This is a genomic window from Pseudomonas sp. Bc-h, assembly GCF_002080045.1.
Lineage (GTDB): Bacteria > Pseudomonadota > Gammaproteobacteria > Pseudomonadales > Pseudomonadaceae > Aquipseudomonas.
In genome coordinates, this window is sequence record NZ_MUIN01000009.1 from 279,886 (window position 1) to 393,613 (window position 113,728).

At 60.3% G+C, this 113,728-nt stretch carries 111 protein-coding genes and 2 tRNA genes (2 of these 113 running past the window's edge); 62 read left to right on the forward strand and 51 right to left on the reverse strand.

Annotated elements, in window-relative coordinates; all coding sequences use genetic code 11:
* The 5 genes from BWR59_RS17875 to BWR59_RS17895 all read right to left on the reverse strand — a co-directional run.
* Positions 1–2,118, reverse strand: partial view of a TonB-dependent siderophore receptor gene (locus BWR59_RS17875; protein WP_230982049.1) — the 5' portion only. 282 nt of this gene lie to the left of the window's left edge; only the first 2,118 of its 2,400 coding nucleotides appear in the window; its start codon is at positions 2,116–2,118; its stop codon lies off the left edge, out of view.
* A gap of 245 nt (positions 2,119–2,363) precedes the next feature.
* Complete coding sequence (locus BWR59_RS17880; protein WP_081566963.1) at positions 2,364–3,317, reverse strand: FecR domain-containing protein; 954 nt, start codon at positions 3,315–3,317, stop codon at positions 2,364–2,366.
* 4 nt (positions 3,318–3,321) lie between these two features.
* Entirely contained in the window at positions 3,322–3,831 is a 510-nt protein-coding gene (locus BWR59_RS17885; protein ID WP_081566964.1) for a sigma-70 family RNA polymerase sigma factor, read from the reverse strand.
* Positions 3,832–3,949: 118 nt separating this feature from the next.
* Entirely contained in the window at positions 3,950–5,284 is a 1,335-nt protein-coding gene (locus BWR59_RS17890; RefSeq protein WP_081566965.1) for a sorbosone dehydrogenase family protein, read from the reverse strand.
* A gap of 183 nt (positions 5,285–5,467) precedes the next feature.
* A complete protein-coding gene (locus BWR59_RS17895) occupies positions 5,468–6,394 on the reverse strand; it encodes a LysR family transcriptional regulator (protein WP_081566966.1) in 927 nt (308 codons plus the stop codon).
* Between the two features lie 175 nt (positions 6,395–6,569).
* Here BWR59_RS17895 and BWR59_RS17900 point away from each other — a divergent pair, with 175 nt between their 5' ends.
* The 10 genes from BWR59_RS17900 to BWR59_RS17945 all read left to right on the forward strand — a co-directional run bounded on the left by BWR59_RS17900 (position 6,570) and on the right by BWR59_RS17945 (position 17,736).
* Entirely contained in the window at positions 6,570–7,709 is a 1,140-nt protein-coding gene (locus BWR59_RS17900) for an iron-containing alcohol dehydrogenase (RefSeq protein ID WP_081566967.1), read from the forward strand.
* A 109-nt stretch (positions 7,710–7,818) separates the two neighbouring features.
* A complete protein-coding gene (locus tag BWR59_RS17905) occupies positions 7,819–8,598 on the forward strand; it encodes an enoyl-CoA hydratase-related protein (RefSeq protein ID WP_081566968.1) in 780 nt (259 codons plus the stop codon).
* 1 nt (position 8,599) lies between these two features.
* Positions 8,600–9,808, forward strand: coding sequence for a CoA transferase (locus BWR59_RS17910; RefSeq protein WP_081566969.1), 1,209 nt, complete (start codon positions 8,600–8,602; stop codon positions 9,806–9,808).
* Between the two features lie 67 nt (positions 9,809–9,875).
* Positions 9,876–10,919 (forward strand): TRAP transporter substrate-binding protein, encoded by a 1,044-nt coding sequence (locus BWR59_RS17915; RefSeq protein WP_081566970.1) that lies wholly within the window; start codon positions 9,876–9,878, stop codon positions 10,917–10,919.
* A 46-nt stretch (positions 10,920–10,965) separates the two neighbouring features.
* On the forward strand, positions 10,966–12,891 hold the full coding sequence (locus BWR59_RS17920; protein WP_230982039.1) for a TRAP transporter large permease subunit: 1,926 nt from the start codon (positions 10,966–10,968) through the stop codon (positions 12,889–12,891).
* 75 nt (positions 12,892–12,966) lie between these two features.
* Positions 12,967–13,425 carry a thioesterase family protein gene (locus BWR59_RS17925; RefSeq protein ID WP_081566972.1) on the forward strand — a complete coding sequence of 153 codons (459 nt, stop codon included), beginning with the start codon at positions 12,967–12,969 and terminating at the stop codon, positions 13,423–13,425.
* A gap of 17 nt (positions 13,426–13,442) precedes the next feature.
* The gene (locus tag BWR59_RS17930) at positions 13,443–14,414 is read left to right on the forward strand and encodes an amidohydrolase family protein (RefSeq protein ID WP_081566973.1); all 972 of its coding nucleotides are present in this window, start codon (positions 13,443–13,445) and stop codon (positions 14,412–14,414) included.
* Positions 14,415–14,422: 8 nt separating this feature from the next.
* A complete protein-coding gene (locus BWR59_RS17935; protein WP_143490873.1) occupies positions 14,423–15,379 on the forward strand; it encodes an amidohydrolase family protein in 957 nt (318 codons plus the stop codon).
* 63 nt (positions 15,380–15,442) lie between these two features.
* Positions 15,443–17,020, forward strand: a complete 1,578-nt coding sequence (locus BWR59_RS17940; protein ID WP_081566975.1) for an aldehyde dehydrogenase (NADP(+)) — start codon at positions 15,443–15,445, stop codon at positions 17,018–17,020.
* A 146-nt stretch (positions 17,021–17,166) separates the two neighbouring features.
* Positions 17,167–17,736 carry a PPC domain-containing DNA-binding protein gene (locus tag BWR59_RS17945; RefSeq protein WP_081566976.1) on the forward strand — a complete coding sequence of 190 codons (570 nt, stop codon included), beginning with the start codon at positions 17,167–17,169 and terminating at the stop codon, positions 17,734–17,736.
* A gap of 60 nt (positions 17,737–17,796) precedes the next feature.
* Here the strand turns inward: BWR59_RS17945 and BWR59_RS17950 are convergent, their stop codons facing one another.
* Complete coding sequence (locus BWR59_RS17950; RefSeq protein ID WP_081566977.1) at positions 17,797–18,756, reverse strand: 3-hydroxyacyl-CoA dehydrogenase family protein; 960 nt, start codon at positions 18,754–18,756, stop codon at positions 17,797–17,799.
* 37 nt (positions 18,757–18,793) lie between these two features.
* The gene (locus BWR59_RS17955; protein WP_218191230.1) at positions 18,794–20,146 is read right to left on the reverse strand and encodes an MFS transporter; all 1,353 of its coding nucleotides are present in this window, start codon (positions 20,144–20,146) and stop codon (positions 18,794–18,796) included.
* A 213-nt stretch (positions 20,147–20,359) separates the two neighbouring features.
* Between BWR59_RS17955 and BWR59_RS17960 the strand changes: the two genes are divergently transcribed.
* Positions 20,360–20,989, forward strand: coding sequence for a histidine phosphatase family protein (locus tag BWR59_RS17960; RefSeq protein ID WP_081566978.1), 630 nt, complete (start codon positions 20,360–20,362; stop codon positions 20,987–20,989).
* A gap of 1,028 nt (positions 20,990–22,017) precedes the next feature.
* Here the strand turns inward: BWR59_RS17960 and BWR59_RS17975 are convergent.
* A complete protein-coding gene (locus BWR59_RS17975; RefSeq protein ID WP_081566981.1) occupies positions 22,018–22,818 on the reverse strand; it encodes a DeoR/GlpR family DNA-binding transcription regulator in 801 nt (266 codons plus the stop codon).
* 66 nt (positions 22,819–22,884) lie between these two features.
* Positions 22,885–23,775, reverse strand: coding sequence for a pseudouridine synthase (locus tag BWR59_RS17980; RefSeq protein ID WP_081566982.1), 891 nt, complete (start codon positions 23,773–23,775; stop codon positions 22,885–22,887).
* 474 nt (positions 23,776–24,249) lie between these two features.
* Here BWR59_RS17980 and BWR59_RS17985 point away from each other — a divergent pair, with 474 nt between their 5' ends.
* Positions 24,250–24,516, forward strand: a complete 267-nt coding sequence (locus tag BWR59_RS17985; RefSeq protein ID WP_081566983.1) for a hypothetical protein — start codon at positions 24,250–24,252, stop codon at positions 24,514–24,516.
* 12 nt (positions 24,517–24,528) lie between these two features.
* Here BWR59_RS17985 and BWR59_RS17990 read toward each other — a convergent pair whose 3' ends face one another.
* From BWR59_RS17990 to BWR59_RS18000, 3 genes are all read right to left on the reverse strand, one after another.
* Positions 24,529–24,765 carry a glutaredoxin family protein gene (locus BWR59_RS17990; protein ID WP_081566984.1) on the reverse strand — a complete coding sequence of 79 codons (237 nt, stop codon included), beginning with the start codon at positions 24,763–24,765 and terminating at the stop codon, positions 24,529–24,531.
* A gap of 45 nt (positions 24,766–24,810) precedes the next feature.
* Positions 24,811–25,896 (reverse strand): acyltransferase, encoded by a 1,086-nt coding sequence (locus BWR59_RS17995; protein ID WP_081566985.1) that lies wholly within the window; start codon positions 25,894–25,896, stop codon positions 24,811–24,813.
* A gap of 136 nt (positions 25,897–26,032) precedes the next feature.
* Positions 26,033–27,241 carry an ammonium transporter gene (locus BWR59_RS18000; protein ID WP_081566986.1) on the reverse strand — a complete coding sequence of 403 codons (1,209 nt, stop codon included), beginning with the start codon at positions 27,239–27,241 and terminating at the stop codon, positions 26,033–26,035.
* Between the two features lie 357 nt (positions 27,242–27,598).
* Between BWR59_RS18000 and BWR59_RS18005 the strand changes: the two genes are divergently transcribed.
* The 8 genes from BWR59_RS18005 (at position 27,599) to BWR59_RS18040 (ending at position 36,663) form a co-directional block, all read left to right on the forward strand.
* Positions 27,599–27,913, forward strand: coding sequence for a YqjD family protein (locus tag BWR59_RS18005; protein WP_081566987.1), 315 nt, complete (start codon positions 27,599–27,601; stop codon positions 27,911–27,913).
* 5 nt (positions 27,914–27,918) lie between these two features.
* A complete protein-coding gene (locus BWR59_RS18010) occupies positions 27,919–28,305 on the forward strand; it encodes a phage holin family protein (protein ID WP_081566988.1) in 387 nt (128 codons plus the stop codon).
* A complete protein-coding gene (locus BWR59_RS18015) occupies positions 28,302–28,640 on the forward strand; it encodes a hypothetical protein (protein ID WP_081566989.1) in 339 nt (112 codons plus the stop codon). The genes BWR59_RS18010 and BWR59_RS18015 overlap by 4 nt, the downstream gene beginning before the upstream one ends.
* 123 nt (positions 28,641–28,763) lie before the next feature.
* Positions 28,764–29,927 (forward strand): EAL domain-containing protein, encoded by a 1,164-nt coding sequence (locus BWR59_RS18020; protein ID WP_081566990.1) that lies wholly within the window; start codon positions 28,764–28,766, stop codon positions 29,925–29,927.
* Positions 29,928–30,012: 85 nt separating this feature from the next.
* Positions 30,013–31,344, forward strand: a complete 1,332-nt coding sequence (locus tag BWR59_RS18025) for a deoxyguanosinetriphosphate triphosphohydrolase (RefSeq protein WP_081566991.1) — start codon at positions 30,013–30,015, stop codon at positions 31,342–31,344.
* Positions 31,345–31,624: 280 nt separating this feature from the next.
* A complete protein-coding gene (locus BWR59_RS18030) occupies positions 31,625–32,023 on the forward strand; it encodes a response regulator (RefSeq protein WP_081566992.1) in 399 nt (132 codons plus the stop codon).
* 372 nt (positions 32,024–32,395) lie between these two features.
* Complete coding sequence (locus tag BWR59_RS18035; protein WP_081566993.1) at positions 32,396–33,022, forward strand: response regulator transcription factor; 627 nt, start codon at positions 32,396–32,398, stop codon at positions 33,020–33,022.
* A 131-nt stretch (positions 33,023–33,153) separates the two neighbouring features.
* The gene (locus tag BWR59_RS18040; protein ID WP_230982040.1) at positions 33,154–36,663 is read left to right on the forward strand and encodes a transporter substrate-binding domain-containing protein; all 3,510 of its coding nucleotides are present in this window, start codon (positions 33,154–33,156) and stop codon (positions 36,661–36,663) included.
* 73 nt (positions 36,664–36,736) lie between these two features.
* Here BWR59_RS18040 and BWR59_RS18045 read toward each other — a convergent pair whose 3' ends face one another.
* The gene (locus BWR59_RS18045) at positions 36,737–37,081 is read right to left on the reverse strand and encodes a YggL family protein (RefSeq protein WP_081566995.1); all 345 of its coding nucleotides are present in this window, start codon (positions 37,079–37,081) and stop codon (positions 36,737–36,739) included.
* Positions 37,082–37,409: 328 nt separating this feature from the next.
* On the opposite strand from BWR59_RS18045, the gene dacB reads away from it, so the two are divergent.
* Entirely contained in the window at positions 37,410–38,876 is a 1,467-nt protein-coding gene (gene dacB / locus BWR59_RS18050; protein ID WP_081566996.1) for a D-alanyl-D-alanine carboxypeptidase/D-alanyl-D-alanine-endopeptidase, read from the forward strand.
* 207 nt (positions 38,877–39,083) lie between these two features.
* Positions 39,084–39,716, forward strand: a complete 633-nt coding sequence (locus BWR59_RS18055; RefSeq protein WP_081566997.1) for a hypothetical protein — start codon at positions 39,084–39,086, stop codon at positions 39,714–39,716.
* A 59-nt stretch (positions 39,717–39,775) separates the two neighbouring features.
* On the opposite strand, the gene BWR59_RS18060 is transcribed toward BWR59_RS18055, so the two are convergent.
* The 3 genes from BWR59_RS18060 to BWR59_RS18070 form a co-directional block, all read right to left on the reverse strand.
* Complete coding sequence (locus BWR59_RS18060) at positions 39,776–40,120, reverse strand: hypothetical protein (RefSeq protein ID WP_081566998.1); 345 nt, start codon at positions 40,118–40,120, stop codon at positions 39,776–39,778.
* A 132-nt stretch (positions 40,121–40,252) separates the two neighbouring features.
* Positions 40,253–40,807, reverse strand: coding sequence for a DUF4174 domain-containing protein (locus tag BWR59_RS18065; protein WP_081566999.1), 555 nt, complete (start codon positions 40,805–40,807; stop codon positions 40,253–40,255).
* 241 nt (positions 40,808–41,048) lie between these two features.
* Positions 41,049–41,125 (reverse strand) — tRNA-Val (locus tag BWR59_RS18070).
* A gap of 230 nt (positions 41,126–41,355) precedes the next feature.
* On the opposite strand from BWR59_RS18070, the gene BWR59_RS18075 reads away from it, so the two are divergent.
* The 3 genes from BWR59_RS18075 (at position 41,356) to BWR59_RS18085 (ending at position 43,218) form a co-directional block, all read left to right on the forward strand.
* On the forward strand, positions 41,356–42,396 hold the full coding sequence (locus BWR59_RS18075) for a hypothetical protein (protein WP_143490865.1): 1,041 nt from the start codon (positions 41,356–41,358) through the stop codon (positions 42,394–42,396).
* A 98-nt stretch (positions 42,397–42,494) separates the two neighbouring features.
* Positions 42,495–42,839, forward strand: coding sequence for a hypothetical protein (locus BWR59_RS18080; RefSeq protein ID WP_081567001.1), 345 nt, complete (start codon positions 42,495–42,497; stop codon positions 42,837–42,839).
* Between the two features lie 151 nt (positions 42,840–42,990).
* The gene (locus BWR59_RS18085) at positions 42,991–43,218 is read left to right on the forward strand and encodes a hypothetical protein (RefSeq protein ID WP_081567002.1); all 228 of its coding nucleotides are present in this window, start codon (positions 42,991–42,993) and stop codon (positions 43,216–43,218) included.
* A 90-nt stretch (positions 43,219–43,308) separates the two neighbouring features.
* On the opposite strand, the gene BWR59_RS18090 is transcribed toward BWR59_RS18085, so the two are convergent.
* A tRNA-Val gene (locus tag BWR59_RS18090) sits at positions 43,309–43,385 on the reverse strand.
* A 204-nt stretch (positions 43,386–43,589) separates the two neighbouring features.
* Here BWR59_RS18090 and BWR59_RS18095 point away from each other — a divergent pair.
* Positions 43,590–44,873, forward strand: a complete 1,284-nt coding sequence (locus BWR59_RS18095) for an FAD-binding oxidoreductase (RefSeq protein WP_081567003.1) — start codon at positions 43,590–43,592, stop codon at positions 44,871–44,873.
* Positions 44,874–44,994: 121 nt separating this feature from the next.
* Here the strand turns inward: BWR59_RS18095 and BWR59_RS18100 are convergent, their stop codons facing one another.
* Positions 44,995–45,639 carry a cysteine peptidase family C39 domain-containing protein gene (locus tag BWR59_RS18100; RefSeq protein ID WP_230982050.1) on the reverse strand — a complete coding sequence of 215 codons (645 nt, stop codon included), beginning with the start codon at positions 45,637–45,639 and terminating at the stop codon, positions 44,995–44,997.
* Positions 45,640–45,908: 269 nt separating this feature from the next.
* On the opposite strand from BWR59_RS18100, the gene BWR59_RS32430 reads away from it, so the two are divergent.
* Positions 45,909–46,085 (forward strand): hypothetical protein, encoded by a 177-nt coding sequence (locus BWR59_RS32430; protein WP_168184502.1) that lies wholly within the window; start codon positions 45,909–45,911, stop codon positions 46,083–46,085.
* A 115-nt stretch (positions 46,086–46,200) separates the two neighbouring features.
* Here BWR59_RS32430 and BWR59_RS18105 read toward each other — a convergent pair whose 3' ends face one another.
* Positions 46,201–46,965 carry a TerC family protein gene (locus tag BWR59_RS18105; protein ID WP_081567005.1) on the reverse strand — a complete coding sequence of 255 codons (765 nt, stop codon included), beginning with the start codon at positions 46,963–46,965 and terminating at the stop codon, positions 46,201–46,203.
* Positions 46,966–47,081: 116 nt separating this feature from the next.
* Between BWR59_RS18105 and nhaR the strand changes: the two genes are divergently transcribed.
* Positions 47,082–47,978, forward strand: a complete 897-nt coding sequence (gene nhaR / locus BWR59_RS18110; protein ID WP_081567006.1) for a transcriptional activator NhaR — start codon at positions 47,082–47,084, stop codon at positions 47,976–47,978.
* Positions 47,979–47,995: 17 nt separating this feature from the next.
* Here the strand turns inward: nhaR and BWR59_RS18115 are convergent, their stop codons facing one another.
* Positions 47,996–49,153: an MFS transporter gene (locus BWR59_RS18115; protein ID WP_081567007.1), complete on the reverse strand. Its 1,158-nt coding sequence runs from the start codon at positions 49,151–49,153 to the stop codon at positions 47,996–47,998.
* A 188-nt stretch (positions 49,154–49,341) separates the two neighbouring features.
* Complete coding sequence (locus BWR59_RS18120) at positions 49,342–49,851, reverse strand: DUF1993 domain-containing protein (RefSeq protein WP_081567008.1); 510 nt, start codon at positions 49,849–49,851, stop codon at positions 49,342–49,344.
* Positions 49,852–49,959: 108 nt separating this feature from the next.
* On the opposite strand from BWR59_RS18120, the gene BWR59_RS18125 reads away from it, so the two are divergent.
* A complete protein-coding gene (locus BWR59_RS18125) occupies positions 49,960–50,640 on the forward strand; it encodes a DUF480 domain-containing protein (protein WP_081567009.1) in 681 nt (226 codons plus the stop codon).
* Between the two features lie 65 nt (positions 50,641–50,705).
* On the opposite strand, the gene BWR59_RS18130 is transcribed toward BWR59_RS18125, so the two are convergent.
* Positions 50,706–51,518 (reverse strand): shikimate 5-dehydrogenase, encoded by an 813-nt coding sequence (locus BWR59_RS18130; protein WP_081567010.1) that lies wholly within the window; start codon positions 51,516–51,518, stop codon positions 50,706–50,708.
* A 226-nt stretch (positions 51,519–51,744) separates the two neighbouring features.
* On the opposite strand from BWR59_RS18130, the gene BWR59_RS18135 reads away from it, so the two are divergent.
* The 3 genes from BWR59_RS18135 to BWR59_RS18145 all read left to right on the forward strand — a co-directional run bounded on the left by BWR59_RS18135 (position 51,745) and on the right by BWR59_RS18145 (position 52,996).
* Positions 51,745–52,116, forward strand: coding sequence for a hypothetical protein (locus BWR59_RS18135; RefSeq protein ID WP_081567011.1), 372 nt, complete (start codon positions 51,745–51,747; stop codon positions 52,114–52,116).
* A gap of 274 nt (positions 52,117–52,390) precedes the next feature.
* Positions 52,391–52,585 (forward strand): hypothetical protein, encoded by a 195-nt coding sequence (locus BWR59_RS18140; RefSeq protein ID WP_081567012.1) that lies wholly within the window; start codon positions 52,391–52,393, stop codon positions 52,583–52,585.
* Positions 52,586–52,813: 228 nt separating this feature from the next.
* Entirely contained in the window at positions 52,814–52,996 is a 183-nt protein-coding gene (locus tag BWR59_RS18145) for a hypothetical protein (RefSeq protein WP_081567013.1), read from the forward strand.
* A gap of 115 nt (positions 52,997–53,111) precedes the next feature.
* On the opposite strand, the gene BWR59_RS18150 is transcribed toward BWR59_RS18145, so the two are convergent.
* On the reverse strand, positions 53,112–53,672 hold the full coding sequence (locus BWR59_RS18150; protein ID WP_081567014.1) for a DUF5336 domain-containing protein: 561 nt from the start codon (positions 53,670–53,672) through the stop codon (positions 53,112–53,114).
* 276 nt (positions 53,673–53,948) lie between these two features.
* Between BWR59_RS18150 and pbpG the strand changes: the two genes are divergently transcribed.
* On the forward strand, positions 53,949–54,890 hold the full coding sequence (gene pbpG, locus BWR59_RS18155; RefSeq protein WP_143490866.1) for a D-alanyl-D-alanine endopeptidase: 942 nt from the start codon (positions 53,949–53,951) through the stop codon (positions 54,888–54,890).
* Positions 54,891–55,056: 166 nt separating this feature from the next.
* On the opposite strand, the gene doeB is transcribed toward pbpG, so the two are convergent.
* The 5 genes from doeB to BWR59_RS18180 form a co-directional block, all read right to left on the reverse strand.
* Positions 55,057–56,058 (reverse strand): N(2)-acetyl-L-2,4-diaminobutanoate deacetylase DoeB, encoded by a 1,002-nt coding sequence (doeB, locus tag BWR59_RS18160; protein WP_081567016.1) that lies wholly within the window; start codon positions 56,056–56,058, stop codon positions 55,057–55,059.
* A 3-nt stretch (positions 56,059–56,061) separates the two neighbouring features.
* Positions 56,062–57,252, reverse strand: coding sequence for an ectoine hydrolase DoeA (doeA, locus tag BWR59_RS18165; protein ID WP_081567017.1), 1,191 nt, complete (start codon positions 57,250–57,252; stop codon positions 56,062–56,064).
* 48 nt (positions 57,253–57,300) lie between these two features.
* Positions 57,301–58,293 carry an ectoine utilization protein EutC gene (eutC, locus tag BWR59_RS18170; RefSeq protein WP_081567018.1) on the reverse strand — a complete coding sequence of 331 codons (993 nt, stop codon included), beginning with the start codon at positions 58,291–58,293 and terminating at the stop codon, positions 57,301–57,303.
* A gap of 31 nt (positions 58,294–58,324) precedes the next feature.
* Complete coding sequence (eutB, locus tag BWR59_RS18175; protein ID WP_081567019.1) at positions 58,325–59,296, reverse strand: hydroxyectoine utilization dehydratase EutB; 972 nt, start codon at positions 59,294–59,296, stop codon at positions 58,325–58,327.
* Between the two features lie 162 nt (positions 59,297–59,458).
* Positions 59,459–60,853 carry a PLP-dependent aminotransferase family protein gene (locus tag BWR59_RS18180; RefSeq protein WP_081567179.1) on the reverse strand — a complete coding sequence of 465 codons (1,395 nt, stop codon included), beginning with the start codon at positions 60,851–60,853 and terminating at the stop codon, positions 59,459–59,461.
* A gap of 295 nt (positions 60,854–61,148) precedes the next feature.
* Between BWR59_RS18180 and ehuB the strand changes: the two genes are divergently transcribed.
* The 5 genes from ehuB (at position 61,149) to BWR59_RS18205 (ending at position 64,880) form a co-directional block, all read left to right on the forward strand.
* A complete protein-coding gene (ehuB, locus tag BWR59_RS18185) occupies positions 61,149–62,006 on the forward strand; it encodes an ectoine/hydroxyectoine ABC transporter substrate-binding protein EhuB (RefSeq protein ID WP_081567020.1) in 858 nt (285 codons plus the stop codon).
* An 82-nt stretch (positions 62,007–62,088) separates the two neighbouring features.
* Positions 62,089–62,748 carry an ectoine/hydroxyectoine ABC transporter permease subunit EhuC gene (gene ehuC, locus BWR59_RS18190; protein WP_081567021.1) on the forward strand — a complete coding sequence of 220 codons (660 nt, stop codon included), beginning with the start codon at positions 62,089–62,091 and terminating at the stop codon, positions 62,746–62,748.
* On the forward strand, positions 62,745–63,404 hold the full coding sequence (gene ehuD, locus BWR59_RS18195; RefSeq protein WP_081567022.1) for an ectoine/hydroxyectoine ABC transporter permease subunit EhuD: 660 nt from the start codon (positions 62,745–62,747) through the stop codon (positions 63,402–63,404). The genes ehuC and ehuD overlap by 4 nt, the downstream gene beginning before the upstream one ends.
* A gap of 86 nt (positions 63,405–63,490) precedes the next feature.
* Complete coding sequence (gene ehuA / locus BWR59_RS18200; RefSeq protein WP_143490874.1) at positions 63,491–64,285, forward strand: ectoine/hydroxyectoine ABC transporter ATP-binding protein EhuA; 795 nt, start codon at positions 63,491–63,493, stop codon at positions 64,283–64,285.
* 136 nt (positions 64,286–64,421) lie between these two features.
* Complete coding sequence (locus tag BWR59_RS18205) at positions 64,422–64,880, forward strand: DUF2214 family protein (RefSeq protein ID WP_081567024.1); 459 nt, start codon at positions 64,422–64,424, stop codon at positions 64,878–64,880.
* A 148-nt stretch (positions 64,881–65,028) separates the two neighbouring features.
* Here the strand turns inward: BWR59_RS18205 and BWR59_RS18210 are convergent, their stop codons facing one another.
* Complete coding sequence (locus BWR59_RS18210; protein ID WP_081567025.1) at positions 65,029–66,348, reverse strand: Nramp family divalent metal transporter; 1,320 nt, start codon at positions 66,346–66,348, stop codon at positions 65,029–65,031.
* Positions 66,349–66,463: 115 nt separating this feature from the next.
* On the opposite strand from BWR59_RS18210, the gene BWR59_RS18215 reads away from it, so the two are divergent.
* Together BWR59_RS18215 and BWR59_RS18220 are read left to right on the forward strand one after the other, a co-directional pair.
* Positions 66,464–67,897, forward strand: a complete 1,434-nt coding sequence (locus tag BWR59_RS18215) for an MFS transporter (RefSeq protein WP_081567026.1) — start codon at positions 66,464–66,466, stop codon at positions 67,895–67,897.
* 76 nt (positions 67,898–67,973) lie between these two features.
* On the forward strand, positions 67,974–68,153 hold the full coding sequence (locus tag BWR59_RS18220; RefSeq protein WP_081567027.1) for a hypothetical protein: 180 nt from the start codon (positions 67,974–67,976) through the stop codon (positions 68,151–68,153).
* Positions 68,154–68,365: 212 nt separating this feature from the next.
* Here BWR59_RS18220 and norR read toward each other — a convergent pair whose 3' ends face one another.
* Positions 68,366–69,925 (reverse strand): nitric oxide reductase transcriptional regulator NorR, encoded by a 1,560-nt coding sequence (norR, locus tag BWR59_RS18225; RefSeq protein ID WP_081567028.1) that lies wholly within the window; start codon positions 69,923–69,925, stop codon positions 68,366–68,368.
* A 218-nt stretch (positions 69,926–70,143) separates the two neighbouring features.
* Here norR and BWR59_RS18230 point away from each other — a divergent pair, with 218 nt between their 5' ends.
* From BWR59_RS18230 to BWR59_RS18255, 6 genes are all read left to right on the forward strand, one after another.
* Positions 70,144–70,398 carry a transmembrane sensor/regulator PpyR gene (locus BWR59_RS18230; protein WP_081567029.1) on the forward strand — a complete coding sequence of 85 codons (255 nt, stop codon included), beginning with the start codon at positions 70,144–70,146 and terminating at the stop codon, positions 70,396–70,398.
* 189 nt (positions 70,399–70,587) lie between these two features.
* Positions 70,588–72,039 carry a UbiA family prenyltransferase gene (locus tag BWR59_RS18235; protein WP_081567030.1) on the forward strand — a complete coding sequence of 484 codons (1,452 nt, stop codon included), beginning with the start codon at positions 70,588–70,590 and terminating at the stop codon, positions 72,037–72,039.
* Complete coding sequence (locus BWR59_RS18240; RefSeq protein WP_081567031.1) at positions 72,036–73,352, forward strand: FAD-binding oxidoreductase; 1,317 nt, start codon at positions 72,036–72,038, stop codon at positions 73,350–73,352. The genes BWR59_RS18235 and BWR59_RS18240 overlap by 4 nt, the downstream gene beginning before the upstream one ends.
* Positions 73,349–74,089 carry an SDR family oxidoreductase gene (locus BWR59_RS18245; protein WP_081567032.1) on the forward strand — a complete coding sequence of 247 codons (741 nt, stop codon included), beginning with the start codon at positions 73,349–73,351 and terminating at the stop codon, positions 74,087–74,089. The genes BWR59_RS18240 and BWR59_RS18245 overlap by 4 nt, the downstream gene beginning before the upstream one ends.
* Positions 74,086–75,057 (forward strand): lysylphosphatidylglycerol synthase transmembrane domain-containing protein, encoded by a 972-nt coding sequence (locus BWR59_RS18250; RefSeq protein WP_081567033.1) that lies wholly within the window; start codon positions 74,086–74,088, stop codon positions 75,055–75,057. The genes BWR59_RS18245 and BWR59_RS18250 overlap by 4 nt, the downstream gene beginning before the upstream one ends.
* A 116-nt stretch (positions 75,058–75,173) precedes the next feature.
* On the forward strand, positions 75,174–76,604 hold the full coding sequence (locus tag BWR59_RS18255) for a DUF2723 domain-containing protein (RefSeq protein ID WP_081567034.1): 1,431 nt from the start codon (positions 75,174–75,176) through the stop codon (positions 76,602–76,604).
* Between the two features lie 115 nt (positions 76,605–76,719).
* Here BWR59_RS18255 and BWR59_RS18260 read toward each other — a convergent pair whose 3' ends face one another.
* From BWR59_RS18260 to BWR59_RS18285, 6 genes are all read right to left on the reverse strand, one after another.
* Positions 76,720–77,310: a hypothetical protein gene (locus tag BWR59_RS18260; RefSeq protein ID WP_143490867.1), complete on the reverse strand. Its 591-nt coding sequence runs from the start codon at positions 77,308–77,310 to the stop codon at positions 76,720–76,722.
* A gap of 77 nt (positions 77,311–77,387) precedes the next feature.
* Complete coding sequence (locus tag BWR59_RS18265) at positions 77,388–78,014, reverse strand: hypothetical protein (RefSeq protein ID WP_081567036.1); 627 nt, start codon at positions 78,012–78,014, stop codon at positions 77,388–77,390.
* 963 nt (positions 78,015–78,977) lie between these two features.
* The gene (locus BWR59_RS18270; protein WP_081567037.1) at positions 78,978–79,676 is read right to left on the reverse strand and encodes a hypothetical protein; all 699 of its coding nucleotides are present in this window, start codon (positions 79,674–79,676) and stop codon (positions 78,978–78,980) included.
* 426 nt (positions 79,677–80,102) lie between these two features.
* The gene (locus BWR59_RS18275) at positions 80,103–80,312 is read right to left on the reverse strand and encodes a DUF2945 domain-containing protein (RefSeq protein WP_081567038.1); all 210 of its coding nucleotides are present in this window, start codon (positions 80,310–80,312) and stop codon (positions 80,103–80,105) included.
* A gap of 15 nt (positions 80,313–80,327) precedes the next feature.
* Entirely contained in the window at positions 80,328–82,178 is a 1,851-nt protein-coding gene (locus BWR59_RS18280; protein ID WP_081567039.1) for a glycoside hydrolase family 15 protein, read from the reverse strand.
* Complete coding sequence (locus tag BWR59_RS18285) at positions 82,171–82,971, reverse strand: glucose 1-dehydrogenase (RefSeq protein WP_081567040.1); 801 nt, start codon at positions 82,969–82,971, stop codon at positions 82,171–82,173. The genes BWR59_RS18280 and BWR59_RS18285 overlap by 8 nt, the downstream gene beginning before the upstream one ends.
* Before the next feature lie 261 nt (positions 82,972–83,232).
* On the opposite strand from BWR59_RS18285, the gene tssI reads away from it, so the two are divergent.
* The 9 genes from tssI to BWR59_RS18330 all read left to right on the forward strand — a co-directional run bounded on the left by tssI (position 83,233) and on the right by BWR59_RS18330 (position 93,120).
* Positions 83,233–85,665 carry a type VI secretion system Vgr family protein gene (tssI, locus tag BWR59_RS18290; protein ID WP_081567041.1) on the forward strand — a complete coding sequence of 811 codons (2,433 nt, stop codon included), beginning with the start codon at positions 83,233–83,235 and terminating at the stop codon, positions 85,663–85,665.
* On the forward strand, positions 85,662–86,489 hold the full coding sequence (locus tag BWR59_RS18295; RefSeq protein ID WP_168184503.1) for a DUF4123 domain-containing protein: 828 nt from the start codon (positions 85,662–85,664) through the stop codon (positions 86,487–86,489). Before tssI ends, BWR59_RS18295 begins: the two co-directional genes overlap by 4 nt.
* Positions 86,490–86,494: 5 nt before the next feature.
* Positions 86,495–87,001: a DUF3304 domain-containing protein gene (locus BWR59_RS18300; RefSeq protein WP_081567042.1), complete on the forward strand. Its 507-nt coding sequence runs from the start codon at positions 86,495–86,497 to the stop codon at positions 86,999–87,001.
* A 151-nt stretch (positions 87,002–87,152) separates the two neighbouring features.
* Positions 87,153–87,623: a DUF3304 domain-containing protein gene (locus BWR59_RS18305; RefSeq protein WP_168184504.1), complete on the forward strand. Its 471-nt coding sequence runs from the start codon at positions 87,153–87,155 to the stop codon at positions 87,621–87,623.
* Complete coding sequence (locus BWR59_RS18310) at positions 87,620–89,521, forward strand: DUF2235 domain-containing protein (RefSeq protein ID WP_081567044.1); 1,902 nt, start codon at positions 87,620–87,622, stop codon at positions 89,519–89,521. Before BWR59_RS18305 ends, BWR59_RS18310 begins: the two co-directional genes overlap by 4 nt.
* On the forward strand, positions 89,518–90,006 hold the full coding sequence (locus BWR59_RS18315) for an META domain-containing protein (RefSeq protein WP_081567045.1): 489 nt from the start codon (positions 89,518–89,520) through the stop codon (positions 90,004–90,006). Before BWR59_RS18310 ends, BWR59_RS18315 begins: the two co-directional genes overlap by 4 nt.
* Complete coding sequence (locus BWR59_RS18320; protein WP_081567046.1) at positions 90,006–91,655, forward strand: DUF2875 family protein; 1,650 nt, start codon at positions 90,006–90,008, stop codon at positions 91,653–91,655. Before BWR59_RS18315 ends, BWR59_RS18320 begins: the two co-directional genes overlap by 1 nt.
* The gene (locus BWR59_RS18325; RefSeq protein WP_081567047.1) at positions 91,652–91,924 is read left to right on the forward strand and encodes a PAAR domain-containing protein; all 273 of its coding nucleotides are present in this window, start codon (positions 91,652–91,654) and stop codon (positions 91,922–91,924) included. Before BWR59_RS18320 ends, BWR59_RS18325 begins: the two co-directional genes overlap by 4 nt.
* A 263-nt stretch (positions 91,925–92,187) precedes the next feature.
* Positions 92,188–93,120, forward strand: a complete 933-nt coding sequence (locus tag BWR59_RS18330) for a LysR family transcriptional regulator (protein WP_081567048.1) — start codon at positions 92,188–92,190, stop codon at positions 93,118–93,120.
* Between the two features lie 250 nt (positions 93,121–93,370).
* Here BWR59_RS18330 and pstB read toward each other — a convergent pair whose 3' ends face one another.
* From pstB to BWR59_RS18365, 8 genes are all read right to left on the reverse strand, one after another.
* A complete protein-coding gene (gene pstB / locus BWR59_RS18335; RefSeq protein ID WP_081567049.1) occupies positions 93,371–94,150 on the reverse strand; it encodes a phosphate ABC transporter ATP-binding protein PstB in 780 nt (259 codons plus the stop codon).
* Positions 94,150–95,028 carry a phosphate ABC transporter permease PstA gene (gene pstA, locus BWR59_RS18340; RefSeq protein ID WP_081567050.1) on the reverse strand — a complete coding sequence of 293 codons (879 nt, stop codon included), beginning with the start codon at positions 95,026–95,028 and terminating at the stop codon, positions 94,150–94,152. The genes pstB and pstA overlap by 1 nt, the downstream gene beginning before the upstream one ends.
* Positions 95,025–96,020, reverse strand: coding sequence for a phosphate ABC transporter permease subunit PstC (gene pstC, locus BWR59_RS18345; protein WP_081567051.1), 996 nt, complete (start codon positions 96,018–96,020; stop codon positions 95,025–95,027). Before pstC ends, pstA begins: the two co-directional genes overlap by 4 nt.
* A gap of 70 nt (positions 96,021–96,090) precedes the next feature.
* Positions 96,091–97,110 (reverse strand): phosphate ABC transporter substrate-binding protein PstS, encoded by a 1,020-nt coding sequence (gene pstS / locus BWR59_RS18350; RefSeq protein WP_081567052.1) that lies wholly within the window; start codon positions 97,108–97,110, stop codon positions 96,091–96,093.
* A 324-nt stretch (positions 97,111–97,434) separates the two neighbouring features.
* Positions 97,435–97,902, reverse strand: a complete 468-nt coding sequence (locus BWR59_RS32640) for an MFS transporter (RefSeq protein WP_218191233.1) — start codon at positions 97,900–97,902, stop codon at positions 97,435–97,437.
* Complete coding sequence (locus tag BWR59_RS32645) at positions 97,899–98,744, reverse strand: MFS transporter (protein WP_218191234.1); 846 nt, start codon at positions 98,742–98,744, stop codon at positions 97,899–97,901. Before BWR59_RS32645 ends, BWR59_RS32640 begins: the two co-directional genes overlap by 4 nt.
* Before the next feature lie 55 nt (positions 98,745–98,799).
* Positions 98,800–99,993 carry a CaiB/BaiF CoA-transferase family protein gene (locus BWR59_RS18360; protein WP_218191236.1) on the reverse strand — a complete coding sequence of 398 codons (1,194 nt, stop codon included), beginning with the start codon at positions 99,991–99,993 and terminating at the stop codon, positions 98,800–98,802.
* A 1-nt stretch (position 99,994) separates the two neighbouring features.
* Positions 99,995–100,825, reverse strand: coding sequence for an enoyl-CoA hydratase-related protein (locus BWR59_RS18365; protein WP_081567053.1), 831 nt, complete (start codon positions 100,823–100,825; stop codon positions 99,995–99,997).
* Positions 100,826–101,085: 260 nt separating this feature from the next.
* Here BWR59_RS18365 and BWR59_RS18370 point away from each other — a divergent pair, with 260 nt between their 5' ends.
* The gene (locus BWR59_RS18370) at positions 101,086–101,769 is read left to right on the forward strand and encodes a GntR family transcriptional regulator (protein ID WP_081567054.1); all 684 of its coding nucleotides are present in this window, start codon (positions 101,086–101,088) and stop codon (positions 101,767–101,769) included.
* A gap of 27 nt (positions 101,770–101,796) precedes the next feature.
* Here the strand turns inward: BWR59_RS18370 and BWR59_RS18375 are convergent, their stop codons facing one another.
* From BWR59_RS18375 to BWR59_RS18395, 5 genes are all read right to left on the reverse strand, one after another.
* Positions 101,797–102,573, reverse strand: coding sequence for an ABC transporter substrate-binding protein (locus tag BWR59_RS18375; RefSeq protein ID WP_081567055.1), 777 nt, complete (start codon positions 102,571–102,573; stop codon positions 101,797–101,799).
* A 131-nt stretch (positions 102,574–102,704) separates the two neighbouring features.
* Positions 102,705–103,061, reverse strand: a complete 357-nt coding sequence (locus tag BWR59_RS18380; RefSeq protein WP_081567056.1) for a RidA family protein — start codon at positions 103,059–103,061, stop codon at positions 102,705–102,707.
* Positions 103,058–104,482, reverse strand: coding sequence for an FAD/NAD(P)-binding oxidoreductase (locus BWR59_RS18385; protein ID WP_081567057.1), 1,425 nt, complete (start codon positions 104,480–104,482; stop codon positions 103,058–103,060). Before BWR59_RS18385 ends, BWR59_RS18380 begins: the two co-directional genes overlap by 4 nt.
* Positions 104,475–104,801, reverse strand: coding sequence for a (2Fe-2S)-binding protein (locus BWR59_RS18390; protein WP_081567058.1), 327 nt, complete (start codon positions 104,799–104,801; stop codon positions 104,475–104,477). The genes BWR59_RS18385 and BWR59_RS18390 overlap by 8 nt, the downstream gene beginning before the upstream one ends.
* A complete protein-coding gene (locus BWR59_RS18395) occupies positions 104,791–105,915 on the reverse strand; it encodes an FAD-dependent oxidoreductase (protein WP_081567059.1) in 1,125 nt (374 codons plus the stop codon). Before BWR59_RS18395 ends, BWR59_RS18390 begins: the two co-directional genes overlap by 11 nt.
* Positions 105,916–106,035: 120 nt before the next feature.
* On the opposite strand from BWR59_RS18395, the gene BWR59_RS18400 reads away from it, so the two are divergent.
* The 6 genes from BWR59_RS18400 to BWR59_RS18425 all read left to right on the forward strand — a co-directional run bounded on the left by BWR59_RS18400 (position 106,036) and on the right by BWR59_RS18425 (position 110,401).
* Positions 106,036–106,941, forward strand: coding sequence for a LysR substrate-binding domain-containing protein (locus tag BWR59_RS18400; protein WP_081567060.1), 906 nt, complete (start codon positions 106,036–106,038; stop codon positions 106,939–106,941).
* An 89-nt stretch (positions 106,942–107,030) separates the two neighbouring features.
* The gene (locus BWR59_RS18405; RefSeq protein ID WP_081567061.1) at positions 107,031–107,354 is read left to right on the forward strand and encodes a hypothetical protein; all 324 of its coding nucleotides are present in this window, start codon (positions 107,031–107,033) and stop codon (positions 107,352–107,354) included.
* A 243-nt stretch (positions 107,355–107,597) separates the two neighbouring features.
* Complete coding sequence (locus tag BWR59_RS18410) at positions 107,598–107,912, forward strand: antibiotic biosynthesis monooxygenase (RefSeq protein ID WP_168184505.1); 315 nt, start codon at positions 107,598–107,600, stop codon at positions 107,910–107,912.
* 215 nt (positions 107,913–108,127) lie between these two features.
* Positions 108,128–109,459 carry an OprD family porin gene (locus tag BWR59_RS18415; protein WP_081567063.1) on the forward strand — a complete coding sequence of 444 codons (1,332 nt, stop codon included), beginning with the start codon at positions 108,128–108,130 and terminating at the stop codon, positions 109,457–109,459.
* Positions 109,460–109,567: 108 nt separating this feature from the next.
* The gene (locus BWR59_RS18420) at positions 109,568–109,987 is read left to right on the forward strand and encodes a cupin domain-containing protein (RefSeq protein ID WP_143490868.1); all 420 of its coding nucleotides are present in this window, start codon (positions 109,568–109,570) and stop codon (positions 109,985–109,987) included.
* Between the two features lie 150 nt (positions 109,988–110,137).
* Positions 110,138–110,401: a hypothetical protein gene (locus BWR59_RS18425; protein WP_081567064.1), complete on the forward strand. Its 264-nt coding sequence runs from the start codon at positions 110,138–110,140 to the stop codon at positions 110,399–110,401.
* A gap of 988 nt (positions 110,402–111,389) precedes the next feature.
* On the opposite strand, the gene xylB is transcribed toward BWR59_RS18425, so the two are convergent.
* Together xylB and BWR59_RS18435 are read right to left on the reverse strand one after the other, a co-directional pair.
* Positions 111,390–112,874: a xylulokinase gene (xylB, locus tag BWR59_RS18430; RefSeq protein WP_081567065.1), complete on the reverse strand. Its 1,485-nt coding sequence runs from the start codon at positions 112,872–112,874 to the stop codon at positions 111,390–111,392.
* Positions 112,875–112,902: 28 nt separating this feature from the next.
* Positions 112,903–113,728, reverse strand: partial view of a LacI family DNA-binding transcriptional regulator gene (locus BWR59_RS18435; protein ID WP_081567066.1) — the 3' portion only. Its footprint extends 173 nt past the window's final position; the window shows 826 of its 999 coding nt (coding positions 174–999); the start codon falls outside the window, past its right edge; it ends in the stop codon at positions 112,903–112,905.

Genomic DNA, 113,728 nt, shown 5'->3' on the forward strand with positions numbered 1-113,728 from the left:
GGTGAAATGGTAATTGCCCCAGAACGTCGCCGAGACCGGCGCCTGGGATTCGTTGCGATTGCCTTGATCGCCGTAGTTGCTCTTGGTGTAGAACGAATCGATGTAGGTCGCCGCCGCCAATACGTCGATATTGTCGATCGTGGACTTGACCTCAAGCTCGATGCCCCGGGAGCGAACCTCGCCCTGCTGCGTCTGGTACTGGGGATTGTCGTTGTCACCGGTCAGGACGTTTTTCTGCTTCACCTGAAAGATCGAGGCAGTCATCAGCGTCTTGTCGAACGGTTGATACTTCACACCCACTTCGTATTGTTCGCCCTCGGTCGGTTCGAAGGCCTTGCCTCCGGTTTCCGGGGAGGAAGTACCCACGGTCGGCAGAAACGATTCGGAATAGCTGACATACGGCGCCAGGCCAAAATCCGTGACATACGTCAGGCCGACCCGGCCCGTGAACTTGTGGTCGCGCTGGGTGTTGATCGTGCTGGCCAGCAAGTCCTTGTTCTCAACCTCGGCCCAGTCGTTGCGCCCACCAATGGTAAGAATCCATTGGTCGAGCTTGATCTGGTCCTGCAGATACATGCCGGTCTGGCGAATGGTGTCGTCCCACTTGGTGGTCAACTCAGGTGTGATATTGCGGGTGTCGTAGTTGTTCTTGCCGTACAGGTCCACCGGCATCAGGTTGTAGGCGTTGTAGCCGTCGTACTTGCGATTGAAGTGGCGATAATCCACGCCGACCAACGCAGTGTGGTCCAGGGCACCGGTATTGAAGATGTACTCCAGATTGTTATCGATGGTGTACGAGGTGTTGTGCTGCCGCCAGTCCACCTTGGTGCGATTGGCGTGGGTGTAGTCGGTGACGCCTGCGTCATCGGTGACGAAATTGCGCAGGTAAAGCCCTTTGTAGCGGTCGTCCACTTCTGTGTAACGCGCCGTGGAGCGGTACTTCAGGTCATCGTTGATGTCGTGGGAGAAGTCGTAGCCGAAGATGTACTGGTCACGTTTGTAATCGTTGTAGTGCGAATCGCCGGTGAAAAAATGCCGGTCGATCTTCTGCCCGTTGGGGCCACTCACCAGCGAACCGATTCTGGGCAGCGATTGATAATCGGCCAATGCGTCATCACGCTGAATCTGCGCCAGCAGGGTCAAAGACGTGACGTCGCTGATCGCCCAGGTCAGGCTCGGCGCGAGCAACATGCGTTGACTGTCGCTGTGGTCGACCATGTCGTTGCCTTTCTTGGCAACGCCGATCACCCGGTAAGAAAACTCTTTCTGCTCATCGATCGGCCCGCTGGTATCGAAAGCACCATTGACCCGGCTGTAGCTGCCGGTCCCCAATTTCACCTGACTGCGCTGCTCGGTGGTGGGACGTTTGGACACCAGATTGATCAACCCGCCCGGCTGGTTCTGCCCGTACAGCACCGACGACGGCCCCTTGAGCACCTCGATACGCTCCAGCGTATAAGGGTCGATCTGCGGTGCGCCGCCCAGGCTGCCGGCATATGGCAGGTAAGCGCCATCCAGGTACAGCGGCGTCGGCGCGAATCCGCGGCTGGTGATCTCGTCGGCAATCGTGTTGCGGTCGGTGTACCCGTTCACCCCAAGGCCCGGTGTGTAGCGCAAGGCTTGAGTCAGGTTGCGCGCGCCCTGAGTCTGCACCTGATCGGCAGTCACGACGTTGATAGCCTGGGGGATCTCCAGAATCGGCGTGTCGGTCTTGGTCCCCGTGGCGCTGCGTGTCGCCACGTAGCCGTCAACCGGACCATAGGCCGATTCGCTCGTCTGCCCGTAAATGCTGGTCGCATCCAGTTGCAGCGTGGCGCTGTCACCCACCATCGGAATCACCGAATAACTGCCGTTGGCCTGGCGAACGGACTGCAAGCGGTTGCCTGCCAGCAGCCTGCTCAGGCCCTCGTCGGCAGAGAACCGGCCACGCAAGCCGGGCGAGCGCTGCCCGCTGACGTTGGCGGGCGAGAAGGACACAGTCACTCCCGCAGCAGCGGCGAATTGCGTCAACGCCGGACCCAGTGCACCGGCCGGAATATCGAACTCGGTTTCCACACGGGTCTGCGCCCACGCAGGGGTCGCCACGCTCAGTGCGCCCAATGGCGCGGCCAGCGTCATGCCCAGCAAGGTCGAGTGAATGGCCTTGCCCAGCGCTCCCGTGGGAAAGACGTTGCGAGAAGTGCGCAAAAGCGCGTTTTGATCATTGCGGGCGGACATGCAGTTTCCTTTCGACCTGTGGCAGTAATGACGGCGTCTGTAGCGCCTCTACCTGACAAGTCGAACGAGAATGAAAAACCACAACACCTCGGCGTATTATTTTTTCAGAGGGGGTGATTTTCAGGGACAGACAACACCAAAACGGCTCACGCCAATTCCACGCGGGCCCAGAAACGACTGAACCGGCGGATACGCACCGGCAGCGTCGACGTCAGATTTTCCAGCACAATGTCGGTGTCACCCAGGTGAAAAGCCCCTGATATCCGCAGCGCCGCAACGCTTGCATCACACCCCAGATGGCCAGGTCGATAGCGCTGCAGCTCGGCGATGAAGTCGTCCAGTCGCCAGTTATCGACCACCAGCATGTCCCGGGTCCAGGCGTCTGCAAGAGGCGTCGCTGGCTGGATCGACCCCAGCGACGTCCCGTCGAAGCTCAATTGCTGCCCGGCTTCCACGCGCACAGGCGCCAGCGAAGCGCGGTTGCGCACTTGCACTGCATGTTGCAGAACGCAGACGCGGGTGCGCTCGCCCTCCTCGCGCACGATAAAGCGCGTGCCCAAGGCAAGGATGCTGCCCTCACGGGTGTGCACGACAAAGGGTCGAGCGAAGGTGTCGCGGGCGGTTTCAACGAGGATCTCCCCGGTCAGCAAGCGAATATCGCGCAGACTCGGCGTGAAGCGGATGTCCACGGCAGTCGCGGTGTTCAGTTGCAATCGGCTGCCATCGTCCAGCACCACCCGCCGACGCTCGCCGGTCGCCGTACGCTGATCGGCCAGCAATGTCGGCAAGGGCGTCGTATGCCATGCCAGAGACGCTGCACCACCCGCGGCCAACAGCAGCGCAAGCACCTTGAGCACTTCACGGCGGCGGGCTCGGGCACTGAGCAGTGTCGGTCGGGCGATTTCCGGCGCCAAGCGATCCAGCTTGCCTTGCAGTCTCGCCAATCGCTCCCAGGCCTGCCGATGTCGGGGATCACATTCAAGCCACTGGCGATGGGCGATACAGGTTTTGGCGTCATCTGCTCCGGCGCATTGCAGGTCGACATACCAGCGGGCAGCAGCTTCGAGGACGGCATGGTCCATGGATCGCGCGACGGCCATGGGCTTACTCCTCGGCCAACATCAGGCAATGGGTCAGCGCGCGCACGGCGTGTTTCTTCACGGTGTTCACCGACACGCCCATGCGCCTGGAGATCTCGACGTAGGTCAGACCGTCGAGCTGGGCCATCAGGAAGATCTCCCGCGTACGTTCGCCAAGGCCGTCCAGCAATCGGTCGACTTCGAGCAGGGTTTCGATGATCAGCGCGCGGGCTTCGGGGGAGATGTCGACAGGCTCGGGACATGCCGCGGGGGTTTCGAGGTAGGCCTGCTCCAGCGCGCGGCGGCGGAACATATCGATCATCAGGCTGCGCGCCACGCTGCTCAGATACGCCCGTGGCTCGCGCAACTCGGCGGCCTTGCGCTGAATCAGCACCCGAATGAACGTGTCCTGAGCCAGGTCGGCGGCACGATCGACGCAGCCCAGTTTCTTGCGCAACCAGCCGCACAACCAGGGATGGTGATCTTCGTACAGGGTGTGGACGGCGTGTTGATGGGCAAGGTCAGCGGAGGGCATGGAATGGGATCACGACTAAAGCCATATGATAATGGCTCTCATTTTCATCATTCGCTGACCGTTTGGCAACCCTGACGAGATGTGCTCTCAGGGTTGCCGTGTAGAGCGTCTTACGAGACTACTGGTGGCTCACACGCCAGACCCGATTGCCCACGTCATCGGCCACCAGCAGCGAACCCTGTTTGTCGAGGATCACGCCCACCGGACGACCTTGAGCTTCGCCATCGGCATTCAGAAACCCGGTGAGGAAATCCGTGGGCACACCCGACGGTTGCCCGTCCGTGAAGCCGATGAACACCACCTTGTAACCTGCTTGCGGGTTGCGGTTCCACGAGCCGTGCTCACCGATGAACACGCCTTCGGCGAAATTTTCCGGCATGCCGCGCGGGTCGGAGAAGGTCAGGCCCAATGGCGCGACGTGGGTGCCCAGTGCGTAGTCCGGGGCGATGGCCTTGGCCACCATGTCCGGGCGCGGCGGCTGCACGCGGCTGTCGACGTGGTTGCCGTAATAGCTCCATGGCCAGCCATAGAACGCGCCGTCCTTGACTGAGGTCAGGTAGTCCGGCACCAGGTCGCTGCCGATTTCATCGCGCTCGTTGACCACGGTCCACAGCTCACTGCTGCCCGGTTTCCAGACCAGCCCGTTAGGGTTGCGCAGGCCGCTGGCGAACAGGCGCTTCTGACCGGATTTGACGTCGACCTCCCAGATGGCGGCGCGGCCTTCCTCAGCTTCCAGTCCGTTTTCACCCACGTTGCTGTTGGAACCTACAGTCACGTAGAGCTTGGAACCATCGCTGTTGGCGACGATGTTCTTGGTCCAGTGATGATTGAGGCCCGCGGGTAGATCGGTGACTTTGGTCGGCGTCGCCGTGATTTCGGTCTGGCCGTCGCTGTACGGCACCTTGACGATCGCATCGGCGGTGGCGATGAACAGCTCATTGCCAACCAGTGCCATGCCGAACGGCGACATCAGCCCGCTGATGAACACCTTGTGCACTTCCGCCTTGCCGTCACCATCGGCGTCGCGAAGGATCGTGATGCGATTGGCACTCGGGGCTTCGGCGCCGACCCGGCTCATGACGATGCCTGACGCCGTGCGCTTGACCCAGGCCATCAATCCCGTACCGCCATCGGTCGCGCCTTCGGGCTTGGGCGGCGTGTTGCTCTCGGCGACCAGCACGTCGCCGTTGGGCAAGCTGTACAGCCAGCGCGGGTGCTGGAGATTGTTCGCCAGCGCTTGCACCTTGAAACCGTCCGGCGCCTTGGGCGTATCGCTGCCACTCCAGCCCACCGCCTTGGAGACCTTCAAGGTCGGGATCAACGAGCTGGTGGGTTCAGGCAGCTGCGGCTTGGGGCCGACGCCCGCCTGAAACGGCAATTTCGAAGACTCACCGCAGGCGCTCAGTAACGCGGCAGCGGTCATCAGCAGTGCACATCGGCGCAACACAATCATTGTTCAACCTCGCGACGGCCATCCGTGGGCCAGTTTTGGGATTACAGAATCGTCAGAAGTATCGCCATGTGGCTCGAGAGCAAACAGCACATGGGACACAAATGACCTTTGTTCTCCAGGCACGAATCAACGGACCGCAGCAGTCGCTCAAGGGTTCAACACTGAGGTTTCAACTTCCGGGGTTCACCTTGAAGGCGTCAACAACGATTCGCGCAACAGGCGCGCAGCGGGTGAATCCGGCATGCCTTTGCGTGAGACCAGTTCGTAGGGTTCGCTGCGCGAAGTGATCGGCAACGCCAGGGTCGTGGTAAAGCCATAGGCCGAGCAGAAGTTGGCAACGTCGGTGGACACCAGCGCCACCAGACTGGGGTTTTCCTGAAGCAACGACAGCGTGGCAAAAGCTGATGTGGTCTCCAGCAGGTGCACCGGAAACCGCAGGTCGGCTTCATGGAATTCGCGCTCCAGCAGCATGCGCATCGGCATGTTGGCGCGGTACACGACCCAGCGGTAATCGGCCAGATCCTTGAGGCTCAGCCGCCTGGCATAGGCGAACGGGTGTTTGGTACTGGCAATCACGGCCAGGGTTTCATCCACCAGCACCGTGCTCTCGTACAGATAAGGCGTGTTGCTGACCGTGGTGCGACAGATCGCCAGGTCCAGCCTTCCGGCGTCCACTTGCGCCAGCAGTGCGGCGCTGGTGTCTTCGACGATCTCCACCGACATCTGCGGGTTGTCGGCGATCACCCGGCTGATCGCCGCCGTGAGCAACGGCACCGCACCCATGATGGTGCCCACCGCCACGCGCCCGCCCTGCCCGCTCATGATGCCGATGATCTCCTCGCGCAGGTGCGCAAGGTCGGTCTGGATCAGCCGCGCGTAGCGAATCACCGAGCGGCCGGCATCATTGGGCTCAAGCCCCCGGTTAGTTCGGGTGAACAGCGAAGTGCCGAACGTGGTTTCGATTTCCTGCAATGCCTTGCTGGCACCCGGCTGGGTCAGAGCGACCTGCCTGGCCGCGCCGAGCAAGGACCTGTGTTCGTCCAGGGCGATCAGCAAACGCAGTTGTTTGACGTGCAGCCGGGACATGATCGAGTTCAGTGATGGCGTCATCTGGATTAACTAAAAGTTATAGAGGTATCGAAAGTCGTCAGTATCGGACGCGCTGAATGCGGGCCTATAGTCCGCTCCACAACCAGGCAATGCAATGGGTTTGCAGGCAAGGACAGAGTCCTGGCAGCGCCGACCGATTGTGACAATAACAATCCTGTATAACTTGTGGTGAAGCATGTCTCTGATCAATTACGTAACCAAGATCCAGTTCGGCTATGACAGCCTGCAGACCCTCGCGGCCGAAGCCGAGCGCGCCGGAATGAAGCGCCCGATGATCGTCACCGACGTCGGTGTACGTCGCGCCGGCATCGTCGACAAGGTGATCGCCGCACTGGATGCCAGCACACCACCGGCCATCTTCGACGCCACTCCACCCAACCCCAACGAAAGCGCCGTGCGTGCCGCCGTCGAGCTGTACCTGAGCGCCGAGTGCGACGGCATCATCGCTGTCGGTGGCGGCTCGTCCATCGACCTGGCCAAGGGCGTGGCGGTGTGCGCCACGCACGAAGGGCCGTTGCAGAGTTTCGCGGTGATCGAGGGCGGACTGGACCGCATCACTGCCGCCACTGCCCCTTTGATTGCGATTCCAACCACTGCGGGCACTGGCAGTGAGGTGGGACGGGGCGCGATTCTGATCCTTGACGACGGCCGCAAGGTGGGGGTGATCTCCCCGTACGTGATTCCTCGCGTTGCCATCTGCGACCCGGAACTGACCCTCGGCCTGCCCTCGATGCTGACCGCCGCCACGGGCATGGACGCCATCGCCCACTGCATCGAAACCTTCATGGCGCCCGCCTTCAACCCTGCCGCCGACGGCATTGCACTGGATGGCCTGTGGCGCGCCTGGCAGCACATCGAACGCGCCACCGCCGAGCCCGGCGACCGTGAAGCGCGGCTGAACATGATGAGTGCGTCGATGCAGGGCGCCCTGGCCTTTCAAAAAGGTCTGGGCTGCGTTCACAGCCTTTCCCATGCACTGGGCGGGATCAATCCGAAGCTGCACCACGGCACCTTGAACGCGATCTTTCTGCCTGCGGTGGTGCACTTCAACGCCGACTCCGCCAGCGTGCGCGACGAACGCAAGCTTGAACGCCTGCGCCACGCCATGGGCCTGGCCGAGGGCGCCGACATCGGCCAGGCCATCGAAGACATGACCCGTCGTCTGGGCCTGCCGACCCGCCTGAGCGAGATCGGCGTGGACGAAAGCCTGTTCGCCGGGATCGTCGAAGGCGCGCTGCACGACCACAGCCACAAGACCAACCCGCGCGAAGCCTCGCCTGCGGACTATCGCTCGATGCTCGCGCAGTCGTTGTAACTAGCAACACACACGACACCCCTGACGACACCCATAACGACAACAATAAAACAGGAGGCAGCGTCATCGCCGCACCGGTCTCGAATCGGGCGGCGATGGCTGGACCATCATGAAGCCCACCGTCCTTATCGAGCGGCAAGACTCAGTTGCCATCGTCACCCTGCACAACCCGGAAAAGATGAACGCCCTGACCCTGTCCATGTGGCAAGACCTGCGCGACGTCATGAGCGAGTTGTCCAGCGACCTCAATCTGCGCTGCGTAGTCCTGCGTGGCGCGGGTGAACAGGCTTTTGCCGCGGGTGCCGACGTCGGCGAATTCCCGAACGTTCGCGCCAATGCGGACCAGGCTCGCCGTTATGCCGACGTGACCAACGCTGCGATGCGCGCTGTCGCTGAATGCCCGCACCCGATGATTGCCATGATCCACGGCGTCTGCGTCGGTGGCGGGCTGGAAATAGCCGCACTCTGCGACCTGCGCATCTGTGGCCAGTCCAGCCGTTTCGGCGCGCCGGTGGGCAAGCTCGGGCTGGTCATGTCCTACGACGAAATGGCGGGGTTGGTGGCGTTGGCCGGACGCTCCACCACGCTCGAGATCCTCCTCGAAGGCCGGATCCTCGACGCCGCCGACGCCTACGTAAAACACTTGGTGACCCGCGTGGTGGCCGACGATCAGGTGCAAAGCGAGACCCTCGCGACGGCCAGACGCATCTGCGCAGGCGCCCCGCTGGTCGCGCGCTGGCACCGACAGGCCGCGCGACAACTCGAAGCGGGCCAGGCGCCCACCGCCGAGCAAATCGACAACAGCTACTTCTGCTACGACAGCGAAGACTTTCAGATCGGCCTGGGCGCTTTCATCGAGAAAGCCCGGCCACAGTTCAAGGGGAAATGACATGGGACCGTTGACAGGAATGCGTGTGGTGGAACTGGCTCACATCATGTCCGGGCCGGTGTGCGGAATGATGCTGGCCGACATGGGCGCCGACGTGGTGAAGGTCGAGAAAGTACCGGACGGCGACGATTCGCGGCGCTTCTCGCCGATCATGGCCAGCGGCGAATCGGCTGCGTTCATGGTGGTCAACCGCAACAAGCGCGGCATCGGCCTGAACCTGAAAACCGACGGCGGTCGTGACGTGCTTCGTCGGCTGCTGATGGACGCCGACGTGGTCACTGAAAACTATCGGGCCGGGACCATGGAGAAATTCGGGCTGGGTTACGAAGCGTTGAAAGCGCTCAATCCGGGGCTGATCTATTGCGCAATTTCCGGCTATGGACGCAGCGGCCCTTTCGGTGAAAAAGGCGGCTTCGATCTGATCGCCCAAGGCATGAGCGGCATGATGAGCATGACCGGTGAAGCCGGGCGCGAGCCGGTGAAGGCGGGCTCGCCGGTGGCCGACATCAACTCCGGGATTCTCGCCGCGCTGGGCATCTGTGCGGCCTACGCGGCCAAGCAACGGACAGGCCTGGGGCAGATGGTCGACACCTCGCTGTTCGAAGCCGGATTGCAGCAGATGTACTGGCCCGCCGCGTCGTATTTCGCGGACGGCACCATCCTGCCAAAAATGGGCTCAGCCAACTCCACCAGCGCGCCGTATCAGGTGTTCCGCACCGCCGATGGCTGGATCAACATCGGCGCCGCCAACCAAGCCAACTACGAACGTCTGGTCGAAGCCCTCGCCGTGCCGCAGCTCAAGGCTGACCCGCGTTTCGCCAGCAATGCGCTGCGCCTGCAACATCGCCCGGCGCTGGTGGAAATCCTCAACGAAGTGCTGGTCGCCCGCACCACCGATGAGTGGATGGTGCTGTTCGACAACCTGGGGCTGCCCGCAGGCCCGGTACTGGACATCGCCGCCGCCCTCGCCCATCCACAGACCCAGGCTCGTGGCATGGTCGTGGAGACCGAGCACCCCACCGAAGGCCGGGTACGCGGCGTGGGCCTGCCGATTCACTTCTCCGATCTGGACAGCGGCGACAAGCCTGCCAGCCGCCCCGCGCCGCTGCTCGGTGAGCACACCCGCGAGGTACTCAAGGAAAGCGGTTACGCCGAGGATGAAATCAACGAACTGATTCGCAGCCAGGCCGTACTGGCGCGCGCCTCCTGAGTGAGCCGAGGCCTAGCCTGATTCCCGAACCAACGATCATCACAACAAGAACAACAAGGTGAACATCATGAGTCGCATCCTGACCGAAGGCGTAAGCCGCCGTTCATTCCTGATATCGGCCGGCGCCGCAGCCGGTGGCGTCGCTGCCGCCAGCCTGTTGCCGTCCTGGGCCTTTGCCGCCAGCAAACCCATTGTGCTGCGTTACACCAGCAGCCTGCCCGACACTCACCCGCTCAACCAGCAGATGAAAGCCGCCTCCGCCGCCATCGGCACCGAAACCAACGGCGCGGTGGACCTGCAGGTGTACGCCAACGCGTCCATGGGTGGCGACACCGACATGCTGTCCCAGGTGCGCGCCGGTGCGGTGGATTTCATCCCCCTGCCCGGGGCGATTCTGTCGACGCTGGTGCCGGTCATGTCCATCGAAAGCATGCCGTTCGCCTTCAAGGATTACGACAGCGTCTGGGCTGCGCTGGACGGCAAGCTCGGTGATCACGTCCGGGCGCAGACCGCCAAGACAGGGCTGATCGCGATGGACAAGGTCTGGAACAACGGCTTCCGCCAGATCACCAGTTCGACCCGCCCGATCAACACCCCGCAAGACCTCGCCGGGTTCAAGCTAAGGGTGCTGGTCAGCCCGCTGTGGACCTCGATGTTCAGCGCTCTGGGCGCCGCGCCAACCGGCATCAGCATCAACGAAACCTACTCCGCGTTGCAGACCAAAGTCGTCGACGGTCAGGAGAACCCCTTGGTGGTGGTCGAGTCGGCGCGCTTTTACGAGGTGCAGAAATTCTGCTCGATGACCGACCACATCTGGGGCGGCTTCTGGATGCTCGCCTCGGGCAAGACCTGGCCGAAACTGCCCGCCGACGTGCAGGAAATCGTCGCGCGGCAGATCAACGCCGCCGCGCTTGTACAGCGTCAGCAGGTCATCGACCTCAACGCCAGCCTTGAACCTGCCCTGACCGCCAAGGGCGTGACGTTCAACAAGGTCGATCGCTCGCTGTTCCGCACCGACCTGCAGAACAAAGGCTTCTACACACAGTGGAAGAAAAAGTACGGCGACGAAGCCTGGGCCCTGCTTGAGCAATACGCAGGTCAACTGTCCTGAGCGGAGATAGGTCATGAAAAACGAGATGCCTGTGACGGAGGTTTCCATGTCGAAGCTGTCCGTGCCGAAGCCTTCTGTGAAAACGTCGGGCGCTGAAAAACCCGCGGCCGACCAGGGATCCGGTCCGCGCCAGGCCGTGTTCCGTCTGGGACGCGCGCTGGATACCTTTTTGCGCTGGACCACCGAAGGCACTGCTGCGCTGCTGGTGGTGGTCGAAGTGGTGCTGTTGTTCAGTAACGTGTTTTCCCGCTACGCGCTCAACCAGCCGATTGTCTGGGGCGACGAGATGGCGTCGCTGCTGTTTCTCTGGCTGGCGATGCTCGGCTCGGTGGTGGCCATGCGTCGCGGCGAACACATGCGTCTGACCTCTTTCATTGCACACCTGCCCGCGCACAAACGGGCCTTCGTCGACACATTCGGCGCGGTGATCGTCATCACGTTCATCGTCATGCTGTTTTCCCCGGCGTGGGAGTACGTCAGCGACGAGTGGATCATCACCACCGCCGCGCTGGAAATCCCCAACGCCCTGCGTGTCTCGGCGATTGCCGTGGGCCTGACGTTGATGCTGATGACCTGCGTCGCCCGGTTGATGACCAGCGCCAGGCTGATCGACTTCGTGGTCTCGGTGGCGATTCTCGGCTCGGTCGCGGCGCTGCTCTGGAGCGCGGAAAGCGTCATGCACCTGATGGGCAACTGGAACCTGATCATCTTTTTCATGATCGGCGTGATGACCATGATCGTGATAGGCGTGCCGATCATGGTGGCGTTCGGTCTGGCCACCGTGGCCTACCTTTCGACCCTCACCAATACACCGCTGACGCTGGTGGTCGGGCGCATGGACGAAGGTATGGCGAGCCTGATCCTGTTGGCCATCCCGCTGTTCGTGTTCCTCGGCGCACTGATCGAAGCGATGGGCATGGCGCGGGCAATGATTGCCTTTCTCTGCTCGTTGATCGGTCACGTTCGCGGTGGGCTTTCCTATGTATTGATCGGCGCCATCTACCTGATCTCGGGCATTTCCGGCTCCAAGGCTGCGGACATGGCCGCCATCGCCCCGGCGCTGTTTCCGGAAATGAAGAAGCGTGGCGAAGACGAAAACGAACTGGTGGCGATGCTCAATGCCTCCGGCGCGATGTCCGAAACCATTCCGCCCAGCCTGGTGTTGATCACCATCGGCTCGGTGACCGGCGTGTCGATTTCCGCGCTGTTCACCGGCGGTTTCATGCCAGCGGTGGTCGGCGCAATCGCCATGGCAGCGGTGGTCTGGTGGAAGAACCGCAAGCGCGCGGCCTGCGAAGTGAAACGCGCCAGCGCCGCGCAGATCGGGCGCTCGCTGCTCATCGCCCTGCCCGCTCTGGCCCTGCCCTTCGTGATCCGCACGGCCGTGGTCGAAGGCGTTGCGACTGCGACCGAAGTCGCGGCCATCGGCGTGGCCTACACCTTCATCGCCGGTTTGCTGTGCTATCGCTGCTTCGACTGGCGCCGCCTGTACCCAATCCTGGTCAGCACCGCTTCGTTGTCCGGCTCGATCCTGATCATCATCGGCAGCGCCACGGCCATGGCCTGGGCGCTCACGCAATCGGGTTTTTCTCATCAACTGGCGCAACTGATGTCGACGGTGCCGGGCGGTGCCATGGGCTTTCTGATCATCTCGGCAGTGGCCTTCATCGTGCTCGGCAGTTTCCTGGAGGGCATCCCGGCCATCGTGCTGTTCGGCCCGCTGCTGTTCCCGATCGCCCGGACCATGGGCATCAACGATGTGCACTACGCCATGGTGGCGATTTTCGCCATGGGCCTGGGCCTGTTCGCGCCGCCATTCGGGGTCGGCTTCTACGCCGCATGCGCCATCGCCAAGGTCGACCCTACCGGCGCGATGCGTCGGGTCTGGCCGTATCTGGGCGCGTTGGTCCTGGCGCTGGGCGTGTTGATTGCCGTGCCGTGGGTCTCGATTGGTTTCCTGCCCGCTCGCTGAGTTTCGTCTGCCCTTCACGCCATCGGGTCGTCGCCCGGTGGCTCACCAAACCCTTGATTGACACAGAGGTTGCCCATGAACTTCTCCACCCTCAACACCGGTGACTACACCGAACGCCAGTTGACCGTCGACCGTGAGCGCACGATCTCGTTTCTTGGCGAAGACCTGCGCATCTACGCCACGCCGCGGCTGGTGGACGACATCGAACAGACCTGCCTGGACTACCTGCTGACGTTTCTGGACGACGGTGAAAACACTGTCGGTGCGGCGGTCGACATCCGCCACGTCGGGGCCACGTTGCTGGGCATGTCGGTCAGCATCGTCGCCAGCGTCATGCGCATTGAAGGCCGCAGCGTGACCTTCAACATCGAGGTGCGCGACGACGTCGAGCTGGTCGCGACCGCCGCCCACACCCGCGTGGTGATCAACGTCGCCAAGCTGCGCAGCAAGGTGCAGGCCAAGGCAGCATCGGCACTGGCCGGCGACAGCGAAGATGTCGCGCTGAGCACCGCGCGTCTGGCCGCGTCCCGTTGAAGCAGGGAGATCGCACGATGATCACCTTGCACCAACGCAATGGCCTGCCGAACCTCGCTGCCGAGGACGCATTGCCGGTGGTCGATGCCCATCATCATTTGTGGGACCTCTCGGCGGGGCGTTACCCGTGGTTGCAGGACGACTACCACGAAGCGTTCTTTCTCGGCGACTACCGGGTCCTGTGTCAGGACTTCCTGCCGGAGCAGTTTCTCGCCCTGACCCAACATCAGCGCCTGATCGGCACCGTGCATGTCGAGGCCGAACGCGCTCGCGACGAACAACTGGCCGAGACGCACTGGCTGGAGCAGGTGCATGCGCGCTTCGGCTTTCCCAATGCCATCGTCGCCCACGCCTGGTTCGACCGCGAGGACAGTGACGAGAGGCTTGCGGCTCAGGCCGCACGGCCACTGGTCAGGGGCATCCGCTCCAAACCGGTGACTTCAGACTGGCCCGGGGTGTCGATTGCCGGCGCGCGCGGAACCATGCAAGACCCGAAATGGCTCGACGGCTTTTCGCGCCTGGCCGATCACGGCCTTTCGTGGGACCTGCGCGTGCCGCCCTGGCACCTGATCGAGGCCGCTGAGGTGGCGGCGATGTTTCCACAGATCCAGATCGCCCTGAACCACACCGGCTTCGCCTGGGATCGCAGCGCTGAAGGCATGCGGCGCTGGCGCGAAGGCCTGGAGGCGCTGGCCTCGCAACCCAATGTTCACATCAAGCTGTCTGAGTTCGGCCTGAAAGATTCGCCCTGGCGCTATGAAGACAATCGCGTGGTGGTGCTGACCGCTCTGGAAATATTCGGGCCGCAGCGCTGCATGTTCGCCAGCAACTTCCCGGTCGCCAGCTTGCGTGCGTCCTACGACACCCTTGCCGACGGTATGGCGCAGATGCTCGCGCCGATGGGCCGAGCGGTGCAGGAAGCTGTGTTTGCGGGGAATGCCCAACGTTTCTATCGCCTCAACCTCGCCGACAGCGGAGTCACGCAATGACCGACGCAATGACCGAGCACACTGTGGACTGGCGAGCGCGCTTTCTGGCCAGCGGCGACGACGCCGACCTGCCGATTGTCGATGCCCATCAGCACTACTTCGACATCGAACGGCACTACTACCCGTGGCTCAACGACAGACCGTTGCGGCCTTTTCGCTACGGCGATTACAGCAAGATCTGCTGCAACTTCCTGCCCGAAGATTACCGGCGCCAGCGTGGTCGGCACCGCATCGTCCAGACCGTGGTGATCGAGGGCGAATGGGACCCGGCAACGCCTGGGGACGAGGTACGTTTCATCGAAGCGTTGGCGCGTAAAGAGCCGACACTGGCAGCGATGGTCGGCCAGGCCTGGCTGGACCAGGCCGATGCTTGCGAGCTGTTACGTGAATACGGCGCCAATCCCCTGGTGCGCGGCATCCGTCACAAACCGGTGGTGACCGAGCGCGAGCACTGGCGCGACAACTTTGCTGCGCCCGGCTCCATGCGTGATCCGCGCTGGCGCGATGGCTACGGGATGCTCGCCACCAACGGTCTGCACTTCGAGCTGCAAGCGCCGTGGTGGCACTTGCCGGAAGCCGCCGAACTGGCTCGGGATTTTCCGCAGGTCACCATCGTGCTCAACCACACGGGCCTGCCCGCCGACCGCTCTGCCGAAGGTCTTGCAGGTTGGCGTGAGGCGCTGGCGACCCTGGCTCGCGAACCCAACGTGGCGTTGAAGATCTCCGGTATCTGCATTCCCGGCCAGCCGTGGCCAGTGGAGTCGAACCGTCCCATCGTCAACGACGCGATCTCGATCTTCGATATCAGCCGCTGCGCCTTTGCCAGCAACTACCCGGTGGACGGCGTGGTGAACGGCTTGAGCGAGATTTACGACGGCTTCAAGGCCATCGTTCGGGACCGTCCAGCCGACGAGCGTCTGGCTCTTTTTCACGACAACGCCAGGCGCCTTTATCGGCTGACCTGAGCGCTCTAATTCCCCCCTTTGGATCACTTTTGCCCGCTGTCTCGGGCCATTGAAGGAGTCGTTATGTTTGAAGTTTCCGGTCACAACTACATTGCAGGCGAACGTTCGGCCCACGGCGCGCAGACCTTGCACAGCCATGACGCAAGCACCGGTGAAGCATTGCCTTTCAGTTTTCACGGCGCCACACCGGAGGAGGTGAACGCTGCGGCTCAGGCAGCAGCCAGCGCTTACCCGGTATTGCGCAGCCTGCCTGCCGAACGCCGCGCGCAGTTCCTCGAGGCCATCGCCACCGAACTGGACGCGCTGGACGAGCGCTTCATCGCCCTGGTCTGCCGCGAAACCGCATTGCCGGCTGCACGCATTCAAGGCGAACGCGCTCGCACCAGTGGGCAGATGCGCCTGTTTGCCCAGACCCTGCGTCGCGGCGACTTCTACGGCGCCCGCATCGATCGAGCCCAACCCGAGCGCAAGCCATTACCGCGTACCGATCTGCGTCAATACCGCATCGGCCTGGGGCCGGTGGCGGTGTTCGGCGCCAGCAATTTCCCGCTGGCCTTCTCCACCGCCGGCGGCGACACCGCAGCCGCCCTCGCCGCCGGCTGCCCGGTGGTGTTCAAGGCTCACAGCGGGCACATGGCAACAGCCGACTACGTCGCCGACGCCATCGTGCGTGCCGCCGAAAAAACCGGCATGCCCAAGGGCGTGTTCAACATGCTGTATGGCAGCGTCGGGGAAGCGCTGGTCAAGCATCCGGCGATTCAGGCCGTGGGCTTCACCGGCTCGCTGCGTGGCGGTCGCGCACTGTGCGACATGGCCGCTGCACGGCCGCAGCCGATTCCGGTGTTCGCGGAAATGAGCAGCATCAACCCGGTGTTACTGATGCGCGACGCCCTGAAAGCACGAGGCGAGAAAATCGCCGCCGAGCTGACCGCCTCAGTGGTGCTCGGCGCCGGACAGTTCTGCACCAACCCCGGATTGGTGGTGGGCATTCGCTCGCCCGAATTCACCGCGTTCCAGCAGCGTTTTGCGCAACTCATGAACGAGCAGCCGGCGCAGACCATGCTCAACAGCGGCGCCTTGAAAAGCTACTGCCATGGCCTGGAAAACCTGGCGGCGCATCCGGGCCTGACCCGACTGGCGGGCGCCGAACAACAAGGCAATCAGGCACGCCCGCAACTGTTCAAGGCCGATGTCCGCCTGTTGCTGGAAGGCGATGAATTGCTCCAGGAAGAAGTGTTCGGCCCCACCACCATCCTCGTCGAAGCCGCTGACAGCAACGAACTGCTGCAGGCCTTGCACGGTTTGCGCGGTCAGCTCACGGCCACCCTGATCGTCGAAGAGACCGAGCTGGGAGATCTGGCCGAGGTGCTGGCTTTGCTTGAGCAAAAGGTCGGCCGGGTGCTGTTCAACGGCTACCCCACGGGCGTTGAAGTGTGCGAGGCCATGGTTCACGGCGGCCCGTATCCGGCGACTTCCGATGCGCGCGGTACGTCGGTCGGCACGCTGTCCATCGACCGTTTCCTGCGCCCGGTCTGCTACCAGAACTGCCCGGACGCCTTGCTGCCCGACGCCCTGAAAAATGCCAACCCGCTGAACATCGCGCGATTGGTGGACGGTGTCAGCAGTACTAGGCCGATCTAAGCCTCTCGCACAACCTGTGGGAGGCCGACCTCTCCCACAGAAACTCATCACTGATAAAAAACTGCGCGCCTGTTGCAAGACAGGCGCTGGATTCGTTCGCACTGAATGTCGCACCGCCCTTAAAAACAAAAAACAGAGGAAGCCCCATGCTCGTCCATTCACAACCGCAACAACGCCTCTCAAAACTGATGCTCGCAGTCACTGCCGCCGTGCTGTTCAACGCAGCCCCAACCCTGGCCAACGCCGAGACTTCAACTGCCACGGCGCCCGCCCCGATGCAATGCGCAACCGAATCCACACCGCGCTACAGCAAAACCCCGACCGGCTTTCTGATGGTCCTGCGCCAGGGCGATAACGCCTTCAAGGAACTGACCAAACTGGCCATTGCCGAGAAAATTCCCAGCGCGTCCATCAGCGGGATCGGCTTCGGCAACGTCAAATTCGGGTTCTGGAATAAAGACAAGAAAGACTTCGACGCCACGACATTCAGCAATGTGGAGATGGCCAGCATCACGGGTTCCGTGGCCTGGAAGAACGATCAACCGTCGATCCACATGCACGGCGTCGCCGGTGACGCGACCTTCCAGGCCTACGGCGGCCACATCCTCGACTTCGAAGTCACCACCGGCTCGATGGAAATCACCGTGATCGTCCACCCCAGACGCCTGGAGCGCGGTATCGATCCGTGCATTGGGGCGAATGTACTGGGGATCTGATCCCCAGGATGCAATAAAGCAAAAAGGCCTCGATCAACATCGAGGCCTTTTGCTGTCAGCTCAACTCACCAATCCGGGCGCTGGGCCAAGTTCTGCGCGCAGCTTGCTCAACGCCGCATATGCCTTGTCACGATACGCCAGCAACTCGGCGCGTTTTTCCGGATCGATGTCGAGGAAACCATGGCCTGACTTGAGCCCGAAGTTGCCGCCGTCCACCAGATCCTGCAGGGCTTTCGGCGCAGCCAGGCGCTCGCCATAGGTGCCCGCCAGGGTCTTGTAGGACGAGGCATACACATCGAGCCCGGCCATGTCGCCGATGGCGAACGGGCCGAACAATGCCAGGCGGAAACCGAAGGCATTACTCACCACCAGATCGACTTGCTCAGGTGTTGCCAGCCCCTCTTCCACCACCATCACGGCTTCTTTATAAAGCGCGAACTGCAAGCGGTTGGCGACGAAACCCGGGGTGTCCGCGACTCGCGCTGGAACCTTGCCCACCGCGCGAATCAACGCTTCGAGCGTGTCCACATGGGCAGGCAAAGTGTGCTCGCTGGCGATCAGCTCGACACTGGGAATGAACGGCGCCGGGTTCATCCAGTGCACCCCCATGAAACGCTCGGGATGGCTGACGAACTTCGCCAGTTCGCCAATCGGAATCGCCGAGGTGTTGGTACCAATGATGGTATCGGCCGCACACGCCGCCGAAACGCGGCTCAACACATCGCGCTTGATGTCCATCGACTCAGGCACGGCTTCGGTCACGTAATCCACGCCTTCCACAGCTTCTTCGATGGAACCGGCAGCCGTCAGATTGGCCGACAGCCTGGCGTGGGCATCCTCGGGAAACAGCCCGGCTTCGGCAAACGCCTTGGCCTGTTTCAGCAGACGCTCGAGGTTATCCTTGGCAACACTGGCTGACACATCGCCCAACACCACCTGTGCCCCACCCAGCGCCAACACCTGAGCAATGCCACCGCCCATGTAACCGGAACCGACAACAGCGACTTTCTTGATGGTCATACACTAACTCCCAGCTAAAAGATGAATGACGCGCCGATCAGAGGTGCTGATCGCTGCGGTCCTTGAGGGTGGAAAGGGCCAGCGCGGCAATCACACCGCCAGCGGCCAGATAGGCGGCGCCGGCGTAACCGGTGCCAAAGCTGACCAGCAGGAAGGAGGCGATCAGCGGTGCCGGCCCGCCCGCCACCAGCGATGACATCTGGTAACCGACACCCGCGCCGGTGTAGCGGACGTGCACCGGGAAGTGTTCGGAAATCAGCGACGCCTGCGCGCCGTATTGAATGGCGTGGGGTACCAGAGAAAGGGTGATCGCTATGAAGATCCAGGTCTCGTTACCCGAATTCAGGACCCAGAAATACGGGAACGCCATAAGGATCAACACCGCACAACCGAAGTAGTACATGTTCCGGCGCCCGACCCGGTCGGCGAGGTTGGAGAAGATCGGCAACAGGATCAGATCCAGTACCGCCGCTGCCAGGGTTGCGAGCAAGACAAAGGTGCGTGAGACATGAGCATTCTGTGTCGCGTAATCGAGAATGAATGCAGTGAAAATGTAGAACGGCATCTGCTCGGACATCCGCAGAAACGCCACTTTCACGATCTCGCGCCAGTGATGCTTGACCACGAACTTGAGCGGGCTTTTCTCGATCTGCTGGCTCTGTTTCTTGGCCGCGAACGACGGGGTTTCTTCGATAGCCAGGCGCACGAACAAACCGACCACTACCAGAATTCCCGAGAGCAGGAATGGAATGCGCCAGCCCCACTCAAGGAAGTGTTCACCCGTGAAATAACTCGAGCCCATCACCGCAGAGGTCGACAGAATCAGACCGATCGAAGTGCCCAGTTGAGGCCATGCACCGGCCGCTCCGCGCTTCTTCTGATCGCCCCACTCCAGCGACATCAACGCCGCCCCGCCCCATTCACCACCGACGCCGAAGCCTTGAATCAGCCGAAGCAGGATAAGGATCGCCGGCGCCCAGAGGCCGATGCTTTCATAGGTGGGCAAAAACCCGATCAGGAACGTTGCCAGGCCGGTCATCACCAGCGTCACGATGAGGGTGGTCTTGCGCCCCACCCGATCACCGTAGTGACCGAACACGGCTGCACCGATCGGGCGGATGGCGAAGGCAATGGCGAAGGAGGCGAACGACAGCATCAAGGAGACGAGGCGATCGTGAGTGGGAAAAAATAACAACGGAAACACCAACGCGGCCGTCGCCCCGTAGATGTAATACTCGTACCACTCGATGGTGGTTCCGATCAGACTGCCCACCGACGCGCGGCGTCGCTGCTTGAGCTGATGCGCAGTGGGTTGCGCGGCGGGTTGCGCTACCGGATCAACATCGGGTCTGGCCGAGCCGCCCGCCATGGTGCCGTCGAGTGTAGACATGAAGCAGCCTCCGTTATTTTTATTGGGGTAGGCAAAGCGGGCAGAACGACCTGAGCAGGCCGTCTGGCGTGCGCTCTGTCTTGAGCAACGCTGTTGGTCATGTGACTGTTTCTCATTATTTGTTATTTATTCACATTGTCAAGCAATGTGCGTTAATATTTCACATATGTACTGGCTTCTTTTCACAGCCTTTCTTCACGATCAGGATTCTTGATGGATACTCACAACCCGGCTGTTCCAACCCTGTATCTGATCCGCCATGGCGAGACCGACTGGAACGCCAGAAGGCTGCTGCAGGGTCGCCGCGACATTCCACTCAATGCGGTGGGCCAGGGCCAGGCAGTGGTTTCCGGCACCTGTTTGAAATGGCTGTTGCCCGACGCGACAACCGTCGACTTCATCGCCAGCCCGCTTGGCAGAACCCGCCAGACCATGGAAATCATTCGCCAGCAACTGGGCCTTGATGCAGCGGATTACCGCACTGACGAGCGTCTGGTGGAGATCAATTTTGGCGAGTGGGAAGGCCTTGACTGGCAACAGATCGCCGAGCGTCAACCCGAGCCTTACCAGGCACGGCAGGCCGACCCGCTGAACTTCATTCCCACCGACGGCGAGAACTACCCCCATGTGTTCGAGCGCGTCGGCAGCCTGCTGAACTCATTGCAACGCGATACGGTTTTGGTCGCCCACGCAGGGGTGCTGCGCAGTTGCCTTGCCCTGCTGACGGATGTGCCCGACACCGAAGTCCCACTGCTGGAGATTCCACAGGATCAGGTGCTGATGATCCGCGGCGCCCGCTTTGCCTGGATGCGTGTCAGCACGGCGGCGGATGGCCGTAGCTGACACGCAACGACTTCAGCAATCGCCCCGCAGCGGCGCCGGACACAGTGTTACGGCTGGCCATGATCCCTGTGGGAGACGCCGGAGGTCACGACGGCAGCGATGGCTTCATGTGCCAAGTCAGCGATTTTGAGGTTGAACCACCTGCCGCCTTCGCGACCCTCGTCACCTCGGGTTGCTCCCACAGGTTCTGTGTCTGACGCAGGATCGCGGACTCCTGCGACACNCGCGACCCTCGTCACCTCGGGTTGCTCCCACAGGTTCTGTGTCTGACGCAGGATCGCGGACTCCTGCGACACGTTCATTGCCCAGTGGTACGACGCAGTACCACGGCTGGTCATCATCCCTGTGGGAGACGCCGGAGGCCACGACGGCAGCGATGGCTTCATCTGCCAAGTCAGCAACTTTGAGGTTGAACCACCTGCCGCCTTCGCGACCCTCGTCACCTCGGGTTGCTCCCACAGGTTCTGTGTCTGACGCAGGATCGCGGACTCCTGCGACACGTTCATTGCCCAGTGGTACGACGCAGTATGTGTCTGACGCAGGATCGCGGACTCCTGCGACACGTTCATTGCCCAGTGGTACGACGCAGTATCACGGCTGGTCATCATCCCTGTGGGAGACGCCGGATGTCACGACGGCAGCGATGGCTTCATCTGCCAAGTCAGCGATTTTGAGGTTGAACCACCTGCCGCCTTCGCGACCCTCGTAACCTCGGGTTGCTCCCACAGGTTCTGTGTCTGACGCAGGATCGCGGACTCCTGCGACACGTTCATTGCCCAGTGGTACGACGCAGTATCACGGCTGGTCATCATCCCTGTGGGAGACGCCGGANGTGTCTGACGCAGGATCGCGGACTCCTGCGACACGTTCATTGCCCAGTGGTACGACGCAGTATCACGGCTGGTCATCATCCCTGTGGGAGACGCCGGAGGTCACGACGGCAGCGATGCTTCCTGTGCCAAGTCAGCGACTTTGAGGTTGAACCACCTGCCGCTTCGCGACCCTCGTCACCTCGGGTTGCTCCCGGGTCAGGCCAGGATCAGCTCAATGCCCGACCGGCGAATGCCTGCAGCGGAATCCGGGGGGAGCGCGTCATCGGAAATAATCGGATCGAAACGCTCAAGATCGGCGATGCGATACATCGCGAAGGTGCCGTACTTGGAGCTGGTGGCCATCAACACCACTTGCGAAGAACCCGCAATGGCGGCCTTCTTCACTTCGACCTTGGCCTCCGACGGTGTGGTGATCCCGCGTTGGAGGTCCCAGGAGCTGCTGGAGATGAAGGCAATGTCGGTGGCCAGATTGCGCAGGGTATCGGCGGCCAGGGTGCCGATGCCGGTGATGTTGTCGTGGTCGAGCAGCCCTCCGGTGTGAATCACTTTGACGTGCCTCGCTTCGGCGAATGCCATGACGATGCTGAAGTCGTTGGTGACCACGGTCATGCCGGCAAGCTCGACGATGTGCGGCACCAGACACAGCGTGGTAGTGCCCGCGTCGAGGTACACGACCATGCCCGGCTTGAGGTACTGCGCGGCGATCACCGCCATGCGCTGCTTCTGGCCCGACTCCAGAATCACCCGGTTGTTGTGGCTGGGCTCGCTGGTCACCTGACTGGCCAGACGCACACCGCCAGGCACCGAAAACACCAGCCCTTCCTGCTCGAGCGCGGCGATATCGCGACGCACCGTCATGTGTGAGCAATTGAAGATTTCGGTGAGCTGAACCACGCTCAGCGTCTGCTCGCGGCGCAACCTGCGAACGATCATCTCGCGACGCTGCGCAGGCATGATCGGCTGGCTTTCGGGTGGCGGGAGTAGATCTTCAGTCATGGTCGGTCTTGGCATAGTGATCGGGCGCCTAGGGTAGCGTAGAACACGATGTTCTTAGCAGGCCGCTCACCAATCAAGCTTGATCCGGCTTTCGAAAACCCGCTCCTGCCCCATCACCGGATCGACGAATCGCAACCCCTGCGCAAGAAGCTTCAGCGGTTTGTCGTAGTCATCCACCGCATCCTTGATCACTTCGGGATAGAACGGGTCGTTGTAGATCCCCGCCCCCAGCGCGGCCATGTGCACCCTTAACTGATGCTTTTTGCCGGTGACCGGGTACAGACCATAGCGCCACAGATCGCCATTGCGTTCACAGACTTCGATTCGGGTTTCGGTGTTGCTCTGCCCTTCCCCTTCCTGCATCCGAAAAAACGGCTCGCCATCCACCAGGCGGGTCTTGTGGACGCGCGGGAATTCCAGATCAGGCAGTGCGCGGGCAATGGCCTCGTAGCGTTTGTCGATCTGCCGGGTGGGGAACAGTGCCTGATACGCCGAGCGCGTTTGTTGGTTGGCCGAGAACAGCACCAGCCCGGCAGTGTGGCGGTCGATGCGGTGCAGCGGCACCAGATGCGGGTTGTCCAGGGTGCGAATCAGGCGCCGCAGCAGCGTCTGCTCGACATATTCCCCGGCAGGCGTGACGGGCAAAAAGTGCGGTTTGTCCGCCACCACCAGATGCTCGTCGGCGTAGAGAATGGTTTCCTGCACCGGGATCGGCGTCTCGTTGAGCACTTCACGGAAATAGTGAATGCGCAGTCCTTCGCGATACCCAAGATCCATTGCAATGGGCTGTCCGTCAGCGTCCAGCACCCGGCCTCGATTGATGCGATCAAGCCACTGTTCGCGGCTGATGGCACTGAAGCGTTCGCACAGGCAATCGAGCACCGTCAGCCAAGGGCCTGGCGGCAGGTAAAGGGTGCTCGCCTGGCTGTGGGCGGGTGTGAAGACGGATTCGGACATGAGCAACTCAGAAGCGATGGCGGGTTCGACAATCGCGGCATTATCGCCCAGCCTCGGCGCCTTAAGCGAGCGATGGCGGCACCCTGCATTTCTTGTCTTCCACAGGCGCGTTACAGAGCAGCACAACCCCGCGTGACGATTTGTCGCAGCCTCAACCGCTACCAGTTGTCAGACATCTACATGACAGCGGTAGATGCTGAAATTGATTTGTTCTAAAATGTTTCGAAATCGGCAAGCAGGCGCGAACCCGAACGATCACGAACTTTTTCGTGAGCGACATCGAAAACGCCTGCCAGACCTGAACTCATAAAAAGAAAGCCCGTCCTCGACGGGCTTTTTTCGTTTTCAGCGTTTGTAACGGCGCGTCACGCGCCCCTACGCCGGACTTTAAACGTCGGCACTGAAGACTCCAGACACGCGGTTGTCTTGCACTGCCCACGACAGATTTTCTATTTCAAACTTTGAGGTTTCGCCATGCTCGGTCAACTGTTTCAATGGATCAAACGCGTCTCTACCGGTACCACCGCCGAGAGCGAAGAAAGCTACTCGCAGTCGTTCAATGACGAAGATCGCGATGTCGGCCGCTGGACCTTCATGTCGGTGTTCATCGTCTTCACCCTGAGCCTGTATGTGGTTGCCGGCCTTGGCTACTACGCCAAGGTTCACGTCTGGGACGGCATGAGCGAAGCGCAGAAAGAAGCCGTGGCCAAGGCCATGGTCGTGGACACCCAGTACCTGTAAGGTCCGGGCAATCTAAAGCAGAAACGTCACCACCTGCCCGGTGTCGAACGGCCAGTCCAGTTCGGCGCCGGTGTCAGTGCGCCGCAGCACAGGAATCCGCAGGCCATAGGCTTCATTCATGGCTTCGCTTTCAGCGATATCGATCAATTCCACCAGCAATCCATGCTCGACCAAGGGCATCAGCTCGGCCTCCGCGACTTCGCACAAATGACAACCCAGGGTGCCGAACAATTGGCATTCCGGCGGCATGACTTGGCCCTCTGATGGCAGGATTCGACAGAACGAATCGCCAGTTTAGGCCCGCCCTCGAATACCGTCGAGCCTGAAGCGCCGCCTGGAAAAATCATTCGAGCGATCAAGCACCGGCTTCTCGAAACAGCGATAACCTACCCAGCCGTAACACAGCACCGCCGCCATCATCAGTGCCGCGAACAGCGCGTTGTCCAGCAGCGAGTCAGGCTGTGCGCCGAGCATTTGCCAGACGCGGCCGATCACGCCCAGCACCAGCAGGTGCGACAGATACACGGTGTAGGACATGTCCCCGACCGCTACGAGAAACGCCGGAATCTGAATGTGCCGACGTCGCTCCAGCAGCGCCAGCCCAAGAATCAGCGTGCCGAACACTGCCGCCACCGCGCACATTCGCACCATCCCCTGCTCATCGAACAGGCGGTAGTAGCCGATCAGACCGATCCCGGGCAACAGGGCGACAATCAGGGCCACGGCGATCAAACGCGTTGGAATCCGCGCGCTGTGGCGGCTGTAAAACAGCAGCGCCAATGCCACGCCGACAATGAACTCCAGCGCGTAGGGATGCAGCATGATCTTCAGCGCCGAGTTGTAATCCTGCCAGTCCTGCAGGCTGTTGAAGACCACCAGAATCAGCGCCCAGCCGGTGAGAAATGCGGGAAGCCAGCGCTCGCGAAAACACATCAGGCCTGTGAACACCAGGTAGAACCACAGCTCGAACAGCAGCGACCAGGCCACCATCACCAGCAGCACCTTGTCATTGGGCAACAACAGAAACGACATCAGCAGATTGGACGAACCATGGGCGCTGTTGACCATGCCCGGTTGCACGAGCACCACCGCCAGTGTCAGGAAGTAATACAGCCAGTACGTGGGATAAATCCGTGACACACGGTTGAACAGAAAGCGCTTCGATTCGGCGATTTTCTGAAAGCGTCCGCGACTGACGATCACCATCACAAAGCCGCTGATGATGAAAAACAGGTCGACGCCCAGCTGAAAGAAATCCAGCAGCGGCGGCAACAGAATGTCGCCGCCCGAATACTTGTGCTCAACGGCGGTCATGTGGAACAGGACCACGCCCAGCACCGCCACGCCCCTCAAGCCCTGAAGGGAATAAATACGTTCCATCGACGACTCCTACTGCGGACCGCGATCCATTACGGAGCGCGGTATTCAGGAATGTCGAGGGTGTGCAACCGACCGACTTGTACCGGCCATGCCCACCCGCTCGCGGGTAAGCATAGCCAAGCGGCCACATTGCGCCTCAGTCGTGGCTGACGGCGCCGATCTTGTGAATCGACAGGTCTGCGCCGTAATACTCCTGCTCCTGACTCAAGCGCAGGCCCAGGCACAACTTGATCACGCCATACACCAGAAAGCCTCCCGCCAGCGCGACGAGTACGCCCAGCGCGCTGCCGATCAACTGGCTGATCAGGCTGACCCCGCCGATCCCACCCCAAGCGGTCTGGCCGAAAATGCCGCAGGCAATCCCGCCCCACACGCCGCACAGACCGTGCAATGGCCAGACGCCGAGCACGTCGTCGATCTTCCAGCGCACCTGCGCGGCCGTGAAGCACCAGACGAACAACGCACCGGCAATAATGCCGGTCACCAACGCGCCAACCGGGTGCATAAGGTCCGAGCCCGCGCACACCGCCACCAGCCCCGCCAGGGGGCCGTTGTGCAAAAAGCCTGGGTCGTTGCGGCCGACCAGCAACGCCGCGACCGTACCGCCGACCATCGCCATCAACGAGTTCACCGCCACCAGCCCGCTGACGCCGTCCAGCGTCTGTGCGCTCATGACGTTGAAGCCGAACCAGCCGACAATGAGAATCCACGAACCCAACGCCAGAAACGGAATGCTCGACGGCGGATAGGCCACCAGCTTTCCGTCGCGATAACGGCCATTGCGCGGGCCAAGCAGGGTCACGGCCGCCAGCGCCAGCCAGCCGCCCATGGCGTGCACCACCACCGACCCGGCGAAATCATGAAAGCTGGCGCCAAAGCTTTTCTGCAACCAGGCCTGCAAGCCGAAATTACCGTTCCACACCATGCCCTCGAAGAATGGATAGACGAAGGCGACGATCAGTACCGTGGCGCACAGCTGAGGTGCGAAACGTGCGCGCTCTGCGATGCCGCCGGAAATGATCGCCGGGATCGCGGCGGCGAAGGTCAATAGAAAGAAGAACTTCACCAGCCCGTAGCCGTGATCGTTGGCAATCACGGCGGCAGGCTGGAGGAAATTCACGCCGTAGGAAATCCAGTAGCCGATGAAAAAATAGGCCAGGGTCGAGACCGCGAAATCGCTGAGGATTTTCGACAACGCGTTGACCTGGTTCTTCTGCCGGACGGTGCCGACTTCCAGAAAGGCGAAACCGGCGTGCATGGCCAGGACCATGACCGCGCCGATCAGGATGAACAGGGTATTGGAGCTGTGGATCAGGGTGTCCACCGCACTTTGCACATTTTCCATCGAGAGGCAGGCCTGCAAGTGATGAAAAGCACCAAAGCAGGACAAGCCCTCTGTCTCTCCTCGCAAAAAGCACCAATTCGGCGCAAAGCGAAGCCGGTGCGACCCGCTTTGGCGCACAGCGGCAGACAGAAAAATTGAACGCCTGGGCGTTTTTCTCGGTTTTAGGGTTTCAGATCAAGGTTTCGGCCCGTTCGCCGGAACGCGCGCTCTGCATTGGAGCGCGCCGCCTCCCTGGCGCACCACCACATAGCAAAAGCTGTACCAGCCGCATGGCAGACAAGTTGCGCCCAATTGGAATGAACCTTCGGTAATGAGCCATACTCGAAATCCCATATTGCCACCCCAACGGAGAACACCATGGCTCGCCCAACAGCAGAGAAAGCCCAGGACATTTTGATGGCAGACTTCCAGACACTGGTTGCCGACACGGAAAAACTGCTGGCGCATACGGCATCTCTGGCCGGTGATCAGGCTGATGAACTGCGCGATCAGATCAACGAAAGCCTGTTGCGCGCCCGTGAGACCCTGGCCATCGCCGAAGCCACATTGCGCGAGCGCAGCAGGGAAGCGGTGGTCGCCACCGAAGAATACGTGCAGAACAACCCATGGCAGTCGGTGGGCATCGCGGCTGGAGTGGGCTTTCTCCTCGGTTTGCTGGCTACAAGGCGCTGATCGATATGACGCTGGGAACAGGTCCATCCGAGACCCATAACACCTCTTCACCTCGCCGCCTCGGCGCAGCGTTTCTGGGTCTGCTGCACAGCCATGTCGAGCTGTTCGGCATCGAGTTGCAGGAACAGAAAGCGCGTACCGTCAGCCTGCTGCTGTTCGCGGGCCTGGCCCTGGTGTTTGCGCTGCTGTTGCTCATCGGTCTGTCGGCGTTGCTGCTGATTCTGGTGTGGGACAGCTATCGACTGACCGGCATCATCGGGCTTTGCGCGTTCTATACACTCGCGGCGCTGTTCTGCGCGCTGCGTCTGAAGTCGGCGATCTTCGATGAGTCCTCACCCTTCCACTCGACGCTGGAAGAGCTGGCCAACGACCGCGAGCGACTGATGCCATGAGCGAAATCAAACTGCCTCAGACCCACAATCGTCGTGAACTGCGCAAGGCGCTGATCCGGCTGCGCATGGAAATGCACCGCCAGGAGATTCGTCACGAATCTGCGCAACTGATGCGTCCCCTACACCGCATGCGCGGCATGGCTCACGATCTGCCCGGCTCGCTGGGCATCAAGCACGGGCCGTTGTGGGGCGTCGGGATCGTTTCGCTGCTCGGCTTTCTCACTGGCAAGGGCGCCCGGAGCAAACGCACCGGCCGCGTCACCAACCTGATCAAGCTCAGTGCCAGCGTCATGCCGATCATCAGACTCATCCTTCAAGGGTCCCGACGCCCCTGAGATGGCCATTTGGCTGCATTCTTGCAAACAAACCTGACCCGCGCCTTTGTCCAATGGTTCACATTGGGCAGAGGCGCTGTTTTTTGTCCGAATGACAATCCCAATAACCCATGAGGAGGCCATGTGATCGATGGGCAACCGCTAGCCTGCTTTCAGCCGTTCATCGATACCGCCACGGGCCGCATCGCCGGAGTAGAAGCATTGGGGCGCCTGCGTCAGGAAGACGGCCGCCTGCAATCGGTCGGCCCTCTTTTCGCAGATCCCAGAAGGCCCGCTGCCGAACTGCGTCGTCTTGATCGCCTGATCCGCGACAATGCCCTTGGCCGCTTGCATGAAGTGCCGGGCGACTGGTTTCTGAGCCTGAATATTTCCCCGCGCTGGATCAGCCGTCTGCGTCCAGACCAGCCGCTGCCCAGCCTCAAGCAACTGCAACGTCACGGCATTGCTGCCCAACGCATCGTGTTTGAAATCACCGAACTGGGTGGCGACAGCCAACGCCTGAGCGATGTCGTGGCCCGTTATCGTGAGGCCGGTGCGCGCATTGCCATCGATGATTTCGGCGCCGGGTATTCGCAACTCGACCGCGTGCTGGCGCTGCAACCGGACATCCTCAAGCTTGATATGCGTCTGTTCCAGGCCGCCGCCCGAGGGGGGCCGAGCAGCGATGTGGTCAAGGCGCTGGCACAGATGGCCGAGAAGACCGGCTGCTGGATCATTGCCGAAGGCGTGGAGACCGAGGCCGAGCTGCATTTTGCCCTCGAGTGCGGCTCGCGTTATGTGCAGGGTTTTCTCTTCGCTCAGGCCGAGATGGAATTCTTCGCGGCGGATGCGTTTGTCGAACGTTTCGCCGAATTGCGCGATCGTTACGTCATGCAGAAAGTCGTCGAGCGCGAACGGTTGATGAACCTGCGCAAACAACTGAGCCGACTGATGACGCGATTGCAGGCCTGGGCCGAAGGCGCAGCGCCGCTGAGCGATCTGCCGGACGTGGGCGAATACCCATGGCTTTTGCGCTTCTACCAGTGCGACCGCCACGGCACGCAGCTCACGCCCAATCTTGAATGGCGCAACGCCGCCTGGACCGCCGACACCCGCTACCTGGGCCACAACTGGTCCTGGCGCCCGTACTTCTATCATCTGCTGGCCGAGGGTTGGCATGAGCGGCGTCTGACCCTGTCCAACACCTACCGCGATGCCACCAGCAACCAGTACTGCCTGACTGCCGGGCAGTTTTTCGACAACGGCCAACGTCTGCTGCTGATCGACGTCGACGCCGCCGGGTTCTGATTCGTCCCGCCCTGCCATCTTCCGCTTGCAGGCCGATTGCCGAACCGGGAAGCTAGGCCGGTAATCACTCGATGGAGTACCGGCCTTGGATTGGCAAACCCTGCTCACCCGCGAGCGCCTTGGCAAAACCCTGCACAGCCCTGAAGAACTGGGGCGCAGCCCGTTCCATAAGGACCATGACCGGATCATCTTTTCCGGTGCCTTCCGCCGTCTTGGGCGCAAGACCCAGGTGCATCCGGTGACCAGCAACGATCACATTCATACCCGTCTTACGCACTCGCTTGAAGTCAGTTGCGTCGGCCGGTCGTTAGGCATGCGCGTAGGCGAAACCCTGCGCAGTGCCCTGCCCGACTGGTGCGAACCCAGCGATCTGGGGATGGTCGTGCAATCGGCTTGCCTGGCTCACGACATCGGCAATCCGCCGTTCGGTCACTCTGGCGAAGACGCCATCCGCAATTGGTTCAAGCAGGCCGCGGGCCGTGGCTGGCTCGATGGAATGAGCGAAGTGGAGCGTAACGATTTCCTCAATTTCGAAGGCAATGCTCAGGGCTTTCGCGTGCTCACGCAGCTGGAATATCACCAGTTCGAAGGTGGCACGCGGCTGACCTATGCCACCCTGGGCACCTATCTCAAATACCCCTGGACCGCGCGTCATGCGGACTCCCTGGGCTACAAGAAGCACAAGTTCGGCTGCTACCAGAGCGAACTGCCGATCCTTGAGCAGATAGCCGGGAAACTCGGGCTGCCACAGCTCGAAGACCAACGCTGGGCGCGGCACCCTCTGGTGTACCTGATGGAAGCGGCCGATGACATCTGCTACGCGCTGATCGACCTTGAAGACGGCCTGGAAATGGAGCTGCTCAGCTACCCGGAAGTCGAATCACTGCTACTGGGGCTGGTCGGCGATGATTTGCCGGAAACCTATCGTCAGCTCGGGCCCAACGACTCGCGACGCCGAAAACTGGCGATTCTGCGCGGCAAGGCCATCGAACACCTGACCAACGCCGCTGCCCGTGCCTTCGTCGAACAACAGGATGCGTTGCTCGCGGGTACGCTGGAGGGGGACCTGGTCGAACACATGCACGGGCCGGCCAAACGCTGTGTGCTCAGCGCCAAGGACATGGCGCGCAAGAAGATCTTTCAGGACAAGCGCAAGACCCTGCACGAGATCGGCGCCTACACCACCCTGGAAATCCTCCTGAACGCTTTCTGTGGCGCGGCACTGGAGCAGTTCGGTGGGCATACGCCATCGTTCAAGAGCCGACGCATTCTCGATCTGCTGGGCAATAACGCTCCCGATCCGAACTGGCCGTTGCACACCTCGTTCCTGCGGGTGATCGACTTCATCGCGGGCATGACCGACAGCTACGCCAGTGAGATGGCGCGGGAAATGACCGGTCGCTCCAGCGCCGTCTAGACAAGTCGAAAGCCATTGAAAGCCCGAACTCCTTCAAGATTTCGGGCTTTTCTTTTCATTGACCCAGGAAAAGAAAACACGATCTTCGGAAACTTCCTACACACAGATCGGAAACAACCTATCGCCGCCCTCAGACCCCTGCCGAATAATCCGCCAGCCGCACCCCCATGGATGTTTATTCCCGGCGCACGCTGCGCCCTACCCTGCACCTGATTCTGTCGAGTGTTCCGCCTCGTGCACGCACCCGAACAGTGGTCTATCGCTCTGTCTGGAACCCCTGATGCTCAAACACGACCTTCGAATTCTGCTGGTGGAGGATCACCCGTTTCAGCTCATCGCCCTGCAGATCCTGCTCAACAATCATGAACTGTATCGGTTGACGCCGGCTCTAAATGCGAGTGAAGCGCTTGCGGCGCTGGAGCGCAGCGCCGAACCCTACGATCTGCTGCTGTGCGACCAGCGCCTGCCTGACATGGAAGGCATCGACCTGATCGAACTCGCCAGTCGCCGCAAGCTGATCCGCCATGCCGTGCTGCTCAGTGGCGTGGACTCGTGCCATCTGCTGGATCTAGACCGCCTGGCCCGGGAAAGAGGCCTTCCATTACTGGGCTGCCTGAACAAGCCATTGAATACACTGGAGCTCTTTCGTCTTATTTCATCGGGCATCAGTGACCTCTGAGATTCACAGTTCATCTCAATGCCACTTGCGTTGCCTTGCTTCAAACAACGATGGGTTTTTCAATTGCCTAAAATCCCGGCCGGTATGCCTGTTGCCGAAACATCAAAGGTCTGGATATGTAGTCAGCGCCCGACCATAACGTAGGACCATTCCCAATCGAAATAAACAGGTTCGTCCTGATAACTTTTTTAGCACTGCACCGCCTCGACTTTTTTAAACATTTATGAGCGACATGAGCATAAACGTGCGCCGATACGCTAATTCATGTAGGAACTTTCCTATATATAGCCGTCGCCCCCTTCTGTTCATGTGCGCCTTTGAACATCTGCGATAAGGTGCGCGCTTTCTTTGCCGCCTGTTATGGATTGAATTATGAACTCAGTTTTTATCATCGACGATCATCCAGTCATTCGTCTGGCCATCCGGATGCTGCTGGAAAACGAAAATTACGAGATCGTTGGCGAAACCGATAACGGCGTGGACGCAATGCAGATGGTTCGCGAATGCATGCCGGACCTGATCATCCTCGACATCAGCATCCCCAAGCTTGACGGGCTCGAGGTGCTTGCCCGCTTCAACGCCATGAACCTGCCATCCAAGATTCTCGTACTGACCGCGCAGGCACCCAGCCTGTTCGCAATACGCTGCATGCAATCGGGCGCCGCCGGTTATGTGTGCAAACAGGAAGACCTCAGCGAACTTGTCAGTTCGGTCAAAGCCGTATTATCCGGCTACAATTACTTTCCAAGTCAGGCACTCGGCGCAGCCACAGGCCAAGGCGGCGATCCCAACGAACTCGAGCGTTTCAAACTGGTCAATGACCGCGAACTGATGGTGTTGCAATTATTTGCCCAAGGGCGGACAAACAAGGAAATTGCCAAGGGTATGTTTCTCAGCAACAAGACCGTGAGCACTTACAAGACCCGGTTGATGCAGAAACTCAAGGCCAAGACTCTGGTAGAACTTATCGAGATGGCAAAACGCAATTCGTTAGTGTGAGAGACAGGATGCCGAAGGGGTTAAGGGACTATTGGATTGCGTCTGTACTATTTTGCCTGTGCATCACAGTTCAGGCTCAATCCGCCGCCGCAGAACGCTTTACCCTGCTAAGCCGCTCCAGCCCGGCGCACATGGACGTCACGCTGGATCGGACGCAATGGCAGTGGGTGCGCAACAAACGTGAACTGATTTTGGGCACCTCCGCCCCGGACTATCCGCCATTCGACATGACCCTCACCGGGCATGACTACGAAGGCTTCACGGCGGACTATGCGGGGATCCTGGGCCGCTCTCTGGACCTGCCAGTCAGGGTTCTGCGGTACGAAAGCCGTGACGAGGCCATCGATGCCCTCATCAAAGGCGAGATCGACCTGCTCGGCAGCGCCAACGGCTACGAGGCCTCATCGAAGGACATCAAGCTGTCACTGCCCTACGCAGCGGACCAGCCGGTACTGGTGACCAGAACCGGAGAAACCCGATCCCTCACCGAGGGCCTCAACGGTCTGCGCTTGAGCATGGCCTATCACTACCTGCCTCCCGACGACATCGAGGCGTTGTACCCCAAGGCTCGCCTGCAGACCTTTCCATCGTTTCAGAGCGCGATCAATGCAGTGGCCTTCAATCAGGCTGATGTGTTTCTGGGTGACGCCATTTCCACCCACTACGTGATCAGCAAGGGCTATCTCAACAATATTCAGATGGCCAACTTCGGCAAGCACGAGACCAACGGTTTCAGCTTTGCGCTACGGGCAGAAAATACCGAACTGCTGGATATCGTCAATCTGGTCCTCAAGGGTATTTCCATCGAGGAGCGCATCGCAGTCTCCAAGCGCTGGGGCGCCGGCACTGACCTGCTGCTCACCGACCAGAAGTTGCAGCTGACCCAACGCGAAGAGCGCTGGATCGCCCAGCACCCCGTCGTCCGGGTGGTCGTCAACGACGCCTACAGCCCTTTGACGTTTTTTGATGCCAGCGGGAATTTCCGCGGCATCACTGCCGACCTGCTGGACCTCATAAGGCTGCGCACCGGATTGCGCTTCGAGGTCAGCCATGCCGCCAGCATGAACGACATGATGAATCGGCTCGAGCAGGGTCAGGCGGACCTGATCGGTGCCATGGCGTCCAGCGACGAGCGCGAGAATCGATTCAACTTCAGCCGGCCATACATGGATAACGCGTTCGTGCTGGTGACCCGCAAAGAACTTTCAGGACCAGCCAATCTCGACCAGCTGGCTGGCAAGCGTATCGCCCTGACCCTCGGTAGCCCGGTATTGCCTTACCTGCGGCAGACTTACCCGACCATCTACCCGGTTGAGGTCGACAACCCTGCTCAGGCACTGGACATGCTTGCCCACGGTCGTGTGGAAGGTGCGATCACCTCGTTGTTCAGCGCCAGTTATTTCCTGTCCTCCCGGGCCCAGCACGATGCGCTGCAAATGCGCGTGACGGTGGGTCAGGAGCCTGCACGTATCGCCATGGCGACCTCGCGCAACGCCACCGAGTTGAGCGCGATCATCGACAAGGCCCTGTCGAGCATCGCGCCGGAAGACCTCGCCGTGATCAACAATCGCTGGCGCACCTACATCCCCACTGGCGCGGGCACCTGGCAGGACCATCAGTTACTGGTCTACCAGATCATCAGCGGCGCGGGCCTGCTGCTGCTCGGTTCACTGGCGTGGAACGCGTGGATGCGACGGCAGATCAAGCAACGTGAACGCGCGGAGAGAGCGCTCAGTGATCAGTTCGAGTTCATGAGCGCGCTGGTCAATGGCACCCCGCACCCGATCTACGTCCGCGACCGTGCCGGTCTGCTGCAGATGTGCAACGACAGTTACCTCACCGCGTTTTGTGCCAGACGTGACGACGTGATCGGCAAAAGTTTTCTCGAAGGCCCCCTGAGCGACATGCAGGAAGCCCGGCAGTACGTTGCCGACTATCAGCAGGTCATGGCCGACAACAAGCCGCTGATCCTCGATCGCGCCCTGCACATCGGCGACCGTGCGCTGACCATTTACCACTGGATCCTGCCGTTTCGGGACTCACTCGGTAAGGTCCAAGGCATCATCGGCGGCTGGATCGACATCAGCGAGCGCCGCCAGTTAATCGAGGAACTGCAAACTGCCAAACAACAGGCCGACGATGCCAACCGGGCGAAAAGCACCTTCCTGGCCACCATGAGCCATGAAATCAGAACGCCGATGAACGCGGTCATCGGCATGCTGGAGCTGGCGCTCATGCGCGCCGATCAAGGCCAGCTTGATCGTGCCGCCATCGAGGTCGCTTACAGCTCGGCCAAGGACCTGCTGGAACTGATCGGCGACATTCTGGACATCGCCCGCATAGAGTCGGGACGCCTGACCCTCAGCCCCGAACGGGCTAATCTGCGCCAGCTCGTCGAGTCCGTGGTCAGAGTGTTCGACGGTCTGGCTCGCCAGAAGAGCCTGGCCCTGCACCTCGACCTGGACAGCCGCATCAATATCGACGTGCTGATCGACCCGCTGCGGTTCAAGCAGATTCTCTCCAACCTGATCAGCAACGCTATCAAGTTCACTCAGCAAGGGCAGGTTCGCATCAGCCTGCACGCAGAGGATTCGGTCACCGAGCAACAGATGCGCCTGGAAGTCATTGTTCAGGACACCGGCATCGGTATTGCCGAAGAAGATCAGCAGCGCCTGTTCGCACCCTTCGCTCAGGCCGATAACAGCGGGCAACTGGCAAGAACGGGGGCGGGGCTGGGGCTGGTGATCTTCCGCAGCCTGTGCGAAATGATGGGCGGCACGCTGACGCTGGACAGCCAGCAGGGCCACGGTACACGGGTGCAGATGGTCTTTGACCTGATGACCCTGGACCCCTTGGCGAACACCCCCGCCACCCGAGACAGCAATGATCACAGTGCCGCGACGCTCGACATCCTCGTCGTCGACGACCATCCCGCAAACCGACTGCTGCTGTGTCAGCAGCTGGAGTATCTGGGGCATCGCTGCGCGGTGGCCGAACACGGCGCTCAAGGGCTGGAGCACTGGCTGGCGCAGCACTTCGACCTTGTCATCGTCGACTGCAACATGCCCGTCATGAATGGCTACGAGCTGACCCGAGCGATACGCACCCATGAGCAGGAACAGGGTCAGGCACCGTGCATTGTCCTGGGCTTCACTGCCAACGCACAGCCAGAAGAAGAACAACGCTGCCGCGAGGCCGGTATGGACGACTGCCTGTTCAAGCCCATCAGCCTGACTGCGCTCAATGAGCGGCTCTCCCGAGTCGGCGTCCTCGCGCCCAATGCAGACCGAACGACAGCGCCCCCTCCCTTCGACATGGGCAGCATCAAGGCGTTGACAGGTGACAGACCGGAAATGATCCAGCACCTGATCAGTCAGCTGATCAGCAGTTGTCAGGATGATGCCAGGGAACTGGCCGAGGTGGGTTCGCGGGGAGACAGGCAAGCCATTCGCGACGTTGCCCACAAGATCAAGGGCGCAGCGCGGATCATCAGCGCCAGCGAGGTCATCGAGTCATGCGACAAGCTTGAACATGCCTGTGAAGGCGTCGAGGCGGATGCGGGGATTGCCGTGCAGGCTCAGGCATTGGCACGTGCCATGGCGGTGCTCGAGAAAGAGCTGATGAAGCATCGGCGACCTTAGCGTCCAGGGCGGCTGTAAAGCAAAAAGGGAAGCAGGCTTGACGCCAGCTTCCCTTTTTTCAACTCAACGGCACTCAGGCAGTCGGGTTGATCGGCTTTTCCGGGTACCAGGCATCCAGCAGAGCGCTGACTTCAACCTTGGTCAGCTCACTGCGAGCCTTCAACCAGCTTTCAACGGTAGCGCGCTGCTCTTCGGTAACCGAACCACGATCGGCCAGGCACACCAGACCGTAGTCATCACCGCCGACGTAGTCCAGACCGTTGGCATCCATGGCTTCTTCCAGGAATGCGTCGAGGAAAGCGTCAATCGCCGCGTCGTCCAGGTCTTCCTTGAACTCCAGGTTCAACTCGAAGCCCAGCTCCTGGAATTCATCCACGCACAGTTTTTTGCGCAGACGGCGGGAACGGTTAGTCGCCATGAAAACAATCCTCAAAAGTAAATATCGGGCGGCACTTTACCAGCTTGGCGGCCCAAAAGCCCGAAAACCGCACCACCAGCCGACGACGCAGCGCAGAAAATCGCGTTTTGACGTGACAATCCGGCGGCATTTGAAAAAATAGCGGGGTTTGACGGCCCCACCCCGGCGCAAGTCACGAATGCTTGGGGCATAATGCCGCTTTATCAGGGCCAGGCATCCGGCCCGCTGGGCGGGATTTCATTCTGCGCCTACGCTCTTTTCAGTTCATGTCATGAGGGAATTCATCCCCTCCTTTTTCTCCCCTCTATTTGCAGTAGGGTTTTATTGAATGATCAAGTCTTTGCGTCCGCTGTTCCTTGCCACCCTGCTTCTGCCGCTTTCACTGTCTGTCTCCGCTGCTCCGATCAACACCGCATTGCCGCCCAAGGTCCAGGAAGCGATCAAGGCGAGCAAGCTCGATAGCAACGCGCTGTCGCTGGTGATGCTGCCCCTTACCGGCCCGGGCACCCCGACCGTCTTCAACGCCGACGTCTCCGTCAACCCGGCTTCGACCATGAAGCTGGTGACCACTTACGCGGCCCTTGAAATGCTCGGCCCGACCCACCAGTGGAAAACCGAGTTCTACACCGACGGCACCCTGAGCAATGGCGTGTTGCGTGGCAACCTCTACCTCAAGGGTGGCGGCGATCCGAAACTGAACATGGAAAAACTCTGGCTGTTGATGCGCGACCTGCGCGCCAATGGCGTCACCCAGGTCACGGGCGATCTGGTGCTGGACCGCAGTCACTTCATCCAGCCTCAGTTGCCCGTGTTCGATGACGATGGCAACGACAAGAACAAACCGTTTCTGGTTCGCCCCGACTCGCTGATGGTCAACCTCAAGGCCCTGCGCTTCGTGACCCGCAACGATGGCGGCAAGATCCTGGTGTCCGTCGAGCCGCCGATTGCTGCCATTCATATCAACAATCAGGTCAAGGCACTGTCCTCGAACAAATGCACGGGCGACGTTCTGTACAATCCGGTCCCGGACGCCGATGGCGGCATCACCGTGACGGTGTCGGGCCAACTGGGCGATGGCTGCAACTCGCAGACTTACCTGTCACTGCTCGATCACCCGACCTACACCGCCGGCGCAGTGCGCGCGATCTGGCAGGAACTGGGCGGCACGATTCTGGGCAAGGACCGTCTGGACGTGGTTCCGGGCAGCGCCAAGCTGCTGGCGAAAGCCTACTCGCCGGACCTTGCGGAAATCATCCGTGACATCAACAAATTCAGTAACAACACCATGGCTCAACAATTGTTCCTGAGCCTGGGTTCGGAGTTCCGCAACGAAGCCGATGGCGACGATGCAAAAGCCGCGCAGCGAGTGATCCGTCAGTGGCTGGCCAAGAAAGGCATTACCGCGCCGCATCTGGTGATGGAAAACGGCTCCGGCCTGTCCCGCGCCGAACGCGTCAGCGCCCGGGAAATGGCGCAGATGCTTCAGGCCGCCTGGAACAGCCCGTATCAGGCCGAGTTCATGAGTTCGCTGCCGCTGGCGGGCATGGACGGCACCATGCGCAAGCGTCTGAAACGCACCGCGCTGCGAGGCGAGGCACACATCAAGACCGGCACCTTGAACACCGTGCGTGCCATCGCAGGGTTCAGCCGCGACAGCAACGGCAACACCTGGGTGGTGGTGGCAATCCTCAACGACCCACGTCCATGGGGCGCCTCGTCGATCCTCGACGAAGTGCTGGTGAACATGTTCAACCAGCCAAAGCTTGCGAATACCACCATTTCCTTGCAGCAGTAATAGTCCGTCAAGCGCGCTGTCGCTCAATGCGGCAGCGCGCAGTACCTCGTCTCAACCCTTCTTGCGCCCAAGGCTGATCGCTGTCTATCAATCGCCGTCATCGGTTTCACCTCGCAGCGCCCCCGATTCTGACACAGACGTCATGAATGCTCAGCCAGCTCAACGCTATGCTCTGGGTTCGAACGACCACACAGGACCGTGACACCAATGAAAACCACAACAGGCAAGCGACTGCGTGACACCCTGCTGATTTCCAGCCTGCTCGCGTCGGCACTGATGATCGCGGGCCCGTCCCAAGCAGACGATGCCAAGCCGATGCGCGTGCGCGGCGCGATCACCTCCGTCGAAGGCGATCTGCTAAAGGTTCACAGCAACCGTGGCGAAGACCTGCAGGTGAAGCTCACCAAAGACACTCAGGTACGTGGCGTGACCCTGGCTCAGGTGTCCGAAATCAAGCCGGGCAGCTACATCGGTTCGGCTACTGTTCCCCAGGCAGACGGCACACTCAAGGCGCTGGAAGTTCACGTGTTCCCACCTGAAATGGCCGGCACCGGCGACGGCCATCGCGCGTTCGATCTGGGCAAGGACAGCACCATGACCAATGGCTCGGTGGGCGATCTGGTGACCACGAACGGTCGCTCGATCACCGTGAACTATAAAGGCGGTCAGAAAACGATCGTCATCCCGGACGATGTTCCCATCGTCAATTTGGTACCCGGTGACCGCAGCCTGCTCAAGCCGGGTGTGAAAGTGGTATTGCAGGCGCAGAAAGCCGACGACGGTGCGCTGAACGCCATGTCGATCTCAGCGGGAGAGAATGGCGTGACACCGCCGATGTAGGAAGTCTGGCTGCATGTGGGAGCGAACCTGTTCGGTCCCACACGTTTGGCGCCTGAAGATTACAAGCAGGTCGCCAGCACTGCGCCACGCTGGTCGACGACCTTGGCGCCCGGCTTGGCATAGAAGTTGATCGTGGTGGAAGCGCCCTTGCCCAGCACATCGGCGAAGTATTCGCCTTCGGTGGTATAGACGGTAAATTCGCCGGGCTTGCCCTGATCCATGAACGTGTCGGCGACATCACCGAACAACTGCACATTGGCCCACGTCACCTTGATGCACTCAGCCACCGCCGCCGCCGGTTTCTGGCTGGTGTAAACCTGCGCAGGCCCGCCCGAACGCGTCTGATTCAAACTCATGCATCCCGCCAGCATCGCCAGCGCTACAGCTCCCGCCCAGTGTTTCATGACAGTCCTTTCGATAAAAAAGGAGCGATATTAGCAGCAAGGCCAAGGGAAGCCCTACCCTCACGACGCCAACCGCCCGCCGAGGCTGTGCAGTCGACGCCCGTCGAGATAGCAGAGATCGTTCAATCAGAATCAATCATCGGGCTGGGTCGGCGGCGCAGCCGGAGCGCTCTTGCCTGCCTTGCCCGCCTTGCCACCGGCTGCCGACTTGGGCTCTGCTGCTGGCGCGACCGGTGCCGGGGCCGCCGCTTCCTTCTCGGCCATCGGCATCTGGTCGATGGTGTCGAAAATTTCCTTGGGCTCGATACGGCCCTTGTGGTCGATCTTGGTCTCGCCGTCCTTGCCTACCAGAATCACCTGCGCCTGATCGCCGGGCCGCGCACCAAGCTTCAGATCACGGATCAGCGACATGGTCGACTGCGCGTCCATGTCTTTGCCATTGCGCTGGCCGATCATGTTGACGACGGTATAAAGAACCATGTTGCGCTTGGCGAAGGCTTCCTTGTTGGCGGGCTCATCAAGGCTTTTCTTCAGGCTCACCAGTGTCGGGTCCACCGAACTCGAGGCAATGATGATCAACGGACGAGACCTGCCACGCTCCTGGCCCAGTGGGGTATCACTGTCGGCCGCCAGCAAGGGGCTGGACACGGCAAACAGAATGGCAAGGGTCAGTGACCGACTTAACATACACACCTCCTTTCGATATCCATGCACTGATGATCGCGCATCGTGGCAAAAGGTCCAGCCGATAGCTTGAAAAATCAGGATTTTTTTCAGGAGGATGCGAGCGAAAATGTGGCAGACAGCCCGCAGAGGACCGGCATGGTTGAGTCGAGGCATTCAGGCCGGACGAAAATCGCAGACAACAAAAAAGGGCGAATCTTCCGATTCGCCCTTTTCGTGACCGCCCAGCAGAGCGGATTTTGTTTGGTAGGCGCGATTGGACTCGAACCAACGACCCCCACCATGTCAAGGTGGTGCTCTAACCAACTGAGCTACGTGCCTGCTGTGGGTCGGCATTTTACGGATATTCGAATATGTGTCAACGTCTTTTTTCGCACTAACCCTATGAATATGCGAATTTTTTGCAGATTGCACAGCCCACCCTCACGACACTCGGGATCCCAGCATCATCGGGTCGCAGGTTTTCGCCGCCTATACTGAAAAAACCGCTGGCCGTGCCCTGCGCATCGGCAACGCAACGAATGCCCTCGAACACTCAAGGGACTGCCATCGTGAACATGCGCGCCCTGATCATTCCTGTACTGGCGATGCTCGCAGGTTGCGCGTCCGCCCCCAAACCCGCGCCAGCCCCGGTGCACATTTCGCCCCAGACCTGGCATCAGGTGGATCAGGAAATCCTCGCCGCCTCGAAAACCGCGACTGCGCCTGCGCGGCACTACGCGACGCAAACCATGGACAGCTGGATGGACAGCGTCTACAAGCGCACCGAATCGGACTTCATTCCCTGGTTCACGGGTTACTGGACACAGCAATGGCTGACGATGAAAGTCAGCTGGTACAAAGTCAGCAGGAGCAAGGGTGAGCCAAGCGCCGCGCAACGTCTGGACGATTATCTGCAGGAGCAGTATCACGAACGGGTTCTGGACCCAGTCTCCGAGGAGATCGATCCCGAAGCCGTCACCGCCCAGGCAACGGCCTATTACATCCAGTTGCTCGGCCAGCAATTGCCGCCCATTGCCCAGCGCTACAACATCCCGGACGAGCAGTTCGCCGCCCATCTCAATGCGATACCGGCGATATCCCTCTCCCCACCACTGACCAGCGCCGCATCTCTCTACCAACTGGTCAAGGCCGAACCGCTGACGAAGATGCCTGCCTACGTCGCATTGATCGATCAGATTCACAAGGTCGCCACCGGCCCCGAGGCCGGACGACCGGATGCCGGTATATCCTCGGTGGCGATTCATTCCAGCGAAAAACTCGAGGCCAGCCTCGCCCCTCGAGGCGCGGCCAGCGCGGTGGCTGCCGTGGTGGGGAGAGTCGCGGGGCTGATGATCTCCGTTGGCACCATCGGCATTGGCGCCATTGCCCATCAGAGCCAGCGCGCGGAGATGGAGGAGCAAATGCGCAACAGCCTCTACTCAGCTCTCAACGAAAAGAAACGCAGTTTGATCGATAACCCTGACTTTGGCGTGTTGGCCGGCGTTTATTACCTGGCAGATCAGATTGAAGGCAGCCTGGGCGATGCGCCGCTGATGCCTTCATTGCTGGATGACGTAAAAACAGGTACCCCGCCACCGCCTCCACCCTGATAAAGGACTGTAGGCTGCCGCTGGTCGCCATAATGGCACTATGTCTGAAGTTCGACAGCCCAACATCAGGTTAGGACTAAGGACATGGAGATCACCTGATGAACAGATCACTCGCGGCACTGGCGCTCGGTTGCGCCCTGACTTGCACCTCGATCGGAACATTTGCGGGCGCGGCATCCCCGGAAATCGGCCCGCCCCCTTCGCAGACCGGCATGGACCCTCGCACCCAGGGCAGCGATGTCGAAAGACAGGGCACCGACCAGGACAAGGGCGACCCCGCCATGGGAATACGTCGAGGGATGAATACCGGCTCCATGACTAACGGCACCGGCGGCAGCAACAACATCGACCTGCCGGGCGGAACCGATACTGGCGGCGGTTCTACAGGCTCATCGAAAGGTTCGGCTGGCAGCTCATCGAGTGCAGGCGGCGCAGGAGGCTAGGCGCCGACGCCCACGACACACGGCGAATTTGCCGACCGGAAGCCGACCCCATACGCGGTATCATCACGCAGTTGTTATAAAGCGTTGCTAATAAAGGGCTATGACTGACGCACTGTCAGTCCGGCCCTGTCGGTTTTTGGGGAATAACGTTGTGGGAATGAAAAAATCAGCGCTGGAACTCAAGCGTGACCTGAATGCGATCGCCGCCAATCTGGAAAGCACTGCGGGCGAAATCAGCCGCCTGGCCGAACGGGTCAAGGACGTTGATGTGGTGGCGGTGCTGCATCTGATGAATCAGCAATACAAAGATGCTGATCGCCTGCGCGCCTATGTGGATGAGATCAAGGCCGGCCGAATCAGCCGCGCGAAGGCAGAGTAGCAAAGGCTGGCGAAGCCCACACAGACAGCAAAAAGGGCGACCCTCTCGGGTCGCCCTTTTTCGATACCGCCCAGCAGAGCGGATTTTGTCTGGTAGGCGCGATTGGACTCGAACCAACGACCCCCACCATGTCAAGGTGGTGCTCTAACCAACTGAGCTACGTGCCTGCTGTGGGCGGCATTCTACTTATATTCAACAGGCTGTCAACGGGATTATTTTCATAAGCCACTGAATACCCTGGTCTTTTGATAAATGCGAATGCCAAGTGGCACATATTTAGGACAGGTTATCGCTCCACCCCGCTGGTGGCGGCTTTTTATCTCAGGTAGGATCCCCGCACTCGTAAAGAATATTAGACAGGGGCCTTCAGGATGACGAACACCGCTTACCCGCAGTCTTACTACGCTGCCTCCGCCAATCCCGCCCCTGCCCGTCCGGCCCTCCAAGGTGAAGTGGAGACCGACGTCTGCGTGATCGGCGCCGGGTACACAGGCCTTTCCAGCGCTCTGTTCCTGCTGGAGAACGGCTTCAAGGTCACGGTGCTGGAAGCCGCGAAAGTCGGTTTCGGGGCCTCCGGGCGCAATGGCGGCCAGATCGTCAACAGCTACAGCCGCGACATCGACGCCATCGAGCGCACTGTAGGCCCCAAACAGGCTCAGTTGATGGGACACATGGCGTTCGAAGGTGCCCGCATCATCCGTGAACGCGTGGCCAAGTACCAGATCCAATGCGACCTCAAAGACGGCGGCGTGTTCGCGGCCATTACCGGCAAGCAGATGGGTCATCTGGAATCGCAGAAGAAACTCTGGGAACGCTATGGCCACACGCAACTGGAGCTGATGGATCAGCGGCGGATCCGCGAAGTGGTTGCCTGTGACCAATACATCGGCGGCATGCTCGACATGAGCGGCGGCCATATCCATCCGTTGAATCTGGCGCTGGGCGAAGCCGCGGCCGTGGAGTCACTGGGCGGTGTGATCTACGAGCAGTCGGCGGCGACCCGTATCGATCGCGGCGCCAATCCGGTGGTGCATACCGCGCAGGGCAAGGTCCGGGCGAAGTTCGTCATTGTCGCGGGCAACGCTTATCTCGGCAATCTGGTGCCGGAGCTGGCAGCCAAATCCATGCCCTGCGGGACACAAGTCATCACCACTGAACCGCTGAGCGACGAACTGGCGAGCACCCTGCTGCCGCAGGATTATTGCGTCGAAGACTGCAACTACCTGCTGGACTACTACCGACTCTCGGGCGACAAACGCCTGATCTTCGGCGGCGGCGTGGTGTATGGCGCGCGGGATCCGGCGAATATCGAGGCAATCATTCGCCCGAAGATGCTCAAGGCCTTCCCTCAACTCAAGGATGTGAAGATCGATTACGCCTGGACGGGCAACTTCCTGCTGACCCTGTCGCGCTTGCCGCAAGTAGGACGATTGGGCGACAACATCTATTACTCTCAAGGCTGCAGCGGCCACGGCGTGACCTACACCCACCTGGCAGGCAAGGTTCTGGCAGAAGCGTTGCGCGGACAGGCCGAGCGTTTCGATGCATTCGCCAGCTTGCCGCATTACCCTTTCCCGGGCGGACAGATGCTGCGCACGCCGCTGACGGCAATGGGTGCGTGGTATTACAGCCTGCGGGATAAGTTGGGGTTTTGACTCAATACTGTTTTTGAACCCTGTAGAAGTCCGGCTTGCCCGCGGTGGCGCCCTCAAAGTACCCACCGCCGGCAAGCCGGACTGCTAAAGAGGCAAAGCAAACGACATCGCTGGATTGAGCTCAACGCGCGTTATTGATCGCCTTCACCGCTTCGCCCGCCGCCTGCTCCTGCCCGGCCTGAGCCAGATCGCTCGCCGCCTTGAGCCAGCGCTCACGATCCACTGGCGAGGGCAACTGCCGAGGGCTCTGGACCAACACGGCCCAATTGCCTGCGCTGTTCCAGTCCGAGGTAAATTCTTCGAAGCTCACCGTCAGACGCCCAAGCCCTGTGTAGATCAACACCGTGCGCTTGTTCTGGTTGAACCCGACGAGGACGCCGTAACGTTGCTCTTTCCACCAGAGCGAGCCGTCGTTGAAGCGCACCAGTACCGGATACCCGGCCGACACCTGGGCCAGCAGATCGGGGAATTGATGATCGACCGGATAAACGACAAACCCGTATTCACGGGCCAGATTGGGCATGCTCTGATCGAGTTTGTCTTCGGCGCCTGGCAGCTTCAGCGGTTTTTCCAGCAGGCCTGGCGTGGTCTGCACGCCATGCACGCTCAACATGCTGGCCAGCGCAAAGGGCGCACTCTGGTAAGCCTTGCCACGGAAGAACGGCACCGAATTGATTTCGACGCGATCCGGCAGCCGTTTGTACTCGGCAGGGACACCGGGCTTGTAAGCATGGGGATCGGCGCAACCCGCCAACGCCAGCACCATACCAAGCGCCAACCATTTCCTTTTGGTTCCAGAGTCAACCGATCGAGACATTCTTCACTCACTTGTCAGATGCCGGGCAACCCGCGACCCGGCCTGGAGGCCGACTATAGAGCCGCCGACGCCTTGGGTATAGCCTCAATATGCAGTCCGCGAGCGCCGATAGAACAAATCGGTCATGGGTTTCATACCATCGGTCAATTTTCAGCAACAACAGTCGTACTAGACTGTCGGTTACAGAGAGACGGAAAGCGAAGAAACCGGAGGAACCCATGAGCCTCGGAATGACCCTTGTGATGTTGATCGTTGGCTGGCTGGCTGTGGCTGGCGCCATGCTGTGGGGGGTGTTGCGGATTTCCCGCCGCCATCATCCGCACTATCGGAGTAGCGAAGCAGGGAAAATGGCGCAGACTGCAGAGCGCAAACACCGTCATGCCACCGCGCATTGATGCTTGCTTCACCCTTTGTTCAATCGTCGATTCAAAACGCAGTCAATAAAAAAACGGTCGGTGATGGCGTCCCCATCCCCGACCGTTTCATTTCCTGGCTATCAAACCCTGGCCATCAAGCCTTCTGCGCTTGGGCCTCGGCTTCAAGGCGCCTCTGCCGCGCACGGCGGGCCAGCATGTTCAGCCCCTCAATCAGCGCCGAGAACGCCATCGCGGTGTACACATAGCCTTTCGGTACGTGGGCGCCGAAACCTTCGGCGATCAGGGTCATGCCGATCATGATCAGGAACCCCAGAGCCAGCATCACAACGGTCGGGTTGTCGTTGATGAACTTCGCCAGAGGCTCCGACGCCACCAGCATCACGATCACGGCAGCGATCACGGCGATGATCATGATCGGCAAGTGTTCGGTCATGCCCACAGCGGTCACGATGCTGTCGATGGAGAACACCAGGTCCAGCATCAGAATCTGACCGATCGCAGCAGCCATGCCCATGATCACGGTATTGGAAACCGCCTTTTCCTCTTCGCTCTTGATGTCGACGCTGTGATGAATCTCGGTGGTCGCCTTCCACACCAGGAACAGGCCACCGGCGATCAGGATCATGTCTTTCCAGGAGAACATCTGGCCGAACACTTCAACCACCGGCTCGGTCAACTGAACGATCCAGGCCACGGTAGTCAACAGACCCAGGCGCAGGATCAGCGCCATGCTGATACCGATACGGCGCGCCTTGGTGCGCTGGTGCACGGGAAGTTTGTTGGTCAGGATCGAGATGAAAATCAGGTTATCGATGCCCAGCACGATTTCCATTACCACCAGGGTCGCCAACGCCACCCAGGCCGTGGGGCTTGCCGCCAATTGCAGAAGATATTCCATATACCGGTTGTCCAGGTTCGTTCGAGGAGATAAGGCGGCATTCTAGGGAGCCAGACACTTCAGGGAAATTCGTATTTTTCAGGCGTATACTTCGGTTTTCCCGAAGTGAGGCATTTATGCTCAATTATCGACAGTTGCACTACTTCTGGGTGGTCGCCAAGACCGGCAGCATCGTGCGCGCGTGCGAACAGCTGAACCTGACGCCGCAAACCATCAGCGGCCAGATCAGCCTGCTGGAACAGACCTACGGCGTGGAGCTGTTCAAGCGCGTCGGCCGCCAGCTTGAACTGACCGAAACCGGTCGTGCTGCCCTGCCCTACGCCGAGCAGATGTTTCAGCTGGGCGGAGAACTGGAAGCCGTGCTGCGCGCCCAACCGGACGAACAGCAGATCCTGTTTCGCGTCGGGGTCGCAGACGTCGTGCCCAAATCCATTGTCTATCGCCTGATCGCGCCGACCATGGAATTGAGCGAACCGATCCGCATCACCTGCCGCGAAGACCAGTTGGAGCGCTTGTTGGCCGACCTGGCGATTCAACGTCTGGACCTGGTGATTTCCGACAGCCCCATGCCCTCCCATCTGGACATTAAAGGCTACAGCCAGAAGCTGGGCGAATGCGGCGTGAGCTTTTTTGCCACCGCTGCGCTGGCAAAAACCTACGGCCAGAACTTTCCCCATGGCATGCAAGGTGCGCCGTTGCTGATCCCTGGCCAGCAGACCGTGGTGCGCAGTCGGTTGATGCGCTGGTTCGCCGAGCAGAATGTGCAGCCCAGGATCGTCGGCGAGTTCGATGACAGTGCACTGATGAAAGCTTTCGGCAAATCCGGCAGCGGAATTTTCATTGCGCCAAGCGTGATTGCCGATGAGGTGATGGAGCAGTACGACGTTGAACTGATCGGCCACACCGACACCGTGACCGAGTCGTTCTACGCAATCTCGGTCGAGCGCAAGGTCAAGCACCCCGGGATCGTCGCGATCACCGAAGGTGCCCGACGCCAGCTATTTACCGATTGAGCGCTGCAAGTGACCGATCAAGCGCTGCACGCCTCGGTTTTCGGCCTGGCGGTCATCAACACCAGCGCCAGCAGGATCGACAGCATAATGATCCCGGCGGCGGCAAAACCCAGGCTACCCAGCCCAAGATGGTCGATGACCCGACCACCCACGATGGCGCCGATGCCGATGCCCAGGTTGGCCCCGGCAATGTTCAGCGAAGCCGCAAACGCCGGAGCCTGTGGCGCCGCTTTCATCAGGCGCACATGGCTGACCAGGAACAACGCCGCCTGGGTCACGCCCCAGACCGCCAGCGCCAGGGCGAGTGCCGGCAACGAATGCATGCTCGGCACCACCATTACCATGCCGCCGATCATGAAGGTGCAGAAGGTCAGGCTGGCGATCAACGGATGCCGGTCCACCAGACGACCGCCCAGCGAATTACCCAGCAGACCCACCGCACCAAAGCCCATCAGGGCCCAACCGACCACGGTGCCGTTGAACCCGGCCAGTCTCTCCAGCATGTCGGCCAGATAGGTGTAGGCGGTGAACATGCCGCTGAACACCAGCACCGACAGCAACACATGCCCCTGCATCACCGGGCTGCGCAGGATGCGGAACTGGCTGCGAAACGAGGACTGATCCTTGTGCATGCTGTTGGGCAGATAGATGAACAGCAAAAAGGCCTTGGCGAACGCCACCGCGGAGAGAATCCAGAACGCGGTGCGCCAGCCGAACGCATCGGAAATCAAGGTGCCGACCGGGATGCCAAAGACCGTCGCGCAGACGATCCCGAAGCCGATCTTGGCAATCGCACGCCCTGCATGATCCGGCCCGACGATATCGACCGCTGTCTCGCTGGCCAGCGCCCAGAACACGGGTAGCCCCAGCGCAGGAATCAGCCTCGCAATCGCCATGACACCGATGTTCGGCGCCAGGGCAGCCACGGCATTGGCGACGCCGAACATGATCAGGACCGAGATGAACAGGCGCTTGCGTTCAAAGCGTGAGAAATACGCGGTGAGGAATGGGCCGAAGCAGGCCACGGTGAAGGCGAACAGTGTCACCAGCAGCCCGGCCTGCGGGATCGTGACGGCAAGATCGCGAGCGATGGCAGGGAGCAGACCGACGATGACAAACTCTGTGGTCAGGACCGTGAAACCGGCGGCTGACAACAGGTAGATGGGGAAAAACATCAAAACTCCAGAACGACGAAAAGACCAGTCAGTGAAGAGTGGTCGATCGAGATGACAGAAAAGCGGAACGCGGATGGTAACAGACACCGGCGCAAGGTTGGCCGGGCGGGTGGACAAAAGCGAACCGCCGCCTGAGCGATTCAGACGGCGGTAGGGGTCAGACGTTCAGTCCTGTGGGACGTGACGCCTCAGTAGCTGCCCATGTAATCGCGCTTGCCGACTTCTACGCCGTTGTGACGCAGCAGGTCGTAAGTGGTGGTGACGTGGAAGAAGAACTGCGGCAGCGAGTAGTGCAACAGGTAGGTCTGAGTGCTCAGACGCTTTTCCTTGTCAGTGCCCGGACGCAGCACGATTTCACGCTCTTCGTTGCCGTTGACCTGTTCAGGGGTGATGGTGTCGAGGAACGCCAGCACTTTGGTCAGCAGCGCTTGCAGGTCGGCAAAGGTGGTTTCGGTGTCTTCGTACTTCGGCGGCTCGATACCGGACAGACGCGCTCCAGCACCCTTGGCGAAGTCCACGGCGATCTGCACCTGACGCACCAGCGGGAACATGTCCGGGAACAGACGAGCCTGCAGCAGGGCGTCAGGCTGGATGTTTCTCGCGGTGGCGTGAGCTTCGCCCTTGGCCAGAACCGCGCCCAGCGCGGTGAGCATTTGTTTGAAGACAGGAATCGAAGCGGCGTACAGGGAAATAGTCATGGCAGTTCCTGATTGAGTAAGTCGCATGAAGAGCATGCGAACGCGGCTTGTCTTTTACCTCATCCAGCCCCTACCCTCATAGCCTTTTCAACGCTTAGGGAAAGCGCCATGTCCACCGAGCCGGATTTTGACAGCGAAGCCGAGAACACTGCCGACAGTTCAGATGCGCTGCGACTCAACAGCACCGAAATACGCATTCTGGGCTGCCTGATCGAGAAGCAGGCGACTAACCCCGAAACCTACCCACTGACGCTCAACGCGCTGGTGCTGGCGTGCAACCAGAAGACCAGCCGGGAGCCGGTGATGAACCTCACGCCTGGCCAGGTCGGGCAGAGCCTGCGCAATCTGGAGGGCTTGCAACTGACTCGCCTGGTGATGGGCAGCCGCGCTGACCGTTATGAACACAGGGTCGACAAGACGCTGGAACTGGTGCCGGCGCAGATGATTCTCACCGGCCTGTTGTTTTTGCGCGGCCCGCAGACGGTCAACGAACTGCTGACCCGCAGCAATCGCATGCATGACTTCGACGATACGGATGCCGTTATCCATCAGTTGGAACGCCTGATCGGGCGCGGCCTGGCGGTGCTGATCCCGAAACAGGCCGGTCAACGCGAAGATCGCTACATGCATGCCTTGGGGGATCCGGCGGACATGGAAACGATTCTGGCGGCGCGGCAAAACCCGTCCGAACGCGCGAGCGGTGGCAGCTCGGCGCTGGCGGAACGGGTCGAAGAACTCGAAGCGCGGATTGCGGCGCTTGAGGAGCGGCTGGCGAAGCTTGAGGGGTGACTCACGCGGCGGGTCATGCACCTGCACCGAAGGTAGCAGACTCAAGCAACCCGATGCCCCAGGCTTTACACCCGCGCAAACGCCGCAGCCGCCTGATATTGCTCCTCGGTCGGCGTCACACCGGTATAAAGGATGAACTGCTCCAGCGCCTGAATCGCGGCGACCTGATCCCCGGTAATCAAGCGTTTGCCGTACTGTTGCGCATGGACAATGAACGGCGTGCGGGCCGGGGTGGCGACCACGTCGAACGCAGTATCTGCGGCCTCGATGGCTGAAGCCTCGAACGCCAACGTACCGGCCTGATCGCCGATCATCCCTAACGGGGTGACGTTGACCAGCAACGGCGGCCGTTCGCTCCCCAGATCAGGCTGCCATTGGAAGCCACAGGTCTTCGCCAGCGCCCTCCCCGCCTGCTCGTTACGCGCCACGATCAGGCCATCGGTAAACCCGGCATCACGCATGGCACAGGCCACAGCCTTGGCCATCCCGCCGCTGCCACGCAGGGCAAAGCGGGTACGCGGCACCTGATGAGCATCAACCAACTGCGCCGCAGCGATGTAATCGGTGTTGTAAGCCTTGAGATGGCCGTCGGTGTTGACGATGGTATTGATCGATTCTATGGCCGCTGCCGAGGGGTCCATTTCGTCGACCAGAGGAATGCAGGCTTCCTTGAATGGCATCGACACACCACAGCCGCGAATACCCAGTGAACGCATACCCGCGATAGCGGCTGGCAAGTCACTCGGTGAAAAGGCTTTGTAATAGAAGTTAAGGCCCAACTGTTGATACAGATGATTATGAAAGCGCACACCGAAGTTGCCCGGACGTCCCGCGAGGGACATGCACAACAGTGTTTCCTTGCTTGCAGTGACGGACATGAAATCTCCTGAACGGTATTAGTTAACCCCTGGATAAAGGCGTAGAATTCAGTTGCTTGCGGCCGTGACCGGGGCAAATGTCATCAATGTTGTCGAATACCTTACACAAAATTTACGCAACGGCTTCGCAGATATTTCGAAACCCGTTGTCTGAGTAGTTATCCCGTGGCAGTGCCTGAGCGTAACGCAGGCTCGCGACAACGGGACTGAACACCGAGGAACAGTCATGATTCGTCACATCTCCAAGGTTGCCCTGTTGTTAGGTGCCCTCGCCCTTGCAGGCCAAGCTGAAGCCCATGGTGGCGGCGGCGGTCCAGGCTGGGGTGGAGCGGCAGTCATCGGCGCAGTCGTCGGCGGCGTGGTTGGCGCAGCAGTGGCATCCGGCCCTGTTTATGCGGCTCCGGCCCCGGTGTATGTAGCACCTGCCCCTGTGTATGCGGCGCCCGCGCCTGTGTATTACGCGCCACCACCGCCACCGGTTTATTACCAGCCAGCGTATGTCGTTGAACGTCCGGTCGTGTACGGCCCTCGCTACTATGGCCCGCCACGTCCTTACGGCCCGCCTCCAGGCTATTACCACGGTGGCGGTCGCTGGTAACAGCGCTGCTACTGTCACCCCTGCCGATCAACGATCGACAGCGCTTTGAATACACGACCCCGCTCAACAGGCGGGGTTGTCGTTTCCGGGGAGAGGTAAGTATAAACGCGTCTGTTTAAATGAAACTTTCGTCATTTGACAGCGCGCCGACGATGTTTGAACTGCGATTGAAAAGGTCGCGTCCAGAACAGTCACAGCCCGACGACATACTTCATACTGTCAACCTGCATGTTTGCTGCGCACGCCTGTCAATCATCTATAAGAAGGGACGCCCATGCCGACACAAAACCCGCACCGCGCCGCCGGACTGTGTACGTCCAGTAAGGTCTACAACGCCCTTACTGAACTCAAAAGCCTGGAAGGCCACCGAACCGCCAAGTTCGTCTCGCTACTGGCGCAGAATCTGGTGGAGAAAGGCCTGCTTTCCGAATACGAAGTCATCGCGATGCTGGATCAGGTGGTCGACTGATCCCGCATTTTCTGGCTGGAACTGGCAGCCCCCGCAGAACGGGTTAGTCGTGACCGGATGTGATTTCTGAAGGGCGCAATGCCTGCCAATGTGACCGGTTCCCCGCTCCGCCGTTTTCCACTTCGCAAAACCTGACCTCTCGCTCATCAATGACGACTATCGAGAACAGTGATTTCTGCTGGCCGTAACCGCGCCGTAAAGTAGCCCCATAGATTGATGGAGGCACTTATGACCAAGGTTCAAATCATGTCGGTAGTTGGCAGCGCAGTCCCCGCACAGCTTCGTGAACGCGGCCTGCTGGCGTGCTGGTACCTGATGCAGAACGGTGAACCGGTCAGTGGTCCGCTCCTCTCGCTGCCTGCGGCGCAAGCGCTGTCGCAACAAATGGAAACCCGCAAGCTCAACAGCTGAATCGAATTCGCTCTTCCCTGAAATCGTGCGTTGCTCCGCACTTCCCTTTAGCCCGCATCCCCTGACGCGGGCTTTTTTTTGCCCTGAATTCGGGCTTCATTTGCGCCGATGCAACTCAGCCCCGCTCAGCGAGCGTCGCGTTGACCTGGCAGCGATGGGCCAGTTTCTGCAAACGCTTTTCCAGCGCCCCCAACACCACGCGGTCAGAGCGGCCGCTTTCCAGTTCTTCGATCATGTCATTGGCCACCAGACGCAGTTCGTGGGAGATCACCACGCGATCATCGTTCTGGTCCAGCTTGTGCGACTCGAACAGGCGATGCAGGTAATCCTCCAGTGTGCGCTGCAGACGATGGCGGTCGGTGGCGCGCAGGTGGACCAGATTGACGGTGATCTTCGCCAGCATCTCGTTAAGCTCGCCGCACAGGTACTGCATGCGCCGTGCATAGCCGGTCTCGCGGTCGCGCACCTGTTTTTGCTGAGCGGCCAGCTCCTGGCGCCGCTGAATCGCAGGCACCGTCACCGCCACCATCAGGCCCACGATCAAGCCAATGGCCTGAATCCAGCCCGCCCAATCGGAGGGTTTCACGAACAGGCCGGTAACGAGCAAGAGCACCGCAACGATGGCCGCGCAAAACACCAACGCAGCGTAATCCTTGCTGATAAAACCCTTGGGCATTGCGCAACTCCTAGGTCAATTCAAGTGGAGGTTATCGATGGCGGGGAATGCTAATCGGTGACCGGCGCAAGTGCCATGAATATCGGAGCAACCCTTTTAAATACAGGGTTTTCCCGCTGACAACCTGAACGAATGCCATACGTATCGCTTTTATTGTTGAAACGGCCTGCGCAGCCCATCGACATCGTTAGAAACATGCTCCTAAAATGCGCCGATCTTGTTGTCGTTCTTCAGAAAAGTACGACCTTCCACAGTGTTTCCAATCAAAAGTGAGCTTTGCTCTTGAAAATTCGCACATCACTCATCGGCCTATTATTTGCACTTACAGGCTCAGCACTTTCCACCGGTGCACTTGCGAACGAACCCGCCGCCTTCAATCGTGATCCGGCGAACCTTCATCTGGCCTCCGGCAGCGCCATGATCACCGACCTGAAATCTGGCCAGGTGCTGTATTCGAGCAACCCGGACGTCATCGTGCCGATCGCTTCGGTGACCAAGCTGATGACCGCCATGGTCACCCTCGACGCCAAGCTGCCGATGGACGAGATGATCAAGGTCGACATCTCCCAGACCGCTGAAATGAAAGGCGTGTTCTCGCGGGTCAAACTGGGCAGCGAGCTCAACCGTCACGACATGCTGCTGATTACCCTGATGTCCTCGGAAAACCGTGCGGCCGCAAGCCTTGCCCACAGTTATCCGGGCGGCTATCCGGCATTCATCAAGGCGATGAACGCCAAGGCCAAGGCACTGGGCATGAGCCATACGGTGTACATGGAGCCGACCGGTCTGTCGGTGTTCAACGTGTCGACGGCCCGTGACCTGACCAAACTGGCACTGGCCGCGCGCAACTATCCGATGCTGAGCGAGCTGAGCACCACCCCGGAAAAGACCGTGACCTTCCGCAAGCCGACGTACACCCTGGGCTTCAGCAACACTGACCATCTGGTGCGCAAGTCCAACTGGGACATCAAGCTGACCAAGACCGGTTTCACCAATCAGGCCGGGCACTGTCTGGTGCTGCTGACCAGCATGGCCAACCGTCAGGTGTCGGTGGTGATTCTCGATGCGTTCGGCAAGTACACTCACTTCGCCGACGCCAGCCGCATGCGCCTGTGGATGGAGACCGGCAAGAGCGGCCCGGCGCCGGAAGTGGCGTTGCAGTACAAGAAGGACAAGAATCTGGTGATGAAGCAGAAAGGGCTTCAGGCGTCGGATTGATCTTTTCGATTGCGGCCTGAGCGCCGCGACCCTGCAAAATCACACAATCCCGTGGGAGGGAGCTTGCTCACGATTGGCCCGGTCAGGCAACCCAGTGTTGACTGACCATACGCATTCGCGAGCAAGCTCCCTCCCACAGGTTGATCAAACATTTGATATCCGTACGTTATCCCACCATCTCGGCGACCACCGCCAGGGTATCCCCACACTGCACCAACCCCGGGAAATGCCGGGCGGCCAGCAGTCCATCACGTCCCGCACGATATTCCACCGGCGCCGCGCCGGTGCGCTTGATGTCATGCACCCTGGCGATCACCTCGCCCTTGCGCACCTGATCCCCCAGATCACGACACATTTCCAGCAGCCCGTCATGCTCGCTGGCGACAAAACAGCTGCCGTCGGGCATGTCCAGCATCACGGTCGGCCGTAGCTCGACTTCGCCCTGCAAAACTCCCGCATGCACCAGCAGATTGCGTACGCCGCGTTCGGCAATCGCGACGCTTCGGGCGCTGGATGAACCGCCTCCTCCCAGTTCCGTGGTCACGAACACCTTGCCCTGCTGCTCGGCAGCGGTGTCGTACATGGCCCCGGCGTCCAGCTCCAGCATGCGCATGCTGTACGGCGCATTGAACGCCTGCATGCCGGCCTCGCACTGCGCCTGCTGGTGTTTGTCCGGCAGCACATGGCAGGCGGCGAACGGCAGGAAGTCCAGCGTCCGGCCACCGGAGTGGATGTCCAGCACGATGTCGGCGAGCGGCAATAACGTGCGACGGAAATAGTCGGCGATCTTCTCGGTGACCGTGCCGTCGGGCTTGCCAGGGAAGCTGCGGTTGAGGTTGCCCTTGTCGATGGGCGACGTGCGCCGACCGGCATGGAACGCCGGGGTGTTCATGAACGGGATGATGATCACCCGTCCACTCACCTCCTCCGCGGTCAGGCGCTGCGCAAGCTTGCTCAACGCCACCGGGCCTTCGTATTCGTCGCCGTGGTTGCCACCGGTCAGCAGCGCGGTCGGTCCTTGTCCGCGCTTGACCACGGTGAGCGGAATCATCACCGCACCCCAGGCCGAATCGTCCCGGGAATACGGCAGTTTCAGGAAACCGTGCTGCACGCCGTCCAGGCTGAAATCGACGGTCGCGCTGATCGGGTTATCGGTGAGATCGTTCATCGGTCAATCCTTCACGAACAGCTGACGCGGGACGTTGCACAGGGTTTCCACGCCGGTCTCGGTGATCAGGATGCTTTCGGTGATTTCCAGGCCCCAATCGTCCATCCACAATCCCGGCATGAAGTGGAAGGTCATGCCTGCCTGCAACACGCTGGTGTCGCTCGGGCGCAGGCTCATGGTGCGCTCGCCCCAATCCGGCGGATAGCTGATACCGATCGGGTAGCCACAGCGGCTGTCCTTGTGGATGCCGAACTTCTCCAGCACGGCGAAAAACGCCTTGGCGATGTCGCCGGTGGTGTTGCCCGGTTTTGCAGCGTCCAGCCCGGCAGCGATGCCTTCGACCACGGCCTTCTCGCCTTCGAGGAAGTGCTTGGGCGGCTGGCCCAGATAAATCGTTCGCGACAGCGGGCAGTGATAGCGCTTGTAGCACCCGGCGATTTCAAAGAATGTCCCCGCGCCCTTCTCGAACGGTGTGTCGTCCCAGGTCAGGTGCGGCGCGCTGGCATCGGCACCGGTGGGCAGCAACGGCACAATGGCCGGGTAATCGCCGCCATGGTCGTCCGCGCCCAGGATGCCGGTGCTGTAGATCTCGGCCACTAGCTCGTTCTTGCGCATGCCCGGCTCGATGCGCTCATAAATACGCGCATGCATGTTCTCGACGATGCGCGCAGCGATGCGCATGTACTCGATTTCCTGCGGCGACTTGATCGCTCGCTGCCAGTTGACCAGCCCGACCGCGTCGAGCAGCGTGGCGTTGGGCAGGTGTTTTTTCAGCGACAGGTAGGCGGCGGCGCTGAAATAGTAGTTATCCATTTCCACGCCGATGTTCAGGCTGCTCCAGCCGCGCGGTGCGATGACTTCCTGGCACAGGTAGTCCATCGGATGGCGCTCGCGGGACTGCACGTAAATATCCGGGTAACCGACGATGTTGTCGTGCTGCATGAACACCGTGCGCTTGGCGCCATTGGCGTCCTGACCACGGCCGTACCACACCGGCTCGCCGTCCATCGCCAGCAACACACACTGGTGAACGTAGAACGACCAGCCGTCGTAACCCGTCAGCCAGGCCATGTTCGACGGGTCGGTGACCACCAGCAATTCGATGCCCTGCTCCTGCATCGACCGGCGCACCTTGGCCAGTCGCTGGGCGTATTCATCCCGTGAAAAGGGAAGATTGACGACTATCTGAGACATGCAGATGCCCTCTGTAGATGACGCACTGATTGAAATTGTTTTAACGATTCATCCGCCGAAACGCAGGCCCTTGCCCGCCGCAAGCGCCCGCTCGAACGCCAGATTGGCGATGGCGGTGTCCTGCGCGCCGGTGCCGGTGAGATCGCACAGGGTGATGTCCCTCGCGTCACTGCGCCCCGGCTTTTGCCTGGCAATCACCTGGCCGAGTTCGGCGAAACGGGTTTCATCGCTGACCGCGCCAGCCGCGAGCGCGTGGTGCAGCTCGCCGAGGACGCGGGTCTGACTCAGGCGGTCGGCGACGTAGCGGTCGACCTTGGCCAACGCTTGCGCGGCGATTTCATTCTTGTGTTCGGCATCGGAGCCCATCGCGGTGAGGTGCAGGCCCGGTTGCAGATGACGGGCTTCGATAAGCGGCTCGCGGCTCGGGGTGCAAGTGATGGCAATGTCGACGCCGTCCATGGCCTGCTCGATGCTCTGGCACAGACGGATCGCCAGTTCCGTCTCATGGCCGAGCTGTGCCGCAAAGACTTCGGCTTTGGCCGTGTCCCTGGCCCATATCCGCACTTCTTCAATGGGCCGCACCAGCCGCAGCGCCTGCAATTGCAGCAGCGCCTGCTCACCCGCGCCAATCAACGCCACGCTGCGGCTGTTTTCGCGAGACAGCCAACGGGCCGCGACCGCCCCTGCCGCTGCCGTGCGCACGGCGGTGAGGTAGCCGTTGTCCAGCAGCAAGGCGTCGAGCAGGCCGGTCCTTGCCGACAGCAGCATCATCATGCCGTTGAGGCTTGGCAGGCCCAGTGTGGGGTTGTCGAAAAACCCGGGGCTGACCTTGATCGCGAAGCGCTCCAGGCCTGGAAGGTACGCCGTCTTCACGTCGACTTCGCCGTTGTGCTCGGGAATGTCCAGACGCAGAATCGGCGGCATCGCCACGGCAGCGGTCGCCAACAGACGAAACGCATGCTCGATGGCATCCACGCTCGCCACATCCAGCGCGATGCAGGCGCGCAGATCGCTTTCGCTCAACAGGGTGACTTCAGCCATTACAGGTCTCCTTCGATGCGCGTTGAGGCGTTCACTGGCTGGCTCCGGCGAGCACGCGCAGATGTTGTTCAAGATCGACGTTGCGCCCGCTCACCACCACGACGATGGGTCCCCTCGGCTCGATCAGGCCTTCAAGCAGGGCCGAGATGCCGACGGCTGCAGCCCCTTCGACGACTTGCCGTTCCTCGAAATACGCATGCCTAATGCCATTGCCGATGGACGCTTCGTCCAGCAGATGAACCTGATCGCAGAGATCGCGAGTCATGGCGAAGGTGTATTGGTTGTCCAGACCGATGCCGCCGCCTAGCGAATCGGCCAGGGTCGGCAGCTCTTCGACTTCCACGGGCTGGCCGGCTTGCAGGCTGGCGTGCATGGCCGCGCCGCGCTGCATCGAAATGCCGTGCAGTCGGATATCTGGATTGGCGGATTTCAGCGCCAACGCCACACCGGCGAACAGCCCTCCGCCAGACAAGGGCACCAGCACTTGGGCGACATCCGGGACTTGCTCGATGATTTCCAGCCCCAGCGTGCCTTGCCCGGCAATGATCGCCGGATGGTCGAAAGGAGGCAGCAATGCGGCGCCCTGCTCCCGCGCAATGCGTTCAGCTTCGTGCTGGGCGTCGTCCTGAGAGCGGCCGATGATGCAGACCTCGGCACCGAGGTCGCGAATGGCCTGGACCTTGTTGGGGGGTACTAATTGCGAGAGGCAGATGGTGGCTTTGACGTTAAGTTGCGAAGCGGCGTAAGCCAGGGCGCGACCGTGATTACCGGTCGAGGCGGCAACTACGCCTTTGGCGCGTTGCTCGATGCGCAGTTGCGCGATGGCATTGCTCGCGCCGCGTAACTTGAAGCTGCCAGTGATTTGCTGCGATTCCAGCTTCAGGTAGACCGGCACGCCAACCCGTTTCGACAGGCTCGGCGAATGCTCCATGGGCGTGACCCGCACCAGCGACGCAATGCGCTGACGAGCGAGATAGACATCGTTGAGCTGCAACCCTGACATGACCGCGTCCCGACCTGAGTGTTGGTCGCAGTCTAAAAGCGGCAAATTGTGCTGATGAATGTACTAGGGCAATTTTCAGATAAATCTTTTTTCGATCTTTCCAGGGTCTAGCGTCGAAGGACGGATCGCTTCTGATCGGGCGCTGTAGGAGCTGCGGCCTATCTAAAAATCATGAATGCTCGGGTACTGCCCGAAGATCTCGCGCATGCTGATCAGCGCTTCGCGCATTTCTTCATCAGTGCATTCGGCGCCAACACACAGCCGCACGCCTCGCGCCCGTGGCACACCGCGAACGGTGAACGGGTCGGGTGAGGCGACTGCGATGTGGCGTTGGCGCAACTCGCGCACCAGGCTGTCCAGTTCCCAGTGCTTGGGAATGCCAATCCAGGCGTTCAGCGAATTGGGGTGCTGGCCCTGAATATATTCGCTCAGGTATTCGCTGACCATCGCCTGCCGCCCGTTCAACAGCCGACGTTGCAGGCGCAACAGGGTGTCAGCACGGCCATCGCGAATCCAGCGCGCAGCCACTTCGGCCATCATCGGCGTCGCCATCCAGCTGTTCACCCGCAGGATACTTTCTGTGCGCAGGGCCAAGCGCTTGGGCATGGTCAGAAAACCAATGCGCATACCGGTGAGAATCGACTTGGTCATGCTGGTGCAATAGAACGACAGTTCCGGCAGGTAATGGCTGATCGGCGGCGCGCGGCGTTCATCGAGCAAAGGCCCGTACACATCGTCCTCGATGATGTGTACGCCGAAACGCCGGGCGATGTCGGCGATCTCGCGACGGCGGCTGTCGGGCATCAGGCTGGTGGTGGGGTTGCTCAGGTTCGGCGTGCACACCAGGGCGGTAATGCGTTCGTTGCTGCACATGTCCTCGAAATGCTCGGGGTCGATGCCGTAGCGATCCATTTCCAGGCCTTTGAGCGTGAACCCCAGCACCTGGGAATTGCCGATCACGCCGTGGTCGGTCAGGCCTTCGCACAGCACCACATCATCGGGACCGGCCAGAGATGCCAGGGCGAGAAAGATGCCGTGCGCCGCGCCGTTGGTGATGAGGATGTCATCGCGCTCGACCTTCAGCCCCTGACGCCCGATCCAGTGCACCGCCGCCTCACGATGGGACTCGAAGCCGGCGATGGGTCGGCAGGCACGAATCCAGGGCTGGTCTTCTTCGGTGCTGAGCTCGGCGCAGGTGTCGCGCCAGAAGCGGTCGTGCTCGAGGGTGTGCATGATGCGCGCGGTGGAGAAGTCCACCAGCGCCCGTTCGGGGCTGTCGAGTATGTAAGTGGCGACGCGATCGCTCATGCGCCGGGACACAAAACTGCCGCGCCCGACCTCGCAACGCACCAGCCCCTGCCGCTCCAACTCTTTATAGGCATTGGTCACGGTCTGCACGCTGATACCCACCGCGTCTGCGACCTGACGTTGTGGCGGCAGGCGCTGATCGTCCACCAGCACGGCATTCTCGATGTCGCTGGCGATGGCCTGCACCAGAATCTTGTACTTGGATTCGCCACCCCGGGCCTGATCCACGGCCGCTCGCCATTTTTCCATCATTGCCTGTAGACCTTGTCCAAATCCGATGCGGACAGCATCTCCCGAGAATACGCATCGGGCAATTGTCCTAGTGCAATGCAATGTCTGGCAGACCTTTTGTATGCTCGGTGTCAGGTCGAAGCAAAACTGCCATCACAGCAGTGAAAAACCTTCATATCGACTTGTACTGGTACGGCCCCGGCCGTATGAGCGGCATACAAAAGCCTGCTCCAGTACGTTTTGCTCTTAGCGTCACTGCCTCCTAACACAGAGCCGTTTGCAACGGGTCCACAAGAAACAGGAGATTTTATCGATGAGCAATTTTGCACACAGCGTCACCCTTCCCCTGCGTCGCCTGTTCGTGGCTTGTGCGTTGTTCGGCCTGACCGCCGGCGCTCAGGCGGCGACCACCCTGGAAACGGTCAAGGCCAACAGCGCCATCCGTATCGGCTACGCCAACGAATCGCCTTTCGCCTACACCGAAACCAATGGCAACGTGACCGGCGAATCCCCTGAAATCGCCAAGATCATCTTCGCCAAACTGGGTATCAAGAAGGTCGACGGCGTGCTCACCGAATGGGGATCGTTGATTCCCGGGCTGCGCGCCGGTCGCTTCGACGTGATTGCCGCGGGCATGTACATCACCCCGGCGCGCTGCAAGCAGGTGATCTTCACCGACCCGCAGTACCAGTTACCGGACGCGCTGCTGGTGGAGAAAGGCAACCCGAAAAAACTCCACAGCTACGAAGACATCGCCAAAAACCCCGACCTTAAAGTGGCGATCATGGCCGGCACCGTCAACCTGCAATATGCGCGAGACAGCGGCGTGAAAGACTCGCAGATTCTTCAGGTGCCGGACACCACCGCGCAATTGCAGGCCGTGCGCGCCGGGCGGGCCGATGCCGCCGTCGGTACCCAGCTGACCATGAAAGGTCTGGCAAGCAAGGGTGGCGAAAAGGTCATGGCTGAAACCGACTTCAAGGACGATCCATCGCACATTGGCTATGGCGCCCTGGCCTTCCGCCCGGAAGACAAGGACCTGCGCGACGCCGTCAATGCCGAGTTGAAGAAGTGGCTGGGTACCGAGGATCACCTCAAGGCCGTCGCCCCGTTCGGCTTCGACAAGGACAACCTCACCACCAAGACCGCCGCCGAGCTGTGCGGTCAGTGATTGCGTCGATCTGAACCACGCCGGGCGCGGCTCCTGCGGGCCGCGCCCATTCCCTGCGTAAACCTGAACACTGGGTCGAGCCATGGGCGAATTACTACCGTTATTGCTACAAGGCGCCTGGGTCACGCTCCAGGTCACGTTCTACGGATCGTTGCTGGCGATTGCCGCCGCGATCCTCGCCGCTCTGGGGCGGATGTCGCCCTGGCTGCCGGTGCGCTGGTTCTCCATCGCCTACATCGAACTGTTTCGCGGCACCTCGCTGCTGGTGCAGTTGTTCTGGCTGTTTTTCGTGCTGCCGCTGCCGCCCTTCAATATCGAGATGAGCCCTTTCGCCGTAGCGATTGTCGGCCTGGGTCTGCACATCGGCGCCTATGGGGCGGAAGTGATGCGCGGCGCGATCAGTTCGGTCGCCAAGGGGCAATACGAAGCCAGCGTTGCGTTGAACTTCACGGCCTTCACCCGCTTTCGCCGGATCATCCTGCCGCAAGCACTGCTGGCAGCGATTCCACCGGGCACCAACCTGCTCATCGAACTGTTGAAGAACACCTCGCTGGTATCGCTGATCACCCTGTCGGACCTGAGCTTCCGCGCTCGCCAGCTCGATCAGGCGACCTTCGAAACCCTGCAGATCTTCACCCTGGCGCTGATCATGTATTTCGTCATGGCGCAGCTGATCAACTTCGCCATGCGCCGCTTTGAACGCCGCTTGAGCCGTGGCCGGATGCGCGGAGGTCTGTCATGAACAGTTTCTTCGACTGGCAGTACGCGCTGCAGATTCTTCCCGACCTGCTGCGCGCCTCCCTCAACACCCTGGGCATCACCCTGATCGGTTTCGTGATCGCCATCGTGCTCGGCCTGTTCCTGGCCATAGGCCGGCGCAGCAAGCACTACTGGCTGTCCTGGCCGACTACGCTGGTGATCGAGTTCATCCGCAGTACGCCGCTGCTGATTCAGGTGTACTTCCTGTATTACGTGCTGCCGAACTATGGCGTCAGCATGAGCGCGATGCAGGTGGGCATCATCGGCATCGGCGTGCACTACGCCTGCTACATCGCCGAGGTCTATCGCAGTGGTCTGGATGCCGTGCCCCGCGCGCAGTGGGAAGCGGTCACCGCGCTGAACATGAGGCCCTATATTGCCTATCGCAACATCATCCTGCCCCAGGCGTTCAGGCCGATTCTGCCGCCGCTGGGCAACTACCTGATCGCCATGCTCAAGGACACCCCGGTGCTGTCGGCGATCACCGTGGTGGAGATCATGCAACAGGCGAAAAACATCGGATCGGAAAGCTTCCGTTATCTGGAGCCGATCACCATGGTCGGCCTGTTCTTCCTGGCTTTGAGCATTGTTCTGGCCTATCTGGTACGGCGCCTCGAATTGCGCCTGGAGCTACGCTAATGACTTCTACCGTATCGACCTCGTCGGCTGCCTTCTCGCAATTCACGCAACTGGCAGCGACCGCGCACCCTCATGAGGCCAACGCCATGCCCCTGTCCCACAGCGCTCAGCCACTGGTGAGCTTCAAGGACGTGACCAAGCGCTACGGCAACTTCACGGTGCTGGACAAGCTCAACCTCGACGTCGCCCCCGGTGAGAAAGTCGCGATCATCGGCCCCAGCGGCTCGGGCAAATCCACCCTGCTGCGCGTGTTGATGACCCTGGAAGGCATCGACGAAGGGCAGATTCAGGTCGACGGCGAGTCGCTGACCCACATGCCGGGACGCGGCGGCCTGCTGGTGCCGGCCAACGACAAACATATTCGTCGAGTGCGCGGCAAGATCGGCATGGTGTTCCAGAGCTTCAACCTGTTCCCGCACATGACCGCATTGCAGAACGTCATCGAAGCGCCCGTGCATGTGCTGGGCATGAAGGCCAAGGAAGCCCGGGAGCGCGCCGCCGACCTGCTGGAACTGGTAGGCCTGGGCACTAAACTCGAGCACTACCCTTCGCAGCTTTCCGGCGGTCAGCAGCAACGCGTCGCCATCGCTCGCGCCCTGGCCATGCGTCCCAAGGTGATGCTGTTCGACGAAGTGACCTCGGCGCTGGACCCTGAACTGTGCGGCGAAGTGCTCAACGTCATCCGCAAGCTCGGCGCCGAGCACAAGTTGACGATGCTGATGGTCACCCACCAGATGGGCTTTGCCCGGGAATTCGCGGATCGTGTGTGCTTTTTTTACAAGGGCCAGATCCATGAACAGGGTACGCCGTCGCAGATCTTCGAGAACCCGCAGCAGGAAAGGACCTGCGCGTTCCTGAGTGCAGTGAAAGAGGCGAACTGACACCAATGCATCAGGATGAGTCCGCTCATCCTGAACGTTGATGAAAGTCCCACGTTTCGTCCGGGCATAACCCCAACGACCCGCTAAGCTTGCTCTGTTGGCGCTTGCATCAGACATCGCTCGGGGGAGTTGAAGCATGCTCATCAAATGGGTACTGGCTGCGTTGCACTTGTTGGCTTTCGGCTTTGCATTGGCGGCGGTTCTGGCGCGGGGACGGGCGCTGCGGCGATTGCGCACCGATGATCCACGCTCCTTTCGCGATGTGTTCGTGGTCGACAATATCTGGGGTGTTTCGGCGGGCATTCTGTTGGTGACCGGCGCCTTTCGAGCGTTTGGCGGGTTGGAGAAAGGCTCGTTCTATTACCTGCACCAACCGCTGTTTCATCTGAAGATGACTGCGTTCGTCGCCATTCTCGCGCTGGAGGTGGTGCCGATGTTCGCCCTGATCAAATGGCGCATCGCATTCAAGAAAAATCTGCCCATCGATACCAGCCGTTCACGACGCTTTGCCCGGATCAGTCATATGGAAGCGGCATTGATGGTGGTCATCGTCATCGCCGCCACGGGCATGGCGCGGGGGATCTTGTTGAGTTGAGCGCGTGGGAATGCCTAGCAAATCTATCTATTTTGATCATTCCCACGCTCCGCGTGGGAATGCAGCCTCTGACGCTCTGCGTCTACCCCGGCGGACGCGGAGCGTGGGCACCATCAAAGAGCATCAACAGCGCCGAAGCGGAATCGCTTCAGCTCACCCAGAAATACATCAGCGCCAAATTCGCCGCCGAGATCAGGCCGAACAACCCCCAGGCCAGGGTCTTGGTCAGGGTGCTGTTGGCGAATGGGCCCATCAGTTGTTTGTCGCTGGTAAAGCGGATCAACGGCCACAACGCGAATGGCAGTTGCAGGCTGAGCACGACCTGGCTCAGCACCAGCATCTTGCCCACTGCGCCGTCACCGAACCAGATCACGCCGATCAGCGCCGGAATCAGTGCCAGCGCCCGTGTGATCAAACGACGTTGCCAGCACGGAATCTTGGCCTTGAGAAAACCTTCCAGCACCACTTGCCCGGCAATGGTGCCGGTGAAGGTCGAGCTCTGCCCCGCCGCCAGCAATGCCACACCAAACAACACGCTCGCCAGCGCCCCGCCGACCAATGGATCGAGCAGGTGATAGGCGTCCTGAATTTCCACCACATCGGCGTGACCGCTGCCGTGGAAGGCTGCTGCGGCGAGGATCAGGATCGCGGCGTTGATCACCAGCGCCATGCTCAGCGAGGCAATGGTATCGACCCGGGCATAGCGAATCGCGCTGGCCTTGCTTTCCACCGACGTGCCATTGACCCGTGTCTGCACCACCGATGAATGCAGGTACAGGTTATGCGGCATCACCGTCGCGCCAAGAATGCCGATGGCGATGTACAGCGGCTCCTGAGCACTCAGCACATCCCAGGACGGTTTCAGGCCCGCGAACACATCCGGCCAGAACGGTTTGATCAGCACCAGCTCGATGAAGAAACAGGTGGCGATGGTTGCGATCAGGCCCAGTACGATGGCCTCCAGGCGGCGGAAGTTGGCGCCCTGCAATGCCAGCACGATCACCGTATCGAACGCGGTCAAGGCCACGCCGGTGGTGATCGAGACGCCCAGCAACAGGTGAAAGGCCAGCGCGGCGCCGAGCACTTCGGCAAGGTCGGTCGCCAGAATCGACAGCTCCGCCAGAATCCATTGCCCCATGCCGACCCGATGGCTGTAGCGCTCGGCGGACAGCTGCGCCAGGTCGCGCCCGGTGGCGATCCCCAGGCGTGAGCAGAGGTTCTGCAAGACCATCCCCGACAGGCTCGCCAGCACCACGACGAATAGCAGCGCGTAGCCGAAGCGCGAGCCGGCTTCGATGGCCGTGGCCCAATTGCCGGGGTCCATGTAGCCGATGGAGATCAGCAGACCGGGGCCGACGAACAGCATCATTTTGCGCAAGAACGACGCATTGGCCGGGATGGCGACGCTGTCGGTCACGGCGGAGGGGCAGAAAGGAGCGGTGGCGGTGGTCGGGAGTCTGTATTTCACGGGAGTCCGGCGGGTGATTGCGATCAGCCATGGAGCTTAAACGCCCGGAAATATTTTGTCTTGAATCAATGCAAAAGCTCTAACATGCGTCGTCCCACGGAACTGGAAAACAATAATGTCCTCGCTTTCACACTCCTCCGATCACTGCGACGCCCAACCGGACGGCATCGACCCGGTTCGCGCCTCGCAAGTCTCTGCCCGAATCGACCGCCTGCCCGCCGTTGCCACCATCTGGAAACTGGTGGCGCTGTTGTCCATCGGCGGCTTTTTCGAGCTGTATGACCTGTTTCAGACCGCCTACATCAGCCCTGGCCTGATTCGCGCCGGACTGTTTGCCACCGGCAGCGCCGGCGTGTTCGGCTTCTCCGATCAGGCGGCGTTCGCTTCGGCAACCTTCCTCGGCCTGTTTCTCGGCGCCAGCCTGCTGAGTCCGATTGCCGACCGTTTCGGGCGTCGGGCGATTTTCACCTTCGCACTGATCTGGTACACCGTCGCCACCGTGCTGATGGGCGTGCAGACCTCGGCGCTGGGCATCATCTGCATGCGTTTCTTGGTGGGCATCGGTCTGGGCATCGAGCTGGTGACCATCGACGCCTATCTGTCGGAACTGGTGCCCAAACGCATGCGCAGTTCGGCGTTCGCCTTCGCCTTCTTCGTGCAGTTTCTGTCGGTGCCTGCTGTGGCGCTGATGTCCTGGTGGCTGGTGCCGCAGGATCCGTTCGGCTTCTCGGGCTGGCGCTTTGTGGTGCTGGCCAGCGCGGTGTTCGCCCTGTTCATCTGGTGGCTGCGCTCACGCCTGCCGGAATCGCCGCGCTGGCTGGCGCAGCACGGGCGCTTCGCCGAGGCCGAAAAGATCATGGATGACCTGGAAGCGCGCTGCGTGAAGGATCACGGCACGGCGCTGGACGAACCGGAAACTCACAACGTGGCCGTGGAAGGCAAAGGCCGTTTCGCCGATATCTGGCAGCCGCCCTATCGCCGCCGCGCCCTGATGCTGATCGTCTTTCATGTCTTTCAGGCCATCGGCTTTTTCGGTTTCGGCAACTGGTTGCCGGCGCTGCTCTCGGGGCAAGGCGTCAGCGTCACCCACAGCCTGGCGTATGCGTTCATCATCACCCTCGCTTATCCGCTGGGGCCGCTGCTGTTCGTCAAGTTCGCCAACCGCTTCGAGAACAAGTGGCAGATCGTAGGCTCCGCGTTGGGCGCAATGGTGTTCGGCACCCTGTTCGCCCAACAGAGCACGGCGGCAGGGCTGATCGTCTGCGGCGTGATGATCACCTTCTGCAACGCGTGGCTGAGCTTCAGCTATCACTCGTATCAGAGCGAGCTGTTCCCCACCAATATCCGCGCGCGGGCGGTGGGCTTCTGCTATTCGTTCAGCCGCTTGTCGACGGTGTTCAGCAGCCTGTTGATCGGCTTCTTCCTGGACCACTTCGGCACGCCTGGGGTGCTGACGTTCATCGTCGTCAGCATGCTGATCGTGATCATCACCATCGGCACGTTCGGCCCGAGGACGCGCAACCTGGCGCTGGAAGACATCGCCCACTGACACCGCTCATCTCGCGCCGGGAACGACCCTGTGCTTGACTCCTCCAACCAACATCACCCTTTGGCTGGAGGAGATCATGAGCGGTTCACGCCCGGAAAACCCCGACACCCCACCTGAAAACGTCAGCTTCCCGGAAACCGTGCCTGATCCGGTGGACAGCGATTGCGACCCGGTCGACGAAGGCTGCAACCCCAGCACGGGATTCGAGCCGGGGACCGAGATGGTGCCGGAGAAAGGGGATTTCCATACTCGTTAGCAGGACTGGGGGCGCTCCGGACAGGCACACATTCCAGACCGACGCAGTCCCCTGCGGGAGGGAGCTTGTGTGGGAGGGAGCTTGCTCGCGAAGAAGAAAGTCAGGCACCCGAAATTTGAATGACACTGCGCGTTCGCGAGCAAGCGCCCTCCTACCGGTCATGTACTCGTCCAGACAGACCGCATTCATATCAATGCGGCGGTATCAATCGCCTATCGAATCCCCAACCGCTTCGCCAGCCGGCTGAGGTTGGCCCGGTCCAGGTTCAATTCGCGGGCAACTTGCGCCCATTTGCCCTGATGCCGGTTCAAGGCGTCGTTGATCAGCACGGTCTGAAACCCATCGACGGCTTCCTTCAGGCCCTCTCCCGGCTTGACCACCGGCGAGCTGCCCATCAGTGCTGGTGCGACCGACGCCGCGACCTGCACATCGTCTTCCAACCCCAATGCCTGCGCCTCGATAGTCAGGATTCGCGGACGCTCGGGGTGTGCCGACAAGGCCTTGAGTACCGCGCGGCTGATCAGGTGCTCAAGCTCGCGCACGTTCCCCGGCCACGAGTACCCCAGCAGGATCTTCTGCGCCTCGGCGCTCATGCGCAGGCTGCGCAAGCCCATTCGTGCGCGGTTTTCTTCAAGAAAGTACCCGGCCAACAGCAAGGCATCGCGACCGCGCTCTCTGAGCGGCGGCACCACCAGCGGGTAAACGCTCAGGCGGTGATAGAGGTCGGCGCGAAAGCGCCCGGCGCGTACTTCTTCGGCCAGGTCACGGTTGGTCGCGGCAATGATGCGCACGTCCACATGGTGCTCCTGATCGGAGCCGACCCGTTGCAACTGCCCGCTCTGCAACACCCGCAGCAATTTTGACTGGACAGGCAGCGGCAACTCGCCGACTTCGTCGAGGAAGATCGAGCCGCCGTCGGCCAGTTCGAACTTGCCGCTGCGCCCGCTCACGGCGCCAGAGAATGCCCCTTTGACGTGGCCGAACAGCTCGCTTTCCACCAGCATTTCCGGCAGCGCCGCGCAGTTGAGACTGATCAGCGGCTTCTGCGCCCGGGGTGAACTCAGGTGTATGGCTTCGGCCACCAGTTCCTTGCCGACCCCGGTTTCCCCGGTGATCAAGACGGTCAGGGGACTGTTGCCCACCAGCTGGATTTCCTGCTGCAAACGCTTGTGCACCGCGCTTTGTCCGATCAGTTCTCGAGGCCCTCGCCCACCGGCAGCGCGTTTGTAGACCTCGGCCAATTGCCGTTGATCTTCGAAACTGCGCGCCAACTGATTGATCCGCTCACTGGCCATGACCGTGGCGGCCGCCAGGCTGGCGAACGCCTGCAGATTATCCAGGTCGACGCTGCCGAAGCTGGTCGGGTCCAGTGAATCCAGAGTGATCACCCCCCAGAGTTTGTCCTGCACATATAAGGGACAGCCCAGACAGTCGTGAACCTCCAGATGCCCGTGCAGCCCGTCAACCAGACCGTCGTAGGGGTCAGGCAGATCGCAGTCGGTGGAGAAGCGGGTCGGCTCGCGATTCTGCGCGATGATGTCCAGCCGAGGATGCTCGCCCAACCGAAAGCGGCGCCCCAGTGTGTCGGGGCTCAAGCCCTCCACCGAGAGCGGCACCAGCACATCCTCTTCAAGCCTGAGCAGCGCCACCGCGTCGCACGGCAGCAACTGGCGCAACGACCGCAGCAGCCGGCGGTAACGCTCATCGTCGGGAAGCTCGCGGGACAAGTCGGCAACCAGAGGAACCAGCGCCAGTAACAAAGGGTTTTTCATAAGGGCTCCAGACGCAGCGATCCAGATCGAGGAAGACAAAACGCGGTCATTATGACACCCGCTTCGGTTAAAACGACAGCAACGGGAGGGGGTCATTCTGACTCGCGAAGCCCAACCCCATGATTCCAAAGGCATTCTTAACTGGCACGCATCCTGATACAGCTTGAGTACCGGCAAACGCCAACAGGCCTTGCCCTCACTGAACAGGAGTCACGGTCATGTTTGATTTCTTCCTCAATCCTGCGAACGTCCTGAGTCTTTCCACTCGCGTCCTGTGGACTGGCCTGGTCATGTTGCTCACCGGCATCGTCGGCGCCTACCTACTGGATCTGCATCTGAATCTCTTCGGCTTGGTCTTCCTCCACGCCATGACCATCATCGGCCCTACCCTGATCAAGATCGGATATGTCATGCGGCTGCTGTCACAACACAACTTGCGCAAAACGGCGCACGTGCCGGTCATGAGCCATTAGTTGATCGCCAATTAAACGGCGCCTGCTGTTTCAAGTCTGAAACGGATAACGCTCGATCGGCATCGTCAAACCGCTGTTTTATTCTGACGCCAACGGCACGACGGCGATCGCGAAGCCCTTTAATTTAAATGAAGTTGTGAAAAAAATATTTTGTTTATAGTCGAGTGGACCCGCTACGGAGCATTCGACATGGCAAGAATTCAGGGACGAGTTCAAGAAACTTTCCCGCCCTTGGTTGTGGATCTGGATGGCACTCTACTGCGTTCGGATCTGTTGATGGAAACCGCCATGGCCTTCGTCAGAAGCAAGCCACTGAAGGTTTTCAAGATGCTGGGCTGGCTGCTCAAGGGCAAGGCCGCGCTCAAGGAAGGCCTGGCGCTGGAGACGCAGATAGACGTCTCGGTGCTGCCTTACGACCCGCAGATCATCGACATGATCAACGCCGAAAAAGCCAATGGGCGGATGATCGTTCTGGCCACGGCGAGTCATGTAAGTCTGGCTGAGCGAATCGCCGAACATCTTCAACTGTTCGACCTGGTGTTGGCCTCCAATGCCAACCGCAACTTGTCGGGCAATAATAAGCGCGACCTGTTAGTTGCCCACTATGGCGAAGGCGGCTTCGACTATGTCGGCAACTCCAAAGACGACTTGCCGATCTGGAATGTGTCGCGCCAGGCCTATGTGGTTAACCCTGACCGGGGCGTGGAATCGCGGGTCAAGGCGATGTCACAGGTCGAACCGACCATTCGCACCAATACCTCCGGCCTGCGCGATTGGCGCAAGGCGATGCGCATGCATCAATGGCTGAAAAACGCGCTGATCTTCGTGCCACTGCTCGCCTCCCATCGTTTCACCCAATTCGACCTGATGCGCGACGGCGTCTTTGCCTTTTTCTGCTTTGGCCTCTGCGCCTCCAGCGTTTATATCCTCAACGACCTGCTGGACCTGGGCGACGATCGCCATCACAAGAGCAAATGCAATCGCCCCTTCGCCAGTGGACGACTGTCGATCAAGGCCGGGCTGATCTTCGTGCCGACTTTATTGGTAGCAGCTTTCGGTGCGGCACTGTTGCTCCTGCCCTGGCAGTTCTCGGCGGTAATGGCCGCCTACTACGGCCTGACGCTGGCCTACTCACTGCAACTCAAGCGGCTGATGGCGGTGGATGTGATCGTGCTGGCCATGCTCTACACCACGCGCATCATTGCCGGGGTCGCTGCGTTCAATCTGACGCTGACCTTCTGGATCCTCGCGTTCTCGATGTTCATCTTCCTCAGCCTTGCGATGGTCAAGCGCTACGCCGAGCTGCGCGATGCGCGGGTACGTGAGGTGACTACCATGGCCCGAGGGCGCGGTTATTACCCGGGCGATCTGGACATGATCGCGTCCCTGGGCGCGTCTTCGGGTTATCTGGCGGTGATGGTTCTGGCGCTGTACATCCAGGACGCCAAGACCACCGCGCTGTACGTCACTCCCCACGTTATCTGGCTGGCCTGCCCGCTGCTGCTGTTCTGGGTGACGCGGGTGTGGATGCTCACCCATCGCGGGCAGATGAATGAAGACCCGGTGGTGTTCGCCATTCGCGACCGCACCAGCCAGTTGATCGGCGCCGTATTCCTCCTGATGTTCTGGATTGCCGCATGAGCACACCGCTGTATTCGTGGGGACGTTTTCCCCGTAGTCCGCAACGTGGCCACAGTTGCGTCTGGCTGGACGAGTTGCCCGCGCACTTGAACCGGGTGATCGAGGACCACAGCAGCAGCCTGCCGTACGGCAATGGCCGCAGCTATGGCGACAGTTGCCTGGCGGCGAGCGACCAAGTGCTGCACATGCGCTCCCTCGACCGCTTGATCGAGGCCGACTGGGCCAACGGCGTGGTCAAGGTCGAGGCCGGGATCACCCTGGCCGAGGTGCTGGCGGTGGCCATCCCGCGCGGCTGGTTTCTGCCCGTGACGCCGGGCACCCAGTTCGCCACAGTGGGCGGCGCCATCGCCAACGATGTTCACGGCAAGAACCATCACGTGCGCGGCACCTTTGGCCGTCACGTTCGCAGCTTCGGTCTGTTGCGCCACGGCCAGCCGGAAATGACCTGCGCCCCCAGCGCCAACACTTCGCTGTTCTCGGCAAGCATCGGTGGCCTGGGGCTGACCGGCGTCATTCATTGGGCGCAACTGCAGTTGATGCCGATACGCGCCAGCCAGATCGACACCACCACCGTGCGCTTCGCCAATCTGGCGGAGTTCTTCGCCCTGGCTGACGAACTCGACGACAAACACGAATACAGCGTGGCCTGGGTCGATTGCCTGGCCAAAGGCGCCGAGACCGGACGCGGCGTGTTCATCGTCGGCGACCACGCGCACTACGGCTCCCTTGAAGTGGGCAAGCGCGCGAAGTTGAGCATGCCGATCACGCCGCCGGTTTCGCTGATCAACAAACTGTCTCTCAGCGCCTTCAACAATCTGTATTGGCGAGTGCACCCGAGCCAGCGCACTCAAGGCCGCAGCGCCTACGAACCATTTTTCTATCCCCTCGACCGCATCCTGCACTGGAACCGCATCTACGGCCGACGAGGATTTCAGCAGTACCAATGCGTGATTCCGACCGCCAACGCCGAGGCCGCGATGGGCGAGCTGTTGCGGGCGATTGCCGATTCCGGGCAAGGCTCGTTTCTGGCCGTGCTCAAACGCTGTGGCGACGTGCGGTCGCCCGGCTTGCTGTCGTTCCCGATGCCGGGGACCTCGCTGGCGCTGGACTTTCCCCAGAGCGAACACCTGGAAAACGTTGTATTCCCGCGTCTGGACGACATCGTCCGGGGGGCGGGAGGCCGCTTGTATCCGGCCAAGGATGCCCATATGAGCGGCGCGGACTTTCGCCAGGCGTACCCCGCCTGGGAGCGACTGGAAGCGCTGCGCGATCCCTCTTTGATGTCCCGTTTCTGGAGCCGCGTACTGTCATGAAAAGAGTTCTTATAATCGGTGCCACCTCCGCCATCGCCAGTGCCTGCGCCCGTTTGTGGGCCAGTGAAGGCAGTGATTTCTTCCTCGTCGCGCGCAACGTCGACAAGCTCCAGCAGACCGCCGCCGACCTCAAGGCGCGTGGCGCGAAGAACGTGACCCTGCACGAAATGGACGCCAACGACATCGACGCTCACCCGTTGATGCTCAGCCGCTGCCTGACCGCGCTGGATCAGATCGACATCGCGCTGATCGCCCACGGCACGCTGCCCGACCAGAAAGCCTGCGAGCGCGACGTCCATCTTGCCCTGCGCGAATTCGCCAACAACTGCACCTCGGTGATTGCCTTGCTGACCGTTCTGGCGGTGCAATTCGAGACCCAGCGTTGCGGCAGCCTGGCGATCATCTCATCGGTGGCGGCTGATCGCGGGCGGCCTTCGAACTACCTGTACGGCAGCGCCAAGGCCGCGGTGTCGACCTATTGCGAAGGCTTGCAGGCGCGGCTGTTCAAGGTCGGCGTTCATGTCACCACGATCAAGCCGGGCTTCGTCGATACGCCGATGACTCAGGGGCTGTCGCTGCCCGCCGCACTGTTGGCGCAACCGGCGCAGGTCGCGCAACGCATCGTCAAGGGTATCGCCAACAAGGTGCCGACCCTCTACGCGCCGGGATTCTGGGGCCTGATCATGTTGATCATCCGCTCGATTCCGCAGCCGGTATTCAAGAGGCTGAATCTGTGAGCGAGGCACTGCTGCTGTCCGGCTGGCGCTACCGGGCGGTGGTGCTGTCGGTGGTCGGCTCGGCGCTGGGTTATCTGGGTTTCTCGCTGTGGGGCGGCTGGCACGCAGTGGGCGCAGCGGTGAGCGAGGTCGGGCTGCTGGGCATCGTCATCGCGCTGTTCATGTCCTCGGTGAACTATGGCCTGCGTTTCCTGCGCTGGCAGTCGTACCTCAAGGTGCTCGGCCATCCCATGCCGTGGCGCCCGAGCCTGAATATCTACCTCGCCGGATTCGCCCTGACCACCACCCCCGGCAAGGCAGGCGAAGCCTTGCGCGGCGTGCTGCTCAAACGCTGGGGCGTGCCGTATCCGCAGAGCTTTGCGGCGTTCTTCAGCGAGCGGCTTTCGGACCTGTTCGCGGTGGTGCTGCTGACCCTGTTCGGCCTGTCGCTGTACCCCGAGGCAATGCCAATGATCGTGGTCGGCGTGGCGCTGGTGATGGTCGGTTTGTTGGTGCTGTCGCAAAAGCGCCTGATCGAGCGCCTGACCCTGATGGTGCCCACTGAAGGCGGCAAGGTCATCGGCCTGCTGCGTCATCTGCTGCAAGTGCTGATGCATGCCCAACAGTGCCATCGCTTGCGTCTGATGCTGGGTTTGACGGTGCTCAGCGTGATCGCCTGGAGCGCCGAAGCGCTGGCCTTCGACTGGATTCTGAAATGGATGGGCGCCGACATCCCGCTGACCTTCGCGGTGTTCGTCTATGCCCTGGCAATGCTCGCGGGCGCCGTGAGTTTCATGCCCGGGGGCTTGGGCGGCGCGGAGGCGGTGATGGTCGGGCTGCTGGTGTGGAAAGGCATGGACAGCGCGGACGCGGTGGCGGCGACTGTGTTGATTCGGCTCGCCACGCTGTGGTTCGCGGTCGCCATCGGCGCGTTGATGCTGATGCGGCTCAAGGGTGAAACGGCGCCTCAGGGGCAAGCGATTCGTTGATACAGCTGACACCCGCAGCCCCTGTAGTAGCCCGGCCGGACTGCTACAGGTACAGCGCAACACAGTGGCATTTATTAAACCGCTAGCAATGTAGAACAGGGACAGGAGTGCAACTCATGGTGGCAGCAGTACGTTATCGAGCGTCGACATTGATTCCCCTGCTGTTGGTGATCGGGGCAATCATCGCCAGTTTTCTCGCGTCGAGCGGGCCGATTCAGTGGATGGACAACGGGGTGTTTCTGGCCGACGCATCCGAAGGCGTGTACTTCAGCAAGACCCTCGGGCCGCTGGATCACCCGCTGTACCTGTTCGTCACCACCGCGCTCTATGCGGGTTTCGGCGCCCATGTGTTGAGCTTCATGAATTCACTGTTACTGATCCCGCTGGCCTGGGCGATCTACCGTCTGGCCAAGGGCGTCGGCGCCAGCACCCAGATTGCCCTGCTGTCGGCCGCCGCCGCGATTCTCTGCCATTGCGTATTCTGGGTCTCGACCAAGGCCGAGGTGTACATCCTGCATGTGGTGTTGGTGACGCTGGCCTACATGCTGCACTTCGATGAAAGCTTTCGTCTGGGCGCACTGAAAAAGCTGTTCCTGATCGGCATGCTCACCGGCCTCGCTGCCGCTATCCATCAACTGACCTTCATCGTCTTGTTTCCGCTCTATCTGCAACTGCTGTGGCAGAACAAGTGGCGCATGCTGATTACCCTGCCCGGCTTCGCCCTGGGCTTCAGCGTGGCCTTTCCTGGAGTTGCCAATGAGCTGGCGTCCGGCGTGAGTCTGTACGACATCGGCCACCGCTACCTGATCGGCATCCCCGACCGCACCGCCGAACAGAGCTGGCAGGGTTCGCTGTTCCGTTTCGACGACATGTGGCACGAGAAGAATTCGGTGGTGCTGATGATGCTCTCACTGATCGGCCCGCAGATACTGGGGCTGGTGTTCTTTCCAAAGAGCCCGAAACTGCGCGTGCTGTGGTGTGCGGCGATGATGAACTTCGTCTTTGCGGTGTCTTACAACGTCACCGACCGCTTCACCTTCTTCCTGCCCGGCGCCGTGCTATTGAGCATCCTCGGCGTCATGCAGTTGCAAGCCCTGCTCCAACGGACCGCCGCCGCACCATTGGTGACTGCTTCGCCGCTGACCGCGCCGGTGACCATCCTCGCGGTATTCGCCATTTACGCCAGCGGCATCGTCGACCTGCCGGTTCACAAGGAAGCGCTGCCGTTTCGTGACGATATCCACTACTTCATGGCGCCGTACCTGAGCGACCGCTCCGCCGAAGAGTTCGTGCGCAGCTACGAAAAATCCGCCCCGCAAGGCGCCCTGATCATCTCCGACTGGACCCCCAACGGCGCCCTGCGCTCGGCCCAGGCAGCGGGCGTGCTGCAGAACCGCACGTTCGAGTTGTGTGAAGAGGTACAGGATATCGATGCGTATCTGAAGGGCCCGGGTGCGTACCTGGCGCGGACGAGTTATTGCGGGGTAATCGCGGACCGGTTTGAGTTGCAGACGATGGCGGTGGGATATGAGTTGCGGGCGAAGTAGAATTATTCGCAGCGGATTTTTCCGCGATAGCAGTTGTTGCTATCGCGGAAAAATAGGCACTCATATTTCCCTGTCGAATATTTTCACTACGCCGTTTTGAACAGAACTCACAACGTCATGCGGTCATAACCATTTTATAAATAAAACAGTAAACCGTCGAAGACGCCGTATCCAACTTGCTCGTAGACAAGGCAAATTTTAGCTGCTCAATAGCCTTTCCATCTGTCCTCCTAAGTTCAATCTCCCCCCATGCGGCCCCCTGCTCTTCTGCCAAAAGCACAACCTCCTCCTCATTGCCTTCAGCTCTTAGATACACGCTAACCCTGGCATTTGACGGCATAGATTGACCATTAAAATGCCCCGCAACAAAATCAATACCGACGCTTGAATAGGGATTAGAGAAAGCAACGGCTGTTTCCGAATCGTAATTCGCCTCGGCCACCCTGACAGCTTCCAGCTGCAAAAAATTTCTTTGCTCAAATGTGTGGCCTTGGCCAGCCAACCTACGGTAACTGCTGGCTTGTTGAACAGAGGCTGCAGGCCAATGTACGTGTGCATCAGAGGTCGTGGTATTTGTCGCGGTAAAAAAATTGAATGCCAAGCTTGTACCGGTGAAATCCGTTCCCGGGGTAACACCCGTGAATTGTTCCTCATCCTCTACCTGCTGGCCCTGCAATCCTTTACCTGAATGATTAGAGTCGCTCATGATCATTTTTCCTCCCGCCTCACAATAACCGACATCGATTTATTCATCTCAGCACTGGCATGAATCCCCAAATACCATTAAGGAGTCATTACAATACGAGTGATGTAACAGGTCATCTTAAACTTATGATGCGCTTCACCATGAATCAGGTTGAGTTCCAGAGCATTGATAGGCTTATCTAAACTGCGCTTCAACTCAATACTCCGGGGGCCCTCGTCCATATAATCGAACAGGTTTATAGTTTCAATCGGCGTCTTGTCGTGGAAGGCGATAATCTGAGCTTTAGCGTCCCATTGTTCTACAGGTATACTGAGCGATGGGTTAAGCATCCAGATGTCAAACACCACTCGAGCGTATTCAGACTTCAGCTCAAACCTGTTCTTCGAATGAGCTCTCTTCCCATCCGAATTCATATAAGCGCTGACCGTAGCATACCGGAAGGGAGCATTCTCATTTTTCCTAGAGTACTCCTCTTCAAGTAGAGCCTGCAAAAAAGGATTTTTTTCAGCTGAGTCCTTGATCTCAAACGCAGGCGGAGTCCAAACATAGTCGGCAACATTGCTCCCCGTATACAAAGGGCGATCGTACTTTAGGACATTGGTATAATCTCCCAGCTTCGCACCGGAAAAATCTTCAATATCATCGGCTTTGACACCTGACGCTTCACCATCACCCTGCGCCGATTTCGTCGTAGAAATATTCATAACTCATCTTCCCTGTGAATGTTATTTGTACAGCAACTGCAGTATTGCACTACAGCATCAATCGTCAACCAACGTAGCAGCTCCCTTCATCACCAGCATTTTCTGCCAAAAAAAAGCACCGTCGTTACAGTAGGTTAGCAACCCTCTATTTCAAATCGCTATTACGTTTACGTCGAATAAATCTAATGACCTCTCACTCCCGTAGACGCGCAAATGCAAGCCCCCCGTAGGTCACGCCTTCTCCACCTATATTCGCCTGAGTTCAACACCCGAGCACCAATAAGCCGTGAAACTTTAAGCCCTCTCCACCCCCCCTTATGCATCGCCAGGTGCCAGGTCTGTCGCTCTTTACTTCGTACTGCAGCTCATCCTTTTAAGCAAAGTTGTTCGAATTCGAGGTGAGCCTGTGCAACGCGTCCTGTTTGTCCCTCGCTCCGCCTTGGCGGCGGGCGCGTTGCAGAACGTGACGTTTGAATTGTGTGAAGAGGTCAGGACATTGATGCGCATCGAAGGGCCCGGAGCGCGTATCGGCACGGACGAGCTATCGCGGGATGATTGCGTACAGGTTTGAGTTGCAGACGTTGGCGGTGGGGCATGAGTTGCGGGCGAGGTAGATGGGATCGCCCTACCTATGCCCGCTATGAGTTGAGGGCATAGGTAACGATTCGTTGCGAGCGCGGGAGGTTTTCCTGTTCAGAGGTGTGGTCTTTACAACATACCAAGTGCCGGACCTCGGCTTTCAATTCTTCGCCATCCTATAGATCCAGACATTTTAAATGATGCTCAAATGCTGCCCCGTCTTCATGGCTTTCATCATTGTAATAACTGAAGCCCCTACAATCGCGCACCAGGATGCGCTACCGTTTCACGGCGGGACCCACTAGCCTATGCCCCGCAGTGAGCGACCACTGCGACGACAGTTCGACCGTTGAAGACTTTTGGTGAGCGTCCACTATGCTCGCCTTACCCTGTGAACTTGAAGTTGTCCAACCTCAATGCGGCACAATAAGGGTAAATGGAAATTGCTGTTTGGTGAAAACGAATGGATTCTATTCTAGCACCGGCAGGGGCCGTCAGTATGACCTCGCGGAGCTCACGCTGAGGCACGGATGTAAAATCAAAACTGCCGACAAATCCCTCTTGATCATCAAACGCATCAACCTTCATCACTCCCGCCCCACCCTTTTCCCAAACCTGACACCAGAATGATACGGCCAGGTACGGTCTATTAAACACCATCCCCATAGTTACCTCAGTGGGATATATCTCTTCAGTCCCGCAGAATAGGTAAAGCATTTTTCCTTGTATTCCAGGCGGCTGGTTAGCGGTCATAACTCTGACCGGCGTATTAGCCCATGAACCAACAGGAGCGCTCGTCAGGGTATAGAATGGCCGAACCAAGGGCTCCTTGATATTACCGAGCGGCGCACTTTCCAAATCATCAACGTCCACAACGGGCGGTGAGACCACAACATTCCAAACTGCGCTGGTTTTTCCTCCAAGTGCAGCAGTCAGCTTGTGTGTCCCTACTGGTAGCAAGGCCGAGGGAAAGGTCCAGTTGCCGTCCCCCACGTCGGCCCATCCCAGGTGATCGTCATTATTGAGAATCTCCACCTGTTCGTCCGTATATACGGACTGGCTCGTTTGTACTTTATCGTTCATCGGCGTTTTCCTTTCCACTGATTGAATCCTTCACTGGATTATGCGCATCCGTTCCCGTTCAGCAACATCAATCCACCCACACACTCGATCCTCCGACCAAGCCATCTGATGTTCGGTTTTTAATTCAATGAGTTAGTAAGCGGCTATCGCCAACCGCGATAGATGTTATTTCCAATCAATCTAATGCCGCAGTGTCCCAGCAATCAGCAAGTCGATATAACGTGAATGCACAGCATGTCATCGGGAATTGACAATGCCCCTCGGCGCGCAGTGCCAGTAAGCACGCCTGGTGCGGTTGTCTCGACTCGGCCATGGGGCTGATTTCACTGCCGGCTACCCGCAGATCGCGAGCAAGCTTTAACCCCACGCCTTCGGCAGAACAAGAGCGATCCAAGCATATTCCGCACTATCGCGCAGTCTCAAACATCAGGACTTTTCCAACGCCTCTTCCTTATGCATCGCCAGATGCCCGGTCTTGTCGCTCTTGACTTCGTATTGCGGCGCGTCTTTTGAGGCGGGGCGATGACGGCCCATGAACTCGGTGTCTTTGACGTGTACTTTGGTCACGACCCCGACCACATGGCCGACATCCGAATTCCAGCGCACGTGATCGCCTACCTTGAATGCATGGGCCATGGTCTTTCTCTCCGTTCAGGGTTGCCAGAGTGTCTGGCCGCCTTCGAGTTTTCGGTCCAGGAAGCTTGCGGCGCTGATCAGGGCCAGGTGGCTGAGGGCCTGAGGCGTGTTGCCGAGGTGATGGCCGTGGGCGTCGAACTCTTCGGCGTACAGGCCCACGGGGTTGGCATAGCGCAGCAGTTGTTCGAATTCCAGGTGTGCCTGTGCGACGCGTCCTGCGCGGGCGAGGCATTCGACGTACCAGAACGAGCAAGCGACAAATGCGCCCTCTTCGCCGTCCAGCCCGTCGCCGTAGTCGTCGTCATTGCGGTAGCGAAAGACCATGCCGTCGCGCACCAGGGTGCGTTCGATGGCGTCGAGGGTCTTGAGCCACTTGGGGTCGCTGGCGCCGACGAACCTTACCAAGGGCATGAGCAGCATCGAGGCGTCGAGGTTCTTGCTGCCTTTGTGCTGGACGAAATGTTCCAGCTCCGGGTCCCAGAAGTTGTCCCAGATATCGTCGTGAATCGCCTGGCGTGTCTTGTCCCATTTCTCGAAGGGCGCAGGCAGCGAGCGCTTGAGTGACAGACGCAGGGCGCGGTCCAGGGCAACCCAGCACATCAGCCGCGAGTGGAGAAAATGCTGGTCGTCGCCGCGCATTTCCCAGATGCCAACGTCCTTGCTGTTCCAGTTGTCGCAGAGCTCGTTGACCAGCCGCGTGGCGTGTTTCCAGCCTTCGTGGGAAATCGCTTCGCCGTATTTGTTGGCCAGATACACCGCATCGAGCAGCTCGCCATAGATGTCCAGCTGGGTCTGTTTGTAGGCTTCGTTGCCAATCCGTACCGGGGTCGCGCCGCCGTAGCCGGACAGATGCGTAAGGTTTTCTTCGGGGAGCTCTTCACGGCCTTCGAGCGAGTAGAGAATCCCGAGTTTGTTGGCGTCTTCGCAGCAGTCGCCCATGCGCTCGCGGACCCAGTGCATGAAGCTGTTGGCTTCTTCGCTGTAGCCCAGGCGCATGAAGGCGTAGACGGTGAACGAGGCGTCGCGGATCCAGGTGTAGCGGTAGTCCCAGTTGCGTTCGCCGCCCTCTTCTTCCGGAAGCCCGAAGGTGGCGGCGGCGATGATTCCACCGTGTTTGCGTGATGTGAGCAGCTTCAGCGCCAGGGCCGAGCGATTGACCGTTTCCCGCCAGCGCCCGCGATAGTTGGAGTGGCGACTCCAGTGCTGCCAGAAGCTCACGGTGTTTTTCAGGTCGCCGTCGCACTGAGAGGCTTTGACCTTTTCATCGCCGGCAGCGCCCAGCATGAACTCGGCGATATCGCCTTGCTTCATCTCGAACTCGGCGACCGCAGCACCACTGTCGACACTCAGTTGGGTGGTCGCCGAGAGCCGCATCGGCGGCTGTTCGCGGGCGGTGAACAGCACATCCTCCCCGGCCATCTGCACGTCGGTTTCAGCACGGCTGTAGTCGTGGCGCACCCGGCAGAGCATGCGCACCCGCGTGGTGCCATGGCGCACGTGGATCCTGCGCACCAGACGCGGCAGGTCGTCGATATCCGAGGCGATGGGCATCAGGTCGGTGACTTCGACCACGGCATCCCTGGCGATCCAGCGGGTCATCAGCACATTGGTTTCCGGCAGGTACAGCTGCTGGCGGCGGGCATCGGCGAGAATCGGCGCGAGCTGGAAGATCCCGGCGTCTGGCGTATCCAGTAACGCGCTAAAGAGGGTCGGGCTGTCGAAATCCGGCCAGCAGCAGAAATCGATGCTGCCGGTGTCGGCCACCAGCGCTGCGCTGCGCATGTCGCCGATGATGCCGTGGTTCTCGATGGGGTTTTGCGGCTCATCGCCGGTATCGATTTGAGACTTTCGCTCGTGCTCAGCCATTGTCACGGAACTCCGGATACAGGCTCATGCCGCCGTCGATGAACAAGGTGGTGCCGTGCACGTAATCGGAGGCATCGGACGCCAGCCACACCACGGCATTCGCCACGTCCTGCGCTTCGCCGACGCGGCCATAGGGGATCAGCTTCAGCAGTTTCTTCTCTGCGTCCCCGGAAGTGGCTTTGGTATTGATCGCCGTACGAATGGCTCCCGGTGCGATGCTGTTGACCCGGATGCGTTGCTCGCCGACTTCCTGAGCGATGCTGCGCATCAGCAGATCGACCCCGCCTTTGGACGCCGCGTAGTTGACGTGCCCGGCCCAGGGAATGACCTGGTGCACCGAACTCATGTGGATGATCTTGCCCAGGGCGCGGGAGATGTCCGGGCGAATCTGCTGCCGGGCGAACTGGCGCAAGGCCGCTCGGGCGCAGAGGAATTGACCGGTGAGGTTGACGTTGATGACGGTGTTCCAGTCGTCGAGGGTCATCTCGGCGATGGCCGAATCCTTTTGCAGCCCGGAATTGGCGATCAGGATGTCCAGCCGCCCAAAAGCTTTCAGAGTCTCGGCGAACAGTTTTTCGACTTCGTCTTCCTTGGATACATCGGCGCCGACAGCAACGGCCTGCCCGCCTGCGGCGCGAATCTCGTCAGCCAGCTTCTCGGCCGGTTCGGGTTGTGAATGGTAGTTGACCACCACCGCCGCGCCTGATGCCGCGAGCCCTCTCGCGGCCCCTGCGCCAAGCCCGGAACTGGCGCCAGTGACCAGCGCAACCTGGCCCTTCAAGGAAATCTGCATGGAATGTCGAGCCTCATGAGGAGCGTTTAAATGCTGACTAACAGGGTTCAGAGTTAGTTCACATGAATGCTTTGTCAGTATTGCCACCCCAGTGAATCTGATCCCGCCTACGTCCCGCCAGGAATCCCCCTACAGGTAATCCCGTTAGCAAATGCTTCACTGCCGAACGACTTCCGTAGTCGACGAAACCCCGCATGGACGCGCTCAATCATTTTTGCCCGCCTGGAGATCGCTCACGCAGCGCCAGGCTCAGGAGAAACCATGCTCAGGGATTTGGCAGATATCTTTTCGCCGCAAAACCGACGCCTGATCAGCCTCAAAACCGAACTCGAGGGGGAGCAGGAATTACTGCTGGATTCAGTTTCCGGTCGGGAGGCGATATCGGAACTGTTCACCTTCGAGGTCGAACTGCTCGCCAGGGATGCCCATATCGAACTCAAATCGCTGATCGGCAAGCCTGCGCAATTACAGATCGAACTGGCGAGCGGGAATACGCGGATCATCGATGGCTACATCACCCGATTCAGCCTGCAGGGCAGCGACGGTGGCCTGACCCGCTACACGGCCACCCTGAGTCCGTGGCTGTGGATGCTCGGTCAGCGCCAGGACTCGCGGATCTATCAGGAGAAAACCGTCGAGGACATTCTGCGCGCGGTTTTCGCGGCATACGGCGACCTTCCGCGTTTCGAGTTCCGCCTGTTCGATCCTCTGCAGCCTCATAGCTACATCACCCAGTATTTCGAGAGCGACCTGAGTTTTGTCCTTCGCCTGCTTGAGGGCGAAGGCCTGTTTTTCTATTTCGAACACGATGCAAAAGGTCACACCCTGGTGATTGCTGACCGTTCGACCGAACTGCTCCCGCTGCCGGAACAGCCGCGTATTCGTTACCACAGGGCGTCCGTGACCGAGAAAGACGATTCGATCACGCACTGGAGTGCGCATCGCCAGCTTCAATCCGGGCGCATGTGCATCCAGACCAACGATTACAAACAACCGGCCAATGCCCTTCCGGTGACCATGAACAGCCTCAACCAACAGGGCGACGTGGCGCGACTGCAGATTTATGAACGTACCCGACCCTGCTCTCACCGCACGTATGAGGCCGGCGAATTCATCCTGCGCAGGCGCATCGAAGCGCTCGAGAGCGAGGGCAAAGGCTTCACCGGTGTAAGCAACTGTCGCAGCATGCGTCCGGGGTACAGCTTCGAACTGACCCAGCATTTCGATCATGACCTTGGCTCCCTGCAGGACCGGCAATTTTTACTGCTCAGCGTGGAGCACCAGGGCCGCAACAATTATTGCTCGCCCAAACCCGCCGACTACGCGAATACCTTCGGTTGCATTCGCAGCAAAATCCCCTTTCGGCCCCCGCTGTCAACGGAACGACCCGCCATCAACGGGCCGTTGACCGGGGTCGTGGTCGGTCCTCGGGCGAACGAAGTATTCACCGACGAACTGGGCCGGATTCGCGTGCGTTTTCATTGGCAGCGCCATATCGAGCCCGATGATGATGCGACACGTGAGGACGCGGACGACACGGCCTGGCTGAGGGTTGCGATGCCGAGCGCGGGAGCGGGCTTCGGCCACCAGTTCGTGCCACGTATCGGCCAGGAAGTGCTGATCCAGCACATGGCCGCAGATGTGGATCGCCCTGTCGTGACCGGTGTCTTGTATAACGGCACCCATGCACAGCCCTACTTCAGCGGCGAGTCGGGGCTGCCGGGCAATGGAGCGCTGTCGGGGATCAAGAGCCGGGAGCATCGCGGAACCGGCTACAACGAACTGGTGTTCGACGACACCCCTGAGCAACTGCGAGCGCGTCTTGCCAGCTCCCATCGAGCCACCGCGCTGAACCTGGGCAAGCTGACCACGCCACGCACCCGGGGTAGTGCCAAGCCGCGCGGCGAAGGTGCGGAGTTGCGCACCGACGCGGCCATCGCGCTGCGTGCGGCTCAGGGCATGTTGCTGACCACGTACGCGCGCACTCAGGCCAGTGGGGCGCAACTGGATCGCAGCGAGTTGCTCGACCTGCTGGCCGAGTGCGGCGAACTGTTCAAGGCGTTGGGTCAGACGGCAGTGAGCCAAGGCAGCACAGCGCTCGACGCCCGGGGCTTCGAAGCCTTGCAGCAGTCCCTCAAGCAATGGCCGGCCGCTGACAGCCATCAGTCCGGTGACCCCGTATTGGCAATGGCAGCCGCCGCTGGCACGGTCAGCGCCACGCCCGGCTCGCAGCTTCAGGTCGCTGGAGAAAACCACGACACCCTTGCCCGCCGTCATCTGCAATTTACCAGCGGGCATGCCACGCGCTTGCACGCCGGGGAAGGCATTGCGCTGTTCGCCGAGCAAAAAGGCATCAGCGCCATCGCCAATCGCGGCAAGGTAACGGTGCAGGCGCAACAAGACGATGTCGCCCTCAATGCCCAACAGAACGTACAGATCAGCGCAGAACAGGGCGAAGTGGTGATCAGTGCGCCGCACCTGCGTTTCGTTGCCGACGACGGCAGCTACATCAAGATCGGCGGCGGTATCGAGATCGGCACCCAAGGTGAGGTCATCACCCACGGCCGCAGCCATGACTGGGTCGGGCCGAAAACCGAACGCTACAGCGTCTCGATGCCACCGCCGGCCGAGTCAGTCTGCCTGGAATGCCTGCTCAAGGCCGCACTGTCCGGTGCCGCGCAGGTGACCCTATGAACCGACTGCCGACACCCTACACCCACCTCGTCGAAGCCAACGGGCTGAGCAGCCTGGTCCTGCTCGACGGTGCCATGCAACAACGCCTGGGGACCCGCCTGGCCGAACAGCCCGAGGGCGCCATTTCGCTGTTCGCCAACTATCCCAAGGCCGTACGCGCACTGGGACCATGGCTGATGAGCGAGGCACGCGCCGCCTCGCTCGGCATCGACGGCTGCGCACGGGGTATCAACTGGCTCGCCAGTGAATGGTCGATGGCAGATGTCGAGGCGCATCTGCTGTTGTGGATGCGCGGGCAGGACAGCGCCTCGCGACGCTGGCAGCGCCTGGCCGACGGCCGCGCGCTGAACGCCTTGCTCTCGGTCTGGACCGTGGCGCAGCGGCATGCGTTCTCCCAGCCCTGGCGAGCCTGGTGCTACGCAGATCGCAACGGCGCCGGCCATTTGCTGACCCTTGCGCACCAGTTCGAGATCCTGACACCGGTCTCGACTGACCTTGGCCCCGAACAGCAATCCGCGCTGATGCGGGCCACCCTGGCGGACGCGCTGATTCACGAGCTCAAGACGCTCACTGCGCTGCACAGCTCGCTCAAAGGCTGCCGCGAAAAACGTCATGCCGCCGTCGATGCGGTGCTGGCCCAGGCCATGGCGGCGGGTTATGCCGACATGACAGACCTGAGCGCTCTCACCGCCTGGGCATTGCGCACAGGCACCGATGCGCCCACGCGAGTGGCTGAACTGCCAGCGCTGCAACAGCAGTTGAGCGGCCGCGAACTGCTTGATGCACTCGACGGGGAAGCGAGCGATGCCGAGGTGGGCTCGTGAGGCGCATGTCGTTGGGGGCTTTTCTGGGGCTGGCGGTGTTGCTGATCGCCATGTCCCGCTATGAAAAATCCCCGCCTGTGGAGCCAATGGTGAAGACCCGTTATTTCGGAACGACCGTGACGCCAATGGACCATGAGGCGAGCGATACGTTTGTGCGGCCGGTGTATGTCGATGGCGGCTGGGTTGGCGCGGCGGGTACTGGCGGAAGCTCCGTCGCAGGCGCGCTGAGTCTCCCTGCGCCCTGGCACCCGGGATTGACCGTACGCGTTAAATGGAGACGTTGTGAACGCTTTTACAAGCACAACCCCATCCCTGACTCAGAGGCCTGTCACTGGACTGAAAAACATGTACTGGTTCACCCGTACGATAAATCCGGTGGCACTAACGTGCACATCCTGGAAAACGATGATGTATTGATAATCCCAACCATGTTGGACCCTAGACATCCGGACTATCCCGGTCCCTTATATCCGGAAAAAGATTTTCGCCTGAAGAAAGGAATCTCGAAATGAGTCACAAGAGCTGGCGCCCTTCAGATGCGCCTCTTTTGCACTTGGCTTTGGCAGAAACTGTCGCGCGTGCGGTTGAGTTTCGCTACCAGCCCAATAAACAGGCGGCGTATTCGGCATCAAGTAGGCATATTCAATGCGCATGAGCCTTGGCATGTTTCTGGGGCTGGCCGCGATAGTAATTGCGCTGTCCAGATATGAAAAATCACCACCGGTAGAACCTGTAGTGAAAACCCGTTATTTCGGGAGTGGTGTGACGCCAATGGATCACGAGAGAAGCAATACGTTTGTGCGGCCGGTTTATGTCAATGGCATCGGAGTTGGCGAGGCGGGTACAGGTGGAAGTACAAGCTTTGGTGCCCTAAGCCTTCCCGCCCCTTGGCATCCGGGGCTGACTGTCCGGGTTGGATGGCGACGTTGTGAACCCTATGGCAAGAACTGCCGGTGGACTGAAAAAGATGTTTTGGTTCATCCCTATGATCACTCTGGCGGCACTCAACTGCATATTTTAGAAAACGATGATGTCTTGATAATCCCAAGCATATTAGCTCCGAACCACTCTGATTATCCGGGCCCACGCTATCCCACAAAAAATTTCGTCAAAAGGAAAGGAATCTCAAAATGAGCAATAAGAGTTGGCGCCCCTCCGAAGCGCGGCCATCGCACTTGATTCACCCAAACGTGTTCGTTCCAACAGCCGAATATCCCTGCAGATTAAAGCTTAGTTTTTCAATTTACTTTGACGGCACACGAAACAGTAAGGAAGAAGACAAACCAAAGGGATCGCATACCAACATCGCAAAGTTGGCGGATCTGTCGCTTGAAGATCAAGACAACTGCCAATATCGCCTTTATATCCAAGGGGTAGGCACATGTTTCTCGGAAATAGGCGAACCGGCCCCTCATCCAGACGGCGCCAAAGAGGGGGCGATGGGCGACCGCCGTATACGCTATGCCATGCTGTTCATCGTCAATAGGATTGCCCGTGTCACGCATGGCCGCGACCTGGTCTATGAAGATCCCCAATCCATCACCCACGCCGTCAAAAACGACAACCTGATTCCCCGTTGGCGCGACCAGATCACCTCCATGCTGAAGCCACGCATCGGCGGCCCGAAGATAGATGAAATCACTCTCGATCTGTTCGGCTTTTCCCGCGGGGCCACGGCCGCGCGTTCGTTCCTCAACCAGTTGCTGATGCACTTCGGCAATAACGACCACACCTTTTGCGGCATACCAGTGCGCGTGCGTTTCATGGGGCTGTTCGACACAGTGGCCTCAGTCGGGCTGGCCGACGCCTATCCGCTGCCGGTCGACGGCCATATGCACTGGGGCAAGAAATCCCTGTTGACCATTCCGGCCTGCGTCGAGCAATGCGTTCACATGGTCGCCGCCCATGAAAATCGCGTGTCGTTTCCGGTGGATCTGGTGCGTGCCGGTGACACTTATTCCGCCAACTGTCTGGAGATCGTCTACCCCGGCATGCACGCCGACGTGGGTGGGGGCTATGGCCTTCGGGACCAAGGCAAAGGTACGCAGCTGGCCGATGGCAGCGTACGTCACTTACCGGCGGATAAACTGTCGCAGATCCCGTTGAACGACATGTATGAGCGAGCACTGCGAGCAGGTGTGCCATTAAGAAAAATCGATCAGGCACGCCATGGAGATTTGTCTGAAGACCTCACCATCAGCCCCCAACTGCAAAACAGCTTCGACGCCTACATGGCCCAACTCAATGCCTTGCAAGGCGGCGCCCCGGTCACCGAGCACATGCTGGCCCACCGCAGGCTATACCTGGGCTGGCGCAAGCAGGTACTGGCGGACGAGCATTTCAGCCAGTTGTCGTTCGTGCGTCACAGCGCCGATCAGGAGCGAGTGGACCTGATCGAGGCCAATCGTCAACTGCGCGAACGCGTGGAGGTGTTCAGCAACGATACGCAGCGGCAGCGATTTCTGCAGCGCAATCAGTACAGTCTCGCTTCGCCCATGGAAAAGGGCTTTCACCTGGAGTGGCGCCACGCCCCTGCCCTGCCTCCCGAGGCGGGGCTGTTCCTCGAACAGTACGTGCATGACTCTCGCGCCCACTTCGTGCTCACCGATCCGCAAACCGAGGATGAGCACCACGTCCTGCATCAATCGCTGGAACGACAGGACGGCGACTACCAGCAGGCCATGACAACCTGGCGCACCCAGCAGAAGGCCGATCACCAGGCCGCGCTGGAAGGCAGACACGTGGTGCCCGGCGTCCCGCCCCGGGACCCGCTGGGCGAACCGGGCCGGGACATGCTGCGCCTCTATCGGACTGGCCAGCCGGCCATATTTACCGACGCCCACCCCGGCTCCAGCGTCGACGGCATGACCGACGGCCGCGACCTGGTGAATCAGGTTTCGGGGCGCCGCGAAAACTGGAGTTACCTGCGACTGCGCCAGCTGTTCGCCGGCGAGCGCGTGCGCTACATCCTCACTCCCACGCGCACGGAAGCGCCTGCCCGATCAATCGTTGAAATCAGGAGAAGTGCATGAACCGCAAAGGATGGCTTTACGGATGTGCAATGTCACTGGCCGCTGCGCTCATCGGCTGCAAGCAGGAGCAGGCGCCCGAACCCGTGGCGGACAAGGCCAAGCCGCTGCGCACCACGGTCTGGAAACTCGCCCAACTGGACCTTGGGCAAACACCCTACGCACTCACCGACATCCCGCAAGAGAGTCATGTGGGTTTCGTGATTTTCAACGCTGAAAACGAGACGCTGACTGGCTTCGCCGGTTGCCAGCAGGTCGATGGCCGGTACCGCGTCGATGGCGGGAACCTGAAGGTGGAAGCGATAACGCTGTCCGGCTCGCGCTGCTACAACCCGCGCTTCGATCAGGTGGGTGATCGCTTTTCACAGGCCCTGCGCAGTGTGACCACCTACCGCCTGGCCACCGATGACGCGCGACTTGAACTGATGACAGACAGCGTCGTCAGCGCCGTGTTGCTCTACCGTCAGCCAGAGGAAGGAACCTGGTAATGGACTCTCGAGAAAACAACGCCCGACGCCCGGCGCTCAAAACCGAACGAATGCGGACCTATCCACCCTTGAACCTGCCGCGAGGCTACCTGCGTGTCGGCGCGCTGCTGGCCGTCTTGTGGGTGGGTCTATGCTTTGCAATGAAGTGGAGACTGGCGACTGAAGGTCAGCAGATGCCGGACTTTGTGCTGGACATGGGTCGCGGCGTGATCTGGATAACCATGGGGCTGCTATTCGCGTTTTCGCCGCACACGCTCTGGAAAATAAAACGTTATGAACGCAAGCGAGACCTTGAGGACCGAGCACATGCGCAGTGGATGATCGACGAGGCGCAGCAGACTTTCGCTCTGGAAATCCAGGGCATCGGGCTGGGCATGCACGGCACCACACTCGGTGATTTATGGACTTCAATGAGCCCCGGTATTCACGCCGCAGCCGTCGCCCCCACACCGCCGAAGGATGATTACAGTCTGCGAGACTGGCTCTACCCTCTTCGCCGAACGGCGTTTCGTGGCGCGGCGGCGCAGGCGGTGACGTTCTGGCCAATTCCGACGTTCGTCGTGGGTTCATTGCGGGCCGAAGAGCAGCAGGTGAGCGCGGCGTGGACAATCAATGAAGCTCGCAATGCCGCCATGCTGGGACAGCACCTTTTCGTCACGACGCACTCCGAACGGGGCAATCAGGTGCAGACGATGATCCAGCATTTGTTCAGGTTCATGGACGAACAGCCGCGCGTTCCGCAGACCCTGATGGTCAGCGACGAGGAAGCGGTGTCGGCGCCGGCCCGATCGCAGGTCAGGGCAAACACCTGCGCCTTGCTGCTCGGTCGCGCCGACCGTGGGGCTGCGCTGGCGTCATCCGCGATCGAAACGCCCAAAGGCGAGGCGTTCATGGGCACAGCGCTCGGCAAGCTCTGGACGTTTTTCTGGAACACCGACACGGCCTACGCCGCGGATTTTCTCAAGACGCGCGGCGCCCAACACGACGCCACGGCGACCATCCCTCGAACGATGCCCGCCCGCTACTGGCAAGAGCGATTAGCTGAACTGCCGAGAGTCGGCGACTATGGGGGCACAGGATCATTCGTGCCAAGCCCCTGGTTACCGGTGCGCTGGGCGAGGTTTCAGGTGCAGACCTTCGAGGCTGCGCCGCTGCTGGGTTATCTGCACCGTCCTGTAACCGTCGCAACCCTGCCGGAGGAAGGCGAGACCGCTGCCGGCATGCACAACATCGCGTTGCTCAAGGATGGATGGATCAATGCGCTGAACTCACTGCCGGCTGGCGAACGGCCCGTACGCGTGTTTCATGACAGCTCCCGACACCCTGCCGCCAACGCGACACTGATACGTGCATTGTCCGAGCCGGGCCATGAGGGCCGAGGCCTGGGCCTGACGCATCCCGATGAGGCTTTCGATATCGGGCAACTCATCGGCGACACAGGTATCGGCAGCACGCTACTGCTGATCAGTCTGGCGACGGCGGCCAGCCATGAGAGTGGTGGCATCAGCGCGGTCGTGTACATCGGCGACGATCACAGCACGACCTTCCAGATGATTCGCCCGCCCACGGCTGCACGCAAACAGAAAAATCAACAAAATGAAGCATCTGCCAATCCATTCAGTACCCGCACGGAGAGCGCCCTGCAATGAAGCATCCGATCTGCCTTGGAGACCCCACCACCGGAGGCGGTCGCGTCAGCCGCTGCCAATTGGCGGGTACCCATACGATCCAGGGCGTGCCTGTGGCAGTGCTGGGTGACAGCGCCAGCTGCCCTTTGCACCAGGGCGTGTTCACCTTCCGCGAAGGACACCCTGTTCGGAAAATGAATGGCATTCCTGTGGTGCTCGAAGGGCATCGACTGACATGTGGGTGCCATGCCATGGCCAGGCATGCGCTGACGGTGAGGTCGACTTTTTAGGACAGTCGGGCTGCGGGGAAGCGTCGCAAGGCTGGCGTGATTGGGAGTTCAGTGGAGATGGCGACAGTGCGCAATCACTGAACATGCCTTGGGAGCGTCAACGGTCATGAGAGCGTTGTTCCTCTTACACAGATGGGGCCGATTAACCATCCAGTCCGCGAAAGCTGTGCTTAGGCTGGACGTCAGCCATTTGCGATCCATAAACTGTCGGCCATCATGTCGTTACACAACGGATGGCATATGTCGGGCAACGGGGACGATTCATGAATCGCAATGAGCTGCGCAAGGCGGATATCAACCTGATGGTGGTGTTCGAAACCTTGATGCAAGAGCGCAATGTCACCCGAGCCGCCGAGAAACTGTTTCTTGGCCAACCCACCATCAGCGCCGCGCTGAATCGTCTGCGTGCGCTGTTCAACGACCCGCTGTTCATCCGCGTCGGCCATCGCATGGAGCCCACGGCGCGGGCCAACGAGATCATCAATCACCTGTCTCCGGCGCTGGACGCGATGTCCGTGGCGTTGAGCCTGACCCGGGATTTCGACCCCGCCAGCAGTGACATGACATTCCGCATTGGCCTGTCCGATGACGTCGAATATAGCCTGATGCCGCCTTTGCTGCGGGCTATTCGCGAAGAAGCGCCAGGTATTGTCATGGTCATCCAGCAGGCCAATTACTGGAATATTTCAGAACTGCTGATGTCCGGCGAGATTACAGTCGGCGTATGTCTGACTCGCGAGTTGCCCGCCAATGCCAAGCGCAAGATGTTGCGCAGCATCAAGCCAATGGTGGTGCGCGCCGATGATTCGCAGGAACCGATCACCCTGGACGAATACTGCTCGCGGCCTCACGTGGTGGCATCGCACGTTGCCAACATTTCGAGCTTTGCAGATGACTGGCTCGCGGCGCTGGGTCGCAAGCGCAAGGTGGTGCTGTCAGTGCCGCAATACAGCACGCTGCCGGCCCTGATGGCGGGCACCGATCTGCTGTGCAACCTGCCGGATCACCTGGCATTGGCATTGAACAAGGCGGGAATCTTGCGAGGAGAGCCGCTGCCATTCATCGCACCCAATCTCGAGCTGTCGATGGTCTGGCTGAGCGTGATGGATACCGACCCTGCGGAACGCTGGTTGCGCAAGCGGCTGGAGCAGTTCATGGGGGATCACAGCACGATCCCGCCTGTTCCGCTGGGGTAAGCCAATCGCTGCCGTCGTGACCTCCGGCGTCTCCCACAGGTTTTTTAGCGTGTCGAGCTTTCGGGTTTGGCACGAAACCTGTGCAAGTTGCTGGATTCACAGGAACTGCGGCCGACGCTGAACTTGTGGGAGCTGCTGGAGCCGTGCGACAGCCCGGGCCGCGATCGGACGAAGCGGTGCGCCAGCTACGAATGAATCGGCTGGCACACCTCCAGCGTCTCGGGCGGAACTGCGGTATGCGGGCTGAGGATCAGCCAAACCGGCCGGTGATGTAGTCTTCGGTCTGGGTCTTGGACGGTTTGGTGAAGATGGTATCGGTGTCGCCGTGTTCGATCAGTTCGCCCATGAACATGAACGCGGTGTAGTCCGAGCAGCGCGCGGCCTGCTGCATGTTGTGGGTGACGATAACCACGGTGAACTGCTCCTTGAGTTCGGTGATCAGCTGTTCGATACGGCCGGTTGAGATCGGGTCGAGCGCCGAGGTCGGTTCGTCCAGCAGCAACACTTGCGGGCGCAGGGCGATGGTGCGGGCGATGCACAGACGCTGCTGCTGACCACCGGACAGGCTCTGGGCGCTCTGCTTGAGTTTGTCTTTGACTTCATCCCACAAAGCCGCGCCACGCAGCGCCTCTTCCACACGCTCTTCCATCTCGCGACGGGAGAGTTTTTCGTGGTGACGCACGGCGTAGGCGATGTTGTCGTAGATCGACATCGGGAACGGCACCGGCTTCTGGAACACCATGCCGACGTGGCTGCGCAGGCGGTTCATCGAATAGCCAGGGGCCAGGATGTTTTCGCCGTTCAGGATCACTTCACCCTTGGCTTCCTGCTTCGGGTACATCGAATAGATGCGGTTGAACACGCGCAGCAACGTCGACTTGCCGCAACCCGACGGGCCGATGATCGCGGTGATGCGTTTCTCGGGAATGGTCATGTCGACCGACTTCAGCGAGCGATGACCGTTGTAGAAGAAGTCGAGGCCGCGTACCTGAATTTTGGTTTTTTCGTCGGCAAGGGAAAGGTTATTCATCAGGACGCCCTATTGCGCAAAAGGAGAAGACGGGAACTGAGGCTCAGCACCAGCACGAACAAGGTCAGAATCAAGGCACCGGCCCAAGCCAGGGAATGCCAGTCATCGAACGGGCTCATCGCGTACTGGAAGATCACCACAGGAACGCTTGCGATTGGTTTGAGAACGTTGCTGCTCCAGAACTGGTTACCGAAGGCAGTAAACAGCAGTGGCGCGGTTTCACCGGTGATACGCGCCAGTGCCAGCAGGACGCCTGTGACCACGCCCGCCTTGGCGGCACGCAGGACGATCTGCAGGGTCAGCTTCCACTGCGGCACACCCAGGGCCAGAGCGGCTTCACGCATGGTCGAGGGTTGCAGTTGCAACATTTCATCGGTGGTGCGGACCACGACCGGAATCACCAGCAAGGCCAGCGCCAGGGCACCGGCAATGGCCGAGAAACCGACCTGATGGTTGGTCAAGGCGCTGACCGGCAGAATCACAGCGGTATACACGAACAGACCCAGCACGATGGACGGCGCCGACAGCAGGATGTCGTTGATGAAGCGAACCGCGTTGCCCAGCTTGGTATGACGAGCGAACTCGGCCAGCCAGATCCCGGCCATCAGGCCGATCGGCGTGCCGATCACCAGGCCCATGCCCGACATCAGGAAGCTGCCGTAAAAGGCGTTGGCCAGACCACCCTCGGAACCCGGTGGCGGGGTCATTTCGGTGAACAGACGCAGGTTCAGCGCCTGGAAGCCGTTGATGATGGTGGTCAGCAGAATCCACACCAGCCACAGCAGGCCGAACACAGTGGCGCCGCAGCTGAGAACCATCGCGATCATGTTCTTGAACGCGCGGGCCCGGTACAGGTTTTCGTTGTCGGCCTTACTCATAGACCCTCCTTGCGCGACAGACGGGACAGCATCAGACGGGCAATCGCCAGCACGATGAAAGTGACGACAAACAGCAGGAAGCCCAGGGCAATCAGCGACGAACGATGCAGGTCGGTGTAGGCCTCGCTGAATTCGTTGGCGATCACCGAAGCGATCGAGCTGCTCGGCATCATCAGCGATGCGGAGAACTGGTGTGCGTTACCGAGTACGAAGGTCACCGCCATGGTTTCACCCAGTGCGCGGCCAAGGCCCAGGAAAATACCGCCGACCACCGCCGAGCGGGTATATGGCAGAACGATGTCCCAGACCACTTCCCAGGTTGTGCCGCCCAGCGCGTACGCCGACTCTTTGAGCGCGATAGGCACGCTGCGGAAGACCTCGGTCATCACCGAGGTAATGAACGGGGTGATCATGATCGCCAGCACGATACCGGCGGTCAGCATGCCGATCCCCAGTGGCGGGCCCTGAAACACCTGACCGATCAAAGGCAGTGCACCCAGGTTGTCGTTGATCCACGGTGCCATGTATTCGGCCATGAACGGGCCGAACACGAACAGGCCCCACATGCCGTAGATGATCGAAGGAATGCCCGCCAGCAGTTCGACCGCGGAGGCAATCGGCATCCGCAACCACGGCGGCGCCACTTCAGTCAGAAAAATCGCGATGCCGAAACTCACCGGAACGGCGATCAGCAGCGCGAGAAAGGATGTCACCAGGGTGCCGTAGATCGGGACCAACGCGCCGAAGTGGCCGTTGACCGCATCCCATTCAGTACTGGTAAGAAATTCGAAACCAAAGGTCTTGAACGCCAGGGCTCCGCCCCAGAGTGTCGAGCCGGCGATGCTCGCCAGCAACAGCAGCACCAACAGAGCCGCTCCCAGCATCGTGCGCCGGAACCAGGCGTCGTGTCGGTGATCGCGGGCCGCGCGCTTTTCGCTCTCGGACGTCGCGTCCGGAATCACAGCGGACATATATTGGGTGTTTTCAGTCATGGTGGGTCCACTCGCAAGGAAACCCTGTCACCGAGCGCTCGATGACAGGGGTAAGCCGGATAACGTCGAGTTACTTGGTGAACTCGGTTTTCCAGTAGTCTTCGATCTTGCTGACCAGCGATTTAGGCAGAGCTACGTATTCCAGCGACTCAGCCTGAGACTGACCTTTTTCCAGGGACCATTTGAAGAAGTCGAAAGCGGCCGCGCTTTTCTCGGCGTTTTTCGGCTGCTTGTACATGATGATCCAGGTGGTGGCAGTGATTGGCCATGCAGCATCGCCAGGGGCGTTGGTCATGATCAGGTTGAAGTCTTTGGCGCTTGCCCAGTCGGCAGTGTCGGCAGCCGCGGCGAAGGCTTTGGCGTCAGGCTTGATGAACTTGCCTGCAGCGTTTTCCAGTTGGGTGTAAGCGATTTTGTTCTGGGTCGCGTAGGAGTACTCGACGTAACCGATCGAACCCTTGATCTGTTTTACGTAGGCAGACACGCCTTCGTTACCCTTGCCACCCACACCGACTGGCCACTGAACGGCAGAACCTGTGCCAGGACCGGATTTCCAGGCGTCGCTGACTTTGCTCAGGTAGCTGGTGAAGTTGAAGGAGGTACCCGAACCGTCCGAACGGTGAACGACGGTGATAGCGGTTTCAGGCAGTTTCACGCCCGAGTTCAGCGCAACGATCGCTGGATCGTTCCACTTGGTGATTTTGCCCTGGAAGATGTCAGCCAGAACCTGGCCGCTCAGCTTCAGGCCGTTGGCTTCGATGCCTTCCAGGTTGACCACTGGAACGATGCCGCCGATCACGCTTGGGAACTGACCCAGGCCTGCGGCTTTCAGGTCGTCTGCGGACAGAGGAGCATCGGATGCGCCGAAGTCAACGGTTGCCGCCTTGATCTGAGCGATACCGCCGCCCGAACCGATCGACTGGTAGTTGATGCGATGTGCAGCGTCCTTGCTGTAGTCCTGCGACCACTTGGAGATAACCGGGAATACGAAACTCGAACCAGCGCCCGTGACGTCAGTAGCGTGTGCCATCCCGGTCAGGCACATCGAAGCCAGCAGAAGTGACAGGCGTTTTTTAGTCAGCAGAATCACGGCAATACCTCAACAAGAGAGAATGTGTTTGTGGTCACAGTTGAAGACCCGATGCAGATTTAAAACCCGAAACATTTCTGTTTGATGACAGTCTGGGGACACGCGCCGAAAACGGCGCGGATTTGTAGGTATTTTCCTACACCCTGTAAAAACGAAACCCCCGGTTCCATTGGGGAAACCGGGGGTTGTCTAGTTTTCGAGAATTTAATATCAATGGGCCACAATCAGTGACTGACAGCCTTCCTTAGGGCTGTTTTTCACCTCATTTGTGACAAACACATGGCAGCGAAACCCCGCCGGCCGTGCCTTGCAACGTGTTCGCTGTCATTTCGCGATGGCTTCTTTTCGCTCAAGTGTTTCGAAGTTTTTCGACTCCTGCTTTTCTTCGGCAACGAATGTGTTCTGCGGCTTCATGGTGAAGGTCATCAGCACGCCGAAGGCGAGTACGCCGATGGAGATCAGGAACGGCAGCGTCCAGTTGCCGGTCTGGTCGATCAGGTAACCGGCCAGCACAGGGCTTATGATGGTCGCAGTGGCCGCCGTGCCGTTCATGATGCCGCTGGCGGTGCCTGCGCGATCGGACGCGATGTCCATGGGCACCGCCCACATTGGCCCCACGGTCATTTCATTGAAGAACAGCGCCATGGCCAGGAAAATCAGCGAGTACAGCGGTTCCTGAAACAGCAGCACCGGAATCAGCGACAGGCCGGTACATGCCATGCACACCGCCACTAGATAGCTGCGGGCGAGTTTGACGTTGCCGGTCTTGCGCAACAGCTTGTCGCTGATCATCCCCCCCCCAGCAGGTCCCCCACCACGCCGGCGAAGAACACGCCGGAGGTGAACAGCACGGCCGATTTGATGTTCATATTGTATTTGTGCATGAAGTACATCGGAATCCAGCTGAGCATCAGCCAGAGAATCCAGTTGTAGCAGAAGTACACGCTGGACACCGGCAGCATGCGTTTGAACAGGCGTCCATAGGTGCCCGGCGCATCGATGCGGCGCGGTTTGGGGACCGGCAGCACGGACAACTCCTGCTGAGTGATACGCGGGTGGTCGACCGGTTTTTCGGTGTAGGTGACGTACCACAGCACCACCCAGCCAAAACTCAGCGCACCCAACAAGTAGAACGAGAAGCGCCAGTCGTAGGCCGTCATCAGGGCCGCGACGATCAGCGGCGCGCAGGCATTCCCCAGGCGAGCCGCGGCATGAGTGATGCCCTGGGCGAAGCCGCGTTTGTCTTTGGGCACCCAGGCCGCCATGGCGCTGGTCGACGCCGGGAAGGTTGCGCCCTCCCCCAGACCCAGCAACATGCGCGCCGCCACCAGGCTCAGGAAGCCACCCGCCATGCCGGTCAACACCGTGGCCGCCGCCCATATAAAGGCGCAGACGATCAACGTGCGCTTGGCGCCATAGCGGTCACTGACCCAGCCGCCGATGAACTGGAACACCATGTACGGATACGCGAACGCCGAGAAGATAAAACCCAGTTGCGTGTTGCTCAGACCCAGCTCGGTGCTGAACTGTCCCGCTGCGGTGCTGACATTGACCCGGTCGACGTAGGTGATGAAGTACATCAGGCACAGCATCATCATGACGACGGTGGTGGCCTTGATCTTTAGCCTGTTCATGGTTGCGGTCCTCAGTGTTTTTCTTGTAGTTGTTCACTAATGCGCTTGCCAGGTGTCACAGCTCCAGAATCGCGCCCTCGCGACGCAAGTCGGAAATCTGCCCGGCGTCGTAGCCGTACTCCGCCAGAATTTCCTCGGTGTGTTCGCCCAACAGCGGCGACGGTCGATTCACCTGTTTGGGGGTCTCCGAGAACCGGATCGGCAAGGCGATGCTGCGGGCCGAACCCGTCACCGGGTGATGGGTTTCGACGATCATCTCGCGCTCGAGAATCTGCGGATGCTCGACCGCCTGGGAGATGTCCAGCACTGCGCCCACCGGCAGACCGGCAACGTCCAGCCGGGACACCCAGTTATCGGTGGTGTCCTGCACCAGGCATTCGGTGATCAGATCGACCAACGCTTCACGGTTGTTCATGCGCAGCACGTTGCTGGCGAAACGCGGATCGTCGCTGATGTGCGGCGCGTTCAACACTTGCAGCAGGCGCTCGTAGTTGCCCTGATTGGCCGCACCGATGTTGATCCAGCCGTCCTTGGTTCTGAACGCCTGATACGGCGTGCTGGTGGAGTTGGCCGAGCCCATCTTCGGCAGGATCACGCCTTCGGAAAAGTAGTTGGCGGCTGGCCAATACATCTGTTGAAAGCCCGCCTCCAGCAGCGAGGTATCCACCACCTGCCCCTGCCCGGTCTTCTGTTTGTGGGCGTAGGCCGCCGCGATGCCCAGCGCGGCGAGAATCCCGGCGTTGATGTCGGCGATGGGCGATCCGGCCTTGATCGGCGCCTGACCGGGCTCACCCGTGGAACTCATCAAACCCGACAGGCCCTGCGCGATCAGATCGAAACCGCCTTTGTCGGCATAAGGCCCGGTGCGACCGTAACCCGAGACCGAGCAATAGATCAGCCCCGGGTTGAGCTTCTTCAGGGTCTCGTAACCCAGCCCGAGTTTTTCCATGGTGCCTTTGCGATAGTTCTCGGTCACCACATCGGCGTCCGCGAGCATGCGCCGCAGCACGTCTTTGCCGCCGTCGGTTTTCAGGTTAAGCGCGATGTCGCGCTTGTTACGGTTGAGGATCATGAACGAGGCTGATTCGCCGTGTTCGAGGATCGGCGCGAAGCGGCGGCAGTCGTCGCCATCCATCTTCTCGACCTTGATCACGTCGGCGCCCATGTCGGCCAGCATCATTCCGCAGATAGGGCCGGACATGATGTGCGACAGCTCGATGACTTTCATGCCTTGCAGTGGACCGGCCATATCATTTGCCTCCGAAAACAGGTGTGCGTTTGGCCAGGAAGGCCTGGTAACCGATCTGGAAATCCTCGGTGGCGAAGCAGTCGAATGCCTCGTCGTACTCCTCGGCGCTCAAGGGAGTCGGATCGATGCTGCGTTGCACGAATTGCTTGTGCCAGCGCGCCACCAGCGGTGCGCCGTCGGCGATGCGCCGGGCACTGGCCATCGCCTGCTCTTCCACTTCAGCATCAGCCACCACGCGGCTGACGATGCGTTTGTGCAAGGCCTCGGCCGCGCCGAACACTCGCCCTTCCAGCAGCATTTCCAGGGTCACGTCGGGGCCTGCGATGCGCATCAGGCCGCTCATTTCGTCGTGGGACATGGCCAGGCCCAGCTTGTTGACGGGCACGCCAAAACGGCTCGACTCCCCGCAGATGCGGATATTGCACAGCGAAGCGACACCCAGCCCGCCCCCCACGCAGATGCCATGAATCATCGCCACCAGCGGGTGACGGCAACTGGCAATGGCGCGCAAGGCGCTGTGCATCACCGGGCCGTAGTGCCGGGCCAGTTGCTGATTGCCGCGATGGGTTTCGAATTCGGAGATGTCATTGCCAGGGCCGAACGCCTTGGTGCCTGCGCCGCGAATCACGATGCAACGAACCGAGTCGTCGGCGTCCAGCTGGCGGAGGGTGTCGTCCAGCAGCTTCCACATCGTCAGGGTGGTGGCGTTGAGTTTTTCAGGGCGATTGAGCACGACCGTGGCAATGCCACCGTCACGCTGCAGGAGGATTTCGGGCGCGGACCGAACGCTGGATTCGGGTTGCCCTGTTTCGGGAGAAACATGGGTATTCATACGAGCACCTTATTATTTTTGGGATACCATTTCGCGTAATTGGTATCCCAAATATAGACTTTGCTTTTCTCAGTGCAAGGGCTTTTTTACAGAAATATGATCGAACGGACGAAACGCACACTCGCCAAAACCCAGTAAACATTGAGTGAACGCTCTAAATCCATGGGCTGCGTAGATAATTTCTCAATTCACCGGGATAATCGGCGCCAGACGGGTACGTCGCAGACGGAAAAATCCGGGATACCGATGGAGATGGGCTGATGTCCGAAAACAACAATCTGGCGAACATCAACGAAGCGGCCTACGCCGCCTTGCGCGAACGCATTATCAGCGGCGATTTGATGCCCGGCGCGCCGCTGTCCGAGCGTGCTTTGTGCGAGGAACTGGAGGTGTCGCGTACGCCGCTGCGTGAGGCGATCAAGATGCTGGCTCGCGAAGGTCTGGTGGAAATCTCCGCGACCCGCCGCGCGAAAGTCGCCAGCGTCAGCCTGGAAGAAGCGGCCAACATGCTGACCTTGCTGGCAGCTCTGGAGGGGTTATCCGGGGAACAGGCCTGCCAGAAGATTTCGGCGGCGGACATCGCCGAACTGGAAGCCATGCAGGCGGCCATGCGTCTGAGCCACGAGCAGAACGACCTGACCAGTTACTTCAACCTGAACCAGCAGATCCACTTGAAGATCCTGCAAGTGGCGGACAACCGGGTGTTGTCAGAGATGTTCAACAACCTCAATGCCCGCCTGCGCCATGTCCGCCGCCGCCTCAACCCGACGCCGGGGCGCTGGCAGCAGGCAATCACCGAACATGAACAGATGCTCACCTACCTGAAAAAGGGCGACAGCAAGAAGCTGCGCGCCCTGATGGAAGATCACCTGCGCAACAAGATCGATGTGTTTCTGGCGACCATGCTGGAGCACGGGATTGTGAGTGTGCAGCGCTCGGCTTGAGGACTGCCTGAAGCCGAACCTTGCGACCTATTCCCCATAAATATCGAAATCGAAATACTTCTTCTGGATCTGGTCATACGTGCCGTTCGCGCGAATGGCCGCCAGCGCCTGATTGAAGCGCGCTTGCAGCGGGTCGCCTTTGCGTACCGCCACGCCGATTCCGGTGCCGAAGTATTGTTCTTCGGTGAACGCCGGGCCGACGAACTGGTAGTCCTTGCCTTCAGGCTTTTTCAGCAGGCCTTCGTCGATGGCCACCGAACTGGCCATGGTCGCGTCAATGCGGCCGCCCAACAGGTCAAGGAAGACTTCGTTCTGCGAGCCGTAGCTGACGATCGTTGCGCCCGCCGGGACAAATTTGTCGGTCACGTAACGTTCGAAGTTGGTCGCGCGCTGCACGCCGATGCGCAGGCCTTTGAGCTGCGCCGGCACATCGCTGATGCCGCTGTCCTTTCGCACCACCAGACGCGCAGGGATCCGGTAGTAACGGTCGCTGAAGTCCACCGATTTCATGCGCTCCGGGGTGATCGACATCGACGAGATGATCGCGTCGACCTTCTTCACCTTAAGCGCCGGAATCAGGCCGTCGAACTCGTTTTCCTTCCACACGCACTGCACTTTCATTTCCGCGCACAGGGCCTGACCGATGTCGTAGTCGAAGCCGACGATCTTGTTGTCGGCGGTCTTGGAAGCGAACGGTGGATAGGCCGCTTCGATGCCCAGTTTCAGCTGAGGCTCGGCGGCGTGGGCGTTGAGGACCATAAAGGAGGCGAGGCCCAGGGTGGTGACGATACTTCTGATGTTCATGCATGGCTCCAAACGATGTTGTTCAAGTCGGGCGCGCCCTCGGCATGAGGATCGCGTCCGTTATGGCAGCAGCAATGTGAACGGCGGGTGGGCGCTCTTGAGTTGCGGCGCCCTGCCCTTGCAGCGGTTGATCAGACGGCCGCGGTGACGATGATCTCGACGAGGATTTGCGGGTCGTCGAACATCACCTGGCAGGTCGCACGGGCCGGGGTCTGCGCGGCGTCGACCCAGGCGCTCCAGGTTTCATTCATGCCGGCGAAATCGGCGGTCATGTCCTTCATCCAGATCTGCACGCTGAGCAGGCGGCTCTTGTCGCTGCCCGAGGCGGCGAGCAGCTCGTCGACACGCTGCAGCACCTGACGGGTCTGGCCGCGAATGTCCTGGGTGCAATCGGCGGCAACGATGCCCGCCAGCCACGCCACGCCGTTGTGCACCACGCTGCGGCTCAGGCGTGGATTGCTTTCGATGCGATGAATCGAGGTGCTCATGTCAGGCTCCTTTCAAGGGTTGAAGTAACAGAGAGATCGAATTCGCGCTCACTGGCCAGTTGCGCCAGGGTGATGGGTTTGAGCGGCGGACGAATGCGGTAGTAGCCGACAGAAGCCTGTGGAACCTGGCGTTGTTGGGCGATGATTTCAGTGACGCTGAGCCCGCACTGGCGGCCCTGACACGGCCCCATGCCGCAGCGGCCGAAGGCTTTGGTCTGATTCGGACCCTGGCAACCAAGGTCGACGTAACTGCGAATGGCACCCGCGCTGACCTCTTCGCAGCGGCAGACAATGGTCTCGTCGTCCGGGATGCGGTTGCGTTTCTGCGGCCGATACAGCGCGTCGATCAACGGGCGCGCGGCGCCCTGCTGGCGCAGCAATCGACGCCAGGGCAAGGCCAGTTTGTGCAGCTGGATCTCGTCGATCTTCTGCAACTGGTGGGCGATGCGCAGCGCAGCCAACCGGCCCTGGGTGCGCGCAACGTTCGCCCCGCCAATCGCGCCGCCGTCACCGGCAACGAAGATGCCCGCAAGACTGGTCTCCCCCCAGCTGTCGCGTTGAGCCACCCAGCACAATTGCGGGTCATTCCAGTCATGTCTGACCCGCAACGACTGAGTGACCTGAGTGTTGGGGACCACGCCCTGGTGCAACAGGATCAACGAGGCCCAGACCTTGTGTGACTGGCCTTCACTGTCGAAATACAGCGTTTCAGCGCGACGTCCGCCTTCAATGCGCAGGTTCTCAGCCGCGTAATAATGTTTGACCCCGGCACGCTTGAGCGTCGCCAACAGCGAGAGCCCTTTGAGCAGGTCGCGCCAGCCAGCCAACGCCTCGCGCAAACGCCCCAGATGCCTGAACGCTTCATGGCGCCCGCTGGTGTCCACCAACGCCTCGATACGAATTCCGGCGCGCAGGTACTGCACCGCCAGCAGGTACAACAGCGGCCCGCAGCCTGCGAGTACTACCGGGCCTTGCGGCACCATGGCTGCGTTTTTCAGCAGAATCTGACCGGCACCGGCGGTCATCACACCGGGTAAAGTCCAGCCAGGAATCGGCATCGGCCGCTCCATTGCGCCCGTGGCAATCAACAACTGGCGGCCCCGTAGCACGTGAGCCTTGCCATCTTGCAGAAAATGCACGCGGCGCTCTTCGGTCACTTGCCAGACCGCCGCGGTGGGTTGGTAGCGCACATCGCTGGCCAGCAGCGCTTCGACCAGTTCCAGACCGGCGACATAATCGGCGCCGAGCACTTCGCGACTGCGCGCATCCGATTGGGCTACGTTGCGATAAATCTGCCCGCCGGGGCTGGCCTGCTCGTCCAGCAACACCACCGCAAGGCCTCTGGCAGACGCTTCCAGCGCAGCGCTGATCCCCGCAGGCCCGGCGCCGATGACGATCAGATCGACCAGAGCCTCACTCATCGTCGGCGCCCCCGATCAGCAGGTCGCGAGCACCGCGCTGGCGACGCACTGACATGCCGTCCTCAACCTTGATCAGACACGCCTGCGCATTGGCCTGACCGTCGACTTCGACCAGGCATTCGAAACAGACGCCCATCATGCAATAGGGTGCGCCGGGGCGGCCGTTGACCGGGCTTTCGCGGGTATGGCCCACGTCATGAGCGAGCAAGGCCGCCGCAAGGGAAACGCCAGCGGGCACGCTCAGCGGCATGCCGTCGAACGTGATGCGCACGTGATTGGGCGCCAGTTGCAAAGAGCGAAACAGAGCATCAATGGGCATACCGCACCTCGCTTTGCCCCTTGAAACGGGCAAGATTGAACGCTCGGAGCCCGGGCGCATCGGCCTCCCCGGCGATCCACGGAGCCAGGCGCAGCGCATGGGCTGCCGCCAGGGTCACGCCACTGTGGCAAGTGACGACGAACGCACCGGGGATGTCGTGAGCGGCCTCGTAAATCGGATAGCCGTCAGCGCTGAGTACGCGCAAGGCACCCCAGGCCCGGACCATGCGCACCTGCCCCAACTGCGGAAAGCATTGCACTGCGCGGGCGGCGATCTCGGACATGGCTTCACTGCTGGTACGGTCGTCAAAGCCCACGGACTCCAGCGAGTCGCCTAGCTGGACCGTACCTTCATCGGTTTGACGCACGTAGGTCGTGGGGTAATGCAGAAAGGGTTGCAGACGTTCGGTCACCAGAATCTGCCCGCGATTGGGCCGCACCGGGACATCCATCCCGAGCATGGCGCCCAAGGGGCGATTACCAAGGCCTGCTGCCAACACCAGATGTTCGGCTTCAAAACGATCTGCGGCGGCGCGAATGCCGAAGCCGCTGGCATGCTGATCGATGCCATCCACGGTCACGCCATTGATGATTGCAACGCCGCGCAACGTGCACGCCGCGTACAAGGCACGCAGCAGTTTCAGCGGATTGACGTGACCGTCCATGGGCGTATAGCAGGCGCCCACCACACCCGGGCCGATACCGGGAATTCGCGATTTAAGCTGCGCCGGGTCCAGCAGTTCATAAGGATAATCACCGTCGAAGGCTTCCTGCAGCCAGACCAGCCGACGGGTTTCTTCGGCCAGTTCCTGCTCACTCATGCACAGCTGAAAACCGCCGGGCTGACGCAGGTGCAGATCGATGCCGGTGTCGCTCTGCAACAGGGCGTTGAATTCGGGCCATAGCGCCACGGATTGGCGAGTCCAGCTGGCATAGGGGCTGTTCTTGTACCCCTTGCCCTGCACCCACAGCAGGCCGAAGTTGCCTCGGGCAGCGCGGAAGGCGTCATCACCCTCGTCCAGCACGGTGACTTGACGTCCCAACAGCGCAAGGCCATAAGCGATGGACATACCCACCAATCCGCCGCCGACGACGACCACATCTGTCTTGTGCATGATTCAGTTCTTGGCCTGTATAGCGTTGGCTCTCAATGAATCCGATGCTAGAGGCCTGACAATATCCTGAAAAATGCTTTATTTTCTGCCAGTCATGTCTTTTTGTTATGGGATTGCAGGATGAATTTGCGTCAACTCGAAGCCTTCCGTGCAGTGATCCTCGGGCAGACCGTGACCCGCGCCGCCGAGATGCTGCACATCTCGCAACCGGCTGCCACGCGATTGATTTCGAGCCTTGAGGAGGACATCGGTTTTGCCCTGTTCGACCGGATCAAAGGCCGGCTGCAGCCCACTGCCGAGGCCATGACGCTGTATCAGGAAGTGCAGCGCTCGCTGGTCGGCGTAGAGCGTATCGCCCGCACCGCTCAGGACATTCGTCGCCTCAAGCGCGGCTCGCTGCACATCGCCTGTGCGCCGGCCATGGGCCTGATCTTCATGCCGCGGGTGATTGCCGAGTTCATGGCCGAACACGACGGCGTGCAGATCTCTCTGGTGGTGCATTCATCGTCGGAAGTCATCGATCTGGTCGTCGGTCAGCGCTGCGATCTGGGCATCATCGTGCTGCCCAATACCTACCCCAGCCCGCGCTCGGAAAAACTCCTGGCGACCCGCATGCTCTGCGCCCTGCCCGCCGGGCACAGGCTGTGCGACCGGGCGGTGATCGTCCCCGAAGACCTGCGCGCAGAGGCGTTCATTTCCTATCCCCACTCGATCGGCTCGCGGCAGCAGATCGACACGATCTTCGCTGCCCATGGCGTGGAGCGTGAGCTGCGCCTTGAAACCCAGCTGTCCCAGCCCATGTGCGAGTTCGTCGAACACGGCCTTGGCGTGGCGCTGGTGGATGCCTTGAGCGCGGTGAATTACCGGGGGGACGGCATCGTGTTCAAGGCCTTCGAGCCGGCCATCGAGATGGATTTCTCGATGCTGTTGCCGGTTCAGGGGCCGGCCTCGAAGCTGCAGACAGCGTTCCTGGAACACACGTTGGCGTTCATTGCCCGGCATGTGCCGCAGGCCTATCGTTTTTGAAATGACAAGCGACCGTCTGTCGGCAAGACTGCACTCTCGCCCTCCACCACCTGACCAATGTGTATCCACGACAGAAAGGGATTCACATCATGATCAAGACCAAACTGACTGCCCTGACTCTTGCCAGCCTTATGGCCTTGGCGACCGGTTCCGCGTTCGCAGGCTCTACTGGCCCGACCGACCCCGTTGACGGTACTGCCGGGCCACGCACCAGCAGCCAGGGCCCCAACACCGATGGCACCCCTAAGGCCGGCACCAGCTCTACTCCCGGCACCAAGGGCATGGGTGGCTCTAATGGCAACGGTACCACCGGCGAAGGTGGCGGCATGAGCAACGGCAATGGCATGGGCGGCAGTGGCGGCGGCGCAAGTGGCGGCGCTGGCGGATCGGGTGGGTCCAGCGGTAGTAAATAACGGCCGCGCCGTTTACCTGTAGCAGCACGGCTTGCCCATGGCAGCGCTTTCAATATCGCTCCGCCGGCAAGCCGTATTGCTACAGCGGGTTGAATGCATCCTCCATACATCACCGACCCCCGTTTCTCACCATGCCCTCAGAGGTCTCCCGGTCAATCACCTGATTGGATGCTGGCAATTGCGTCTGCCCCCACTAATATGGCAACGGTTCAAACACGATCTCGTTGCGACGGAGACATTTGCATGACCGATGAAGCCAGCAATACCGTACGTATCCACGCCGCTCACGGCCGCTCCGATGAACTGGGCGAATATTTGGCCAGTATCGTGAGAAACCTGCCCTCCCTTCCCGGCTGCTTGAACAGCACACTGAACCGCGACGAGTACGACAACGATGTTTGGGTCATCGACGTTCGCTGGGATTCCTGCCAGGCCATGACCGAGCATTTCGCTCAGCCGAGCAACGAAGGTCTCAATGGCTTGCTGAACAATAGCCTCGTGCGTCACGTAGCCTTCGAAAGCGATATCGAGCGCTGCAATCTGCCCGGAGCTGTATGAAGCACCTACGGGGTTGAACATTCACTTTAAGCAAACCGCTTAATTAGCTGTTAAATAAACCAATCGTCAGAAAAACCGGCTTTGGAGGCCTGATTGCGCCTGTAAAGTGGCGAAGCACACATCAGCGATTATCCTTTGCGTCTTGCGGGCACGTTGGCGTCATGAATTCCCAAGTGAAAGCCGAGTGCCTCAAAGACCCAAGAGGTAATGCCATTATGAGAGTGATGAGTCTGAGTCTGATCGCCCTGGCGGTGTCGGCAGGATACGTTCAATCCGTAGAAGCAGAATCCTTCGTCAGCGATCAGGCCGAAGCCAAAGGTTTCGTCGAAGATGCCAAGCTGGATGTGCTGGCGCGCAACTACTATTTCAATCGAGACGGCAAAAGCGGTTCTCAGGACCGACGAGACTGGTCGCAGGCCTTCATGGCCAATTTCAGTTCCGGCTTTACCCCTGGCACGGTCGGTTTCGGCGTCGATGCCTACGGCTGGTACGGATTGAAACTGGACGGCGGCGCGGGCCATTCCGGCACCGGCAACATTCCGGTAGACAGCAGTGGCAGCCCCGAGGACGAATTCGCCACAGCAGGCGGCGCCATCAAGGCGCGCATTTCCAGGACCGAACTCAAATGGGGAACTATGCAACCCACCGCGCCGGTATTCGCGGCAGGCGGCACACGGCTGTTCCCGCAAACGGCAACGGGCTTCAGTTTGCAGAGCAGTGAGATTACCGGACTGGACCTTGAAGGCGGCCACTTCACGGCGGGTAATGGCCCGCAACACACCAGCGCCAGCGGCGAACTTTTTGCCAGTTACGCAGGGGTCACCACCAATAGCGTTGATTTCGTCGGCGGCAAATATGCGGTCAACGACAGTCTGTCGTTTCAGTTGTACGGCTCGGAATTCGAAGACATCTGGCGTCAGTACTACGGTAACGCCAACTATGTTTTGGCGATGCCGAGTGATCAATCGCTGACGTTCGATTTCAATATCTATCGCACCACCGACGAAGGTCAGGCCAAGGCCGGCAGCATCGATAACACCACCTGGTCGCTGGCCGCCGCATACAACTTCATGGCCGGGCACACGTTCACCCTCGCCTACCAGAAAGTGCATGGCGACGAGCCGTTCGACTACGTGTCATTCGGCGATAACGGTCCGGGCACGACAGGCGACTCGATCTTCCTCGCCAACTCCATTCAGTATTCGGACTTCAACGGCCCGGGGGAAAAATCCTGGCAGGCGCGCTACGACCTGGCGATGAGCACCTACGGCATTCCAGGCCTCAGTTTCATGGCACGTTACGTCAACGGTCGCGATATCGACGGTACCAAGATGGCCGCCGACAGCCCTTATCGCGCCTATGGCTATGGCGAGGATGGCAAGCACCACGAGACCAACCTGGAAGCCAAATACGTGATCCAGGACGGCCCGGCCAAGGACTTGTCATTCCGAGTCCGCCAGGCCTGGCATCGGGGCAATGCCGATCAGGCCGAAGGCGATCAGGATGAATTCCGCTTGATCGTGGACTACCCGATTTCCATTCTGTAGGGGTGCTGCCCAGGATTGGCCTCATGATCTTTGTGCAGATTGGCGGTGTGACAGATGGCGAGGCAGGCATAGCCTGTCATCTGTCACCACGCTCACTCAGGACCGATCATGAAACCCATGAAACTGCTCGCTGCCAGCCTGTCTTGCCTGGCACTCGCTCTGCCGCTTTCGTTCAACGCTCAAGCCCACGATGGCGAGCATGAAAAGGTCACCGTGCTGGAGAGCCACCCGATGCTCAACGCGCCGGGCAAGAAAGCCATGGTGCTGACGGTCGATTACAAGCCGGGCCAGGTGTCCATTCCTCACAGCCACAGCGGCAGCGCGATGGCCTACGTGCTGGAAGGTGAAGTGATTTCCCGGGTCAACGACGGCAAGGCCATCACCTACAAAGCGGGCCAGACCTGGTATGAGCCAGCGGGCTCCAGGCACTACGAATCACGCAATGCCAGCACCACCCAGCCTGCGAAACTGTTGGTCTTCATCCTGCTGGACGACAACGGCGAGATCCTCACTCCTCTGCCGAAATGACATCGCCGAAAACCCCGGGTGCCGCTCTGGAATGCGGCACCGCTGGTCCGACGCAGTGTCTGGAACATTAAACATTCCTGACCAACTGTCGATAAGCCATCAGTAGAACCCGAACATTCGGGTCAGACTTGATGAGTGAAAGGCACAGGTATGTACGATATTTTTCTGCTGGTAGAACATGGCCGCGATCAGGGCGAGGTTTCCGTGCTGGGTTGGTTCGACAACGAACGCGCGGCAAAGGACACCGCAGAGGCCATGGAATGGAAAGCCTATCGCGAGGAGTCCAGGCGTCACCATCAGTGGTCCAGCAAACCGCTGCTGCCACCGAACGAGACGTCTCATCGGCGGTTTTGGGTGAAGGGAATCTCCAAGTTCACTCACACACCTGCGCCACGGTCCTGGGCGGTGCATTGAGCACCTGAGTCAAGCACAGATCCTCTGTGTATTTGCGCCGGACGCGAAACCCGGGCAAGCCTTTAACCCACGCCGAACCCATAATCTGTGGGAGGGAGCTTGCTCGCGAAGACCATACGTTGCGCCATGCATGTGTATCGGCTGTACCGGCCCCTTCGCGAGCAAGCTCCCTCCCACGGAATAGTGCCACGGCATCTGGCGTTGATTATCCATGCGCCCCCCCCCGCGCAGCAGGCCATAACCTCCGGAACTTGCCATGACGCTTACACACCTGCGCCACGGTGGCGGGCGGTGCATTGAGAGTCTGAATCCAGCACAGATCCTCCGTGTATTTGCGCCGGACGCGAAACCCGGGCAAGCCTTTAACCCACGCCGAACCCATAATCTGTGGGAGGGAGCTTGCTCGCGAAGACCATGCATTGAGCCATGCATATGTATCGGCTGTAACCGGCCTCTTCGCGAGCNAATCTGTGGGAGGGAGCTTGCTCGCGAAGACCATGCATTGAGCCATGCATATGTATCGGCTGTAACCGGCCTCTTCGCGAGCAAGCTCCCTCCCACGGAATAGTGCCACGGCATCTGGCGTTGATTATCCATGCGCGCCCCGCCCAGCAGGCCCACAACCTCCGAAACTTGCCATGACGCTTACACACCTGCGCCACGGTGGCGAGCGGTGCATTGAGAGTCTGAATCCAGCACAGATCCTCCGTGTATTTGCGCCGGACGCGAAACCCGGGCAAACCTTTAACCCACGCCGAACCCATAATCTGTGGGAGGGAGCTTGCTCGCGAAGACCATGCATTGAGCCATGCATATGTATCGGCTGTAACCGGCCTCTTCGCGAGCAAGCTCCCTCCCACGGNAATCTGTGGGAGGGAGCTTGCTCGCGAAGACCATGCATTGAGCCATGCATATGTATCGGCTGTAACCGGCCTCTTCGCGAGCAAGCTCCCTCCCACGGGAAAGTGCTCGGGAATTGAGCGGGTGATCACCCATGCAACCCCTGCGCAGCAGGCAATAGTCCGCGAAACTTTTCATGACGCTCGCGCAACGCAGCTTGCACTGCACTCATCGGCCGATACCTGGCCTTGACCGGCATCCCCGCGTGCAACAGATCCTCGCCCTGCCCGATCGCCAGAAACCCCAGTTTGGCCGCGCCAATGCACGCGCTCAGTTCGCTGCCCAGCAAGGTATACACCTCGCGATCAAGAATGTTGGCCAGCAACTGCGCCCAATACTCGCTGCGCGCCCCGCCGCCAACCAGCGCGCAGGCATTGACCGTGGCGCCCGCTGACAGGGCCGCGTTCATCGCATCCAACAGCCCGAATCCCACCCCCTCCAGCACCGCATAGCCCAACATCGCGGGTGTGCTGTCGTGACCTAGACTCATGAAACCGCCGCGCAACAGCGGGTCGTTGTGGGGCGTACGTTCTCCGGCCAGATACGGCAGAAACAACGGCTGCGTGACCGCCATAGACTGGTCGACGGGCAATTGCGTCTGCACCAGATTGAGCAACGTCTGCTCGTCTGGCTGACCCAACAACCGCGTCACCCAGCGCAGGCAACTGGCCCCCGCGAGCATGGCGCCCATGGTGTACCAGCGGTTCGGCAGCGCATGACAAAAACTGTGAACCGCGCTCGGCGGATTGCCTGCCGGGTGACCGGTAATCGCGACAATCGCCGCGCTGGTGCCCAGTGTCACGAACGCGTCGCCGGCGTTGATCGCGCCGATGCCCACCGCCGACACCGGGTTATCGCCGCCGCCGGCGGCAACGGGTAAATCGGCTGGCAACCCGAGCAATTGACCCGCCTCGGCGCTCAACCCGCCAGAGACCTGATCTGCCTCCAGCAACCTCGGCATCTGCGTCACGTTCAAACCGGACGCGTGCAGCATTGGCTCGAACCACTCGCGCCGAGCGACATCGAGCCACAAGGTCCCCGCCGCATCGGACAGGTCGCTGACCTTCTCGCCGGTCAGCAACAGGCGCAGGTAATCCTTGGGCGACAACACGCAATCGATCCGGGCGAACACCTGCGGCTCGTGCGCCTGAAGCCACAACAGTTTCGGCGCGGTCAGCCCGGCCATTGCCAGACTGCCGGTGGCCTGCGGGTAATCCGGAAAATCACGATTCAGCTGCTCCGCCTGAGCGACCGCGCGGGAATCGTCCCAGAGGATTGCCGGGTACAAGACCTGGTCGGCCGCGTCGAGCAACACCGCCCCGTGCATCTGCCCGGACAGCCCGATGCATTCGACGCGATCCCAGGCCTGCGGCTGATCGTTGCGCAATTGCTCCAGCGCCTCGACGCACGCTTGCCACCAATGCACAGGATTCTGCTCCGACCAGCCCGAATACCTGCGCGTAACGCTCACCCTCGCGCCCGCCTGGGCCAACACGGCGCCCCGGGCGTCGAGCAGAATGGCCTTGAGTTCAGAGGTGCCCAGATCGATGCCCAGAGAGACAGCTTGGCTCATTGACGTTCAGTTCCTGTCGGGGGAGCGCTCAAGGGCATCCACATGAATTTCGTATGCGCAACGTTGCACCCAGACGCTCGGAAAGCCGCGTTCCGTAAGGATTGTCGATGCGCTGTAGCAACAGTTGCACGGCACGTTCGCCCAGCGCCTGGACCGGCTGGGCGATGACGCTCAGACGCGGCAGAAAGAAGTCCGCCCAGTCGAAATCGTCGAAGCCCACCAGCGCCATCTGCTCCGGCACCGCGATGTCCGCGTCCCGCAGCGCGTGCATGGCGCCGATGGTCATCAGGTTGTTGGCGGCCATGATCGCGCTCGGTGGCGCCTTCAACGCCAACAGTGCCGAAGCCGCGACACGGGCCGACTCGCTGTTGGATTCACCGTTGACCAGCAGTGATTCATCAAACGGCAAACCTGCGTCACTCAGCGCCTGGCGATAGCCGTCGATTCGCTCCTCGGTGGTGCTCAAGCCGCGATGCCCGGCGATCATGGCGATGCGCCGATGGCCGTGACCGGTCAGGTGCGCCACCAGTTGGCGGGTGGACTCGCGGTTCTCGACACCGACCTGATCGAAGCCTTCGGCCGCCAGCCGATCCACAAGGACCGTGGGAATGGCGTTGGCCTGCAGATAGGCCGACGCCGCCTGCGCAGGGTCACTCGAGGGTGCCAGGAGGATGCCGTCGACCCGACGATGGTGCAGCGCCTTGACCACGCGCAGTTCCTGTTCGGGGTCATCGTGCGTATCGACGTACAGCATCATGATGCCGTGGCGCGCACACTCGGTTTCGATGGCGTGAACGGTCTCGCTGAAGTAGTGATTGGACAGCGCCGAAATCGCCACGCCAATGGTGTTGGTG

Bases quoted from the DNA above. Each gene is read 5' to 3' on its own strand.
- BWR59_RS17880 (WP_081566963.1), bottom strand. From the start codon at position 3,317: ATGGCCGTCGCGCGATCCATGGACCATGCCGTCCTCGAAGCTGCTGCC.
- BWR59_RS17885 (WP_081566964.1), bottom strand. From the start codon at position 3,831: ATGCCCTCCGCTGACCTTGCCCATCAACACGCCGTCCACACCCTGTAC.
- BWR59_RS17890 (WP_081566965.1), bottom strand. From the start codon at position 5,284: ATGATTGTGTTGCGCCGATGTGCACTGCTGATGACCGCTGCCGCGTTA.
- BWR59_RS17895 (WP_081566966.1), bottom strand. From the start codon at position 6,394: ATGACGCCATCACTGAACTCGATCATGTCCCGGCTGCACGTCAAACAA.
- BWR59_RS17900 (WP_081566967.1), top strand. From the start codon at position 6,570: ATGTCTCTGATCAATTACGTAACCAAGATCCAGTTCGGCTATGACAGC.
- BWR59_RS17905 (WP_081566968.1), top strand. From the start codon at position 7,819: ATGAAGCCCACCGTCCTTATCGAGCGGCAAGACTCAGTTGCCATCGTC.
- BWR59_RS17910 (WP_081566969.1), top strand. From the start codon at position 8,600: ATGGGACCGTTGACAGGAATGCGTGTGGTGGAACTGGCTCACATCATG.
- BWR59_RS17915 (WP_081566970.1), top strand. From the start codon at position 9,876: ATGAGTCGCATCCTGACCGAAGGCGTAAGCCGCCGTTCATTCCTGATA.
- BWR59_RS17920 (WP_230982039.1), top strand. From the start codon at position 10,966: ATGTCGAAGCTGTCCGTGCCGAAGCCTTCTGTGAAAACGTCGGGCGCT.
- BWR59_RS17925 (WP_081566972.1), top strand. From the start codon at position 12,967: ATGAACTTCTCCACCCTCAACACCGGTGACTACACCGAACGCCAGTTG.
- BWR59_RS17930 (WP_081566973.1), top strand. From the start codon at position 13,443: ATGATCACCTTGCACCAACGCAATGGCCTGCCGAACCTCGCTGCCGAG.
- BWR59_RS17935 (WP_143490873.1), top strand. From the start codon at position 14,423: ATGACCGAGCACACTGTGGACTGGCGAGCGCGCTTTCTGGCCAGCGGC.
- BWR59_RS17940 (WP_081566975.1), top strand. From the start codon at position 15,443: ATGTTTGAAGTTTCCGGTCACAACTACATTGCAGGCGAACGTTCGGCC.
- BWR59_RS17945 (WP_081566976.1), top strand. From the start codon at position 17,167: ATGCTCGTCCATTCACAACCGCAACAACGCCTCTCAAAACTGATGCTC.
- BWR59_RS17950 (WP_081566977.1), bottom strand. From the start codon at position 18,756: ATGACCATCAAGAAAGTCGCTGTTGTCGGTTCCGGTTACATGGGCGGT.
- BWR59_RS17955 (WP_218191230.1), bottom strand. From the start codon at position 20,146: ATGTCTACACTCGACGGCACCATGGCGGGCGGCTCGGCCAGACCCGAT.
- BWR59_RS17960 (WP_081566978.1), top strand. From the start codon at position 20,360: ATGGATACTCACAACCCGGCTGTTCCAACCCTGTATCTGATCCGCCAT.
- BWR59_RS17975 (WP_081566981.1), bottom strand. From the start codon at position 22,818: ATGACTGAAGATCTACTCCCGCCACCCGAAAGCCAGCCGATCATGCCT.
- BWR59_RS17980 (WP_081566982.1), bottom strand. From the start codon at position 23,775: ATGTCCGAATCCGTCTTCACACCCGCCCACAGCCAGGCGAGCACCCTT.
- BWR59_RS17985 (WP_081566983.1), top strand. From the start codon at position 24,250: ATGCTCGGTCAACTGTTTCAATGGATCAAACGCGTCTCTACCGGTACC.
- BWR59_RS17990 (WP_081566984.1), bottom strand. From the start codon at position 24,765: ATGCCGCCGGAATGCCAATTGTTCGGCACCCTGGGTTGTCATTTGTGC.
- BWR59_RS17995 (WP_081566985.1), bottom strand. From the start codon at position 25,896: ATGGAACGTATTTATTCCCTTCAGGGCTTGAGGGGCGTGGCGGTGCTG.
- BWR59_RS18000 (WP_081566986.1), bottom strand. From the start codon at position 27,241: ATGGAAAATGTGCAAAGTGCGGTGGACACCCTGATCCACAGCTCCAAT.
- BWR59_RS18005 (WP_081566987.1), top strand. From the start codon at position 27,599: ATGGCTCGCCCAACAGCAGAGAAAGCCCAGGACATTTTGATGGCAGAC.
- BWR59_RS18010 (WP_081566988.1), top strand. From the start codon at position 27,919: ATGACGCTGGGAACAGGTCCATCCGAGACCCATAACACCTCTTCACCT.
- BWR59_RS18015 (WP_081566989.1), top strand. From the start codon at position 28,302: ATGAGCGAAATCAAACTGCCTCAGACCCACAATCGTCGTGAACTGCGC.
- BWR59_RS18030 (WP_081566992.1), top strand. From the start codon at position 31,625: ATGCTCAAACACGACCTTCGAATTCTGCTGGTGGAGGATCACCCGTTT.
- BWR59_RS18035 (WP_081566993.1), top strand. From the start codon at position 32,396: ATGAACTCAGTTTTTATCATCGACGATCATCCAGTCATTCGTCTGGCC.
- BWR59_RS18040 (WP_230982040.1), top strand. From the start codon at position 33,154: ATGGACGTCACGCTGGATCGGACGCAATGGCAGTGGGTGCGCAACAAA.
- BWR59_RS18045 (WP_081566995.1), bottom strand. From the start codon at position 37,081: ATGGCGACTAACCGTTCCCGCCGTCTGCGCAAAAAACTGTGCGTGGAT.
- dacB (WP_081566996.1), top strand. From the start codon at position 37,410: ATGATCAAGTCTTTGCGTCCGCTGTTCCTTGCCACCCTGCTTCTGCCG.
- BWR59_RS18055 (WP_081566997.1), top strand. From the start codon at position 39,084: ATGAAAACCACAACAGGCAAGCGACTGCGTGACACCCTGCTGATTTCC.
- BWR59_RS18060 (WP_081566998.1), bottom strand. From the start codon at position 40,120: ATGAAACACTGGGCGGGAGCTGTAGCGCTGGCGATGCTGGCGGGATGC.
- BWR59_RS18065 (WP_081566999.1), bottom strand. From the start codon at position 40,807: ATGTTAAGTCGGTCACTGACCCTTGCCATTCTGTTTGCCGTGTCCAGC.
- BWR59_RS18080 (WP_081567001.1), top strand. From the start codon at position 42,495: ATGAACAGATCACTCGCGGCACTGGCGCTCGGTTGCGCCCTGACTTGC.
- BWR59_RS18095 (WP_081567003.1), top strand. From the start codon at position 43,590: ATGACGAACACCGCTTACCCGCAGTCTTACTACGCTGCCTCCGCCAAT.
- BWR59_RS18100 (WP_230982050.1), bottom strand. From the start codon at position 45,639: ATGGTGCTGGCGTTGGCGGGTTGCGCCGATCCCCATGCTTACAAGCCC.
- BWR59_RS32430 (WP_168184502.1), top strand. From the start codon at position 45,909: ATGAGCCTCGGAATGACCCTTGTGATGTTGATCGTTGGCTGGCTGGCT.
- BWR59_RS18105 (WP_081567005.1), bottom strand. From the start codon at position 46,965: ATGGAATATCTTCTGCAATTGGCGGCAAGCCCCACGGCCTGGGTGGCG.
- nhaR (WP_081567006.1), top strand. From the start codon at position 47,082: ATGCTCAATTATCGACAGTTGCACTACTTCTGGGTGGTCGCCAAGACC.
- BWR59_RS18115 (WP_081567007.1), bottom strand. From the start codon at position 49,153: ATGTTTTTCCCCATCTACCTGTTGTCAGCCGCCGGTTTCACGGTCCTG.
- BWR59_RS18120 (WP_081567008.1), bottom strand. From the start codon at position 49,851: ATGACTATTTCCCTGTACGCCGCTTCGATTCCTGTCTTCAAACAAATG.
- BWR59_RS18125 (WP_081567009.1), top strand. From the start codon at position 49,960: ATGTCCACCGAGCCGGATTTTGACAGCGAAGCCGAGAACACTGCCGAC.
- BWR59_RS18130 (WP_081567010.1), bottom strand. From the start codon at position 51,518: ATGTCCGTCACTGCAAGCAAGGAAACACTGTTGTGCATGTCCCTCGCG.
- BWR59_RS18135 (WP_081567011.1), top strand. From the start codon at position 51,745: ATGATTCGTCACATCTCCAAGGTTGCCCTGTTGTTAGGTGCCCTCGCC.
- BWR59_RS18140 (WP_081567012.1), top strand. From the start codon at position 52,391: ATGCCGACACAAAACCCGCACCGCGCCGCCGGACTGTGTACGTCCAGT.
- BWR59_RS18145 (WP_081567013.1), top strand. From the start codon at position 52,814: ATGACCAAGGTTCAAATCATGTCGGTAGTTGGCAGCGCAGTCCCCGCA.
- BWR59_RS18150 (WP_081567014.1), bottom strand. From the start codon at position 53,672: ATGCCCAAGGGTTTTATCAGCAAGGATTACGCTGCGTTGGTGTTTTGC.
- doeB (WP_081567016.1), bottom strand. From the start codon at position 56,058: ATGAACGATCTCACCGATAACCCGATCAGCGCGACCGTCGATTTCAGC.
- doeA (WP_081567017.1), bottom strand. From the start codon at position 57,252: ATGTCTCAGATAGTCGTCAATCTTCCCTTTTCACGGGATGAATACGCC.
- eutC (WP_081567018.1), bottom strand. From the start codon at position 58,293: ATGGCTGAAGTCACCCTGTTGAGCGAAAGCGATCTGCGCGCCTGCATC.
- eutB (WP_081567019.1), bottom strand. From the start codon at position 59,296: ATGTCAGGGTTGCAGCTCAACGATGTCTATCTCGCTCGTCAGCGCATT.
- BWR59_RS18180 (WP_081567179.1), bottom strand. From the start codon at position 60,853: ATGGAAAAATGGCGAGCGGCCGTGGATCAGGCCCGGGGTGGCGAATCC.
- ehuB (WP_081567020.1), top strand. From the start codon at position 61,149: ATGAGCAATTTTGCACACAGCGTCACCCTTCCCCTGCGTCGCCTGTTC.
- ehuC (WP_081567021.1), top strand. From the start codon at position 62,089: ATGGGCGAATTACTACCGTTATTGCTACAAGGCGCCTGGGTCACGCTC.
- ehuD (WP_081567022.1), top strand. From the start codon at position 62,745: ATGAACAGTTTCTTCGACTGGCAGTACGCGCTGCAGATTCTTCCCGAC.
- ehuA (WP_143490874.1), top strand. From the start codon at position 63,491: ATGCCCCTGTCCCACAGCGCTCAGCCACTGGTGAGCTTCAAGGACGTG.
- BWR59_RS18205 (WP_081567024.1), top strand. From the start codon at position 64,422: ATGCTCATCAAATGGGTACTGGCTGCGTTGCACTTGTTGGCTTTCGGC.
- BWR59_RS18215 (WP_081567026.1), top strand. From the start codon at position 66,464: ATGTCCTCGCTTTCACACTCCTCCGATCACTGCGACGCCCAACCGGAC.
- BWR59_RS18220 (WP_081567027.1), top strand. From the start codon at position 67,974: ATGAGCGGTTCACGCCCGGAAAACCCCGACACCCCACCTGAAAACGTC.
- norR (WP_081567028.1), bottom strand. From the start codon at position 69,925: ATGAAAAACCCTTTGTTACTGGCGCTGGTTCCTCTGGTTGCCGACTTG.
- BWR59_RS18230 (WP_081567029.1), top strand. From the start codon at position 70,144: ATGTTTGATTTCTTCCTCAATCCTGCGAACGTCCTGAGTCTTTCCACT.
- BWR59_RS18235 (WP_081567030.1), top strand. From the start codon at position 70,588: ATGGCAAGAATTCAGGGACGAGTTCAAGAAACTTTCCCGCCCTTGGTT.
- BWR59_RS18240 (WP_081567031.1), top strand. From the start codon at position 72,036: ATGAGCACACCGCTGTATTCGTGGGGACGTTTTCCCCGTAGTCCGCAA.
- BWR59_RS18245 (WP_081567032.1), top strand. From the start codon at position 73,349: ATGAAAAGAGTTCTTATAATCGGTGCCACCTCCGCCATCGCCAGTGCC.
- BWR59_RS18255 (WP_081567034.1), top strand. From the start codon at position 75,174: ATGGTGGCAGCAGTACGTTATCGAGCGTCGACATTGATTCCCCTGCTG.
- BWR59_RS18260 (WP_143490867.1), bottom strand. From the start codon at position 77,310: ATGAGCGACTCTAATCATTCAGGTAAAGGATTGCAGGGCCAGCAGGTA.
- BWR59_RS18265 (WP_081567036.1), bottom strand. From the start codon at position 78,014: ATGAATATTTCTACGACGAAATCGGCGCAGGGTGATGGTGAAGCGTCA.
- BWR59_RS18270 (WP_081567037.1), bottom strand. From the start codon at position 79,676: ATGAACGATAAAGTACAAACGAGCCAGTCCGTATATACGGACGAACAG.
- BWR59_RS18275 (WP_081567038.1), bottom strand. From the start codon at position 80,312: ATGGCCCATGCATTCAAGGTAGGCGATCACGTGCGCTGGAATTCGGAT.
- BWR59_RS18280 (WP_081567039.1), bottom strand. From the start codon at position 82,178: ATGGCTGAGCACGAGCGAAAGTCTCAAATCGATACCGGCGATGAGCCG.
- BWR59_RS18285 (WP_081567040.1), bottom strand. From the start codon at position 82,971: ATGCAGATTTCCTTGAAGGGCCAGGTTGCGCTGGTCACTGGCGCCAGT.
- tssI (WP_081567041.1), top strand. From the start codon at position 83,233: ATGCTCAGGGATTTGGCAGATATCTTTTCGCCGCAAAACCGACGCCTG.
- BWR59_RS18295 (WP_168184503.1), top strand. From the start codon at position 85,662: ATGAACCGACTGCCGACACCCTACACCCACCTCGTCGAAGCCAACGGG.
- BWR59_RS18300 (WP_081567042.1), top strand. From the start codon at position 86,495: ATGTCGTTGGGGGCTTTTCTGGGGCTGGCGGTGTTGCTGATCGCCATG.
- BWR59_RS18305 (WP_168184504.1), top strand. From the start codon at position 87,153: ATGTTTCTGGGGCTGGCCGCGATAGTAATTGCGCTGTCCAGATATGAA.
- BWR59_RS18310 (WP_081567044.1), top strand. From the start codon at position 87,620: ATGAGCAATAAGAGTTGGCGCCCCTCCGAAGCGCGGCCATCGCACTTG.
- BWR59_RS18315 (WP_081567045.1), top strand. From the start codon at position 89,518: ATGAACCGCAAAGGATGGCTTTACGGATGTGCAATGTCACTGGCCGCT.
- BWR59_RS18320 (WP_081567046.1), top strand. From the start codon at position 90,006: ATGGACTCTCGAGAAAACAACGCCCGACGCCCGGCGCTCAAAACCGAA.
- BWR59_RS18325 (WP_081567047.1), top strand. From the start codon at position 91,652: ATGAAGCATCCGATCTGCCTTGGAGACCCCACCACCGGAGGCGGTCGC.
- BWR59_RS18330 (WP_081567048.1), top strand. From the start codon at position 92,188: ATGAATCGCAATGAGCTGCGCAAGGCGGATATCAACCTGATGGTGGTG.
- pstB (WP_081567049.1), bottom strand. From the start codon at position 94,150: ATGAATAACCTTTCCCTTGCCGACGAAAAAACCAAAATTCAGGTACGC.
- pstA (WP_081567050.1), bottom strand. From the start codon at position 95,028: ATGAGTAAGGCCGACAACGAAAACCTGTACCGGGCCCGCGCGTTCAAG.
- pstC (WP_081567051.1), bottom strand. From the start codon at position 96,020: ATGACTGAAAACACCCAATATATGTCCGCTGTGATTCCGGACGCGACG.
- BWR59_RS32640 (WP_218191233.1), bottom strand. From the start codon at position 97,902: ATGATCAGCGACAAGCTGTTGCGCAAGACCGGCAACGTCAAACTCGCC.
- BWR59_RS32645 (WP_218191234.1), bottom strand. From the start codon at position 98,744: ATGAACAGGCTAAAGATCAAGGCCACCACCGTCGTCATGATGATGCTG.
- BWR59_RS18360 (WP_218191236.1), bottom strand. From the start codon at position 99,993: ATGGCCGGTCCACTGCAAGGCATGAAAGTCATCGAGCTGTCGCACATC.
- BWR59_RS18365 (WP_081567053.1), bottom strand. From the start codon at position 100,825: ATGAATACCCATGTTTCTCCCGAAACAGGGCAACCCGAATCCAGCGTT.
- BWR59_RS18370 (WP_081567054.1), top strand. From the start codon at position 101,086: ATGTCCGAAAACAACAATCTGGCGAACATCAACGAAGCGGCCTACGCC.
- BWR59_RS18375 (WP_081567055.1), bottom strand. From the start codon at position 102,573: ATGAACATCAGAAGTATCGTCACCACCCTGGGCCTCGCCTCCTTTATG.
- BWR59_RS18380 (WP_081567056.1), bottom strand. From the start codon at position 103,061: ATGAGCACCTCGATTCATCGCATCGAAAGCAATCCACGCCTGAGCCGC.
- BWR59_RS18385 (WP_081567057.1), bottom strand. From the start codon at position 104,482: ATGAGTGAGGCTCTGGTCGATCTGATCGTCATCGGCGCCGGGCCTGCG.
- BWR59_RS18390 (WP_081567058.1), bottom strand. From the start codon at position 104,801: ATGCCCATTGATGCTCTGTTTCGCTCTTTGCAACTGGCGCCCAATCAC.
- BWR59_RS18395 (WP_081567059.1), bottom strand. From the start codon at position 105,915: ATGCACAAGACAGATGTGGTCGTCGTCGGCGGCGGATTGGTGGGTATG.
- BWR59_RS18400 (WP_081567060.1), top strand. From the start codon at position 106,036: ATGAATTTGCGTCAACTCGAAGCCTTCCGTGCAGTGATCCTCGGGCAG.
- BWR59_RS18405 (WP_081567061.1), top strand. From the start codon at position 107,031: ATGATCAAGACCAAACTGACTGCCCTGACTCTTGCCAGCCTTATGGCC.
- BWR59_RS18410 (WP_168184505.1), top strand. From the start codon at position 107,598: ATGACCGATGAAGCCAGCAATACCGTACGTATCCACGCCGCTCACGGC.
- BWR59_RS18415 (WP_081567063.1), top strand. From the start codon at position 108,128: ATGAGAGTGATGAGTCTGAGTCTGATCGCCCTGGCGGTGTCGGCAGGA.
- BWR59_RS18420 (WP_143490868.1), top strand. From the start codon at position 109,568: ATGAAACCCATGAAACTGCTCGCTGCCAGCCTGTCTTGCCTGGCACTC.
- BWR59_RS18425 (WP_081567064.1), top strand. From the start codon at position 110,138: ATGTACGATATTTTTCTGCTGGTAGAACATGGCCGCGATCAGGGCGAG.
- xylB (WP_081567065.1), bottom strand. From the start codon at position 112,874: ATGAGCCAAGCTGTCTCTCTGGGCATCGATCTGGGCACCTCTGAACTC.